Source organism: Mucilaginibacter lacusdianchii (assembly GCF_009770985.1).
Taxonomy (GTDB): domain Bacteria; phylum Bacteroidota; class Bacteroidia; order Sphingobacteriales; family Sphingobacteriaceae; genus Mucilaginibacter; species Mucilaginibacter lacusdianchii.
The window spans coordinates 519,045-634,387 of the sequence record NZ_WSRW01000003.1; the positions used below are offsets into that span (position 1 = coordinate 519,045).

111 protein-coding genes and 1 other RNA gene (1 of these 112 only partly in view) are annotated in these 115,343 nt (G+C 41.8%); 50 read left to right on the forward strand and 62 right to left on the reverse strand.

From position 1 onward, the window contains the following. The 3 genes in view from GPM24_RS15635 to GPM24_RS15645 are tightly spaced (each overlapping or abutting the next) and all read right to left on the reverse strand, a layout consistent with a single transcriptional unit that may run on beyond the window. Window positions 1-555, reverse strand: the 5' portion of a protein-coding gene (locus GPM24_RS15635) for an SCO family protein (protein WP_158827846.1). The gene continues 99 nt to the left of window position 1, outside the view; the window shows 555 of its 654 coding nt (coding positions 1-555); the start codon lies at window positions 553-555; its stop codon lies off the left edge, out of view. Further along, the gene (locus tag GPM24_RS15640) at window positions 552-965 is read right to left on the reverse strand and encodes a hypothetical protein (RefSeq protein WP_158827848.1); all 414 of its coding nucleotides are present in this window, start codon (window positions 963-965) and stop codon (window positions 552-554) included. The genes GPM24_RS15635 and GPM24_RS15640 overlap by 4 nt, the downstream gene beginning before the upstream one ends. After that, complete coding sequence (locus tag GPM24_RS15645; RefSeq protein ID WP_158827850.1) at window positions 962-1,426, reverse strand: DinB family protein; 465 nt, start codon at window positions 1,424-1,426, stop codon at window positions 962-964. Before GPM24_RS15645 ends, GPM24_RS15640 begins: the two co-directional genes overlap by 4 nt. A gap of 31 nt (window positions 1,427-1,457) precedes the next feature. On the opposite strand from GPM24_RS15645, the gene GPM24_RS15650 reads away from it, so the two are divergent. From GPM24_RS15650 to GPM24_RS15660, 3 genes are all read left to right on the forward strand, one after another. Continuing rightward, window positions 1,458-1,949, forward strand: a complete 492-nt coding sequence (locus GPM24_RS15650) for an FUSC family protein (RefSeq protein WP_158827851.1) — start codon at window positions 1,458-1,460, stop codon at window positions 1,947-1,949. A 113-nt stretch (window positions 1,950-2,062) separates the two neighbouring features. Further along, on the forward strand, window positions 2,063-3,238 hold the full coding sequence (gene lysA, locus GPM24_RS15655; protein ID WP_158827853.1) for a diaminopimelate decarboxylase: 1,176 nt from the start codon (window positions 2,063-2,065) through the stop codon (window positions 3,236-3,238). A 214-nt stretch (window positions 3,239-3,452) separates the two neighbouring features. Next, window positions 3,453-4,808 carry a GH1 family beta-glucosidase gene (locus GPM24_RS15660; RefSeq protein ID WP_158827855.1) on the forward strand — a complete coding sequence of 452 codons (1,356 nt, stop codon included), beginning with the start codon at window positions 3,453-3,455 and terminating at the stop codon, window positions 4,806-4,808. Here GPM24_RS15660 and GPM24_RS15665 read toward each other — a convergent pair. Then, on the reverse strand, window positions 4,768-6,882 hold the full coding sequence (locus GPM24_RS15665; RefSeq protein ID WP_158827857.1) for an ATP-binding protein: 2,115 nt from the start codon (window positions 6,880-6,882) through the stop codon (window positions 4,768-4,770). The genes GPM24_RS15660 and GPM24_RS15665 overlap by 41 nt on opposite strands. Window positions 6,883-7,090: 208 nt before the next feature. Between GPM24_RS15665 and folB the strand changes: the two genes are divergently transcribed. After that, a complete protein-coding gene (gene folB / locus GPM24_RS15670) occupies window positions 7,091-7,462 on the forward strand; it encodes a dihydroneopterin aldolase (RefSeq protein ID WP_158827859.1) in 372 nt (123 codons plus the stop codon). 2 nt (window positions 7,463-7,464) lie between these two features. Here folB and GPM24_RS15675 read toward each other — a convergent pair whose 3' ends face one another. Beyond that, entirely contained in the window at window positions 7,465-7,914 is a 450-nt protein-coding gene (locus tag GPM24_RS15675) for an acyl-CoA thioesterase (protein WP_158827861.1), read from the reverse strand. Window positions 7,915-8,047: 133 nt separating this feature from the next. Between GPM24_RS15675 and GPM24_RS15680 the strand changes: the two genes are divergently transcribed. Continuing rightward, entirely contained in the window at window positions 8,048-8,488 is a 441-nt protein-coding gene (locus GPM24_RS15680; RefSeq protein ID WP_158827863.1) for an Hsp20/alpha crystallin family protein, read from the forward strand. Window positions 8,489-8,648: 160 nt separating this feature from the next. Here GPM24_RS15680 and GPM24_RS15685 read toward each other — a convergent pair whose 3' ends face one another. Further along, on the reverse strand, window positions 8,649-9,140 hold the full coding sequence (locus GPM24_RS15685) for a YajQ family cyclic di-GMP-binding protein (protein WP_158827865.1): 492 nt from the start codon (window positions 9,138-9,140) through the stop codon (window positions 8,649-8,651). Window positions 9,141-9,289: 149 nt separating this feature from the next. On the opposite strand from GPM24_RS15685, the gene ppk1 reads away from it, so the two are divergent. From ppk1 to GPM24_RS15700, 3 genes are all read left to right on the forward strand, one after another. After that, the gene (ppk1, locus tag GPM24_RS15690) at window positions 9,290-11,347 is read left to right on the forward strand and encodes a polyphosphate kinase 1 (RefSeq protein ID WP_158827867.1); all 2,058 of its coding nucleotides are present in this window, start codon (window positions 9,290-9,292) and stop codon (window positions 11,345-11,347) included. Next, window positions 11,344-12,225: a Ppx/GppA phosphatase family protein gene (locus tag GPM24_RS15695; RefSeq protein ID WP_158827869.1), complete on the forward strand. Its 882-nt coding sequence runs from the start codon at window positions 11,344-11,346 to the stop codon at window positions 12,223-12,225. The genes ppk1 and GPM24_RS15695 overlap by 4 nt, the downstream gene beginning before the upstream one ends. Window positions 12,226-12,384: 159 nt before the next feature. Next, window positions 12,385-12,948, forward strand: a complete 564-nt coding sequence (locus tag GPM24_RS15700; RefSeq protein WP_158827871.1) for a UbiX family flavin prenyltransferase — start codon at window positions 12,385-12,387, stop codon at window positions 12,946-12,948. A 160-nt stretch (window positions 12,949-13,108) separates the two neighbouring features. On the opposite strand, the gene lepB is transcribed toward GPM24_RS15700, so the two are convergent. Further along, on the reverse strand, window positions 13,109-14,218 hold the full coding sequence (gene lepB, locus GPM24_RS15705; RefSeq protein ID WP_158827873.1) for a signal peptidase I: 1,110 nt from the start codon (window positions 14,216-14,218) through the stop codon (window positions 13,109-13,111). A 162-nt stretch (window positions 14,219-14,380) separates the two neighbouring features. Between lepB and mtaB the strand changes: the two genes are divergently transcribed. Genes mtaB through GPM24_RS15725 form a run of 4 tightly spaced genes read left to right on the forward strand, consistent with a single transcriptional unit; the run spans window position 14,381 to window position 18,124 of the window. Beyond that, window positions 14,381-15,700: a tRNA (N(6)-L-threonylcarbamoyladenosine(37)-C(2))-methylthiotransferase MtaB gene (gene mtaB / locus GPM24_RS15710; protein WP_158827874.1), complete on the forward strand. Its 1,320-nt coding sequence runs from the start codon at window positions 14,381-14,383 to the stop codon at window positions 15,698-15,700. Window positions 15,701-15,728: 28 nt separating this feature from the next. Next, window positions 15,729-16,895 carry a prolipoprotein diacylglyceryl transferase gene (locus GPM24_RS15715; RefSeq protein WP_158827876.1) on the forward strand — a complete coding sequence of 389 codons (1,167 nt, stop codon included), beginning with the start codon at window positions 15,729-15,731 and terminating at the stop codon, window positions 16,893-16,895. Next, on the forward strand, window positions 16,888-17,364 hold the full coding sequence (locus tag GPM24_RS15720) for a GtrA family protein (protein WP_158827878.1): 477 nt from the start codon (window positions 16,888-16,890) through the stop codon (window positions 17,362-17,364). Before GPM24_RS15715 ends, GPM24_RS15720 begins: the two co-directional genes overlap by 8 nt. Further along, window positions 17,333-18,124 carry an inositol monophosphatase family protein gene (locus tag GPM24_RS15725; RefSeq protein WP_158827880.1) on the forward strand — a complete coding sequence of 264 codons (792 nt, stop codon included), beginning with the start codon at window positions 17,333-17,335 and terminating at the stop codon, window positions 18,122-18,124. The genes GPM24_RS15720 and GPM24_RS15725 overlap by 32 nt, the downstream gene beginning before the upstream one ends. Before the next feature lie 68 nt (window positions 18,125-18,192). On the opposite strand, the gene GPM24_RS15730 is transcribed toward GPM24_RS15725, so the two are convergent. The 3 genes from GPM24_RS15730 to GPM24_RS15740 all read right to left on the reverse strand — a co-directional run bounded on the left by GPM24_RS15730 (window position 18,193) and on the right by GPM24_RS15740 (window position 20,847). Then, complete coding sequence (locus GPM24_RS15730) at window positions 18,193-18,741, reverse strand: NifU family protein (protein ID WP_158827882.1); 549 nt, start codon at window positions 18,739-18,741, stop codon at window positions 18,193-18,195. Between the two features lie 83 nt (window positions 18,742-18,824). Further along, a complete protein-coding gene (gene purB / locus GPM24_RS15735; protein ID WP_158827884.1) occupies window positions 18,825-20,168 on the reverse strand; it encodes an adenylosuccinate lyase in 1,344 nt (447 codons plus the stop codon). Window positions 20,169-20,301: 133 nt separating this feature from the next. Next, on the reverse strand, window positions 20,302-20,847 hold the full coding sequence (locus GPM24_RS15740) for a hypothetical protein (RefSeq protein WP_199269774.1): 546 nt from the start codon (window positions 20,845-20,847) through the stop codon (window positions 20,302-20,304). Window positions 20,848-20,964: 117 nt separating this feature from the next. Here GPM24_RS15740 and GPM24_RS15745 point away from each other — a divergent pair, with 117 nt between their 5' ends. Beyond that, window positions 20,965-21,450 carry a DUF4126 family protein gene (locus GPM24_RS15745; protein ID WP_158827886.1) on the forward strand — a complete coding sequence of 162 codons (486 nt, stop codon included), beginning with the start codon at window positions 20,965-20,967 and terminating at the stop codon, window positions 21,448-21,450. Here GPM24_RS15745 and GPM24_RS15750 read toward each other — a convergent pair. The 5 genes from GPM24_RS15750 to GPM24_RS15770 all read right to left on the reverse strand — a co-directional run bounded on the left by GPM24_RS15750 (window position 21,447) and on the right by GPM24_RS15770 (window position 31,211). Further along, complete coding sequence (locus GPM24_RS15750) at window positions 21,447-22,568, reverse strand: mechanosensitive ion channel family protein (RefSeq protein WP_158827888.1); 1,122 nt, start codon at window positions 22,566-22,568, stop codon at window positions 21,447-21,449. The genes GPM24_RS15745 and GPM24_RS15750 overlap by 4 nt on opposite strands. Window positions 22,569-22,930: 362 nt before the next feature. Next, a complete protein-coding gene (locus GPM24_RS15755) occupies window positions 22,931-23,341 on the reverse strand; it encodes an OsmC family protein (RefSeq protein WP_158827889.1) in 411 nt (136 codons plus the stop codon). A gap of 93 nt (window positions 23,342-23,434) precedes the next feature. Then, entirely contained in the window at window positions 23,435-24,466 is a 1,032-nt protein-coding gene (locus tag GPM24_RS15760; protein WP_158827891.1) for a PorP/SprF family type IX secretion system membrane protein, read from the reverse strand. 7 nt (window positions 24,467-24,473) lie between these two features. Beyond that, entirely contained in the window at window positions 24,474-29,762 is a 5,289-nt protein-coding gene (locus tag GPM24_RS15765; protein WP_158827893.1) for a DUF8696 domain-containing protein, read from the reverse strand. Between the two features lie 210 nt (window positions 29,763-29,972). Next, the gene (locus tag GPM24_RS15770) at window positions 29,973-31,211 is read right to left on the reverse strand and encodes a nucleoside recognition domain-containing protein (protein WP_158827895.1); all 1,239 of its coding nucleotides are present in this window, start codon (window positions 31,209-31,211) and stop codon (window positions 29,973-29,975) included. Window positions 31,212-31,455: 244 nt separating this feature from the next. Here GPM24_RS15770 and GPM24_RS15775 point away from each other — a divergent pair, with 244 nt between their 5' ends. The 3 genes from GPM24_RS15775 to GPM24_RS15785 all read left to right on the forward strand — a co-directional run bounded on the left by GPM24_RS15775 (window position 31,456) and on the right by GPM24_RS15785 (window position 34,793). Next, window positions 31,456-31,884, forward strand: a complete 429-nt coding sequence (locus GPM24_RS15775; RefSeq protein ID WP_158827896.1) for an OsmC family protein — start codon at window positions 31,456-31,458, stop codon at window positions 31,882-31,884. Window positions 31,885-31,903: 19 nt separating this feature from the next. Beyond that, a complete protein-coding gene (locus tag GPM24_RS15780; RefSeq protein ID WP_158827898.1) occupies window positions 31,904-33,085 on the forward strand; it encodes a trans-sulfuration enzyme family protein in 1,182 nt (393 codons plus the stop codon). Window positions 33,086-33,440: 355 nt separating this feature from the next. Next, on the forward strand, window positions 33,441-34,793 hold the full coding sequence (locus tag GPM24_RS15785) for an OmpA family protein (protein WP_158827900.1): 1,353 nt from the start codon (window positions 33,441-33,443) through the stop codon (window positions 34,791-34,793). A 57-nt stretch (window positions 34,794-34,850) separates the two neighbouring features. Here GPM24_RS15785 and GPM24_RS15790 read toward each other — a convergent pair whose 3' ends face one another. Together GPM24_RS15790 and GPM24_RS15795 are read right to left on the reverse strand one after the other, a co-directional pair. Continuing rightward, complete coding sequence (locus GPM24_RS15790) at window positions 34,851-35,237, reverse strand: SRPBCC domain-containing protein (RefSeq protein ID WP_158827901.1); 387 nt, start codon at window positions 35,235-35,237, stop codon at window positions 34,851-34,853. Between the two features lie 22 nt (window positions 35,238-35,259). Then, window positions 35,260-35,859 (reverse strand): acetate uptake transporter, encoded by a 600-nt coding sequence (locus tag GPM24_RS15795; protein WP_158827903.1) that lies wholly within the window; start codon window positions 35,857-35,859, stop codon window positions 35,260-35,262. A 105-nt stretch (window positions 35,860-35,964) separates the two neighbouring features. On the opposite strand from GPM24_RS15795, the gene gpmA reads away from it, so the two are divergent. After that, window positions 35,965-36,654: a 2,3-diphosphoglycerate-dependent phosphoglycerate mutase gene (gpmA, locus tag GPM24_RS15800; RefSeq protein ID WP_158827905.1), complete on the forward strand. Its 690-nt coding sequence runs from the start codon at window positions 35,965-35,967 to the stop codon at window positions 36,652-36,654. Between the two features lie 112 nt (window positions 36,655-36,766). Here the strand turns inward: gpmA and GPM24_RS15805 are convergent, their stop codons facing one another. Next, a complete protein-coding gene (locus GPM24_RS15805; RefSeq protein ID WP_158827907.1) occupies window positions 36,767-39,619 on the reverse strand; it encodes a S9 family peptidase in 2,853 nt (950 codons plus the stop codon). 126 nt (window positions 39,620-39,745) lie between these two features. Between GPM24_RS15805 and GPM24_RS15810 the strand changes: the two genes are divergently transcribed. After that, window positions 39,746-40,129 (forward strand): hypothetical protein, encoded by a 384-nt coding sequence (locus GPM24_RS15810; RefSeq protein WP_158827909.1) that lies wholly within the window; start codon window positions 39,746-39,748, stop codon window positions 40,127-40,129. Between the two features lie 20 nt (window positions 40,130-40,149). On the opposite strand, the gene GPM24_RS15815 is transcribed toward GPM24_RS15810, so the two are convergent. The 3 genes from GPM24_RS15815 to argB form a co-directional block, all read right to left on the reverse strand. After that, window positions 40,150-41,529 carry an aspartate kinase gene (locus GPM24_RS15815; protein ID WP_158827911.1) on the reverse strand — a complete coding sequence of 460 codons (1,380 nt, stop codon included), beginning with the start codon at window positions 41,527-41,529 and terminating at the stop codon, window positions 40,150-40,152. Window positions 41,530-41,624: 95 nt separating this feature from the next. Beyond that, entirely contained in the window at window positions 41,625-42,440 is an 816-nt protein-coding gene (gene proC, locus GPM24_RS15820; RefSeq protein ID WP_158827913.1) for a pyrroline-5-carboxylate reductase, read from the reverse strand. Window positions 42,441-42,445: 5 nt separating this feature from the next. Then, window positions 42,446-43,237 carry an acetylglutamate kinase gene (gene argB / locus GPM24_RS15825; protein WP_158827915.1) on the reverse strand — a complete coding sequence of 264 codons (792 nt, stop codon included), beginning with the start codon at window positions 43,235-43,237 and terminating at the stop codon, window positions 42,446-42,448. Between the two features lie 164 nt (window positions 43,238-43,401). Between argB and GPM24_RS15830 the strand changes: the two genes are divergently transcribed. The 4 genes from GPM24_RS15830 to GPM24_RS15845 all read left to right on the forward strand — a co-directional run bounded on the left by GPM24_RS15830 (window position 43,402) and on the right by GPM24_RS15845 (window position 47,359). Further along, window positions 43,402-43,770 carry a BlaI/MecI/CopY family transcriptional regulator gene (locus GPM24_RS15830; RefSeq protein WP_158827917.1) on the forward strand — a complete coding sequence of 123 codons (369 nt, stop codon included), beginning with the start codon at window positions 43,402-43,404 and terminating at the stop codon, window positions 43,768-43,770. Then, entirely contained in the window at window positions 43,767-45,455 is a 1,689-nt protein-coding gene (locus GPM24_RS15835; RefSeq protein ID WP_158827919.1) for a M56 family metallopeptidase, read from the forward strand. The genes GPM24_RS15830 and GPM24_RS15835 overlap by 4 nt, the downstream gene beginning before the upstream one ends. Window positions 45,456-45,678: 223 nt before the next feature. Then, entirely contained in the window at window positions 45,679-46,980 is a 1,302-nt protein-coding gene (locus GPM24_RS15840) for an NAD(P)/FAD-dependent oxidoreductase (RefSeq protein ID WP_158827921.1), read from the forward strand. Window positions 46,981-47,119: 139 nt separating this feature from the next. Next, window positions 47,120-47,359, forward strand: a complete 240-nt coding sequence (locus GPM24_RS15845) for a hypothetical protein (RefSeq protein ID WP_158827922.1) — start codon at window positions 47,120-47,122, stop codon at window positions 47,357-47,359. Between the two features lie 35 nt (window positions 47,360-47,394). On the opposite strand, the gene GPM24_RS15850 is transcribed toward GPM24_RS15845, so the two are convergent. The 7 genes from GPM24_RS15850 to GPM24_RS15880 form a co-directional block, all read right to left on the reverse strand. Beyond that, entirely contained in the window at window positions 47,395-47,589 is a 195-nt protein-coding gene (locus tag GPM24_RS15850; RefSeq protein ID WP_158827924.1) for a hypothetical protein, read from the reverse strand. 76 nt (window positions 47,590-47,665) lie between these two features. Continuing rightward, a complete protein-coding gene (locus tag GPM24_RS15855; protein WP_158827926.1) occupies window positions 47,666-48,286 on the reverse strand; it encodes an FMN-binding negative transcriptional regulator in 621 nt (206 codons plus the stop codon). Window positions 48,287-48,294: 8 nt separating this feature from the next. Beyond that, a complete protein-coding gene (locus GPM24_RS15860) occupies window positions 48,295-49,245 on the reverse strand; it encodes an N-acetylornithine carbamoyltransferase (RefSeq protein ID WP_158827927.1) in 951 nt (316 codons plus the stop codon). A 53-nt stretch (window positions 49,246-49,298) separates the two neighbouring features. Continuing rightward, the gene (locus tag GPM24_RS15865) at window positions 49,299-50,444 is read right to left on the reverse strand and encodes an aspartate aminotransferase family protein (protein ID WP_158827929.1); all 1,146 of its coding nucleotides are present in this window, start codon (window positions 50,442-50,444) and stop codon (window positions 49,299-49,301) included. Window positions 50,445-50,481: 37 nt separating this feature from the next. Continuing rightward, complete coding sequence (gene argC, locus GPM24_RS15870) at window positions 50,482-51,528, reverse strand: N-acetyl-gamma-glutamyl-phosphate reductase (protein ID WP_233268878.1); 1,047 nt, start codon at window positions 51,526-51,528, stop codon at window positions 50,482-50,484. A 37-nt stretch (window positions 51,529-51,565) separates the two neighbouring features. Continuing rightward, window positions 51,566-52,759, reverse strand: coding sequence for an argininosuccinate synthase (argG, locus tag GPM24_RS15875; protein WP_199269775.1), 1,194 nt, complete (start codon window positions 52,757-52,759; stop codon window positions 51,566-51,568). 9 nt (window positions 52,760-52,768) lie between these two features. After that, window positions 52,769-53,446 carry a GNAT family N-acetyltransferase gene (locus GPM24_RS15880; RefSeq protein ID WP_158827931.1) on the reverse strand — a complete coding sequence of 226 codons (678 nt, stop codon included), beginning with the start codon at window positions 53,444-53,446 and terminating at the stop codon, window positions 52,769-52,771. 465 nt (window positions 53,447-53,911) lie between these two features. Between GPM24_RS15880 and GPM24_RS15885 the strand changes: the two genes are divergently transcribed. Continuing rightward, on the forward strand, window positions 53,912-54,421 hold the full coding sequence (locus tag GPM24_RS15885; RefSeq protein ID WP_158827933.1) for a 2'-5' RNA ligase family protein: 510 nt from the start codon (window positions 53,912-53,914) through the stop codon (window positions 54,419-54,421). Here the strand turns inward: GPM24_RS15885 and GPM24_RS15890 are convergent. From GPM24_RS15890 to GPM24_RS15900, 3 genes are all read right to left on the reverse strand, one after another. Next, window positions 54,400-55,647 (reverse strand): dicarboxylate/amino acid:cation symporter, encoded by a 1,248-nt coding sequence (locus GPM24_RS15890; protein WP_158827935.1) that lies wholly within the window; start codon window positions 55,645-55,647, stop codon window positions 54,400-54,402. The genes GPM24_RS15885 and GPM24_RS15890 overlap by 22 nt on opposite strands. A 62-nt stretch (window positions 55,648-55,709) precedes the next feature. Beyond that, window positions 55,710-56,246, reverse strand: coding sequence for a hypothetical protein (locus GPM24_RS15895; RefSeq protein ID WP_158827936.1), 537 nt, complete (start codon window positions 56,244-56,246; stop codon window positions 55,710-55,712). 13 nt (window positions 56,247-56,259) lie between these two features. Next, the gene (locus GPM24_RS15900; RefSeq protein ID WP_158827938.1) at window positions 56,260-57,207 is read right to left on the reverse strand and encodes an MBL fold metallo-hydrolase; all 948 of its coding nucleotides are present in this window, start codon (window positions 57,205-57,207) and stop codon (window positions 56,260-56,262) included. A 121-nt stretch (window positions 57,208-57,328) separates the two neighbouring features. On the opposite strand from GPM24_RS15900, the gene GPM24_RS15905 reads away from it, so the two are divergent. Together GPM24_RS15905 and GPM24_RS15910 are read left to right on the forward strand one after the other, a co-directional pair. Beyond that, window positions 57,329-57,697, forward strand: a complete 369-nt coding sequence (locus tag GPM24_RS15905; protein WP_158827940.1) for a hypothetical protein — start codon at window positions 57,329-57,331, stop codon at window positions 57,695-57,697. A 99-nt stretch (window positions 57,698-57,796) separates the two neighbouring features. After that, complete coding sequence (locus tag GPM24_RS15910) at window positions 57,797-60,103, forward strand: TonB-dependent receptor (RefSeq protein WP_158827942.1); 2,307 nt, start codon at window positions 57,797-57,799, stop codon at window positions 60,101-60,103. 67 nt (window positions 60,104-60,170) lie between these two features. On the opposite strand, the gene GPM24_RS15915 is transcribed toward GPM24_RS15910, so the two are convergent. From GPM24_RS15915 to GPM24_RS15930, 4 genes are all read right to left on the reverse strand, one after another. Continuing rightward, window positions 60,171-61,097: a DUF2382 domain-containing protein gene (locus GPM24_RS15915; RefSeq protein ID WP_158827944.1), complete on the reverse strand. Its 927-nt coding sequence runs from the start codon at window positions 61,095-61,097 to the stop codon at window positions 60,171-60,173. A 63-nt stretch (window positions 61,098-61,160) separates the two neighbouring features. Then, window positions 61,161-61,820, reverse strand: a complete 660-nt coding sequence (locus GPM24_RS15920) for an OmpA family protein (RefSeq protein ID WP_158827946.1) — start codon at window positions 61,818-61,820, stop codon at window positions 61,161-61,163. Between the two features lie 82 nt (window positions 61,821-61,902). Next, window positions 61,903-62,700, reverse strand: coding sequence for a YsnF/AvaK domain-containing protein (locus tag GPM24_RS15925; RefSeq protein ID WP_158827948.1), 798 nt, complete (start codon window positions 62,698-62,700; stop codon window positions 61,903-61,905). A gap of 62 nt (window positions 62,701-62,762) precedes the next feature. Next, entirely contained in the window at window positions 62,763-63,203 is a 441-nt protein-coding gene (locus GPM24_RS15930) for a YsnF/AvaK domain-containing protein (RefSeq protein WP_158827950.1), read from the reverse strand. Between the two features lie 265 nt (window positions 63,204-63,468). On the opposite strand from GPM24_RS15930, the gene GPM24_RS15935 reads away from it, so the two are divergent. The 4 genes from GPM24_RS15935 (at window position 63,469) to GPM24_RS22315 (ending at window position 66,009) form a co-directional block, all read left to right on the forward strand. Next, window positions 63,469-63,894, forward strand: coding sequence for a hypothetical protein (locus GPM24_RS15935; RefSeq protein ID WP_158827951.1), 426 nt, complete (start codon window positions 63,469-63,471; stop codon window positions 63,892-63,894). 96 nt (window positions 63,895-63,990) lie between these two features. Beyond that, window positions 63,991-65,055, forward strand: coding sequence for an oxygenase MpaB family protein (locus tag GPM24_RS15940; RefSeq protein WP_158827953.1), 1,065 nt, complete (start codon window positions 63,991-63,993; stop codon window positions 65,053-65,055). Window positions 65,056-65,137: 82 nt separating this feature from the next. Next, the gene (locus tag GPM24_RS15945) at window positions 65,138-65,683 is read left to right on the forward strand and encodes a C40 family peptidase (protein ID WP_233268879.1); all 546 of its coding nucleotides are present in this window, start codon (window positions 65,138-65,140) and stop codon (window positions 65,681-65,683) included. Between the two features lie 197 nt (window positions 65,684-65,880). After that, a complete protein-coding gene (locus GPM24_RS22315; protein WP_255459131.1) occupies window positions 65,881-66,009 on the forward strand; it encodes a hypothetical protein in 129 nt (42 codons plus the stop codon). Here GPM24_RS22315 and GPM24_RS15950 read toward each other — a convergent pair. Further along, window positions 65,996-67,912, reverse strand: a complete 1,917-nt coding sequence (locus GPM24_RS15950) for a DUF3857 domain-containing protein (RefSeq protein WP_158827957.1) — start codon at window positions 67,910-67,912, stop codon at window positions 65,996-65,998. The two genes, GPM24_RS22315 and GPM24_RS15950, sit on opposite strands and share 14 nt — an antisense overlap. After that, window positions 67,909-69,888, reverse strand: coding sequence for a DUF3858 domain-containing protein (locus tag GPM24_RS15955; RefSeq protein WP_158827959.1), 1,980 nt, complete (start codon window positions 69,886-69,888; stop codon window positions 67,909-67,911). The genes GPM24_RS15950 and GPM24_RS15955 overlap by 4 nt, the downstream gene beginning before the upstream one ends. 105 nt (window positions 69,889-69,993) lie before the next feature. On the opposite strand from GPM24_RS15955, the gene GPM24_RS15960 reads away from it, so the two are divergent. Then, entirely contained in the window at window positions 69,994-71,031 is a 1,038-nt protein-coding gene (locus GPM24_RS15960; protein WP_158827961.1) for a 3'-5' exonuclease, read from the forward strand. Window positions 71,032-71,145: 114 nt separating this feature from the next. On the opposite strand, the gene queG is transcribed toward GPM24_RS15960, so the two are convergent. Further along, window positions 71,146-72,072: a tRNA epoxyqueuosine(34) reductase QueG gene (gene queG / locus GPM24_RS15965; RefSeq protein WP_158827962.1), complete on the reverse strand. Its 927-nt coding sequence runs from the start codon at window positions 72,070-72,072 to the stop codon at window positions 71,146-71,148. A 146-nt stretch (window positions 72,073-72,218) separates the two neighbouring features. On the opposite strand from queG, the gene GPM24_RS15970 reads away from it, so the two are divergent. Together GPM24_RS15970 and GPM24_RS15975 are read left to right on the forward strand one after the other, a co-directional pair. After that, entirely contained in the window at window positions 72,219-72,596 is a 378-nt protein-coding gene (locus GPM24_RS15970; RefSeq protein ID WP_158827964.1) for a SpoIIAA family protein, read from the forward strand. A gap of 23 nt (window positions 72,597-72,619) precedes the next feature. After that, window positions 72,620-72,853, forward strand: coding sequence for a hypothetical protein (locus GPM24_RS15975; RefSeq protein WP_158827966.1), 234 nt, complete (start codon window positions 72,620-72,622; stop codon window positions 72,851-72,853). Window positions 72,854-72,906: 53 nt separating this feature from the next. Here the strand turns inward: GPM24_RS15975 and GPM24_RS15980 are convergent, their stop codons facing one another. The 4 genes from GPM24_RS15980 to GPM24_RS15995 form a co-directional block, all read right to left on the reverse strand. Next, window positions 72,907-73,773 carry a polysaccharide deacetylase family protein gene (locus tag GPM24_RS15980; RefSeq protein WP_158827968.1) on the reverse strand — a complete coding sequence of 289 codons (867 nt, stop codon included), beginning with the start codon at window positions 73,771-73,773 and terminating at the stop codon, window positions 72,907-72,909. 60 nt (window positions 73,774-73,833) lie between these two features. After that, a complete protein-coding gene (locus tag GPM24_RS15985; protein WP_158827970.1) occupies window positions 73,834-74,343 on the reverse strand; it encodes a CinA family protein in 510 nt (169 codons plus the stop codon). A 202-nt stretch (window positions 74,344-74,545) separates the two neighbouring features. Continuing rightward, a complete protein-coding gene (gene ruvB, locus GPM24_RS15990) occupies window positions 74,546-75,568 on the reverse strand; it encodes a Holliday junction branch migration DNA helicase RuvB (protein ID WP_158827972.1) in 1,023 nt (340 codons plus the stop codon). Window positions 75,569-75,692: 124 nt separating this feature from the next. After that, a complete protein-coding gene (locus GPM24_RS15995; protein WP_158827974.1) occupies window positions 75,693-76,361 on the reverse strand; it encodes an ACP phosphodiesterase in 669 nt (222 codons plus the stop codon). A 123-nt stretch (window positions 76,362-76,484) separates the two neighbouring features. Between GPM24_RS15995 and tyrS the strand changes: the two genes are divergently transcribed. From tyrS to GPM24_RS16010, 3 genes are all read left to right on the forward strand, one after another. Further along, window positions 76,485-77,768 carry a tyrosine--tRNA ligase gene (gene tyrS, locus GPM24_RS16000; RefSeq protein WP_158827976.1) on the forward strand — a complete coding sequence of 428 codons (1,284 nt, stop codon included), beginning with the start codon at window positions 76,485-76,487 and terminating at the stop codon, window positions 77,766-77,768. Between the two features lie 86 nt (window positions 77,769-77,854). Next, the gene (locus GPM24_RS16005; RefSeq protein ID WP_233268880.1) at window positions 77,855-78,301 is read left to right on the forward strand and encodes an Xre family toxin-antitoxin system antitoxin; all 447 of its coding nucleotides are present in this window, start codon (window positions 77,855-77,857) and stop codon (window positions 78,299-78,301) included. A gap of 2 nt (window positions 78,302-78,303) precedes the next feature. After that, window positions 78,304-78,756, forward strand: a complete 453-nt coding sequence (locus GPM24_RS16010; RefSeq protein ID WP_158827980.1) for an RES family NAD+ phosphorylase — start codon at window positions 78,304-78,306, stop codon at window positions 78,754-78,756. A 51-nt stretch (window positions 78,757-78,807) separates the two neighbouring features. Here the strand turns inward: GPM24_RS16010 and GPM24_RS16015 are convergent, their stop codons facing one another. The 8 genes from GPM24_RS16015 to GPM24_RS16050 form a co-directional block, all read right to left on the reverse strand. Beyond that, the gene (locus GPM24_RS16015; protein ID WP_158827982.1) at window positions 78,808-79,467 is read right to left on the reverse strand and encodes a PH domain-containing protein; all 660 of its coding nucleotides are present in this window, start codon (window positions 79,465-79,467) and stop codon (window positions 78,808-78,810) included. 93 nt (window positions 79,468-79,560) lie between these two features. Further along, the gene (locus GPM24_RS16020; RefSeq protein ID WP_158827984.1) at window positions 79,561-80,946 is read right to left on the reverse strand and encodes a sigma-54-dependent transcriptional regulator; all 1,386 of its coding nucleotides are present in this window, start codon (window positions 80,944-80,946) and stop codon (window positions 79,561-79,563) included. Between the two features lie 142 nt (window positions 80,947-81,088). After that, an RNA gene (rnpB, locus tag GPM24_RS16025) (RNase P RNA component class A) lies at window positions 81,089-81,476 on the reverse strand. Between the two features lie 67 nt (window positions 81,477-81,543). Beyond that, on the reverse strand, window positions 81,544-82,596 hold the full coding sequence (locus tag GPM24_RS16030; protein ID WP_158827986.1) for a response regulator: 1,053 nt from the start codon (window positions 82,594-82,596) through the stop codon (window positions 81,544-81,546). Beyond that, a complete protein-coding gene (locus GPM24_RS16035) occupies window positions 82,593-83,783 on the reverse strand; it encodes a sensor histidine kinase (protein WP_158827987.1) in 1,191 nt (396 codons plus the stop codon). The genes GPM24_RS16030 and GPM24_RS16035 overlap by 4 nt, the downstream gene beginning before the upstream one ends. 152 nt (window positions 83,784-83,935) lie before the next feature. Next, complete coding sequence (locus tag GPM24_RS16040; protein ID WP_158827988.1) at window positions 83,936-84,835, reverse strand: helix-turn-helix domain-containing protein; 900 nt, start codon at window positions 84,833-84,835, stop codon at window positions 83,936-83,938. 75 nt (window positions 84,836-84,910) lie between these two features. After that, window positions 84,911-85,129 carry a hypothetical protein gene (locus GPM24_RS16045; protein ID WP_158827989.1) on the reverse strand — a complete coding sequence of 73 codons (219 nt, stop codon included), beginning with the start codon at window positions 85,127-85,129 and terminating at the stop codon, window positions 84,911-84,913. A gap of 104 nt (window positions 85,130-85,233) precedes the next feature. Beyond that, window positions 85,234-86,082 (reverse strand): SDR family oxidoreductase, encoded by an 849-nt coding sequence (locus GPM24_RS16050; protein WP_158827990.1) that lies wholly within the window; start codon window positions 86,080-86,082, stop codon window positions 85,234-85,236. A gap of 277 nt (window positions 86,083-86,359) precedes the next feature. Here GPM24_RS16050 and GPM24_RS16055 point away from each other — a divergent pair, with 277 nt between their 5' ends. From GPM24_RS16055 to GPM24_RS16090, 8 genes are all read left to right on the forward strand, one after another. Beyond that, entirely contained in the window at window positions 86,360-88,309 is a 1,950-nt protein-coding gene (locus GPM24_RS16055) for an alpha-1,4-glucan--maltose-1-phosphate maltosyltransferase (protein WP_158827991.1), read from the forward strand. A gap of 5 nt (window positions 88,310-88,314) precedes the next feature. Then, on the forward strand, window positions 88,315-91,656 hold the full coding sequence (gene treS, locus GPM24_RS16060) for a maltose alpha-D-glucosyltransferase (protein ID WP_158827992.1): 3,342 nt from the start codon (window positions 88,315-88,317) through the stop codon (window positions 91,654-91,656). A 6-nt stretch (window positions 91,657-91,662) separates the two neighbouring features. Further along, window positions 91,663-93,615 carry a 1,4-alpha-glucan branching protein GlgB gene (gene glgB / locus GPM24_RS16065; protein WP_158827994.1) on the forward strand — a complete coding sequence of 651 codons (1,953 nt, stop codon included), beginning with the start codon at window positions 91,663-91,665 and terminating at the stop codon, window positions 93,613-93,615. A gap of 186 nt (window positions 93,616-93,801) precedes the next feature. Next, window positions 93,802-94,986, forward strand: coding sequence for a nicotinate phosphoribosyltransferase (pncB, locus tag GPM24_RS16070; RefSeq protein ID WP_158827996.1), 1,185 nt, complete (start codon window positions 93,802-93,804; stop codon window positions 94,984-94,986). Window positions 94,987-95,033: 47 nt separating this feature from the next. Then, entirely contained in the window at window positions 95,034-95,762 is a 729-nt protein-coding gene (locus GPM24_RS16075) for an FRG domain-containing protein (protein WP_158827998.1), read from the forward strand. A 266-nt stretch (window positions 95,763-96,028) separates the two neighbouring features. Continuing rightward, the gene (locus tag GPM24_RS16080) at window positions 96,029-97,123 is read left to right on the forward strand and encodes a fatty acid desaturase (RefSeq protein WP_158828000.1); all 1,095 of its coding nucleotides are present in this window, start codon (window positions 96,029-96,031) and stop codon (window positions 97,121-97,123) included. Window positions 97,124-97,125: 2 nt separating this feature from the next. Continuing rightward, window positions 97,126-97,311 carry a hypothetical protein gene (locus tag GPM24_RS16085; protein WP_158828002.1) on the forward strand — a complete coding sequence of 62 codons (186 nt, stop codon included), beginning with the start codon at window positions 97,126-97,128 and terminating at the stop codon, window positions 97,309-97,311. A 145-nt stretch (window positions 97,312-97,456) separates the two neighbouring features. Continuing rightward, window positions 97,457-97,864, forward strand: coding sequence for a VOC family protein (locus GPM24_RS16090; protein ID WP_158828004.1), 408 nt, complete (start codon window positions 97,457-97,459; stop codon window positions 97,862-97,864). 10 nt (window positions 97,865-97,874) lie between these two features. On the opposite strand, the gene GPM24_RS16095 is transcribed toward GPM24_RS16090, so the two are convergent. Both GPM24_RS16095 and GPM24_RS16100 read right to left on the reverse strand, forming a co-directional pair. Further along, window positions 97,875-98,588, reverse strand: coding sequence for a DUF72 domain-containing protein (locus GPM24_RS16095; protein WP_158828006.1), 714 nt, complete (start codon window positions 98,586-98,588; stop codon window positions 97,875-97,877). A 35-nt stretch (window positions 98,589-98,623) separates the two neighbouring features. Further along, window positions 98,624-99,466, reverse strand: a complete 843-nt coding sequence (locus tag GPM24_RS16100) for a hypothetical protein (protein WP_158828008.1) — start codon at window positions 99,464-99,466, stop codon at window positions 98,624-98,626. A 779-nt stretch (window positions 99,467-100,245) separates the two neighbouring features. Here GPM24_RS16100 and GPM24_RS16105 point away from each other — a divergent pair. Beyond that, window positions 100,246-101,190, forward strand: a complete 945-nt coding sequence (locus GPM24_RS16105) for a helix-turn-helix transcriptional regulator (RefSeq protein WP_158828010.1) — start codon at window positions 100,246-100,248, stop codon at window positions 101,188-101,190. A 68-nt stretch (window positions 101,191-101,258) separates the two neighbouring features. Beyond that, the gene (locus GPM24_RS16110; protein WP_158828012.1) at window positions 101,259-101,783 is read left to right on the forward strand and encodes a DinB family protein; all 525 of its coding nucleotides are present in this window, start codon (window positions 101,259-101,261) and stop codon (window positions 101,781-101,783) included. Between the two features lie 256 nt (window positions 101,784-102,039). On the opposite strand, the gene lolA1 is transcribed toward GPM24_RS16110, so the two are convergent. Further along, window positions 102,040-102,714, reverse strand: a complete 675-nt coding sequence (gene lolA1 / locus GPM24_RS16115; protein ID WP_158828014.1) for an outer membrane lipoprotein periplasmic chaperone LolA1 — start codon at window positions 102,712-102,714, stop codon at window positions 102,040-102,042. Window positions 102,715-102,794: 80 nt separating this feature from the next. Continuing rightward, on the reverse strand, window positions 102,795-105,485 hold the full coding sequence (locus tag GPM24_RS16120; protein WP_158828016.1) for an FtsK/SpoIIIE family DNA translocase: 2,691 nt from the start codon (window positions 105,483-105,485) through the stop codon (window positions 102,795-102,797). Window positions 105,486-105,577: 92 nt separating this feature from the next. Between GPM24_RS16120 and GPM24_RS16125 the strand changes: the two genes are divergently transcribed. From GPM24_RS16125 to GPM24_RS16140, 4 genes are all read left to right on the forward strand, one after another. Next, a complete protein-coding gene (locus GPM24_RS16125; protein ID WP_158828018.1) occupies window positions 105,578-106,219 on the forward strand; it encodes an ankyrin repeat domain-containing protein in 642 nt (213 codons plus the stop codon). A 508-nt stretch (window positions 106,220-106,727) separates the two neighbouring features. Beyond that, a complete protein-coding gene (locus GPM24_RS16130) occupies window positions 106,728-106,988 on the forward strand; it encodes a hypothetical protein (RefSeq protein WP_158828020.1) in 261 nt (86 codons plus the stop codon). Between the two features lie 104 nt (window positions 106,989-107,092). After that, entirely contained in the window at window positions 107,093-107,884 is a 792-nt protein-coding gene (locus tag GPM24_RS16135; protein ID WP_158828022.1) for an aldo/keto reductase, read from the forward strand. A 79-nt stretch (window positions 107,885-107,963) separates the two neighbouring features. Beyond that, window positions 107,964-108,701 carry a 3-oxoacyl-ACP reductase family protein gene (locus GPM24_RS16140; protein WP_158828023.1) on the forward strand — a complete coding sequence of 246 codons (738 nt, stop codon included), beginning with the start codon at window positions 107,964-107,966 and terminating at the stop codon, window positions 108,699-108,701. A 184-nt stretch (window positions 108,702-108,885) separates the two neighbouring features. On the opposite strand, the gene GPM24_RS16145 is transcribed toward GPM24_RS16140, so the two are convergent. From GPM24_RS16145 to GPM24_RS16160, 4 genes are all read right to left on the reverse strand, one after another. Next, complete coding sequence (locus tag GPM24_RS16145; RefSeq protein ID WP_158828025.1) at window positions 108,886-109,518, reverse strand: YdeI/OmpD-associated family protein; 633 nt, start codon at window positions 109,516-109,518, stop codon at window positions 108,886-108,888. A 39-nt stretch (window positions 109,519-109,557) separates the two neighbouring features. Further along, on the reverse strand, window positions 109,558-110,088 hold the full coding sequence (locus GPM24_RS16150) for an RNA methyltransferase (protein WP_158828027.1): 531 nt from the start codon (window positions 110,086-110,088) through the stop codon (window positions 109,558-109,560). Window positions 110,089-110,186: 98 nt separating this feature from the next. Next, the gene (locus GPM24_RS16155; RefSeq protein WP_158828029.1) at window positions 110,187-111,344 is read right to left on the reverse strand and encodes a galactokinase; all 1,158 of its coding nucleotides are present in this window, start codon (window positions 111,342-111,344) and stop codon (window positions 110,187-110,189) included. A 32-nt stretch (window positions 111,345-111,376) separates the two neighbouring features. Further along, window positions 111,377-111,751 carry a hypothetical protein gene (locus GPM24_RS16160; RefSeq protein WP_158828031.1) on the reverse strand — a complete coding sequence of 125 codons (375 nt, stop codon included), beginning with the start codon at window positions 111,749-111,751 and terminating at the stop codon, window positions 111,377-111,379. Window positions 111,752-111,826: 75 nt separating this feature from the next. Here GPM24_RS16160 and GPM24_RS16165 point away from each other — a divergent pair, with 75 nt between their 5' ends. Next, on the forward strand, window positions 111,827-112,117 hold the full coding sequence (locus GPM24_RS16165; RefSeq protein WP_158828033.1) for a YciI family protein: 291 nt from the start codon (window positions 111,827-111,829) through the stop codon (window positions 112,115-112,117). 67 nt (window positions 112,118-112,184) lie between these two features. Here the strand turns inward: GPM24_RS16165 and GPM24_RS16170 are convergent, their stop codons facing one another. From GPM24_RS16170 to GPM24_RS16185, 4 genes are all read right to left on the reverse strand, one after another. Beyond that, complete coding sequence (locus GPM24_RS16170) at window positions 112,185-113,300, reverse strand: sensor histidine kinase (protein ID WP_158828035.1); 1,116 nt, start codon at window positions 113,298-113,300, stop codon at window positions 112,185-112,187. Between the two features lie 254 nt (window positions 113,301-113,554). Continuing rightward, window positions 113,555-114,415, reverse strand: a complete 861-nt coding sequence (locus GPM24_RS16175) for an aldo/keto reductase (protein WP_158828037.1) — start codon at window positions 114,413-114,415, stop codon at window positions 113,555-113,557. Window positions 114,416-114,490: 75 nt separating this feature from the next. After that, on the reverse strand, window positions 114,491-114,871 hold the full coding sequence (locus GPM24_RS16180) for a hypothetical protein (RefSeq protein WP_158828039.1): 381 nt from the start codon (window positions 114,869-114,871) through the stop codon (window positions 114,491-114,493). A gap of 177 nt (window positions 114,872-115,048) precedes the next feature. Continuing rightward, complete coding sequence (locus GPM24_RS16185) at window positions 115,049-115,282, reverse strand: hypothetical protein (protein ID WP_158828041.1); 234 nt, start codon at window positions 115,280-115,282, stop codon at window positions 115,049-115,051. Between the last annotated feature and the right edge of the window lie 61 nt (window positions 115,283-115,343).

The window sequence follows — 115,343 nt, forward strand, 5'->3', positions numbered from 1 at the left end:
GATGCGCTTTTGCTTATCAACCAACACAAAATAACCCGAATGGACGGCGCCGCCTGGCGCTGCTTTGTCTTCTTGCACTGCTACTAAATAGCTACCTGCAAGTTTATAGGTTTCTTCTTTTTTACCTTGAAGCAGCCACCAGTTATCACCTTTAATTCCAAGTTTATCGGCATAGCTTTTTAATACAGCAACACTATCATGAGATGGGTCGATGGTGTAAGACACGATTTTTACATTGCTGCCATTCTTAAACTCGTTATACACATTAAGCATGTTGCGGTGCATAATTGGGCAAATAGAAGGGCAAGTGGTAAAAAAGAAATCAGCCACATAAATGCTGCCATCTAGTGATTTATCGGTAATGGTTTTACCATACTGGTTAACATAACTAAACGGTGGAATAGTTTGATATACCGTATCAGTAACAGTTTTTCCATTTACTGTTTTTGTTACCGCCTCGCGATTGCCGTATACAGGCAGTTTGTTTTCACTTTTGTTAGACGAACAAGCGCTCCATAGTAACAGAGCTGCAAGCCCGGGTATTAATAATTTCATTTTTTATAAATAGCAATATAAGTGTTAGATTGATTAACAGCCGCTGTAATTTGATTATCAACTTCCATTAACTTTTTTTTCTGATCGGCTAAGTACTTCATGATCTCGTCATGGGATTTGCCGGTATTATCGGCAGTAAACTGGTGCATCCAAAATTCCATAGTTTTATCGGCAACATTTAGCTTACTGATACATGTGGTTGCCGAGTCTCTGCTGGCACCTGGCTTAATGGTTTTAACTAAGCTGTCTAATACCATTTTGTTTTTAACAGCAGCTTCGTCTTTGGCCATTACCTCGTCGTGCAGTTTAATTACCTGGCTCATCAGGTCTTGTTCCTGCTTTTTGTTATCGTTGCAGGCACTTACAATCAGACTGACTAAAGCAATGCCTAAAAAAGTTTTCTTACTCATAATTGTTCACGTACGTAAAATATGTAATCGGTTGCCGGTAGTTTTTCCAGTCCTGCCAGATTGATGTGCTGCCCGGCCTGCGCCCGATGATGGGTGCCATGGTTAATTACATGTGTCAAAACATCTGATAATTTATCACTGTACTTTGCACCTCTGGAATTTTGGTAACTGATATTTGTTTGCCATTCCTTGTCATCAACATTCTGCAAATAGCCAAGCCACCCGGTAGTGTTTTCTTCCACGGCAAGTTTCATTTGCTGCAATGTCCAGTCTTGAGGCCATAGTGGGCCGGCATACGCTGGTTGATATTGGCAGCGCTTGAGCCATACTTGCTGAGCCGCCAGTAAATGTGCCATTAAGTGCATTGGCTTTTCTGGCTGATGTGCTGCTTCAATTGCATCTAAAATTTGCAAATTTGCAACGCGGTCATACCCAAACAGGCGCATGAAATAATCTTTCATGTTGCAAATGTATTGAACTAATTGATAACACGTGAAAAGTAAACAAGCTGATTTATTATTATATATATTAAAATGCCTCATCGGCACTACAATCGGCTTTTACATATACAGGCTTTATCCGACAGTGGGAAGCTGGAGCTTGATCTCAATTATTCTGGTTTTAGCGCCCGACCGTAAAGATGCGCTCAATTTGGCCATCAATCGTATTAAAGCCAATTTAGTAGGCGCTGTAATAGGATTAACGCTGTTTTATATCCATCCAATCAACTTATTGATGATTTGTATTGGTATCGCCTTATCAATCATCTTCAGTGAATTGTTAGGCATTCAAGTGGCTGCCCGAACAGCCGCAGTTTCAGTGCTTATTATTACCATGCACGAGCCCGGTAAGTATTTTTGGAACGTGGCTTTGGAACGTGCAGGCGGCGTAGTTAGCGGGTGCGTTATAGGAGTTATAATTACGTATGTGTTTCATGTTATTGTGTTAAAGTCAAAGCGTACCATACATCGTGCAAGGTTATAATCAATTTTGAAGATACGATGTGTCAAATAAGTGATTAAATACCTACTTTTGCACTCTCGCATTCAATACGTTGCTCGTTAATTAGGGCAACTTACAATGTATAATAATACGGCATGTTCACACAAACACATATCAACCGGTTTCAACAGCTGGAAACTCCTTTTTATTACTATGATTTAAACTTGCTGCAACAAACCTTAACGGCTTGTGCCGAAGCGGCATACTCATATAATTACCATGTGCATTACGCTTTAAAAGCCAACTTTAACCCTAAAGTGTTAGATGCTATCCAGGCGGCGGGCTTTGGTGCCGACTGCGTAAGCGGCAATGAAGTGAAGGCAGCAATTGCACATGGCTTTACCAACAATAAGGTGGTCTTTGCAGGTGTAGGTAAATCAGACAAGGAAATTAACGCTGCGCTGGATGCAGATATATTTTGCTTTAACAGTGAATCGGTTCAAGAGCTGTTGGTAATTAATGAGCTTGCTCAAGCCAAAAATAAAATTGCTCGTATTGCTATTCGTATTAACCCTAATGTAGATGCACATACGCATCATCACATTACTACTGGTTTAGAAGAGAATAAATTTGGCATCAACACCTGGCAGTTGGAAGAAGTGCTGGCAACGCTAAAAAGCTGTAGTAATCTGGAGTTTATTGGTGTACATTTCCATGTCGGATCACAAATTACAAACATGGATGTGTTTAAAAATCTGTGTTTGCGCGTAAATGAATTACAGGAGTGGTTTGATGAGCAAGGTTTTGCCATTAAGATATTGAATGTTGGCGGTGGCTTGGGCGTTGATTACTATCATCCAGAAAGCAATTCGATGTGCGACTTCAAAACTTATTTTAAAATTTTTAGAGATTATCTGAAAGTAAAACCTGGTCAGGAAGTGCATTTTGAACTGGGCCGGGCGCTGGTGGCGCAAAGCGCTTCGTTGATATCGCGTGTATTGTATGTGAAAAACGGGCAGAAGAAAAACTTTTTGATACTTGATGCAGGTATGACAGAGTTAATTCGCCCGATGTTATATCAAGCTTACCACGTTATCGAAAACATTAGCAGTCAATCAGAAAATACCATCAATTACGATGTTGTTGGCCCCATTTGCGAGAGTACTGATTGTTTCCGTACTGATGTGCAGCTGCCGGAATCTAAGCGTGGTGATTTGATTGCCATTCGTACAGCAGGCGCATATGGCGAGGTGATGGCATCAGGCTATAACCTGCGCGATAGGGTAGAGAGTGTTTACTCTGAAGTTGAGGTTACACAAGCATCATTGTAGTTTAACGTTGGGCTAATTTGCGGCAGGTACTTTAGTGTAAATCTATTAAAGTATGAAAATGCTGATGAATTTAGGCCAGTTTTTAAACATCATCCGGGAGTGGATGATGGTTAAAAGCGTGAAATCGTCTTTTATACATTAAGTCGGTTTCTTGAAAACATTTCTGTATCCAATTCATTTAAACAAATTGGACTGGATACAGGTCTGCTTACTTATGAACAATACTAGCGGTAGCTCTGCCTTTAACAAGGATATTTTTGGTAATACTTTTGATTGGGGCGTATCTACAGCTGCTTTTCAAACAGAGGGGGCTTGGGCCGATGACGGCAAAGGTGAATCAATATGGGATGCCTTTACCAGTAAAAAAGGTAAAGTGCATGGCGGGCAGCATGCCCGTATCTCCTGCGATTTTTACCATCGTTATAAGCAAGATATAGATATTGTTAAAAGCCTAAATATTCCCAACTTTCGTTTCTCCATCGCATGGACCCGTATCATTCCCAATGGTAGCGGACAAGTTAATCAGGCCGGCATCGATTTTTACAACCGTGTAATTGATTACTGCCTTGAGCAAGGCGTGCAACCTTGGTTAACAATTTATCACTGGGATTTGCCGCAGGCGCTGGAAGTTCAGGGCGGCTGGACTAACCGTAACATCATTGATTGGTTTACGCGATATGTTGAGGTTTGTGCAAAGTACTTTGGCGACCGTGTAAAACACTGGATGGTGATGAATGAGCCAGCTGTTTTTACCGGTGCAGGATATTTTTTAGGGTTGCACGCGCCCGGACGTACAGGTTTAAAGAACTTTTTACCGGCCGTACACCATGTTACCTTGAGTATTGCCGCCGGAGCAAAACGGCTTCGTGAATTTTTGCCCGATGCTATGATTGGCAATACGTTTTCTTGTTCGCACATAGAGCCATTAACATCAAAAGCCAATGATGTGGCTGCTGCGTTACGTGCCGATGTGTTGATTAACCGCTTGTTTATTGAGCCGCTTTTAGGGTTAGGTTACCCAACAGATGATTTGCCTGTATTGCGAAAGATTGAAAAGTACTTTTATCCCGGAGATGAAGATAAACTTACTTTTGAATTTGATTTCATAGGTCTGCAAAACTACACGCGCGAGATAGTTGAATATTCGTTTTTTACCCCTTACATTAGTGCTAAGTTAGTAGAAGCAAAGCGTCGTAAGGTGCCGCTTACCGAGATGGGGTGGGAAGTGTATCCTGAGGCAATGTACCATGTTATAAAAAAGTTCAACGCTTATCCTCAAATTAAAAATATTGTAATAACCGAAAATGGAGCGGCATTTGAAGATGAGGTGAAGGACAATATTGTTAACGATGAACTGCGGGTAGCTTACCTGCAAGCTAATTTAAAGCAGGTGCTAAGGGCTAAAGAAGAAGGTGCCAAAGTAAACGGTTATTTTGTATGGACTTTAACTGATAATTTTGAATGGGCTGAAGGTTACCGACCGCGCTTTGGGTTGGTGCATGTTGATTTTGAAAACCAGCAACGTTTGGTTAAACAGTCGGGTTACTGGTATCGCGATTTTCTACGTTAATGCTGTTTGAATTAGTAGTCGTGTCTGACAGCGGTTCCTGTTTGCTTTTTTTCAGCCGCACATGAAAGGTTGTGCCTTTATCAGTGCTACTTTCAAACCAAATTTGCCCATGATGCTTTTCAATAATTTGACGGCATATAGATAAACCCAAGCCAAAAGATTTTTCGCCTAACGTGCCGGGGCGTTTCGCTTCGGTAAACATGTTAAATACATGAGGCTTTAAGTTTTCGGGTATGCCTATGCCATTATCTTTAACTGTAAACTCAATTTCCTCTTCCAGTTCTGTAACGCCTACTTGAATGGTGGCTCCAACTGGGCTAAACTTGATGGCATTGCTAATAAGATTACTCATTACACGCCATATTTTTTCCCGGCTTATCCATAATTCCTTCGGCCTATCTAAAGCGGTTAATACAATCTGCTGGTTTTTTTCTGCTGCTTTGAAGCGAAGCAGTTCTACACTATTGTTTACCAAGGCATTAATATCCACCCATTGGTTAACTAATCTGTCTGAATTATTACTGGTTGCCTCCAAAATTTCATTAATTAATTCAATAGAATTGTAGGCAGTTTCTTTAATTAAATTCAGACAAGATTTTTGCTCTTCATTGTAACCTTCATCATCAGCAATGGCATGTGATAATGAAGCTATACCACCAACCGGATTGCGCAAATCATGTGCAACGGCACGCAAAATGCGATCCTTTTCGCGGCTGCTTAACTCCAGATCGTTCATGGCGCTTTCCAGAATTACATTCTGTGTGTTAATTTGCTGATTCAGTTTATGCAGAGCATATACGTTGATTTTTGATTTTCTCCAATACTTGTAGATGAGCAAAAGCAGTGAAATGGCCACCACTGCAAAAGCTGCGGCTATAGCCAAATAAATATTTTGTTGCTGATTTATTTTTTTTAAGCCTTCCAACTCATAATCCCGCTCAAATCGGCGTAGTTGTTCACTGATATCTGTTTCTTTTAGTGCCAGTGATTTTTTACTGGCTCTATTCTTTTCAGCATCGTAAAGTTTAAAGTAATCGATGGCTTGCCTTAAATCGCCAAGTTCTTCATAGTAACCGGCTTTTAATATATTCCAGTCTGCATTGGCATCTGTATCATTGATGCTATCCAACAGCGGCTTTATAAATGTTAAAGTGGATTTTAAAGAGTCGGTTTGACTTTTGGTCAGGTAAATGTGTGCAAGTTTCAATTCTGAAAACAAAGCATCTTTATTGTCATTTCCTTTCTTAATATTTATTGCTATGCTCTTTCTAAGTAACCCTTCGGCCTGCGTAAATTTGTTTTGTTTTAAAAGCATGCTGGCTTGATTACCGTAAATAACGGCACGTGCTACGTTCCAAGAATTAGTGGCGTTTGGAAATAATTTCGATTTAGCATCAATAAATGTTAATGCTTTACTGAAATACATGCCCGCGCTATCTAATTCACCAGCTCCTTTATAACTGATGCCGGCATTGTTAAGCAACTCTTGCTGTCGGTATATGCTTTTAAAGGAAAGTTGGCAGGCACCAGCTTCATCAAAGCTGGTTTTAAAAAAGTGGGCAGCAAGGCGGTAATGTTCTTGCTGGTATAAAATCATGCCCATACGGTAACTGTAGTCGCTAAGCATACAATCGTGCAGTTTGCCGTTTTGTCCCGACATTAACTTGCCTTGATAAAAGTATAAATAGGCTTCATTGAACCTGCCTTCACTAAAAAGTGCATCGCCTTTATAAAAGCAACCATTGCTATAATAGCTGCTATACTTTTTTTTTAACAGAGGCGAACTAAATAGCTTTAATAGGCTATCAGCGTATAAGATGGCTGTGTTGTTATTATGCAGTATATGGTAACGATAGTTATAATGGAAAATATAGTACTCAGCTTTTTGCTGTACGCTCAATAGCTTAAACTGGTGCTTTGCAGCATCCAAAATAGCAATAGCTTGTGCATGATGTCCCTCATCATAAAGTCGGTTGGCCGAGTCAAGTATTTTATTATATGACGCAGCAGTTTTAGGTTCATCTGCCGTTTTGTGCATGCAAGACCCCATTACAAACGCAATGGTTAAAACCATAAAAGAAGCTAGTACTGAGTCAAACGCATGTTTTTGACTTTCCTTTTTTGAAAAAGCGTACAGTGGTTTATAAGTTCGCAAGTGTAATGTTAACGCTATGGTAATTTAAGCTTTATAAAGATATGTAGTTGAAATCATTTTTAACTAGTACATTAAAAATATAGTTAAATAACCCGTTTTATATAGCTTTGGGCTATAAATAATTTCCATGTCCAAAATTTTAAAGGTAAGTTTAATAGGCGCAGAATTTTTTGCCCGCCACGGCTATTACCCTCAAGAACAGATACTCGGTAACCGGTTTGTTGTAGATATTGATGCGCAGTTTAGCGCAAGTGTCAATATGGCGACTGATGAAATTGCAAACACCTTAAACTATGAGCAGTTACACAACATCGCCACCGAGCAAATGCAACTAACTAAGCAACTTCTGGAAACCGTTGCCCACGGAATTGCAGACGAAATAATGCGACGATTTCCTTATATACTACAGCTAAGTGTATGCGTAAAAAAATTACATCCGCCTTTAAAAGGACAGGTAGGCGCATCGGCCGTTACAGTAATTATTAATAACGCAAACTAAATTTAGTTGGTGTTGGTTATTAAGCCTGGTTCATCATACTCAATCATCCGTTGGCGCTCGCGCGTAGGGATGGGGATCGATCTGTTGGCTTTGTAATCGTAACTTATGCAAACCGATTTGCCGGTAGTACAAATTTCTTCTTCGCCATCAGCCGAAATTTTGACCAGTACGTACATGACGTCAAAACTGCTGTTGCCTATACGTGAGGTGCGCATATAGCAGGCTATCTGATCGTCTATGGTAATAGGCTTCAAATAATTTATTTCCGAACGGCCAAGTATAACACCCGCATTGTCGAAATCCCAACCAATAATTTCTCGCCAGTATTTGAGACGGGTGATTTCAAAGTAGGTTAAATATATCGTGTTGCTTACGTTACCATAAGCATCTATATCCGAAAACCGGATAGGGATGATGTTCTTATATTTATAACTTGATAAATTTTCAGTCATTTTATGTCTTTTTGTCGTGTTGAAAATATTTCTCGAGACATATTGTCTGAAAAATTAGAAATAGTACCGTTGGTATAACAGTTGTATAACTAACAACGAAAATAATAAAAGAAATTTTTTGGAGGATATAAAAATGACATTAGTAAAATTTAACAACGGACAAAGAAGACCTGTAGTAGCTCCACGTTTTAATGATGTGTTAGATACAATATTTAACGACACTTTTTTTCAAGCTCCTCAATTAGCTAAAGTGCCTGCTGTAAACATTGCCGAAGCTGAAAATAGCTTTGCTATAGAGTTGGCTGTTCCTGGTTTGAAGAAAGATGATTTTAAAATTAGCCTGGACAAAAATGTGTTAAGCATTTCCGCTGATGTGAAAAAAGAAGAAGGTGCTGAAATTAAGAAATACAACAAAAAGGAATTCAGTTTCGCATCATTCACCCGTTCGTTTACCTTACCTGAAAGCGTGGATCAGGCCAAAATCGAGGCTGAATACGTTGATGGTATTTTAACCCTAACCTTGGCTAAAAAAGAAGAAGCTAAAGTTCAGACCCGCGAAATCGCAGTTAAATAAAATAAAAATTTGTTTTCATAATAGGTTGTTGGTTTAGTTTGATTAAGCCGCTCTGGATATCCGGAGCGGCTTTTTAATTTTTATCAGAAATTTCAGGAGTATCAGATCGGTAGAGTGAATAACCTAATTTTAAATCAAACATCAACAAGTTGTAGAATAACTAGTTACGCATATTTATATATTGCAATGGCTGTCCAAAATCTTCGCCACGGCACAGGCTGATAACAGCTTGCAGATCATCAATTTTTTTTCCCTGTACACGCACCTGGTCGTCCATGATAGATGCCTGTACTTTCAATCCGCTGTCTTTTATCTTTTTAACAATCTTTTTAGCAACTTCTTTATCAACTCCTTCTTTTATGTTGACTTCTTTGCGTATCATGTTCCCTGAAGCGTAGTGCTCTTTGCCAAAGTCCAGAGCTTTAGGATCGAGATGCTGTTTCATCATACGGCTGATGATGGAATCTTGAATAGCTTTCAGACGCATATCATTCTCGGTAACGATGGTGATCTGGTTCGTTTTCTTTTCTAAATCAACCGTACTTTTTGAGTCATTAAAATCGTAGCGGTTTAATATTTCTTTTTTAGCGTTATTGATGGCGTTGTCTAAAGTCTGTCCGTCAATCTGGCTTACAATATCAAAAGATGGCATATAGGTAAGTGATTTATGTATACTGTGCAAAGGTAGGGTATAGGTTATAGAATTAACAAAACACACTTAAAATATTTAAGTTAATATTATATTAACATTCAAATAAGCAGCTTTGCAGCTACCTTACGCGTGCTATTGCGTTATTATTTATGGCTCACAAACGGATACCTTTAATAAACAGAGAAATAAGCTGGTTGTACTTTAACGATCGTGTGCTTCAGGAAGCCGCCGATCCGACAGTGCCGTTAATTGACCGTGTCAAATTTTTAGCCATCTACTCGTCCAACCTTGATGAATTTTATCGTGTACGGGTAGCTACACTTAATCGCCTGGCTAATCTGAACGAAAAAGCAAAAGCCGTTTTAGGATACAATCCTAAAAAAGTACTGGCTCAGATAAAACAGTTGGTAGTAAAACTGGATAAAAAGTTTAATAACCTTTACGAAAATATTATTGTAAAGCAGCTGGCCGAGAACAAGATCTTCATTTTAAACGAGCGGCAGTTAAATGTAAGTAGGGGGAGCTTTGTTAAACAATATTTTCGCGAAAAACTGCTATCGACTTTGGTTCCGATAATGCTGGATCCGCAAGCACCTTTTCCTGAGCTGAAAGACCGGCGCATTTATTTTTTTGTAAAACTTACAAAGGGTAAAAGAACACGTTTGGCTATAATTGAGTTTCCGCGCACATTGCCACGTTTTTTGGTGCTGCCCGAAACTAATCAGCTAAAGTTTATCATTTTGCTGGATGATATCATCCGTTACAGTTTGGATGATATATTTTTCATATTTGATCATGATAGCATCGAAGCATATTCCATTCAGCTTACCCGTGATGCCGAGCTTGATTTAGATAAAGAAGTAAGCGAAAAGTTTATTGATGCTGTGGCTAAAAGCTTGCAAAAACGGAAAAAAGGCAAGCCAATGCGATTGGTATATGATGCAGATATGCCCGCAGATATGCTCAGTTACCTTACGAATAAAACAGGGATCGGATCAGATAGCTTGATACCCGGCAATCGCTATCATAATTTTAAAGACTTCATAAATTTTCCGAACGTTGGCGGTCCCGAACTGGAATACAGCCGCACGCCTAGCTTAAAAGTGGAAGGTTTATCATTCGGTAAAAGCCTGATGAGCTTGGTTGCGAGCAAAGATTATTTGATCAGCACGCCGTACCAAACATTCGACTATGTGATTCACTTTTTACGAGAGGCGGCCATTGATCCTCGTGTAACGGAAATCAGCATAGCTTTGTACCGGGTGGCCGAAAACTCAAGGGTGATGCACGCTTTAGTTAATGCTGCTAAGAACGGCAAAAAAGTGAATTGCTTAATAGAGTTACGTGCCCGGTTCGACGAGGAAAATAATATTAACTGGAGCCGCCGTTTAGAAGAAGAGGGTATTAACGTGTTGTACGGCGTTCCGGGTTATAAGGTGCATGCAAAAATTTGCCTGGTTACACGAATGGAAAAAGGAAAGCCAGCGTATTATTCCTGTTTATCAACAGGGAACTACAACGAGAAGACCGCACAAATTTACGCCGACCACACCCTGCTTACCGCCAACAAGAAAATTACCGGCGATTTGGTAGACGTTTTTAGAGCTTTGCACAGAAATACTTTGCCTAAAGGCCTTAAAAATCTCATTATTTCACCTATTGATTCGCGCCCAACTATCTACAAACTAATAGATACCGAAATTAAACATGCAAAAGCCGGTAAGCCAGCCTACATGGTTTTAAAAATGAATAGCTTGGCTGATGAAAACTTAATAGCTAAACTTTATGAAGCCAGCAACGCCGGGGTTAAAATAAATTTAATTGTACGCGGCATGTGTTGCCTGGTGCCAGGCGTAAAAGATTTTAGTAAAAACATCAAAGTGATCAGCATTGTTGACAAGTATCTGGAGCATGCAAGGGTTCAGATATTTTGCAATGGCGGAGATGAGTTAATTTATTTAACATCTGCCGACTTTATGACACGTAATATCGACAACAGGGTTGAAGCAGGCTTTCCAATCTATGATGAAGATTTGAAGCGTCAAATACGAGAGATTATTAATATACAGCTACAAGACAATACCAAAGCTAGGGTTATTAATATTGCTAACACCAATAAATATCACAAAACTAAATCAGGCGTTGAACACCGGGCGCAGATAGAGACATACAACTACTTAAAACAATATAAATCCACAACAAATTGAGATACGGCGCAATTGACACCGGCTCTAACGCAGTAAGGCTGCTGATAGCCGATATTATCGAAAACGATGGCACAGTAACATTTAAAAAGAATACACTGATAAGGGTGCCTTTACGCTTAGGCGATGATGCTTTTTTGCATCAGCATATATCTGATAAAAAGGCCGAAGACATGGTGAAAACGATGAGTGCCTTTAAAAACATGATGGATGTGTACAAGGTGACCGATTACATGGCCTGCGCTACTTCGGCTATGCGCGAAGCCAACAACGGGCAAGATGTAGTTAAGCGCATTAAAGAAGAAGCAAATTTGGATTTGGAAATTGTGCATGGAGAGCGCGAGGCTAGTATTATTTACGCCAGCCATGTAGGTATTGAGTTAGACGAAAATAAAAATTATTTATACATCGATGTAGGCGGTGGTAGTACTGAGTTGTCTTTGTTTTCGGACGGGGAGTTGATTGCCTCGCAATCTTTTAATATAGGTACTATACGTATGCTGGATAACCAGGATAAGGAAGAAACCTGGAAGGATATGAATGACTTTATCCGTAAGCACACCAAAAACTTTAAAACGGTATATGGTGTAGGTACAGGCGGTAATATCAACAAACTGTTTAAGTTATCTGAAGAGAAAAACGGCGAGCCTTTAAGTTACAATAAACTTAAATCGTTATACAGTTACCTGGGTTCCTACTCATTGAAAGATCGTATTAATGTACTAAAACTCAATCAAGACCGGGCCGACGTAATCATCCCGGCTTGCGAGATTTATACTACGGTAATGAAGTGGGCCAACATTAAACACATCTATGTACCAAGCGTGGGAATGGTGGATGGTATCATTCAAACGTTGATTGAAAAGAATTTTTCGAAATAATTCAAAATTAATTTTGTAATTAAAAAAAGATTCCTACATTTGTAGTGCCCTCTCATAGGGCATGTTTTTCATAGGTAGATGTAGGGTCGAGTACGAGTTATTCGACCCTTTTTTGTGCCCGTAACTTTCTTAGCTTTGCCTTTCAATTTGCATTCCGTCATGAAAAAAAAAATTGTAGTTGCTATTACAGGCGCCAGCGGTGCCATTTACGCCCGTTTGCTGTTGCTGCAGCTGCAAAAGTTACAAAGCCAGATAACTGAGGTAGGCATTGTAATGTCTAACAATGCCAAACAGGTTTGGGAATATGAACTAGGCAATCAGGAATATCATAATTTCCCGTTTGTATATTACGATAAAACTGATTTTAATGCACCATTTGCTTCCGGATCCGCTCGATTCGACACGATGGTAATTGTGCCGTGTTCTATGGGAACGCTGGGCCGTATTGCCGCTGGTGTATCTGATGATTTGGTGACCCGCGCTGCCGACGTGATATTAAAAGAACGCCGCCGACTAATACTGGTAGCTCGCGACACCCCGCTTAATCTAATCCACATCCGCAATATGCAAACCGTGACTGAAGCTGGTGGTATCATTTGCCCGGCAGTACCATCATTTTACAGTCGCCCGCAAACTATTGAAGACGTGGCCATGACTGTAGTTAGCCGCGTAATAGATTTAATTGGGCTGGAGCATGAGAGTTATCGATGGAATGAGGATTGAGTACAGCCTTTAAACTATTTAAGACGGTGCTTTAAAAACTAAAATGTCATCTCGAACGATAGTGAGAGATCTTTGCAAAGCGAACAGTTAACTCGTCGCTCACAAAAGATTTCTCCTCCGTCGAAATGACATTTTTAAAAGAAGTTTGATGATAGTAGTGCTATTTAATCGGCTTCAAAATTCTACTCCATCTTATCTTATTCAAAATTGTTCCGGTTGAGTCGCTGCTCATCCAGGTAATCATGGCTTTGCCTACTATGTGGTCTTCTGGTACATAGCCCCAAAAGCGCGAATCCAGCGAATTGTGGCGGTTGTCGCCCATCATCCAGTAGTAATTCATTTTGAAAGTATAGGTGCTGGTGGGCTTGCCATTGATTAAAATAGTTTGGTTTTGCGTCTGCACTTTGTTATTCTCGTACAGTTCAATGGCCCGGCGATATAAGGTAAGTGTTGAGTCGTTAAGCGGAATAGTCATTCCTTTTTTAGGCATCACAAGCGGGCCAAAGTTATCTTGGTTCCATTTAAACTTTTCATTGTGCGGAAATACGAATTCATCATAAGTACCTGCCGGCTCAATTTGCGGCGCAACGCTTTTAATATTTGAATAATTTTTAAAAGTGTTCAGGTTGTCCGTCGGAATAATCATGGCGTAACTGTTATCAGTAAGTTGCTGTATCACTTCAATTTTTAAATCATTCAGTACTTGTGGGTTAATCGGATCACCATTTGTAACCACCGTGTAGGAAGTTTGCGCTTTAGGTGCGTTAGGTGCTTTTTTGCCATTGATAAAGACTTGACCGTTGCGAATAGTTAAAATATCACCGGGGGTAGCTTGGCAGCGTTTAATCAAGTTGGTACGCATATCAACCGGAAGGTTATAGGATGGATCGGCCTCTTCGGGTTTGTTAAAAACAATAATATCACCTTTTTTAGGTTCCGATAATCCTGGCAATCTGAAATAGGGGAGTTGTATGCCGTCCCAATAAGTTTTCATTTTTCCGGAGAAAATTTTTGGCTCAGTAAAAGGAATTTGTACCGGCGTAAATGCCATACGTGGTCCATAGCTAATTTTACTGACGAACAAATAATCGCCGGTTAATAACGTTCCTTCCATAGAACCCGATGGAATGGCGTAGGCTGAAAACAGCAAGCCACGGAAAATGGTAGAAACCACCAGCGCAAACAATATAGCATCCAGCCACTCGCGGGTTCTAGATTTTTTTGGCTTTTCGCCTACTTGTTTTTTTTTAAGACTAAATTTCCAATTCATAATGCAAGGTTGTGTAATGTTTAGACGTTTAGGTAGATAATTTGTTACATCATTACTTTTGTTATCCATAGCAGGTTTAAATCATATAAGTATCATATCCAAATTGATGCATAGTCGCTTCTATAAGCACTCAGTTAAAATTCTTATCTTTGCCCTTTGATAATGAACAAGAAAGTAGCTTTTTATACACTGGGTTGCAAGCTGAATTATTCGGAAACATCAGCTATTGGCCGCATGTTTAGCAATGCCGGTTATCAAACTGTTGAGTTTACTGATACGCCCGACGTATATGTAATTAATACCTGCTCGGTAACCGAAAATGCCGATAAAAAGTGCAAAAAGATTGTTAAAGAAGCACTTAAAATATCGCCAAACGCTTATGTAACTATTGTTGGTTGCTACGCACAATTAAAGCCACAGGAAATTGCCGAAATTCCAGGCGTTGACATGGTATTAGGTGCTGCAGAAAAATTTCAATTGGTAGATTTCATAACAGACCTTACCAAACAGCCTAAAACACTGGTTTATAACCAGCCCGTAACAGAAGCTAATCAGTTTGTGGCTTCGTACTCATTTGGCGACCGTACCCGTACTTTTCTTAAAGTACAGGATGGCTGCGATTATTCTTGCTCATTTTGTACCATTCCGCTGGCCCGTGGCGCCAGTCGTAGCGATACCATTGAAAGCGCAGTAGCGCAGGCTCGCGAAATTGCAGCATCTGGTGTTAAAGAAATTGTGCTTACCGGTGTTAACCTGGGCGATTTTGGTATTCGCAACGGCCAGCGCGAGAACAAATTTTTTGATTTGGTAAAAGCGTTGGATGAGGTTGAAGGTGTCGACCGTTTCCGTATCTCATCCATTGAACCTAATTTGCTAACGGATGAAATCATTGAATTTGTGGCGCAATCCAAACGCTTTGTTCCTCACTTTCATATTCCGCTGCAATCGGGTTCTAACAAAATACTAGGCTTAATGCGCCGCCGCTACCGCCGCGAACTTTATGCAGATAGGGTGGCCAAAATAAAGCAACTGATGCCCAACTGCTGCATAGGTGTAGATGTTATTGTTGGCTTTCCCGATGAAACGCGTGAAGATTTTATTGATACTTATAATTTTCTGAACGGCCTTGATGTTTCTTACCTGCACGTGTTTACTTATTCTGAGCGTGAGAACACGCTGGCCGCTGAAATGGCTGGCTCGGTACCCGGATCTACCCGTGCCGACCGCAGCAAAATGCTACACATTTTGTCTGACAAAAAACGCCGTGCTTTTTATGAAACACAGATTGGCAAATCAGGTGAAGTACTGTTTGAAGGCGATAACAAAGACGGCTTTATGCATGGTTTTACCCGTAATTATGTAAAGGTAAAAGCCAAGTTTGATCCGGTGCTGGTTAATGAGTTAAAGACCGTAACGCTAACCGCTATCAGTCCAGACGGTGATGTTGAAATTACCGAGAGCGAAGAAATATTAGTACATTAATTCTATATTCGCTTCAAAATACTACCTGATGTTTCCAAATTTATCCGACTTACTCAATTATCTTTTCGGAATACATATTCCATTGCCGATACAAACTTTTGGTTTTTTTGTAGCCCTCGCATTTATGTCTGCTTATTGGGCTTTTGTGCAGGAGTTTAAGCGGAAAGAGAAATTGGGTTATGTGCATCCGTTCCAGCAAACCGTAACCATCGGCGAGCCGGCATCTGTAACAGAATTGGCCAGCAACGCGATATTCGGATTCATTTTAGGGTATAAACTGGTAGATGTAGTGTTTAACTACAGCGAATTTGTTAATAACACACAAGACTTCATACTATCGTCGCGCGGTAATTGGCTGGGTGGCATCATAGGTGCAGCTGCAATTGCTTACTGGGCTTACTACGAAAAGAAAAAAGAACAACTGGCCGAGCCGGTAACCAAGCAGGTAACCGCACACCCTCATGAGCTAATGGGCACATTATTAATATGGGCTGCCGTATGGGGTTTTGCCGGTGCAAAGCTGTTTAATGCATTAGAAAACTGGGACGATTTTATGCGCGACCCAGTAGGAATGCTTATCGGTTTTAGCGGCTTAACTTTTTATGGAGGCTTAATTTGCGGTGGTGCAGCAGTACTATATATTGCGAACAAACATGGCGTTAAACCACTAACCATGTTGGATATTGGCGGGCCGGGCATGATGCTTGCTTACGCAGTAGGGCGCGTTGGTTGCCAAATGGCTGGTGATGGCGATTGGGGAATCCCTAATTTGGCTGCTAAGCCGAATTGGTTAAGCTGGGCGCCTGATTGGATGTGGGCATTCAAATATCCACATAATGTAAGTCAGGCAGATACGCCGATACCCGGCTGTGTAGGCAAATATTGTTTTGAATTGAAATTGCCAGTATATCCCACACCATTTTATGAGTGCATAGCCTGTTTGTTGCTATTTGCCTTTTTATGGAGCATCCGCGACCGTATCAAAACACCCGGCCTTATGTTTGGTATTTACCTTATTTTGAATGGTATAGAGCGGTTCTTTGTGGAATTGATCCGTGTTAATACCCGCTACAATGTTGCTGGTCTGTCATTTACTCAAGCAGAACTAATCTCGTCCATATTAGTATTGTCGGGCATTATCATGATCGTGTCGGTACTGCGTAAGCCCAGCCAAACTCCTGTAGCGCATGGCTAATTCGGGGCAGCACCTATTAAAAAATAAATTTGTCCGCTTCCTGTTTTCAGCTGGTTCTGGATTTTTAGTAGATATAGCCGCTTTCTTTGTTTTAGATCGCTTTGTGTTTACACAAAACCAGTACAATATATTAGGGCACCAAACTGGTAATCACGCTTTATCGTTAGGTGTTTCCTTTTTTTTGGGTGTAGTGGTTAATTTTTTAATTACCCGTTACCTGGTATTTTCAGAATCGCGTTTGCCTTTCAGTAAGCAGTTTATGCGTTTTGGATTAGTGGCTTTTGTAGGATATTTTGCCAACCTTGAGGTACTTAAATTGTTTATCAGATACCTGCACCTGGCACCGCCGGTTGCACGTATTACAGCGGCACTAAGCTTGTTTTTTGCCAGCTTTTTTATACATAAAGTATTTTCATTCAATCTATCGCTCAGACATCATGCTCGAACAAATAACCAATCAGGCAGCTGAGGTTGCCAAAACAGTAGGCAATTTCATCCGCCAGGAACGCAAAAATTTTGACCCCGACCGGATTGAGTATAAAGGCGTAAATGACCTGGTATCTTACGTAGATAAAACAGCCGAGCAACAGATCGTAGCATCGCTGCAAAAAATATTGCCAGAAGCCGGATTCATTACCGAAGAGAAAACCACAACCAAGGTAGGCGAGCGCTACAACTGGATTATAGATCCGTTGGATGGTACTACCAATTTTATACATGGTTTACCTGTATTTTCGGTAAGTATCGGTTTGCAGGAGTACGACCAATTAGTGGCCGGTGTGGTATACGAAGTGAATCAAGACGAATGCTTTTATGCCTGCACCGATACCCCCGCTTATTTAAACGGCAAGGAAATTAAAGTGAGCAAAGCGCCAACCATTGCCGATAGTTTACTGGCAACCGGTTTTCCATATTACGATTTTTCGAAACAGCCACAATACATCAACCTGTTTACCGAACTGATGCGCAGTTGCCATGGCCTGCGCCGTTTAGGTTCGGCAGCTGTTGATTTGGTTTATACAGCTTGCGGACGCTTTGACGCGTATTATGAGTATAATTTGAATCCTTGGGATGTGGCTGGCGGTATTGTAATTTTACGTCAGGCCGGTGGAGATGCTGTTAACTTTAGCGGCGGCCAAGAGTGTCTAAATACCCGTGAACTGCTGGCTACCAACGGAAAGCTAACCCAAGAGATGTTGCAGGTTATACAAAAGCATTTTACAAAATAACAAATAGAACAAAAAAAGGCTTACACATTGCGGGTAAGCCTTTTTTATAAAGAATAAATCAAAGGAAATTATAAAGCTTCTGAAACCACTTCCTGCACTTCAGGAACCATGCGTTTCAGTAAATTTTCGATACCTGCTTTTAAGGTAATGGTTGATGAAGGGCAACCGCTGCATGAACCACGCAGCTCAACAGTTACCACACCCTCGTTGAATGACTTGTAGCTGATAGCACCACCATCCTGCTCAACCGCAGGTCGAACGTAATCGTGCAGTATTTGCTGAATTTTTACTTCAGCTTCGGTACCTTCAAAAGCTACCTCTTCCTGTACTTCTTCCTGTACCTTTAGTTCAGATTCCACCGCACCTTTTACAAACTCTTTCAAAATAGGCTCGATATCTTCCCATTCTGTGCCTTCGGTTTTGGTAACGGTTACAAAGTTGCTGGCAAAAAACACACCGTTCACGAACGAGAACTTGTAAAGCTCTTTGGCAAAAGGCGATTTTTCAGCGCTTTCTTTGGTTGCATAATCTACACTGCCATTAATCAGAAGCTTATTTACAATAAACTTCATGGTTGCCGGGTTAGGCGTAGCTTCGGTATATACGTTGATATTCATGGATATGCGTTTTGTGTATAAACAAATTTAAGCAGCAAATTGATTTATCAATGCAGCTAAAACAGTTTTGACCTCAACATGACTTACACCCCGGTGTAATTTTGCGGCGTAATCTGTTTTAAATCAGCCTTTACGGCTTCACTCACCTGCAAGGTATCAATAAAGGCAGCCATTGTTTGGGCATTAATTTGCTGATTAGTACGGGTTAAGTCTTTTAAAGCCTCGTAAGGGTTCGGATAGTTTTCGCGGCGTAAAATAGTTTGAATGGCCTCTGCCACCACCGCCCAGTTGTTTTCCAAATCTTGCTGTATAGCCGCTTCGTTTAGTAAAAGTTTGTTTAAACCTTTAATGGTTGATTTGATAGCGATCAGCGTATGCGCCACCGGAACGCCAATATTACGCAATACGGTAGAATCCGTTAAATCGCGCTGTAAGCGGGATATAGGAAGTTTAGCTGCCAGGTGCTCAAACAAGGCGTTAGCCAATCCAACATTACCCTCTGAATTTTCAAAGTCGATAGGATTCACTTTATGCGGCATAGCCGATGAACCTACTTCACCTGCTTTAATTTTTTGTTTAAAATAATTCATGGATATGTATGACCACATATCGCGGTCCAGATCCATAATGATATTATTGATGCGTTTTAATGCATCGCAGTGGGCTGCAAAATTATCATAATGCTCAATTTGTGTAGTACGTTGTGAGCGAGTTAAGCTAAGGACGTTATTTACAAAATGATTGCCGAAGGCAGTCCAGTCAATGGCCGGATAAGCTACATGATGGGCGTTAAAATTACCGGTTGCACCACCAAACTTGGCAGAATAGGGTACAGCTTGTAAGTGCTGTAACTGATTTTCCATTCGTTCAATAAATACTTCTATCTCTTTACCCAATCGGGTTGGCGAGGCTGGCTGTCCATGAGTGTGTGCCAGAAGCGAAACCGATTGCCAATCCTGTGCATAGCCTTTCAGTGTATTTAGCAAATCGGTTAAGGCCGGATAGTAAACATCCTGCAAAGCCAGCTTAAATGAGAAAGGAATAGCTGTATTATTGATATCCTGAGAGGTTAAACCAAAATGGATGAATTCTTTGTAAGGCTGTAAATTCAACTCATCAAATTTTTGCTTGATGAAATATTCTACCGCCTTTACATCATGATTAGTAGTTTTTTCGATGGTTTTGATGCTTTCAGCATCTGCCTCGGTAAAATTCTGATAGACGTTGCGCAAGCTGTCAAACAATGATTTGTCAAACGCTGATAGTTGCGGTACTGGATGCTCACACAGGGCAATAAAGTATTCAATTTCTACAAAAACCCGGTATTTAATTAGGGCAAATTCCGAAAAGTATTCGGCCAGTTGGGCGGTTACATTTCTGTATCTGCCATCAATAGGTGATATGGCCGAAAGTGGTGTAAGTATCATACAGGAAAAGTTTTCGCAAAGTTAACAAAGTAGGGGATATACGCTTTATTGGATGCAACTTAGGTTGGTACAAAACAAAACCGCTGCCCTTTTTAACAAAAGGCAGCGGTTACAAAACTTAATATAACAAAAATCAAGGTTTAAGTTTCTCAATAATTCCTTTCAAGTGCAACTGCTTAACCAGCTTATCAAGCTTTCTTTCATGTTTGCCGCCGGCATCAAGTGCGTCATAAACCAAGCCAGCTGCCAACGCATATACTGCGTGGTGAAGCGCATCAATAGCAATAGTTTTTGGTGGCTCTTCTGTTACCGGAGGTGCGGCATCATACTTAGGCAGCATCACTAACGCTGTACCCCAAATAGCACCAAAATGAACAAGAGTTGCTGGTAGCCCTTTCAAGCCGGTTAAGCCGATCAGTCCGCGTGCTATGCCCCAGCTGGTACCATAGGCCCAGTGAATTTCCTGGTTTACTTTGGCTTTGGTTTCTTCGCTGGTGGGTTGTACGTCGGTTACTTGTGAGGCTACTTTGATGGGTGCATCGCTTGATTCGCGTTTGGTAATGCTCATCTCTATTATTTGCGATAAGGTAATAGCTGCTGTACCGGCTAAACCGGCAATCAGCCCTTTACCTAAAGCACTGCCCAGTTCGCCCCAGGCATTCTCTTGCTTAATTCTCATATTCAGTGTTTTAATAATACAACACGGTTGCTATAAGATTGATTTAAAAATTTTGCCACAATCAAACACTAATGTTTTTCGCCTGTAGAAATAGTACATCAATAAATGAAAGATATTATGGCAAATCCAATAACAAAGCCTTTTTGGCAGGCAATAGGCTTAGGCACATTAGCCGGACTGCGTTCCATGTCGGCCCCCGCGGTGACCAGTCAGATTTTGAGTCATCATCAATCAAAAGCGCTGGAAGGCTCACCTCTAAAATTCATACAATCAGAGAAAGTAGCTAATGCTTTGACGTTGCTAGCGCTTACCGAAATAGTAGGCGACAAGCTGCCCGGTGCACCTAATCGTATCAAGGCGCCTGTTTTGGCTACCCGTTGTTTATCGGGCGCTTTGGCTGGTGCCAGCATTTACAAAGCAAGCGGTGGCAATGCCTATTTAGGAGCCTTACTGGGCGGTAGCGCAGCGGTGCTATCGTCGTTCGGCGCTTTTTACCTGCGTAAGTACACCGTAAAAAGTACTCATCTGGTAGATCCAATTATTGGGTCGATTGAAGACGCGCTCGTAATAGGCAGTGGATACAGCTTAGCAAAAGCGGCCTAAAAATTTATATTCGGAATAGCCTGTGCGGGATTTGCAGCAGTGTTAAATGTAGCGCGTACCTTGGGCAGGCTATCCGGATAATTTTGCTGTATGTAAGTGACCATATTTTCACGAATATAACACCGTAGGTCAAAGGCATCAGACGAGTTCCGTGCACTGATTAACAGGCGTATTTCAACTACGTTATCCTTCGCGTCCGTCATTTGCAAAGCCTTAACCTTACCATCCCATATGGGCGATGCTGCCATTAGTCTTTCAAATTCTGTACGTAAGCTGGTCAGCGGGATGGAATAATCCATGTATAGATAAACTGCACCAACAATATCTGCTGATATTCGCGTCCAGTTTTGAAAAGGCTTTTGAATAAAGTAACTTATTGGTAAAATTAATCTTCGCTGGTCCCACAAGCGCATTACAACGTAGGTAAGTGTTATGTCTTCCACTCGGCCCCATTCGTTTTCTACCACCAGCACGTCATCAATACGCATTGGCTGCGTAAACGCAATCTGGAAACCTGCCAGTAAGTTACCCAATGAGTTTTGTGCGGCAAAACCTACAATAATACCTCCAATACCCACACTGGTAAGCAAGCCGGTACCTATTTTGCGTAAACTTTCAAAGCTTAGCAATATAAGGCATATGGTGATGAACACGATAGTAGCCACAATTAACTTGCGTAAAAACTGTAGCTGGGTGCGTATCTTGCGTTCTTTGAGGTTGTCTGTTTTATTAAGGTCGTAATGGTTGTATACATAATCTTCCAGCACGCGTATGCCATTAATTAATAAAGTGGCAAATGCTATGGTAAGTAGTATACCCAAGATGTGCGCTATAGGATGCCTAAACTCCTTATTCATGCGCATGTAAGGCAATGCGATGCCAAACAAAAAAAGTTGTATAAATGATGTAAGCGGCGTGCCCACATGAATAATAATTGAGCGGAAAAGTGAATATGCTTCTTCCTTTTTAGTATAATGCTTTAACAGACGTGTAATTATATATTTAATGATCAGGCCAATTACAACAGCTGTGGCAGCAACTATAACATTCCACAAGTAAGGTGAAATTTGATTGGAAAATTCTAATATACCTGGCGGAAGTGGCGCGACTGTTTTCATATTACGTATAACAACTAATAGGTTTAAAAGACAGTTTCCTTAAAATTGTTTGGGTGTAACTACATGAGCTATGTGTTTAAACAAATAATTACAAATTCATCGTTTTGATGCAATAAAAGCAATTTGTTGCAGTTAGTATATCAGATGGTTTTACAATTTCGATGACACAATAAGTTACTGTCATTTACACGTAAAACCATGCGAGTGTTTAGGCCTGATTCACAGAAAATTAATACTTTTGATATACCCAAACGAGCAGGCAGGTGATTGGGCTTGTTCGTTGATAAAGATACTTCTTAAAGTTAGAGGTGATTGTTTTAGAGTGATTGAAACAGGCCGGGAAATTTTCCCGGCCTGTTTTTTTATGCCAATATTTCTGTTTCGATCATAATGCTACCGGTAAGCATTTTATGCACAGGGCAGGCATCTGCAATCTCTTCAAGTCGTTTTAATTGCTCCGGTGTCAAATCGCCTTTAAAACTTAATTTACGTTCTATTAAGTGGCCGCCATCAATTGAAAAAAGCTCTAATTCTACTTTAATCTCATCAACAATCCACATCTTACGTTCAATGTACATACGCAAGGTGATGATTGTGCAGCTTCCTAAACTGGATAACAATAAAGGAAATGGCCCCATTGCAGTATCGGTGCCATGCACGCTTTCGGGTTCATCAACCACAATGGCATGTTTGCCGCTACCGGCTATTGTTTGATATTGCGTGCGCCCAATATGTGCATAAGCACGGGCAACTGATTTTTTGTGCAGATCCATATAAGTTTTGTATCGGCTTCTAATAAACGGATTTAAAAGCTAACTTATAAACACTGCATTCTGTTTCTTTAAACCTATATTGAATAGCATCGATTAATAAAAATCATAGCAACGGCGAGATCCTTCAAATTTATGGTAAGCGTCGCGTGATGGAAAAGTAGTTTCGTAACCCAAAGTACCTTCGGTAGTGCCGCTGGTATTACCGTAATTTAATTTTGAACTTGGCGCATCATGGCTAATACCAAAGCGCAGTTTTTCACCGCCATCGCGGTTAATGAAAATATCGAAAATAAATGATACGACGAATGCACTTGGACCTGTTGTGGAGCCGCTGCGATACCAAACACCGGCATTTACACTGCGGCGTTTGTATTGCATACCTACACTCATGGATGATGATGAGGCTTGCTTATAATAAACCACCGACGGGATCACAAAAGATTTTTCACTTTCGTCGATATTGTCGTACGGGTTTAAATCCAGGCGGTAGCTCAGGTGAGCGGTTGCACGCATAGGCAGTTTGGCCGGAGAGCCAGTAAAAGACTGATCTGGACCATTAATATGTTGCAATGCCGAGCCTGCCATAAAGTTGCCTACTACCAGGTTAACACCAGCACCGGCATCAAAGTAATACTTGTTGCCGAACTGGCTAAGATCGGCAGCCGATTGAGAGCCCGGAACATAACCTAATTGCGGGTCAATCTGATCGCCGAATACAAGTTTGTTTTTATCGATGGTGCGGTTGCCAATGCCTGCCTGTAAGCCGAAAGAAAGTACAAAATCATCAGATCCTACACTGTACGAATAGGTGCCTGCAAAGTTGTTACGAACATAATAGGCGGTACCTTCATTGCTTCTGGTAAACATCAGGCCCACGCCACCGCCAAAACGGGGGATGTTCCAGTCGGCCGAGCCGGTGATGTATGAAAGAGACCCTGGAACAGACGACCACTGGTTACGGTAAGCCATGTTCATTCTGAAATCGCCTTCAAACTGGCCGGTTAAGGCTGGGTTCAGGTATATCGGTGAATTAAAGAACTGTGAATACATATGATCTTGTGCACGTCCGCACAACCCACACAACACTAATCCAACACTCAAAACATATATTCTAATCGCTTTCATTTTTTGGTTATCTGATTAAGTGTATTGCACCAGTTCGGGAAGGGTTTGAGCCGTTGTAACTCATGCCTTTCCATTGTTGGCCGTCAATAAAAGTGGCGTCGGCTTGCCATATGTAAACACCCTGCGGTACCGGTACGCCTTTAAAAGTTCCGTCCCATCCTTCGGTAGGGGCGCCGCGGCTATCCAGTTTATCGGTTTCCCAAATCAACTGGCCATAGTTGTTAAATACCCTCATGTGCCATGATGCCATTCCTGAGCCTTTAGCGGCAAAGGTGCGCAGCTCTAGGTTGTTGCCGTTAGGCATAAATGCATTTGGCAAAAACACGGTTGTATTGGGTTGTTGTATGGTCACCGTATGGGTTATAGTTGCACCGCAATCGTTGGCATTCTTCACGGTCAGTGTTACGGAATAAGTTCCGCCTTTGTTATAATCGAATGTGTGAATCGGATTACGATCATTTGAAATATTAGGATTGGATGACGATGAGTTGGCCGCATCACCAAAGTTCCAAGTATAAACGTTGCCACTAGCATCAGTTGTTTTGTTGGTAAATTGTACCACTGTACAAGAATAGCATGCTGGTGATTCGGATGCCGTATAAACAAAATCTGGTTTTGGCAACGCATCTACCGTAATTTTGATGACTTCTGAAGCGCTGTTAATAGTACAAGCATTTGTTGCATATAGTCTCACCAAATATTCTCCCGGTTGGGTAAATGTGTGGGTAAGATTACGGGTATCTGAGGCATTTGTTTTACTGCCGTCACCCCAGTCATATACATACGATATGCTACCTTGGCCCTGGCTGGTATTTACAAATTCTGCCGTGAACGGTGCGCAACCACGGCGGGTTTGACCAGGCGCTGTGTCTAAACCCGAGAATAACGTGGCCTGCGTAACTTCAAACGTAATAGGCTGGCTTGATGCCCGGCTACATTCAGAAACCGCCTCCATATAAACCTTGTATTTACCAGGCGTATCAAAAACGAAATCTTGTGGCGAATTGTCAGTCACGGTACGGGTAAATGTGCTTATCTCCGTATTGGTAGCTGCATTCAGTACATGGTAGATATATTGTGTATTAGTGCCCGGCGAAATATTGCTGACAGTAGCTGTAAATGGTACACAACCCGAAATTCTATTTAATGCAGGTGATATCAGCGCAACAGGTGTTGCCGGTTTAACAATTACGGTAGAGGTGTGTTCCAACCTGCTGCAACTGGTAACTGCCGTAAGGGTAACGGTATAAACTTTATCTCTTCCGTCGGTACCGGCAGCAAAAGTAACTTGGTCTGGTTGTACCTTGTCAGACGTTTGGCCGTTGCCAAAGTCCCAGATGTAGGTGGCACCACCCAGTGGGGTAGACGTATTGGTAAATTTAACGGTTGTGCTGCCACAGCCTGTAGCAACGCTTTGTGTAAAGTCGGCTTGTACCGCTTTGGTTGTGGTAAAGGTATGTGCAAATACATCTGGCTGGCAACCAAATTTGCTGGTTACTTCTAATTTAATTTCTACGCTTTGTCCGTCATTGTTTATGGTATAACCCGGAAAGTTTGCGCCTGTGCCAATCACTGTACCGTTTGCGTACCAGGTGTAGGTGCCGTTGCGGTCTGCATAAGTAACCGCTTTAATTACTTGGTTAGTCAACCTAAATGGTACACACTCTGCATCTTTAGTCCAGGTAAATTCCGCTTTAGCATTTGGATTTACAGTTATAGTAATTACGTTACTAGAGTTGCTTTGCGTGCCGGAGCAGACTACGGTACTTACCAAACGGCGGTATTGGATAGTGGCGGTTAGGATTGGGGTAGCGTAACTTACATCAGTAGCGCCCGGAATGTTAGTCCAGGTAGTTCCATTAGTGCTGCTTTGCCATTGGTAAGCGTAGTTGCCACCACCACCGTTAGGCACAAGACCGTTTAACACACCTGCTGTTGTGTTTACGCAGGTTTGGCTTGCGCCCGAAATGGTGTTATCGCTAATACCAGGCAAGGTATTTACTTGTATCACGTTGCTCTTATCATCAGTACAAACGCCTGCGTTAACTGAACGGCGAAAATAAGTAGACGTCTGAATAACAAAATTCAGGTTTTTACCGGCAGCGTTTGGAACAGGAGTCCATGTAACGTTATCCGAACTCATTTCCCACTGGTAAGTGTAAGCACCGCTGCCACCGGTTGGTGTGCTACCGGTGAGTACGATGGTTTGACCCGAGCAGGTAGTTTGATCGCCTGACGATATGGTATTATTAGCAATAGGTGCGTTATTGATAATTTTCACCTCATCAGAAGTTGATGCACATGGCGATTGTCCATTAATCGTCCAGGTAAAGGTGTAAGTCTGACCGGGCTTTAAACCGCTTACCGTAGTGTTAAATTTTGTAGCATCAGCAAACGTCACATCAGTCGGGCCAGACCAACGGCCACTAAAGGTACCCGGATCATTGCCTTTTAATTGATACGATGGCTGATTACATAGCATAATGTCGGCACCGGCGTTAGCTGCAGGAGTTGTAGGCTGTACAGTAATGGTTACGGTTTGTGGCAGGCCACCGCAGTTATTGTCACTGGCGGCAGTAACCGGAGTAATGGTATAAGTAACAGTGGCTGCGGTAGTACCGTTGTTGGTTAGTACATCATTAATAGTAGTTAACGAAGCAGGTGTTGCCTGTACGCTTGCTCCACTAATATCACCGGTGGTGCTTGATGTCCAGGTGTATTGCAAATTATGGACATTGCTTTGCAGTGGAATAGCCGTATAGCCACCGCTGCATATGCTTTTGTCGGCCGGTTTGGTCAATACTGGTTTAGGTCTTACAGTTACAACCAGGTCGAATGGCGTGCCATCACAGTTATTCGCTCTTGGTATAATACGGTAAGTTATTTTCCCATCAATATTGTTGGATGTAACAGTTAATGCATCATTAATGGTGCCCGAGCCAGACGCGCTGTAGCCGCTTACATTTGATGCGTTCGCAACTGTCCAGGTAAATGTACTCCCTGCCACGGTAGAAGTTGGCGTATAATTCACAAAACTTTCTGTACATATTGTTTTGGCTGCAGCCGAATTAACGGTGTTAGCTGGATTAATGGTTAAAACCATTTCATCCGGTATCGTTTTACACTCGCCTGGGAGGTTAGTGGTAACGGTCAGCGTAAGCCTAACCTCACCTGATGTCTTATCGGCCGCGGATGGGGTATAGGTTGGGTTCAGCACGGTAGGGTCTGAAAATGTACCTGTGCCTGTGGTTGTCCAACGGGCAGATACATAAGTGTCGCTTACTGAGCCGTTAAGAGCCACCGTATTTTCAGTAGGGCAAATGCGTAAATCGGCACCTGCATTTACCGTGGGGGCCAGCAAAAAGGTAATGTGCTGCACGTTTGAGGTAACGGTGTTACAATCATTAGTATGCGTTACCTTTACTTCATAAGTGCCATAAGCCGGGAATTTAATTTGCGGATACTGACTGTTGGCGGTTGTACCGTTCACAAATTCAGCTGGTGCCAGGTTGCCCACCGGGGTAACCGTCCATTGAAAAGTGGTAGTCGTGGGCTCGGCAGTGCCTGTTAAAATAGTTTTGGTTTGGCTACCATCAGTAGCGTCGAAATTCAGTGTTTTGTTGTTACCGCAAACCGAAAAGTCTGCAGACAAAACGGCTTTAGGATCATCGCTGATTAAGATGGTTTGCGGCGTACTGGCCACAGGATCACAAGAACCGTTATTAATTTTTAACACTACGCTGTATCGGCCCGGTGTGTTGAATACAAATTTTGGCGCTTTACTATTGGCATTGGTGCCTGGCGCAAAGCTTACACCAACAGAAGGCGTAACCTCCCAGGTATAAGAAATGGCAGTGTTGCAATTATTCACTACCACCGATTGGTCAACCGGTGCAATTGGGCCGTCGCTAATACACTTAACCGCAGGCAGGGTAAAAGCCGGTTTTGGTGGATCTGAAATACAGATGGTTGTTTCAGCATCTGGCGTAGTACATGGGCTGCCGGTGCTGGTTAGTTTAAGACCTACCCGGTAAGTGCCGGCAGATGGAAAAGTATAAACAAATGGGTCACCACGTTTTACATTAGCTCTGCCCACCGCTACGCCGTTTACATACCATTGATAAGTGGCATTTACGTTTTCACAGGATCTGGCACCTGCGCCGGGGCTTACTACTTGTCCGGCAAAGGAAGCGTTAGTAAATGTGACGGTAGTACCTGTGCAACCCAATGACGGGCCGTTGATAATGTTTTTAGGCGGTGACAATACAGCCTGATCGCCGCTTAACGTTTTAGCCTGATCTGGACAATAAGGCGGCGATACTTTAAATGATATCTGGAATTTATTGGTGATTTGGCCTTCGGCATTTTTAGCACCACACGATGAAATGGCATAATCGTGTGTTAGCACACCATTAGTGGCTTTAATTTGAAAATAGGTCAAGGCGCTCGATGTGCCATCGCCCCAATTAATGGTGTAAATGGTACCTGGGTAGTTGGTTTGAATACCGCCTAAACCCGTAATATTTACGCTATATGAAACAGATGCTTTTTGATTATCCGGCAAACATACCGAAGCCGAGTTTTGGGTCTGGAAGCTGTTGCTGATGAAGTTATTAAGTATCAAATAGGCTTTGGTGCCCACAATGCCATTGTTTACCGCTTTAATTAAAACGCTGTAATTAGCAGTTTTTGCATTAAAAGTGGTAGTTGGTGCCAGCGGTACGTTGCTGCTTTCCATCGCCTGAGTTAAATCATTGTAGAAACTTGCCGTAACTGTAGAGCCATCGGTAGTTTCGTTTTGAAAAATAAGCGGATTATTTTCCATACCAAAGCAGGTACCAAACACTTCGGGATAGTTGTCATTAACAGTAGGAGCGCTTGCAGCGGCCTTTACGCCTGTACCTGCGTTGATGGTGAATGCAGAAGAAGCTTCGCTTGTGGTTACCGGTCTGGTGGTTTTGATGCGAAGTTTATAACCGCTGCCAACAGGAGTATTGGCCGGAATAAGGCCATTTACAAAACCGGTATAATAACCGCTAAATGTACCAATTTTGGTTTCGGTGGTAAAATTTCCGTTGGCGTCAGATAGATATAAGTCATAACTGTTGCCGCTTACATTGATGTTTCCGTTTTCGTCGGTAACGTTAATCAGCGCTGCTATGCTAGAACCCGGAGCGTAAGGTCCAGGGTCAACACTGCGAATACTTACAGTTTGGGCTTGTGCAACAGCGGCAAAAACCAGTAACAAAATTAACGCAAAAAATCCTGAAACAACCTTTGTAAATCTATTATCCATCAACTGCTTACACGTAAAAGGTGAAGAACTATCCGTATCGGTTAAGTATGCTCCTTATACGGCTGGCGTTGAGGAAAGGTTATTGGCTCTATAAATTCTTAATCAAAAATAAATAAAATTTATTTAAAGGATATTTTCGCCTGCGAAAAATTATGTATTAATATTTAAGCATGTTTAATTAGGTAATTTATTGATGGTAAGAATGATAACTTAACCAAAAAACATATAGCCAATTAGTATAGCGGCCACAACGCCAACAAAATCTGCAAATAAACTAACAGGTATCACATAACGTGTTTTTTTGATGCCAACCGAACCAAAGTATAAAGCTACCATGTAAAAAGTAGTGTCGGCAGCGCCATACAACACGCTCGATAGATGCCCGATAAAGCTATCTGCACCGTGTACTTTCATGTTGTCCAGCATCAAGCCACGGGCTCCTGATGCGCTTAGCGGACGTAAAAATGCAATAGGCAATACTTCTGTAAACCGGGTGTCCATATCAAAGTGCCCAAAAATCCACTTAAAACCATCAGCCAGGTATAACAACGCACCCGACGTTCTGAACACGCTAACCCCAACCAGCATGGCCACCAGGTAGGGGATTATTTTAACAGATGTTTCAAAACCACCTACAGCGCCTTCAATAAAAGCTTCAAACACATTGATGTTCTTACGTAAACCACCCAATACAAATATGACCGGTATAGCGAAAAGCAGCAAATTGCTGGACACTTTGGATACGGCACTAATTTGATCTTTACTTAAATACACGGCAAAATACCATACCACAAAAGCAATAAATGCCGTCAGTCCACCCAGCCAGCCCAGTACAACTTTATCTGTTAACTTAATTTTTTGTTTGATGGCAACTGCCAGCAAGCCAGCCAATGTAGCTACATAGGTGGCAATTATACATGGAATGAAAATATCCGTTGGGTCTTTAGAGCCCAAAATGGCCCGTTGTGCAATAATACTGATAGGGAGGATGGTTAACCCCGATGCATGCAGCACCATGAACATTATCTGTGCGTTAGATGCCGTTTCCTTATCCGGGTTAATTTCTTGCAGGCCAGCCATAGCTTTCAGCCCGATAGGCGTTGCTGCATTATCGAGCCCCAGTAAGTTAGCCGATATATTCATCATCATTTGCCCGGCCACGGGGTGGTTGTTAGGTACTTCCGGAAACAACCGTCTAAAAAATGGATTGACAATGCGGGACAAAAAATTGATAGCACCTGCTTTTTCGCCAATGCGCATAACACCTAACCAAAAGGCCATCGTGCCGGCCAAAGGCAATGCAATATCCATCACCGATGATTTAGACGAGTCGAAAACACCTTCCACTAACTGTCTGAAAATTTCGGTATCGCCTAAAAAGACTAGTTTAATTAAAGCTATAAAAAACGCTATCACAAAAAAACTTATCCAGATGTAGTTAAGTGCCATTCGGAGAACTGAGATTAGTGTAACTGGTTAAAACCGCTGCAATTTAATTATAGACAGTGATGTTTTTGCCGGATACCTGGAGTCTGGCTGAATTTTTATAGAAATAATATGAATTTGATTGCACGCGAGTCCGTACCGGCACAAGCTTTTTTACAAGCGTGTTTGTGCTTAATACTGCCATTTTACTTATAGCCTACAAAATTTATCGACTAAAAACCTATTTTAGCCTCATAAAATTTACATTATGCCTACTATTGAGCTTGAACGTGTAAGCGGCGATTATGGCTTTGAAGCCCACGATGAAAACGGACATACCGTAAAAATGGACAGCAGTCCCGAAAGCGGCGGACAAAATTATGGTGTACGCCCCATGCAAATGTTACTGATGGGATTAGGCGGCTGCTCGGCTATTGATGTGCTAAGCATCCTGAAAAAACAACGTCAGGAAGTAACTGATTACCGTATGAAAATTAAGGGTGACCGCGAGGCCGGTGTTGAGCCGTCTTTGTGGCAAGATGTAACCATCGAATTTCACTTGTATGGTAACGTTGATTTAGAAAAGGCCAAAAAAGCAGTCGAACTATCTCTACATAAATATTGCTCAGTTTCGGCAACGCTTGAGAAGGCCGGTGCTGCCATCAAATCAGAGGTGTTTGTACACCCAGCTGAATAATAATAAAGAAATACTACTCATGTCTGAAAATCTTGATCCTATAACCCAGGCCATTCGCCTGCGTATGCCTAAAACGCATCAAAAAGAACATTCTACCCCATTATATTTAACCAGCAGCTTTACCTTTGACGAGGCTGAGGCCATGCGTGCTGCATTTGCTGATGAAACGGACGACAACATTTACAGTCGTTTTAGCAATCCCAACGTAGATGAGTTTATTGCAAAAATGTGTATGCTGGAAAATGCTGACGCCGGATTTGCAACATCAACCGGTATGAGCGCGGTGTTTTCATCAATGATGGCACTGTTACAGCAAGGCGATCATTTGCTCTGCTGCAGCTCTGTTTTCGGCAGTACATTTACGGTGGTTAATAAGTTTTTGCCTAAATACGGCATTACCTGTACGCTGGTACCGGCAAACGACGTTGCCGCCTGGGAAGCTGCCGTACAGCCCAATACCAAAATGATATACCTGGAAACGCCTACCAATCCGCAACTGGAAGTTATTGATTTGGAGTGGGCTGGCCAATTTGCCAAGAAGCATAATTTGATTTTAAACGTCGACAACTGCTTTGCGACGCCTTTGCTGCAACGGCCTATCGATTATGGTGCGCACTTAGTAGTACATTCTGCTACAAAATGGATTGACGGTCAGGGCCGTGTAATGGGTGGGGTAATTGTAGGTCGCGAAGATTTAGTCAAAGAGATTTACATGTTTTGCCGCAACACCGGTCCGGCACTATCGCCGTTTAATGCCTGGGTGTTAAGCAAAAGTTTAGAAACGCTGGATGTCCGTTTACAGCGCCACTGCGAAAATGCGTTGAAAGTTGCCGAAACATTGGAAACCAACGCTAACGTATCATGGGTAAAATATCCGTTCTTGCCAAATCACCCGCAGTATGAAATTGCCAAAAAGCAAATGGCCGCCGGTGGTGGAATTTTATGTTTCGAAATTAAAGGCGGATTGGAAGCCGGGCGTAAATTCTTGGATGCCTTGGAAATGCTATCGGTAACGGCTAACTTGGGCGATAGCCGCAGTATTGCTTCGCACCCAGCCAGCACCACGCATTCAAAACTTACAGATGAGCAGCGTGCGGCTGTAGGCATTACGCCAGGTTTAATCCGAATATCTTGCGGTTTAGAGAAAGTAGATGATATTATAGCCGACATTAATCAGGCTTTGGAAAAAAGCGCTGGATAATTCCCAATTTATTAGGCTGGATAGCCCTTCGCAAACATCATACAAGTGATGGTTGTGAAGGGCTTTTTCTTTATGAGTATACAGTATTTTGTATGGTAATGTAAACGGTTTGAATTAAAACTAATTCATGGGGTCATATGTGGATAACTTATAATATGAACTCAAAATAAACGATAGATAAAGAAGATAAGCCTTTAAAACAGCCATTTAACATAGTTTTTATGTATTATTCTTGTTACAATTAGCTGTGAGGTTTTTGCAAGTGATTATGTATGTGGCATCAATGTTGACTATGGGAGTGCATGCCATTCGATACAACGTATTGAACCGCGCATAAAATTTAACATTGACTACTATGAATCAAAAATTAAAAAAAGCTGGCCTGTTACTATCAGGAGTGGTAATGAGCAGCCAACTATTCGCACAAACTCCTGATACTACCGGTTCTGCTAAAAATTATGTTCAGCCATTTTCTGGCGCAAATAATTTCCGCACTTGGTCTGTAGGTGTACACGGCGGTATGATGACGCCTTATACCATTTTCCGTGGTAAAGAAAACGATTTCAGAACACCTAACGAAAGATGGGGGTACGGTGGTTACATCAAAAAACAAGTACTGCATTCATTAGGCTTGCAAGCAAACTTCTTTAGAGGTCATGTACAAGGTACTACGCCGGCAGATGCAAACTTTCCGTTTAACCGTTTTGAAACAAAAGTTAAGTACGCTGTTGATATCAGTGCCAACATTACAGTTGCCAACATCAACTGGTTGCACAATCAAAGCATGCTGCAACCTTACGTAACCGTAGGTGGTGGTTCAATGGCTTACAGCACTTCATTGTATGCTAATTCTGGCGCTCAAAACCCAACTACCCGTACCAGCGATCAGCACCAGTTTTACATTCCGGTAGGTGCAGGTTTGAAAATTGGTTTAGCTAAAGGCATCAATTTAGACTTAGGTTACCAAGTTAACTTTGTACAAAGCGACAACTTAGACGGTTACAGCTACGGTAGCGGTAACGATAAGTTTGCTTATGCACACGCAGGTTTAGAATTTGCTTTGGGCAAACGTTCAAAACCACAATTGGCCCGTCATAACCCGGTATCATCAATGCGTGCTGAGTACATGATGTCTGAGCGTTCACTACAGTCACAACTGGACGATCAACGTTCACAAAATCAGCAATTACGTAATGATTTGAACACTACCAACGCTAACCTGGCCCGTTTAACCGCCGATAGCGATGGTGACGGTGTATTTGATTTGAATGACAAATGCCCTAACACACCAGCAGGTACTAAAGTAGACGGCCAAGGTTGTCCGCTGCCAACTCCTGTTACCCGTGTTATCGTAACCGAAGAAGATCGTCGTGTGGTTAGAGATGCGATTAAAAACCTTGAATTTGATTTTGGTAAAGCTACTATCAAAGATCGCTCTTTACAAAGCTTAGATCGTGTGGCTAACATTTTAACCACCAAAAACTTTAGCTTGAAATTAGCTGGTCATACTGATAACGTTGGTTCAGACGCTGCTAACCTGAAATTATCAAAAGATCGTGCAGAGGCAGTTAAAGCTTACTTGGTAAGCCAAGGCGCTAACCCTTCACGCATTGAAGCTGTTGGTTACGGTGAAAGCCAACCAATTGCATCAAACAAAACTGATGCAGGTCGTCAGCAAAACCGTCGTGTAGAGTTTACCTTGTTTTAATCGGTAAATATCAATACCTCATAAAAAAGGCCGCTTATATAAGCGGCCTTTTTGTTGTTATATACTTTCAAAAAATTCAATTAACCCGCTGAAATAGGAATTATTCCAGCCTTCAACCATGTCATCATATGCTTCATCCGGTATATTAATATGTCGCAATTCGGCAGAGGTGCCATGCTTTTTATCTGCATGTAATTTAATGGTAACAATGGAAGCCTCTGGTTGTCCATCAAAATACCACTGTTGTACCACTTTTTTGTTTTCTTCAAATTCCAGGTTTTTACCTACAATGCTGCCTTCCCACATGCTAAACTCGGTTCCAGGTACTGTCGACATTTCGGCAGGTTCGCCGGTCCATAATTCAATAGTAAAAGGGTTAGTTAGCGCCGGATAAATTTCTTCGGGCGTTGCCGGAATAGAGTAGTACTTCTTATAATCTTTCACAAAGCAAAGTTACAAAATAAAGCTAGGTTGTTTTAACAGCGCCAACCGGCAATACGGTTTTACCATACACCTCATTCAGCACACCGGCCATGCCTGTGTAAATAGCAGATGCCCCGCATACAATGCCTTCATAACCGGCAAAATGTTCAATGGCCTCATTATGCGTGACATGCCCGGCAGCTAACAGAAAAAATAATAAAGTAAGCGATGCAAAAATGAACTGCAAAGCACGTGTTAAACGCAGGGTGCCGAAAAATAGAAAAAGCGTAAATACACCCCATATACTTAAATAAGCAATCATAGAGTTGTTACTGGCCGGCTCTGCCCATCCCAGCTTAGGCATCACAATTAATGCAACCAATGATAACCAGAAAAAGCCGTACGAAGTAAATGCAGTTAACCCAAAAGTGTTGTTTTTACGGGCTTCAATAATGCCGGCTATTACCTGGGCTAAGCCGCCGTAAAATATGCCCATAGCTAAAATCATGGAGCTTAATTCGGTAATGCCTGCGTTGTGTATATTAAGTAATACGGTGGTTAAACCAAAGGCGCATAAGCCAAGTGGTGCCGGATTAGCAGTGCTATCCTTTAGTACCACAGTTGTGGGTGTTTCTACACTCATAATTATGTTAGGGTTGTAATTGGTTATGGCAATATAAGTCATTCATTTGCAATACACAATAAATTTAGAAACTCATTGCCAAATTAGCGGTTATAAAAACTGTATATGCAAAAGCTAGTTTTATTACGTCACGGAGAAAGTGTCTGGAATCAGGAGAACCGTTTCACCGGTTGGACCGATGTTGATTTATCTGAAGAAGGCCGCAACCAGGCCCAAAGGGCAGGGGCATTGCTTAAAAAGCACGGTTATACTTTTGACATGGGTTTTACCTCGGTGCTTAAGCGATCCATCAAAACGTTACACATAGTGTTGGATGAAATGGATATGCTTTGGATTCCCGTACAAAAATCGTGGCGGTTAAACGAGCGGTTTTACGGCGCTTTACAGGGCTTAAACAAAAAGGAAACCATCGAGAAATATGGCGAAGAGCAGGTGCAGAAATGGCGTCGCGACCCGCACGAGCATCCGCCGGCAATTACCGAAGACGATGAACGCTTTCCGGGCCATTATTTGCGGTATAATGATTTAACCTACCGCGAAATACCACTCACGGAAAACCTGAGTGAAACCATAAACCGTGCATTGCCTTTTTGGCATGAAAGCATTATCCCAGCTTTGCGGCAAAATCAAAAAGTAATTATTTGTGCTCATGGTAATAGCTTGCGGGCGTTGGTGCAATACATTGATAATTTATCAGACGAAGAGGTTTCTAAGCTAGACATCCCTACCGCTGTGCCTTGGGTATATGAACTGGATGACCGCCTAAATCAAATTAACCATTACTATTTGGAATAGAAGTGATAAGGTTTAAATAAAGCCGCATAAAACATCGTATAAATATTAGCAACAAAACCCTTTAGAGTTGACTCTAAAGGGTTTTGTTATTTTAATGATTTGTATATTAAGGTTATTTGCTATCGCTTAAAGCAAGACCCCAATCCCGACCTTTATCCACAGCGGGAACGCCTTTTTCCATCCATACCGGCATGGGTGCGCCTTTCAGGAAATGGTCAAAAAACTGTGCTTCGCGTATACTGATGTCTTTGCGGTTGCGGCGTTGCACCAGGTTGTGTGCCTCGTCGTTGTATTGCAGCAGCCACACCGGTTTGTTCAAGCGGCGCAATGCCGTAAACATCTCGATGCCCTGATACCATGGCACGGCACCGTCGGCGTCGTTAGACATAATAACTACTGGTGTTTGTACTTTAGGTAGCTGGAACAAAGGCGAATTTTTAATATATAGTTCAGGCTTTTCCCAAAGGTTAGCACCTATACGGCTTTGGCCGCGCTCATACTGACCTTCACGCGTAATTCCGCTTTCCCAACGGATGCCGCCGTATGCCGAAGTCATGTTGGCAACCGGTGCACCGGCCCAGGCGGCAGCATACATGTTAGTTTGGGTAATCAGGTAAGCTACCTGGTAGCCACCCCAGCTTTGGCCTTGAATACCAATGTGCTGCCCGTCAACCCATGCATTCTTTTTCAATGCCTCTACACCCGAATTGATAAATTCAACAGCAGATTGGCCTGGCTCGCCGCGTTCATAACTTATGTCTGGCGCAAATACTAAATAGCCATTGCTTACAAAATATGATATAGGCAAACGCGATGGGGTAGGTGCCGGTGGCACATAGTTATATAAACCGTCGCTTAGCTTTTCATAAAAATAAACAAGCATTGGGTGTTTTTTGGTCGGATCAAAATCCTCGGGCTTGTACAATATGCCTTTAGATGCATAGCCTTTAGGTGTGGTCCATGAAACCAGTTCGGCAGTGCCCCAATTAAATTGCGATTGCTGGGGGTTAAGCGCGCTTAACTTAATTTCTTTTTTCAGATCGGAGGTTAAATATAGGTCGGGCGATTGTGTATAGCTCTGCTTGGTGTAAATATATACATCGGCCTGTTTAGCTTTTTGCAAACCAGCGTAGCTGTAAGGTGCCATCACAATCTTTTCAGGAGCCTTACTGCCACCAAACGGTACTTTATAGTAGCCCCACTGTTTGTTGTCAAAGTTTTGAGTCAATAGCAATAAAGGCTTTTTTGTAGAAATGTATTTATCATCTTCATCGGAACTGCCACCACCAAAAGCTGCCATGCGGCCACCACCAGCCATTGGATAACGGAATATTAATTTGTTTTTACGTCCAAAACCCTGTGTCAAATTAACGGCCGAACCACTGGCCGGGTCGATGCTCCAGATATCGAAACGATCATAAATCAACACGTTCTTGTCGCCGGTCGTCCAGCCCGAAATGCCGTAAGCTGATGGATCGTCTGGTACGTCGTTATCCTCTTCTCCAAATTTGACGCCGGTATTGCCGGTTAAGTTTATTGTTTTGCCGGTAGCAATAGCATAACTGAACCAGTTTTGTGTAGCTGCATCAAAATAAACTACGTAGTTGCCCCCAGGCGACAGGCTGTAACGGGCTTTCATGCGGGCATTGATGCGGCGGCGTACACCGGTTTTAGTATCTATTAAATAAGCCTCCTGCAACTGGTTACCCCAGCTGGCTTGCACACGCGCACCAGTATCGGTAACGCCCAAAGCGTAGCGGCTATCGTTATTGTCAGTGGGTAAACTAATTTCCTGAATGCCTTTATCAGCTAGCTGCACCAACTTGTTGCTTTCATTTGGACGAATAACCGCCAGATAACTACGACGCAATTCGCGTTGCAAATTTTTTAACTGCTGTGGCTGCAGGTAATCATCCTTGTAATTCCAGATATCAAGCTTGGCTGTTTCAAAATCTACTAAAGTGGTATCAATAGGTTTAGGAATGGGAGCAGTGCCAAAGAAGATGTTATTGCCGCTTTTGCTGAAATACACACGTCCGTCGCCGCTTACGGCCCATGTAGGTTGCATGCCGGTTGAACCTGCACCGGCTATAACCTGCGCACTGTCTTTACCTACACTATAATAATACAGTTTATAAGGTTTAACCTGTGCTTTTTCTGGGTTCTTTTCGGCTGTAAACGCCAACTGATTGCCGGAGCCGTCAAACGCAATATTTTTATAAGTGCCGCGCCCGTTGCTTATTTCTTTTACTGCATCCTTTTCAATGTCATAAATGTAAAGTCCGGATTTAGCATCTTTGGACCGGCGCGGCGCGGTCACGGCAAATGCTAGTTCCTTTCCATTACGGCTTAGCTGATATTCGGTTACATATTTAAAAGTGCGTTGTTTTCCGTTGGTTAACTGTTTAACTACCAAATCAGCACCTTCGCGTGTAGGAGCGGCAATAGTGGTAGCAATAGCGCGGCGCGATGTATCGTTGGCAGCCGGTTTTTTTACCGTATCCGATGGTGCCAGGTAGGCAATTACAGACGCCTTGTCTGCCATTTTAAACGAGCGTACGCCAGCTACTTTGGTTATCGCTTGGCTTCTCAATGTGATTAACCCTAAAGTATCTTTCGGAAACTCGTCCGGTTTCTTCTTTTTAATGCGTGCCATGCGGGTTGCCGCATAAAACGGTCGGATTAACAATACGGCATATTTACTATCGGCAGTAAACCGAACAGTATCTGCACGAGGTATTTGAAGCTTATTAGAGTTTTTGGCGTTGGTGATAACCAGGCTGGCATCACCCTGTTGTGGCTTGATGACATAAGTTACCCATTTGCCATCATTGCTGATGCGTTCGTTGGCAACACTCTGCCATCCGTCGTAAACAGTATGATCTATTGGTTTTTTAGTCTTTTTTTGGGCGCAAACGGTCAAGCCGGCGGCTGAGAACAAACCAATTAGTAAAATTTTATGCATTTGTTTTAATTTGTAGTTTAAATTCAACTAAAAATGCACAAAAATAGATAACGGTAAAACTTAGTGTTTAAAAAGTTACAATAGAGAACATGCATATATTTTATTATATATGCATGTTCTCTATTAATGAAAGAAAAAGCAATTTTATTAGCAATACTCCTTTACATTACATTTATTTTAATGTTCACATGGTATTGGAGTTTTAACTATCATAAATACACTCATTTTAAAGGAGATGAGTCTTTTTATTTTGTCAAGATCTTAGTATTTAGCAACTATTTGTTCTTAATAGTTGCTAAATATATAATCAGATTTAAAGGAATTTTAGCATTAATTTGGCTGCCTTTGCTTAATGTTTTATTATCTGTATTAGCGGGACTTGTATTGTTTCTCTCTCTTAATATAGGCGGGACAACAGTTGGTATGATTAAATTATATGGGGTTCTTTTTGCGTTAATTAGCATTTTGAGCGCTTGGCCTATACTTAAAAAGATGTCAGTAGCGGTTTAAGCGCCACTGACCTCGCAAAATTACTTACCCATTTCTTTATTCAAGGCAATAACCGCATTATCAAAATCTTCGCGGGCTACAATGAATTGAATGTTCACTTTCCGCAAAGCAAAGCCGGCGCTGATGATATTAATGTTAGCCTCGGCCAGGGCTTTAGATGATTGAGCCAGTAAGCCTAGCTTGTCCATATTGGAACCAATCAGGCATACCATGGCCACCTTTTCTGAGGTTATCTTTTCAAAATTGCTTTCCAGTTCGTCAATCAATCCTTGCTTAAAATCTTTTTGCCAAATAACGATAGAGATGCTGTTGGCACTGGTTGCTTTAAAATTGTAGCTCACCCCATGATTGGCAAAAATCTGCATAATTTGTAAATCGGTACCTACGTTGCCCACCATCAAAGGGTCGTAAATATCAATCATCATTAGCTTATTGGTACCGGTTATTACCTCTACGCGTTTTTCGGGCGATATATACTCGCGGGTAATCAGCGTTCCGGGGTGCTCTGGCTCAAAAGTGTTTTTGATACGCAGGTTTATGTTGTTAATTTCCAGTGGCTTAGAAGCCTTTGGGTGAATAGCTTCCATACCTACGTCGGCCAGTTGGTCGGCCACATCATAGTTGGTAAAACCTACCGGGATACACTGATCCTGACCTACCAGTACAGGATCGGCCGAACATAAGTGATACTCTTTATGAATAATCGCCTCGGCCGGGTTAACTGCAACGGCAATTTTACTGAAAGTTACTTCCGAATAGCCACGGTCAAATTCGCGCATAATACCCTCGGTACCTTTCGTGTAACCTGTGGCGATACAGATCGTATTTGCAAATTCAATATCTTTAAATGCCTGGCGGATACGTTGGTCAATGGTGTAAGGTTCGTGATCATAAAATCCGCTCAAATCTACCAGCGTAGCGTTGATGCTCATGTTTTGCAAAATGTTGGTAAATACAAATGCGGAATGCGTTTCGCCTATAGAAGCCAAAATTTCGCGGGCGGCCTGTAAAATACCCTCGTTGCTCACATAGCCCGAAGCCAATATGCCCGATAAGTGCTTTAAAAAGCCTTCGGCATGGCGTACATGATCTTCAATGAATTGATCGGCTACGGCCAGGTTTAATCCCAACGGAACATATTTTTGGTTCAGTTCCTTGAGCTGGGCAATTAAGTTATTCAGCGGCTCGGTAAATTCCTGCTGTTTAGCAATAAGGTGGTAAACACCAGGTGCGCCGGTTTTCTTATTCTCTAATAAGATATTGGTTACGCCCGAAAATGCAGACACCACAAAAATGCGGTTATAAAGCTCGCTACCGGTACGTTTGTAAGTAATAATGTTTTTTATGACGTCGGACAAAGCACTCATTGACGTGCCACCGATTTTTTCAACTGTTAACATGGTATAACCTATCTAGTAAAAACGTGCGAATGTACACGGATTGGCTAAGTAAACAAAAGATTATTATAAGATTAATTCATTTGCAGCCAGCCGCTTTAATCTTCCTTTTTATAAAGCACACCCGCTTTATCGGCTGACATTTTAATTCCCTTAATCATGGCCGAGCTAAAGCCGTTGTGTTCCATTTCATTCAGTCCGGCAATGGTACAACCTTTTGGTGATGTTACTTTGTCAATTTCCTGTTCGGGATGCGAAGCCAGTTGCAGTAATAAATCTGCTGCCCCTTTAGCTGTTTGGGCAGCCATTTTTAAAGCATCGTGGGCATGAAAGCCAATTTCGGTACCGCCCTGTGATGCTGCACGGATAGAACGTAAGAAGAAAGCGATACCACAAGCACAAAGTGCAGTAGCCGAGGTCATGAGTTCTTCATTAATTTGAATGCTGATGCCAACCGTGTCAAACAAAGATTTAACCAGCTCCATATTTTCGCTGTTAGCTTTATCTGTAGCCACGCAGGTCATGGAGTGACCAATAGCAATGGCCGTGTTGGGCATAGCACGAACTACCTGCAATTCCAAGCCTGTATGCTGTCGTATATCCTGACAGTTAACGCCTGAAATTACCGATATATACAACTGCTTATCTGGTTGCATGGCCGGTTTTATTTCATCAAGCAATTTGTTCAACTGCTGGGGCAATACGGCTAAAACGATAATGTCAGCACCTTGTACAGCTTCCATATTGTCTGCCGTGGTAATGAAGCCTTCCGTAGCAAGCGGCGCTAAAGCAGCTATGTTGCGGCGCGTAAGTGTGATTTGTTGCGGCTGATACCTGCCTGCCTTAACCAGACCTTTTGCCAGTGATAAACCAATATTGCCGCTGCCTAAAATGGCGATGTGTTGTGTGCTCATAAATTTTATAAACTTAAACGTGTTCCAAATGGCTCATTCTTGCTAAACTGTTTAAGGTCGTCAGATTTGCCTATGATCACTGCCTTTACGCCGCTACCAATGGCTGCAAAAGCATTATCCAGCTTGGGCAGCATGCCACTATGTATAATTTGCTGCTTCTTCAGCTCCTCATATCGTGCTGGATCTATATCTCGTATCAGTGAATCTTCATCGTCTATATCCTGCAGTACACCTTTTTTCTCAAAGCAATAAATTAAGGTAGTTTCATAATGCCTAGACAATGACACCGCTAAGGCCGATGCTATCGTATCGGCATTCGTGTTCAACATTTGCCCGTCACCATCATGTGTTAAGGCACAAAATACAGGAGTGAAGCCCGCCTGCATCAAAGCGCTAATGTTTTCGGCGTTTACCGAGGTGCCGTCCAAATCTCCCACAAAGCCGTAATCGATAGTTTTAACCGGGCGCTTTTTAGCTTTAATAAAGTTACCATCGGCACCGGTCAGACCAATGGCATTGGTGCCAAAGCGTTGCAATTGGGCTACAATGTTTTTGTTGATTAGTCCGGCATATACCATGGTTACCACGCGCAGTGTTTCAATGTCGGTAATACGCCGTCCATCCACCATCTGGGTCTGTACACCCATTTTATCAGATAGCTGGGTAGCCACTTTGCCACCGCCATGCACCAGTATCTTGTATCCGTCAATAGCCGTAAAGTCTTTCAGAAAGTGGTATAGGTTTTCGGAATTGTCAATAACGTTGCCGCCTATTTTAATAATATATAAAGGTTTCATAAACCAAAATGCGAGTAAAGCTTGTAAGACAGCTATAATAGTGAATTTTGATAACAAATGATTTAATCTGTTCAAAAAACAATATTCTTAAGATTTAACTGATAAATAAGTTATAAAACTTAAAAATTAGTTGTATAACTGAAAAATCAGTTTTATATTTGGATATGGAAGAACTTACTAGAACGGAAGAGCGTGTAATGCAGATACTTTGGAAGCTAAAAAAAGCTTTTGTGAAAGATATTATTGACGCGATGCCCGACGAGCCCAAACCGCCCTATAATACTATATCGTCGGTAGTAAGGTTGTTAGAAAAGAAAGAATATGTGGGTTATAAAGCTTATGGCAAAACCTATGAATATTTTCCGCTCATCAGTAAGGCAGACTACCGTAAAGCTTCATTTAAAAAAATGTTCACCAATTATTTTGACAGCTCGGTTGATAGCCTATTGTCTTTTATGGTTAAAGAACAAAAGTTGAGTGAAGAGGATATTCAAAAAATTCAGGAGATGATCAATCAAAACTCAAAAAAATGAAGCTTTTTATTTATCTGTTGCAGACTACTGCTTGCTCTGGCATTTTTTATGCTTTTTATTTTTTGTTGCTTAGGCGGTATACATTCTTTACGCTCAACCGCTGGTATCTCTTGGGTACTTTATTACTAAGCTTAATTATACCGGCAATTACTTTCCCGGTTAAACAGGTGGCGCATATGGATATGCTGCAGCCTGTAATTTATATGCAGCAAATGCAAGTTGAAAAGGAGCCTGTAACGCGTGTTTTAAAATATAACGTTGATAGCACTCTAGCAATAAATTGGCTGCAAATTGTAAAAGGAGCTTACATTGTGCTGGCCATCATTTCGTTGTTGCGCTTTTTATCAACGCTTATCGTATTTGCATACCGCGCCCGGAGTAACAGTTTAATGCAGATCGGTAACGTTCAGGTCATCAAAAGTGCAGGTCGCATGGGTAACAGTTCGTTTTTCAATGTAATATTTTTAAATGATGACACACTAAATGCCGACGAAGTGAAGCAGATACTTGCGCACGAATTGTTGCACGTTAAGTTAATGCATTCATTAGATAGAGTTTTGGCACGTTTTACACAGATCGTACTGTGGTTTAACCCTTTTGTGTATGCTTACATACGGTCAATTGAAGAAAATCATGAGTTTGAGGTAGACCGTATTGCAGCCCTTGAAGCCGATAAAAGCTGGTATGCCACTTTATTGTTTAAATTATCTGTATCTAATCAAAGCTCGCTATTCCAAAATTTTAGTAAAGCACCGCTTAAAAAGCGTGTGGCCATGTTGTTTAACCAACCCACCAACCATATGAAAAAAATGATGTACTTGCTGGTACTACCGGTGGTAGTGCTTAGCTGTTTGGCTTTTGGCAGATTAAATACTGACAACGTCGCCAAAGTGAACTTCAAATTATTAAAATCGGTTAATAGTGAGAGATCACAAGCCGATACAGTCGATATTAATAAATTTCGGCAGATTGACCGGCTAAAGGGTAGGGGAAGAAAGGTGCAATCCCCAACGACATCAGAACAATATGCTCAGACAGCCGATTACAAGCAAAAGAATGCAGCTGTTGAAAAAGTAAGCGGTAAAATGTTAACGTATAAAGTAATGTCGGTGTTTGATAGCAGTTTTGTGATGGGCCATATTATTGGCTACAAGGTATTACATAACAATTACTCTTACATACTTAATACCAAGTACGGGCAGTTGAAAGAACTTAAAAATCAGTTAAAGCCGGGTGATGAAATAGAAATGAATGTGTTTAGTGCGGCTTATGGTAACGCTACACCGATTGTAATTGAACCTGCCCTGGTAATTAAAAATGGTATTAAACTTTTTCAATTAGCTGAAGCCGATATTATACCAAAAGCTCCCTTTTTGTATGAGGCTAATCGCGTACGTTTCACCGATGGGCAAGTAACTAAAATTCAGAAATATCCGAATGGTAAATGGAAAAGTGCAGTGGTAGAGGTAGTTAATGGGTATAAGATAAAATTTAATGTAAAACCTTCTGCACCGGCATTTGAGGATATTGAAGATGGTGATCATGTACGGTTTCGTTTTGTGCACGAACGTAAAAGTGGAAGCAAAGAGTATACGGTTGACGATTGGGTTTCATTATCCGCTAACATTAAGGATTACGGCACCAAAAATCCAGACTTCTTTTTTAAATTTTATGAGAAAATTTAATGTAAACAAAAGCGCCGGTATATTCATACCGGCGCTTTTGTTTAATTGGCTAAAAGTGCCTTAAACACGGCGAAGTTTTAGCGCGTTTATAGTAAAATAAAGGTTGAGTTGATTAGATATCAGCATTAGTAACAGTTGTGTAAACAACGGCTTATTGAAACATAAGCTCGATGTACTGGTTTTAAGCTTGAATATTTACTGCTGATTCTATCTATCAGAACCTATGAACGTAAACCATGTATCTAGTAAGCCCCGTATCGTTATTATAGGCGGCGGTTTTGCCGGCATTAATTTAGGCCGATCTTTAAGCGGGCACAACGTTGAAGTTATAATGCTGGATAAGCATAACTATCATACCTTTCAGCCATTATTATATCAGGTTGCTATAGGCGCTATTGAAGCTGATGCAGTTGGCTATCCTATACGTCGTATTTTTGCCGGTCAGGAAAATTTTACTTTTCATTTGGCCGAAGTGCAAAAAATCAGTCCTGAAAGTAATACGGTAAATACAAACGTTGGCGATTTTACTTATGATTATTTAGTGATAGCCACTGGCTCCAACACAAATTACTTCGGCAACAAAGAGATGGAGCATTTTACCATGCCCATGAAAAATATACCCGAGGCGTTAAACTGGCGTAGTTTAATGGTGCAAAACCTTGAAAAAGCCTTGTTAACCTCTGACCCAATAGAACGTGCAGCCTTGCTAACTTTCGTGGTTGTGGGGGGCGGGCCAACCGGTGTGGAAATGTCGGGCGCACTGGCCGAGATGCGCTTGCACATGCTCACTAAAGACTATCCAACCTTTAAGCCTGATGATATGAAGGTTTATCTGGTAGAAGGTAAACCCGAATTAATAGCCGCCATGTCTGAACGGGCTTCCATTAAGGCTAAACAGTTCCTGATCGATATGGGCGTTGTGATATACACTGGCGTACATGTGCAAAGCTACAATGGTGAAGATTTAAAAATAGATAACGGTGTGGAACTGAAAGCCCGTTCGGTGTTTTGGGCAGCCGGTGTTAAAGGTGAGGTTCCCGACGGGCTGCCTCAAGAAGTGGTGGTTAGAGGGGCACGTATACAAACCGACGAAATAAACAGGGTGAAGGGCTTTAATAATATTTTTGCGATAGGCGATGTTTCGGCAATCGTTAATACCGATACGCCTAACGGCCATCCGGGCGTGGCACCAGTGGCTATACAACAGGGGAGTCACTTGGGTAAAAACCTGATTCGCATCATTAAGGGCGAAGCGCCGGTACCATTTGAATACCGCGATAAAGGTACCTTGGCAACAGTAGGACGTAACAAGGCAGTAGCCGATTTAGGTAAACTAAGATTTCAAGGCTTTTTTGCCTGGTTGCTGTGGTTGTTTGTGCACGTGATGACGCTGGCCGGCTTTAGTAACAAGCTAATTGTATTTTTCAGCTGGATTATCAACTACTTTACCAGAAACACGGATAACCGTATGATACTACACAATTTTGATACGGAAACTATGAAAACAGATCCAATTGCCAAGTAGTACCAACGCTTGAGGTTAATAATATGATTGCCTTTAATAATATTTGGCTGCATAATTAATTTTTTGATAAATTTTGTTAACAATAAGGTAAAAATGTTGTTAAGCTATAAGAAAAGAATTTATTTAATAACTCAAAATCATGGCAACAAACTTCAATCCTGAACATAGCGAAGGCCCAGTAGCCAAAGCTATCGAACAGCAAACGGCAAAGTTGCCTTCAGATTTATTTCTGTGGGCTGCTGTAGGCGCTATCGGCGTTTCGTTAACGTTAAAATTAATGCAAAAAGATAAGCTGGCCTTGTTTGTAGGTCAGTGGCCTGCACCATTTTTACTGTTAGGCTTGTACAACAAATTAGTGAAATTAGAAGGCAGCGACTGAAAAAGTAGTTTGCCAGAAAATAAATAAGCCGGTGGTTATTTAACCATCGGCTTATTTTTTACCAAGTTTTCGCTGCTGAATGAGCTAAGCGCCCATATAATAAGGCCGATTATAACTGCTAGTATAATGCCGAAAATAAATCCGCCTTTAAATACATCGCCAATCAACTGGCAGCCTGACAGAGTAAACGTACTGAATAACACAAATAGGGCTAATAACAATTTTTTCATAGTACCTTAAATTTTGGTGTTGTAGATAATTGAATTACAAACCAATTAACCGATAGTTTTCAAGATATCTTTAATGCTATTGCAATTTCTGTTCTTCCTTTTGCATATAAGTACCAATAGCTTGTGTATTCGCGTCAGTGCTATTGCTTAGTGCATTGATAACGGATTGCCTGTCTGCTTCTGATCGGTTTTGACTGAGTTTCTTTTTACCCTGTAAATCCGTTACTTCAATATCAAAAACGGTGATGCCTTTAACCAACTTAAGTTTATACTCCATCGGTAACCCGTCCCATTGTGCAAGATAATCGACATCGTAAGTGGCTATCATTTCTTCCAACGCTGTTAGCTGCTGGCCTTCGTCTGTAACAAGTACGGGCTTTCCATAAGCATGTACAGCCATATAGTTCCAGGTGGGTACATTTAGCTCTTTCTCATAATGCTTAGGGGCAATATAAGCATGTGGCTCTGTAAAAATTACCAACACCTTTTCTGATTCTAACCCAATTGATTGCGGATTAGGTTTAGCCAGATGGGAAGATAAAATTACTTTTCCTTCGTGCACTTTAACCACAAAAGGCAGATGCGTAGCGGAGGGCAGGCCGTTATCAACGGATACCAGTGTGGCAAAACTGTAGCGTTGCATAAACGCTACAGTTTCGTTAATATCGGTAAGTGCGAATGGTTTAGGCGTGTACATTGTAACAGCTATGATAAGCTATCTAGAAGCTGTTTCAATACAGCCTGTGCTGCCCAAACGCGGTTACCAGCTTCATGAATTACTACTGAGTTTGGCCCATCTAAAATTTCGTCAGATAATTCCAGGTTGCGGCGTACAGGTAAGCAGTGCATCACTTTGGCATTGTTGGTTGCCTGTAAGCTTTCGTTGGTAAGCATCCAATCGTCATGGCCTTTTATTACTTTGCCATAAGGCTCATAGGCCGACCAGTTTTTTACATAAATAAAGTCGGCACCTTGCAAAGCTTCCTGTTGGTTATGGGTAATAAAGGCTCCGTCTGTAAAGTCGGTATTCAACTCATAACCTTCTGGATGAGCAATTACAAAATCAACATCGGCTTTACACATCCATTCTGCAAAAGAATTGGGTACGGCCTGTGGCAGCGGCTTAATGTGCGGCGCCCAAGTTAACACCACTTTAGGGCGTGCTTTAGTTTTCAATTCTTCAATAGTAATTGAATCGGCCAGGCTTTGCAACGGGTGGCGGGTGGCCGATTCTAAACTTACAATAGGTACACCACAATACTCTACAAACTTATTAAACACCTGCTCGCTATAATCTTCTTCACGGTCTTTTAATCCCGGGAAAGAACGTACACCAATGATATCAACATACTGGCCTAAAACGGCAGCCGCTTCGCGCACGTGCTCAACGGTAGTGCCATTCATCACGGCTCCGTCTTGCAATTCCAAAGCCCAACCTTCCTTATCTATATTGAGCACCATTACATTCATGCCCAAATTCAGAGCCGCTTTTTGGGTGCTCATGCGGGTACGCAGACTAGGATTCAAAAATACCAGCCCAATGGTTTTGTTTTTACCCAGTTGCTGATTAGCGTATGGATTTTGCTTATGTTGTAAAGCCTCGGCAACCAAGGCATTGATATCGGTAACGTCGTGTACAGATGTGAATTGTTTCATGAAGCTTTGCCGGCCTCCCGTAACGGGAGAAGGTGTTAATAGTGATTGAATAGTTAAACTACGGTTTCTGGAGTGGATTGTAATACCTGGGCAAATGCCTGTAAAAATTGGTCGGCATGTGCTTTGGTTAAGTTCAGCGCCGGTAACAGGCGGACTACATTAGGCTTAGCCTCACCAGTAAAGATGTGATGTTTGTACAATAGGTCTTTACGTACATAAGCCAGCTCTTCGGGCAGTTCAATGCCAATCATTAAACCACGGCCTCTTACTTCTTTTACCTGCTCAAACTTTTTCAATTCCTCTATTAAGTAAGCGCCCACTTCGGCAGCGTTCTGCATCAGGTTATTTTCTTCCATTTCCTCCAGTACTGCCAGCGCTGCCGCACATGCCAGGTGGTTACCGCCAAAGGTAGTGCCCAACATACCATAAGATGGTGCAATTTTAGGCGAAATGATAATACCACCGATAGGGAAACCGTTACCCATACCTTTAGCCATGCTATAGATGTCGGCATTTACACCGGCAAAATCGTGTGAGAAAAATTTACCGGTACGACCATAACCGCATTGTACCGAGTCGGCAATAAACACGGCGTTGTACTGGTCGCACAGTGCACGTATCTTTTGCAAAAAGCTTTCTGTAGCTACCTGTATACCGCCAACGCCTTGTATACCTTCAATAATTACGGATGAGATATCGTTTTGGGCAAAAGCTTGCTCTAAAGCAGCTTCATCGCACCAAGGCAAAAAGATGACGTTATCAGTTTCGTTAATTGGGGCTACAATTTTTGGATTGTCGGTAACAGCAACGGCTAGTGAAGTACGACCATGGAAAGCTTTGCGAAACGCAATCACTTTCTTTTTACCGTTATAAAAGGACGCCAGTTTTAAGGCGTTCTCATTTGCCTCAGCACCCGAGTTGCATAGAAATAATTGGTAGTCATCTTTACCAGATACCTTGCCCAGCTTTTCTGCCAGTTGCTTTTGCAACGGAATTTCAATAGAATTAGAGTAAAAACCTATCTGATGCAACTGATCTTCCAATCGTTTAACGTATCGTGGGTTGGTATGACCGATAGAAATTACGGCATGACCGCCATACAGATCCAGATACTCGGTGCCCTGAGCATCATAAACCAAACTACCAACACCCTTAACAATCTCGATGGGATTAATCGGGTAAACATCAAATAGTTTCATGTTCTGAACTAAATTAAAACTTTAAAAATATAGTTAATTAAAAAGCTGTTGCTTTTAAGCGTAAGCCCGAGGTTTCTTCTAAACCAAAAAGTAAATTCATATTTTGCACTGCCTGTCCCGATGCACCTTTCAGCAGGTTATCCATAATGCTGATAATGAATAGCTTGTTGCCTTTTTTCTGCACTTGTATAAAGCATTTATTGGTATTCACAATTTGCTTTAAATCTATATTACGGGTGGTAACATGCGTAAAGGGATGGCCACTGTAATAATCTGTATAAAGCCTTACAGCCTCCTCTGCAGTTAAATCGCTGTCTAAATACATAGAGGCAATGATGCCACGTGTAAAATCGCCACGATAAGGAATGAAGTTGATTGGCTTATCAAAATTGCCTTGTAACTGCTTCACGGATTGGCCAATTTCATTTAAATGCTGATGATCAAATGCTTTGTAGACAGACAAGTTATCATTGCGCCAGGTAAAGTGCGATGTGGCCGACAGGCTTTGCCCAGCACCGGTTGAACCGGTAGTAGCCGTAATATGCACTTCTGCATTTAGTTTGTTGTTGGCGGCAAGCGGCAGCAGGCCTAATTGCAAGCAGGTAGCAAAGCAACCAGGATTAGCAATGTTGGCGGCTGTTTTAATAGCATCGCGGTTTAATTCGGGCAGGCCATATACAAATGTACGGGAAGCGTTATCAGTATCTGGATAAGTAATGTTTAATTTATCCTTCAGCCGAAAATCCTGACTTAGATCTATTACCTTAACCTTTTCCGGAAAAGGATTGGCTGCCAGGAATTTTCGCGCATCGCCGTGTCCAACGCATAAAAACAGTACGTCAATGTGGTTAGATAGTTCGCTGGTGAACTTCAGTTCCGTATCACCAAACAAATCGGTATGCACTTCATAAATATAGTTACCAGCATTGCTGTTGCTATGTACAAACTCAATTTCCACATCAGGGTGGTTAAGGAGAATGCGAAGCAATTCGCCACCTGTATAACCGGCACCGCCTATGATGCCTGCTTTTATTTTATTGCCGCCTGATATTGGAACTAATACGGTCGGGACGTTGCTATTCACAATTAATTCTGTCGTTTTTAGTGGATAGATGCAATTATTATTCTTGATTATTCACTTTATGGTAAATCATCACTTGGTTACCGAAGATTTTAGAAAAGCCTTTTACATCTTCGCCACTCCATGCGTTGTTCATTTCACCGTAGCTGCCAAATTTGTTCGACATCAAATCGTGCGCCGACTCAATACCGGTAACTTGGAAACGATAAGGATGCAATTCGACAAACACTTTACCGGTAACGTTTTCTTGTGTATCGGTTAAGAATGCTTCAATGTTGCGCATAATAGGATCATGGAACTGACCTTCATGAAGCCAATTGCCATAGAAAGAAGATAATTGATCTTTCCAGGATAACTGCCATTTGGTTAACACATGTTTTTCTAAAGTATGGTGCGCTTTGATGATCACCATTGGTGCTGCGGCTTCAAAACCTACACGGCCTTTAATACCGATAATGGTATCACCCACGTGAATATCACGACCAATGCCATAAGGCTGTGCAATCGCTTGCAGTGCCTGAATAGCTTTGGTTGGATGCTCGTAACGGGTACCGTTAATGGCAACCAATTCACCTTTTTCAAATTCTAATTCAAGATTACGTGGTTCAGTTGAGGTAACCTGGGTAGGCCATGCATCTTCAGGCAAACCTAAGTTTGAGGTTAACGTTTCTTTACCACCAACTGACGTACCCCAGATGCCTTTGTTGATTGAATACTTCGCTTTTTCAAAGTTCATTTCAACACCGTGTTTCTTCAGGTACTCAATTTCTTCCTCGCGGCTTAGTTTTAGATCACGGATAGGTGTCAGTATTTGCACGTTTGGTACAAGGATGTTGAAGATCATGTCAAAACGTACCTGGTCATTACCAGCACCTGTGCTGCCATGGGCTACATACTCGGCACCAATCTCTTTTGCATAGTTGGCAATTGCGGTAGCCTGGCTTACCCGCTCGGCACTTACCGAAAGGGGATAGGTATTGTTTTTTAACACATTACCATAAGTTAAAAAGCGGACGCAGGTGTTGTAAAAGTTTTCAGTTTCGTCTACCACATGGTGTGAAGTTACGCCCATTTTAAAGGCACGCTCTTCTACATGTTTAAGTTCGTCTTCGCTGAAACCACCGGTGTTTACAATCACCGAGTGAACTTCCAAACCTAAATCGCGAGTTAAATAAATACAGCAAAATGAGGTATCTAAACCACCGCTGTAAGCTAATACTACTTTTTTCTTCATTATTATGTGTTAACCTATCAGTGTAATTAAACTTGTAATAGCCAATGTGAATACTTTAACAGAACCTTTTAAGGCACTTTCTATACGCTCAAGCAAAGTTGCTTTGTGCGTTAATTTTTTTACGCGTTCTTCTTCCTGCTTTTGCTTATCTATAGGGTCCCAAAGCATGGCGGTACACAAGCAGTTTTTACGACCTTTCGCTGTAAGTATATCATAATTTACGCAGCTGCGGCAGCCTTTCCAAAAATCTTCATCCTGGGTAAGTTCCGAATAGGTAACAGGTTCGTAACCCAGCTCGGAGTTAATTTTCATAACGGCCAAACCAGTGGTTAAACCAAATATCTTAGCCTCTGGATATTTTTTGCGAGATAACTCGAATACTTTTTGCTTGATAGCCTTCGCTAAACCAACTTTGCGAAATTCGGGATTTACAATCAGTCCCGAGTTGGCCACAAAATCGCCATGGCTCCAGGTTTCTATGTAGCAAAAGCCAGCCCAGGTACCGTCTTTATGTAATGCAATTACAGCTTTACCTTCCAGCATTTTATTAGCTACATATTCGGGCGATCGTTGAGCGATACCGGTGCCACGTGCCTTAGCTGATGACGCCATTTCTTCACAAATTTGTTGTGCATAATCAACGTGAAGTGCAGAAGCGTCCAGTATATCAAAATCTTGTATGGTCATTAGTATAAAAAGAATACCGTTAAATTAATGGCTTGCGCCTTAAGTAATTAAATGGTTTTGGGGAAGAGAAGTTTAATTAAACTTCAATTTGTAGTATAAAACTGACTAGACCTGTCAATTAAACCCGTGGAATAAACAATCGTCGTCGTAAAATAGGCGCTACAAAAGCAGCTGAAACCAAAGCAACGGCAAACCGGGCAGAAACTGCTACGGTTAAGGGCCTGTATAAGCTTTGAATCTTCATTATTTGACGACGTTGTTTTTGCTTTTTAAATTTTGTGCAAAGTATCAGAATAAATTTTATTTATGCAAGTAAAAAATGCAATATAACATTCAGTTAATAATCAGCTTATCAGCTTAAAATTCAAAGTGTTTACAATTTGGTAAAAGCAAAAGGATTATACGTGAATGGATGAGAATTAAGTAGCTGCTAAACAATCGCTGTTTGGCTAGTGTTAATTGTGCATGCCCGATGCACCGCTGATACTTACGCTAGCTCTTGATGAGCAGTCTCAAACCTATTTTAATCATCTGCGTAAGCTGCATTTCCCGCGCGAACGTAATTACTTGGATGCTCATTTAACGCTCTTTCATCATCTGCCTGCTAATGAACCGCAGGTAATACAAGATATTGAGGCTGCTAGTAAACAGTTTAGCATGAAGGTATTGCAGGTTATCAACGTGGTAAGTATTGGAAACGGAGTAGCATTTAAAATTGAAGACCCATCGTTGCTTACCTTGCATAGAAGTCTGCAGCAGCAATGGCAAGACTGGCTCATTCCGCAAGATCAACACAAACTATGGCCACATATCACCGTTCAAAATAAAGTCACGCCAGATAAAGCCCGTCAATTAAAGAATGAATTTGAACAAAATTTTATGCCGTTTACGGCAACCGGTACAGGTTTAAGCTTATGGGAATACCAAGGCGGGCCATGGAGATTTATAGAATTTTACCCTTTTACCGGTTCTTGATTGGTGGTGATGTCGTCTTTCATCCACCCTCGGCCTTCGGTAAACCGGGCAACCAGCATAGCAGCAGCCGTATCTCCGGTTGCATTAAGCAGGGTGGCCATCGGGTCTACCAGCGTACCAATAATCATCGCTGGCGGTAGTGCCTCGGGAGGGAAACCGTAGGCCGATATAAACAACAGTTCGCCAACATAACCACCATTGGGAATGCCGCCTTCAACCAGGCTCACCAAAACTGTCATTCCTAATGCTAATATAATTACATCTGCGCTGTTAAAGCTTTTGCCAAATAGGGCAAACACCACGGCCATTTTAATAATGGATGATATGCTGGAGCCGTCTTTATGCAACGTGCCGCCCAGTGGGATAGTTACATTGGCAATTACGTCTGATATGCCCATTTTTTTGGCGGCATCTATATTAGCTGGTATAGTTGCTATGCTGCTGCATGTACCCACGGCTGTGGCCGATGGTACAATGTTATTTTGCCAATACCTTTTAAAACCAGTTACACCGCCAGCTACAAAAGCATATAAGCTAAATCCAAAAACATAATAAACGGCGCCAATGCCATAATACAAACCTAATGAGCGGGCATAGGCACCAAACAACTGCGGACCAAATACACCTACTTGATAAGCAAAGTAAGCCCCTAGGCCTATAGGCCCCATCTTCATGATAATAATAAACAGCTGTTTGAAAATTTCATTTCCTGCCGAAAGGAATCGTGCAAACGCCGCGCCTTTTTCGCCGGCACGCAACGCGGCAAAGCCAATAAGTATAGAGAACACAATCATGGGCAACATTGCCTTGCGCGAGAAGAGTTCGAAAAATTCGCCGGTGGTAAAAAGCTGCGTAAGCTGGTCGCCAAACGGTTTCTTTTCGATAGCTTCGGTAATTGGTTTGCCAACCAATTGTTCATGTACCGGAAACAGCCAAACGCCCACAATGGTAATGCACGCTGAAATGAGTACGGTTACCAAAAATACCACACACATAACGCCCATTATTTTGCTGATTTTGCCCGAGCTGCCCAAATTGGCAATGGCGGAGGCTATGGCAAAAAATACTAAGGGTGTAACTGCAACAAAAAGTAGATTTAAGAAAATATCGCCAATAGGCTTTAGTATATCTACCTGTTTACCAAACTGTAGTCCGGCTAAGCTACCCGCAATAATGCCCAGCAAAAGTAAAATGATGCCGCTGTAGTTTTTGAACCAATTTTGCATGTAGCTTAAATGTATTTTAGTTGATGGCCCAGCTAAAATACATTTATAAACCGTAACTGCACCTATGATGGTGAAACTACAGCGTTCTCATCTTGCAAAGGATAGTAAGTGTCCGCAGCTTGTTCAACAGCTACCAATGGTTTGCTATCTTCATGTTTTTGTTTGTCCAACAGTTGCAAAACGCCATCCGCTACTAAGCCAAATACTACATGCGCTAGCAGCAGCTGCGTATAAAACTGTGCTGCCGGTGGCTTAGGCGGATTAGGATGTAACTTAAATGTTGCTTTCCAAATGCCTACACCAGTCAAGCCACTCAATACACCCATTAATAAACCATTTTTTGCAGCGGGTTTTGCATCAAGTTGTTTAAGTGCTAAACCATATGCTGTTGCAAATGCCTGACCAACTACATAATGACTTATCCATGCTATAGGCCGGGCTTGCTTTTGGGGTAATGATATGGGCGAGTGCTCTAAGAACTTGCTCAGCAATACGGGTTCGCTCAAATCTTTTTTTGCCAGGTAAGACACAGCCTCGCTAAATAACGTCATGAGTGTAGTGCCCGCCAGGTTGGCTAAAGCTAATTTGCGCTGTTGCATAAATTGTTCGCTTTTAATTCTTTTTTTGTGATTGCTTGACAATAGTATATAAACCCAGCGCCACTAAACCAGCTACGGAAGCAGCCAGTACCGGGCTGAAAGGGCGTGGCGGTACATATAGCACACCGCGCCGGTTGGCTTTGGCGGATTCTTTGACATAGCGGCCTGTATCGGGTATCGCAATCTCATCAAAATGGTTAACCAGATAGTTTAGCCCTTCTGTCAATTCTTTGCCCGACATAGGTTTGCCATGGCCTGTTGCCGCAATGGCCGGATGCAGCGCACGTAGCTTTTTAACCGACGCTGCTGCCGCAACCCAATCTGTAGTAAAGTACTTGGGTGGGCCGGAAACTAATTTCTTTTGCTTAGCTACAGAGAAGGCCGACTCTTGTTTGGTGGTTACAAAAGCATCACCTGCAATTAAAACCTTGTCGCTACTGCGAAACAATGAAATATGGCCTGGTGAATGGCCCGGTGTAAATATGTAGGTCCAATCTGATAGAAATGGCAGGCTTCCGTTTTCGTTCAGGATAAATGCTTTATCGCCTATATCAATCGGTTTTTTTGGATACAGTACAGACAATGCACTCATCATGCCACCACCAACAGTAGGGTCGGGCGGAGGATAGGCAGATTGGCCGGTTAAATAGGGTATCTCAAGCGGATGTGCATAAACAGGTACATCCCAATCTTCTAAAAGTTTTTTTAACGCGCCCACATGGTCAAAATGGCCATGGGTAAGTATGATGGCTTCTGGTGGATTGTTCTCGCCAAACAGTTCGGCGGCCATGCGCTGTATCCGGGGGGCAAACCCGTGCAGGCCGGCATCTACTAACACCCATTGGCCATGGCCAATGGCAATCATGTAAATGTTGGTAAAAACAATTCGCATTCCCCACACGCCGGGGGCCACATCAAAATAATCTTCGTAAGGCGTAGTTGCCTCGTTATTTTTTTTCATAACTGGATGCATTGTTTATATTGAAAATGAACAGCATTTAAAACATACAGTTTTAATAAATGTAAGTGCAAATTAAAAAAAGCAGCTAACAGGTTTGTAATATTGGGGTTAGATAGCAATAATGGCTGATGCTAAGCATCAAAATTTCTATATTTACAGCGCAAATATTTTGAATAAGCGCAGGAGTAAAATATTGGCATCACTGGTGTTATTGCTGATCTTTATTACAGGTCAGGCAATAGTATTTGGGCATAATCATAATGCCGAGTCGGCCAGGTCAACTTATGCAGTCAACAAGCACAAATCTGCCACGCCAGATACCAAGTGTCAGATATGCTCGCAAAGCGGGCAGGTCCAGTTGTTTCTGCAAACGCAGCAGGTTTTCTTCCTTAGCAACAATAGCTTACATCAGTTTGCTACCTACATAACGGTTTATCAGAGCATTGCACTGCTGCTTATTAGTAACAGAGGCCCCCCAACTATCGGATAAAAATTAAACTTACCCGATTTATTGTAGTCTTATATAAAAACGGATCATTAATCATTTAATGATCTGATTGAGCGTGTCCCTTCTTTCAACAAGTTCATTATGAAATTTAAATACATATTCAGCTTATTGCTGTTTATCCTACCTGTATACACTTTTGCATCGTCGTTCCTGGATATCACCGGCAAAGTAACCGATAGTAAAAACAATCAGCCTGTTGCTGGTGCTATTGTAAGTATTCCGCAATTGCGCATCAATACCATAACCGATGTTAATGGTCAATACACCCTACATTCTTTGCCTCCCCGCGGAAAATTTGTAATCGAGATAAGGTTTATTGGTTATCGTTCTGTTGTCCGTTCTATTGATTTGGCGGCGTCGCCTTCTTTTGACTTTGCCCTACAACCCAGCGTAACGGAAACCAACGAAGTGGTTATTACCGGTTCAGCTATTACAGCTAATAGCCGATACAACAGCACTTCGGCCAGTGTGGTACACAAAGATCAATTGGTAAGTAATGGATCAACCAATTTAATTGATGCTTTGGCGCGCTCGGTGCCGGGGGTAAGCCAAATCAGTACTGGTCCGGCTATATCTAAACCGGTTATCCGTGGTTTAAGCTACAACCGTGTAGTAACATTAACGGACGGAGTTAAACAGCAAGGCCAGCAGTGGGGCGATGAGCATGGCATAGAGGTTGACCAGTATCAAGCCGACAGGGTAGAAGTGCTGCGTGGTGCTGCATCATTGTTGTACGGCTCAGATGCTATTGGCGGTGTGATTAATATTTTAGATCCATCCGCGCCGCCGTCAGGACAAATTAAAGGCGAGTTGTTATCTAATTACGCCACTAACAATGGCTTGTCGGGTAGCTCGTTGATGCTTACCGGTAATGAGAATGGTTTTGTTTGGCGTGGAAGGGGCTCTTATCAAAACGCTTATTCATTCAAAACGCCGGCCGGTTACTTTCCAAACAGCGGTTTTAACAATACCAATTTAAACGGTATGCTGGGCCTGAACAAGTCATGGGGTTATTCGCACTTGAATTTTTCGTATTATAGAAACAATGTAGGGTTCTTTGATCCCGAATCGGCCGATGATTTGTACACAAACGAAAAAAGCCGCACGCTTGATTTCCCACGGCAAGACATTCGCCATTACAAAATAGCACTGAATAACAACTTTGTGGTAGGCGAGGGTTCGCTTAAGCTTGATTTAGGTTATCAGCGTAATCAGCGGCGGGAGCTGGAAGACGGTACTGATCCTTCATTATTTTTTGACTTGAACACCTATTCCTTGGACGCCAAGTACTACCTGCCCACAAAAAACGGGTGGGAACCGGTTGTTGGTTTAAGTAGCAGCTGGGGCCATAGCGTAAACAAGGCTACTGAGTTTTTAGTGCCAGAGTATGACAGTTATAATACAGGTATATTTGGCTTTGTCAAAAAAACAATTAACAAGTCTACTTACACCGCCGGCTTGCGTTATGATTATATCCATAACGTAGGTAAACAGTTATTTGTAAATGATGAAGAACAGTTTACAGGTTTTAAAAACACATTCAATAGTTTGAGTGGTGCTTTGGGATATACGCATGTGTTTAACGAGAGCGTAAATTTTAAAGCTAATGCAGGTGCAGCTTTCCGTGCGCCTAACCCAGCCGAACTGGGATCAAACGGGGTACACGAGGGTACTTACCGTTATGAAGTGGGCAACCCTGATTTGAAAGCCGAACGCAGTTTCCAGGCCGATGCTACATTGGAGTTCGGTGCTAATATATTAACTGGAAGCCTGGGTGTTTATGAGAACTATATCCATAACTACATTTATGCATCAAATCAAAACAATGAAAGCATTACTGTAGAAAACGAAGAAAACGGCGAATCGGAAACATTGCCGGTGTATCGTTATGGACAGGTAAATGCTAACCTGTATGGTGTAGAAGCCAACATTACCCTACACCCTATACACGCCATTCATTTTGAAAATACCTTTAATTACACCCACGCCCAAAACCGCACTTTTGACCGGCCACTAGCCTTCATACCGGCAGGCGTGTTACGCAATACGTTACGGTTTGAGCCAAAGGTGAAAGGTGTTAACGGGTTTTATTTGTATGCCGGACTGGATAACTTTTTGAGACAAAACCGGGTGGATGCAACTTTTGAAACTTCAACGGCATCGTACACCTTGCTTAATGCCGGTGCTGGTGTAACCTTAATGTTGGGTAAAAAGCATCAGCAACCATTAAAAATATTTATAACTGGTACCAACCTTACTGATAAAAGATACTACAGCGCCCTGAGCCGTTTAAAACCTGGCCGCTTAAGCCAGGAAGACCCTACACTAGGTGTGTATGATATGGGCCGCAATATAAGTTTTGGCTTTTTAATGCCATTTACGCTTTAATTATCTCCCCCAAAAAAAAGCGCTTCCAAATACGGAAGCGCTTTTTTACTGACTACTATGTTTGCCTTTATAATGAATCGTTGTTACGGTTCAATCTTTCTGTTTCTACCTCAGTATTCCGTACCGTGTCGCGGATGATTTCCTCACGTTCTTCCACGTTTTTGTTGATGGTTACTTCTTCAACTACTCGAGCTTCTTTGTTCACTACCGGTACTTCGGTGTGTTCGGTTAACTCAATTTGCCCCTCTTTAAAAGTGTCCAAATCTGAACTATCGGCCAGGCGATTTACCGGTGTCCGCTCTACATGTACACGCTCTTGTTTTAAATTTACGGTTTCTTCTACCGGGCGCTCTACCATATTGGTAGTTACCCGCGTAGTACCTGTTTCTACTTGCTGTTTGCCAACATGTAAGTTTTCTTCTATTACCGGAATGGATCTGTTAGTTTCATCGGCACTGCCTGTAACTTCTGTACGGTTTACGGGTGTACTATAATCGGTGTTAGTGTTGCGGCGCTCATATAACTTATTGGGGTTATAATGCTCTTGATTATAAAACTCTTGATTGTGGTAAGTATCAGGTTCTACTGCTGCCATGCCCGCCGCTCCTGCGCCCGAAAAGGCTGTTAATATAGCAGTTTCTGTTGCGGCAGTTAATTCGTTGCCAGTATAAGCGGGTAATGTTTCAAGTCGCTCTTTGGTAGCGTATGGCACTATTACGTCATCATCGTTTTCGTGCAATTCCGCAACGCCTATCGGAATCAAAACTTTGCGTGCCTCTAAAGCCAAATCATTGGCATCTGTATCCAACACAATGTAGCGTACTTTTTGTGTTGCCGGGTTGAACAGTAATTCGTCCACCTCGCCAATTACCTGTCCTTGTTCATTTTTTACGTCCCAACCTTTAATATTAGGTTGTCCGTCTACTATCTCGTAATCGCTGCCACCCAGTTCTTCCAAGTGGTTATATTCAGCGCTGTTTTCGTTATAAGCCATTGTTTTAAAATGCTAATGTTTTAATTTGCTTTCTGAAGCAGTAATTGCCTCTATTGTAAATGCTTACTGCTTTGTACCTGCAGTATCGGGTATAGCAACAATTTCTACACTTCGGTTTTGTTGCCGACCAGCAGCAGTTGCGTTGCTGGCTAATGGCTCTGATTCGCCAAATGAATGCAGGGAAACTTTGCTTTCGCTAATGTTGCCGTTTTTCACCAGCCAATTGCGCACGGCCTCGGCTCGTTTTGCACCCAAATCTTTATTATGGCCTGCGTCGCCTTTGGAATCGGTGTGGCCATAAACACCTATATAATAATTTTTAAAGCGTTTTTCGAGCGATGCTGCAACCTGTTTTAATTGATTAGCGGCGCTGCCTTGCAAGGTATTTTGATCAGTAGCAAACAATACATTTTCGCCCAAACTGTAAATAGCGTACTTGTCGCCGCCACGTACTGTAATTGCTGTATCGGTTATCTCATCGTACGTTGCTCGGGGCGCATTTTCGAAATCTACATTGTTAAAACCCGGCGTGGTTGTAGCTACATCTGTTGTTGTACTACTGTCGGTTGTTACTGTTGTTGTAGAATCGGTTGTGGTTTCTGATCGGGTAGCTCCGTTTCTGCCTTTTAAAAAGTAAAATAAGAGTGCCAGTACTATAAGCAACAGTAGTAGCCATAGCCACCACGGTGTGCCTTTTTTGGGTCTTACATCTAATTCAGCCATGATTATTGTTTAGTGTGTTGAAAATGATAAATAAAAAAATACTGCGCCGCTAGCAAAAGCTAGGCCGGCGCAGTAGCAATAATTACAATGAGCTATTATCCTGACTGTTGCGGTACAGCGGATCTGTGCTTTCAATTTTTTCTGTATCTACCTCGGTATGACGAACGGTGTCGCGAATAGTCTCTTCGCTTTCTGAAATATTTTTGCCCAGGCTTACTTCTTCTACCACTCTGGCATCTTTATTTACTACCGGTACTTCGGCATGTTCGGTTACTTCCACGGTACCTTCTTTAAAGTTATTAAAGTCGGCTTCAGTAGCAGGGCGGTTAACCGCTGTGCGTTCAACACTTACATGTTCATGGCGCAGGCGGATACTTTCCTCAACCGGGCGCTCCACAATGCGGCTGCGCAAACGCACACCACCTGTTTCTACCTCGCGTTTACCTACCTGTAACTCCTCTTTAATCACCGGAATAGATTCTGATGTAGAAGCGGTGGTATCTGTAGTTGTTGAAGCGAATCCCTGTGTAGCGCTGTTGTTACCTTCCGCATTCCACTCGTTCACATCAACAGCGCCATAGTTATCTAAAATAGTCAGCGCTTGTTGAGCTTCAGCTTCGCTTCTGGTATGTACGGTTACAACGGTACCTCTACGGGCAGCATCGGTATACTTGGTGCGTACGTTGTCATCATCGCTGCTAAACAGGTTGCTGAAAAAGTTGCCGACGCGGTCGCCGGTATCTTCATTAGCATTAGTATCAGTACCTTCCTGAGTCGAGATATCGATATCGCTGCTGTTAAAACCGTTATTTACTAAATATTCCTTTGCTTCTTGCGCTTCGCTGGTATAGCTAAAAACGCCAATTACGGTGTGTGACATGTTAATAAAATTTAATGGTTATCGATTCGGTTAATTAATGTGTAATTTGGTGCTATAATTAATTATAGCTTGGTTACCCGGTTTATCTCTACTTCTTCTTTGCGTAGAATTTCGGTAGTAGGTACGGTGGTTTCAACGCGGTGTTTTGTGATGTGTAGTTCTTCTACCAGCATTAAACGTTTCTCAACTACCAACACTTCTTTTACTACAGAAACTATGGTGGTATCGCCTTCTTGCCGAACGGCAGGAGGGACAGTGTCTATGTATTGATTGATAGGCTTTTTCTCAACCACAACTTCTTCGCGTACAACCGGAACGTCAACTGTTATTTCTTCGGAAGTTACTTTCTTGGAAATATTTACTTTACCGGTTTCTACTTGCTGCTTGTTTACCTGTAACTGCTCGGCAACTACCGGTACGGTGGTTGCCTCAACAGATTGTTTATCAGCTGTGGCTTCACGAGTGATGTTTTTTGATTCGGCAAATATTTTCCAGTTTTCCATGGTGGTAACCTGTGATTAAAATAATTAACTTTTAGTTGTTGTAACTGCGTAAGATAATAGTATCACAGTCTATAATGTTTTAACAACTTTCAATTTTTTGTTGTTAAAATGAGTGTTTAGACATGCTTCTACCATGTTTTTTAATAGTTGTGTAACTATCCAATTACGCAGTTAAAATTTCGATTTTAGTTTATGGTGTTTTCTTTTAAGGAAAATTTAGCAAACATATTTTGGGTGTATTGATTATAATAGAAATTTAAATATTATGTTCGATCAGATATTAAACATGGTTAAAGACCATTTAGGTAATAACCCCGAAGTTTCGTCAGCCATCCCTGGTGGGCAGGCTGATGCCGTACACCATGAAGTAGCCAGCTCGGTAGAAAATGGCATCAAAAATCAAGTTTCATCCGAAGGTGGGATAGGCGGTTTACTTTCGTCATTGGCTGGTGCCGGTTCAAGCAGCCCAGTAGCCAGTGCTATTACCGGTGGGCTAGTAGGTTCATTAACCAGTAAGTTTGGTTTGCCGCCAGCAGCTACCGGTGCTATTGCTGCTGCTATTCCGGGTATTCTAGCTAAGTTTGCTTATAAAACCAACGATCCTAACGATCACAGCTTAACACCTGATAGCATATTAGGTTCAGTAACCGGCGGAAAAGGCTTGGGCGGTGCACTGGGCGGTTTGTTTTAATACGTTAACTGCATATATAGCAACAAAGGGTGGACGGTTTGGTCTGCCCTTTGTTGTATAGATACTTACTGCCAGTTACCAATAGTCAAACTGTTTATGAAAAGCGCACATTTTTATACCTCGGATTTTTTAAGTGAAAAGCGAAACATAGCGGATAGTGCTGCAGATGAATTCGTAATACAGCATTTTTCGGATAGTGCCACTAAGATAACACTGCAAAGCTGGCTTGGAGGCCTCACGTATAACTATCAATTGCAAGATATACCCGCAGATTATCAAAATAAACCGCTATTGGTACAGGCAACACAAATACCAGACTTTGCTGATGTAAAGCAGATGCATCGAGGGGCAGCGTTTTTTGCCCGTCATGCTTCATTAATTATGAATATGCTTGGCCTGCTGTCGTTACCTTACTGCTATGCCGCTGCTGATGGCGCAAGGGTACTTTATCTGTCTGAACGTATGCGGAGTGATGTAGGCAAGCGTTTGCAGGAAACCGGAGATTTTGTGTGGGACGTAATGGACCCCAACGCGTTTGAGTTTAACGGCCGAGGCTTTGTTAGTATATTAAAAGTACGTATTATGCATGCTGCTGTAAGGTACTACACCTCTCAAAGTGGTAAGTGGAATATGGCCTGGGGTGTGCCTGTCAATCAGGAAGATATGGCGGGAACTAACTTGTCATTTTCGCTTATTGTGATACGCGGTTTGCGCAAGTTGGATGTAGCGGTTACTTATGAAGACCAGCAAGCGTTTATGCATCTATGGAATGTAGTAGGTTCAATGCTGGGTATACAAGCGGTGTTACTACCGCAAGATGGCCGGCAGGCTTTAGAACTGGAGCAGGCTATCAGGCAAAGGCAGTTTAAATCTTCTAAACAGGGTAGTGAACTTACTAAAGCGCTAATTGACTACTTTAAATCAGTTAGCAATCAAACAGGCCTTATACCCACAGATACAATTCAACTCATGCGTTACTTGTTAGGTGATGAGGTGGCTAATGTGTTGGATATCCCTAAAGGTAGTGTTTCTGCAGTAATAATTAATGCACTTAAATTTGCTGGTAGCTTGCAACAACTTCAGCCGCAATGGTCGGTTAGCCGGGCTTATCAATCACAATATGCCGACTTTAAAAAGCAGCAAGCCGGACTGAAAGCCTGATGCACGAAAAGTTTGTTTTTATTTGAGTTGAAAATTGTATTTAGCCTATATTTAGGCGATGAATTTAAGCTATTGTACCCGCATGCTTTTGCTTGCCCTGGTAATGGGTGTGCTGTTTACATCGTGTAAATCGAAAAAGGCTGTCATGAAGGGTTCGCCCGGTGAGGTAGTAAGGCCGCAAGGCTTCATTGCAGATAAATACGCCGAATTGATGGGTGTACGCAACGATGAGATTACTAATGGGCGTTTATATAACTTCATCGAACAATGGTATGCTACGCCTTATAAATTTGGTGGGATGGATCACGACGGTGTAGACTGTTCAGGCTTAACGATGCTGTTGGAGCAGCAGGTATACAGCATCAACATACCACGCATGACCAGCCAGCAAGTGAATGCCATTAAACGCAAATACGAAGACGAACTTCAGGAAGGTGATCTGGTTTTTTTTGATTTTGATGGTAAAAAATTTAGTCACGTTGGCGTATACCTTCAAAACGGGTACATTGTACATGCCAGTTCACGCAAAGGCGTTATAGTAGTACGCTTGCGCGACCCATCCATGTATAAATATTTTTCAAGAGGCGGTTCGGTAATCATGTCTGCAAACATGGCTCAAAACGAATAAATTTCAACATGCTTGTCTGCCGCAATTGATCTGTTTAATGTCTAAGTGTAATTACTTAGCTAAGTACCCTACGCAGCCAACTAGAGTTTACGATATAAATGAAAATCCCTGGAAAGTTCTTCCGGGGATTTTCATTTACAAGGTTGCCTGTAAGTATTCCACAGCGTTTCCTATCATTTTAATATTTTTGCAATATTATGGCTGAACAAAAAGAGGACTATTCGTTTTGGACCAAATACAAGCAATTTGCAGGTAACGAAATTATGCTTTACGTGGTAATGATTGTAGGCATTATACTGGGCATCATCATATTTAGTTACGTTTAGCCAGCGTCACTTTGTAGTTGTCGGCATCAGATACTTGCTTGTAAAAGTCAACCAACTCCTGGTAACTTTCTTTAGGATAGGTGCCATCGATCATCTTTATCTGCCTTTTATATACCAGCTGGTTTTGTGTGTTCATGGTGGCAGTAGCTTTGAATTGGCCAAACGGTTTGTTTATCTCAATAAACAGCGGGTTGGTTTCTATTTTTAAGCCGGCTGGCACTGTGTAGGTAATTTCGTCAATATCGGTGTACCCTCTGTTGATATACACAGCAGTGGTTCGGGTTCTCAACTCGCGCGGAACGCCGCTGACACGATTGACCGGATTTACCATAAAAAAGTATTTACCTGCAGATTGCGCCGCAAAATCAGTAGCTGCTAATTTGATATCTTCCTGATTAACCGGTGCAATGCCTTTCTGCCGCTTGTAGCTAAACGATTCAACCTCCAGGTTATCAATAGGGTAAAATTCTTTCAACTGCTCAATTTCCTTTTTGGTGTCTTGATTGTTGTCGTCTAGTGCCCGGTTTTCATATTGGGCACCTTCAAAAGTAGTCATCATGTTGCCGGTTAGGCCACCATTCTCACTCATGGTTAAGTTTGCTTTGCGTATCTGCCGGTTCTGATCGGCTGTGTATTTAGGGGTGTGCAAAAGCTTGCCACCATCGGGCGTGCAGGCCAGAACCCAGCGGTCGTCAGTAAAATCGCCCAAAAAGCCAAACGGAATTTTTTGGCTGGTACACTCCAGCCAGGTGGTGTCGTTTTTAAAAGGGACACATAATATTACATGGTTGGCCTGCGACATGCTGGCAAAATCTGTAAGCAGGCTACGCTTACGGCTATTGCCATACACTATGCAATAGTATGACTCTATACTGGCTGCCTTAAGCAGTGATTGCGTATAGTTTACCAAAGCCTTACAATCGCCGTAATTCAACCGGTCAACATCTGACGCCAGGAAAGGCCTGAAACCACCGATACCTACCTGTATGCTAATGTAACGGGTACGGTTTTGCATGTATTCATAAATAACCTTTGCTTTTTGCTTCGGGCTTTTAATGGTATCGGTTAAGGCTTTGATATAACTGATGGTTTCGTTTGGTAAAGCTGTTCTGCTTTTAAGCAGGTTTTCATATTGCCACTTCCCCAATTCGGCCCAGTTGTTAAATGATCCGTTTATGCCTTCATAATAAAAATTTTCGGGTGCAAATTTTACAACCGTTTTAATTTGCTCATAATCCGGGCTATAAGGTTCATTCCGTATGGCCTTCAGGGTTTTCACTTCCCAGGTGTAAGTTTTTTGCCCCGCAGCGTTAGTGCCAGTTATCACTTTGCCTGGAAAGTTAAACTCTTTGTAACGGAGGTTAAAATCAGGCTTGCACACAAATTCATATCTGCTGTCTTCTACCGCTGTGCCCAAAAAATGATTGGGCACCCAGTCCGAAAAATTAAGCGACTGTTTGGAAGCAATTTGAACTTCATATTCTATGGTGTAAGGGTAGCTTATAGTTGCCGGATGGTAATGTTTTAACCGGTTATCCGTAAACAATGAAAAGCCGTCGGCAGCGCTGTAGTCGCTAAAATTACTTTCCGAAAATTTTTTTACCAGTTTGCCATACTCATCGTAAACAGCGCCTTTTATAAGTTTAATACGATTACCCTTATCATATGGAATTACGATATCAGCATGTTCGTCACCATTTTTGTTTAGTATGGTAACTGCTATTTTAAAGTTTTCAACAGTATTATCAAAGTCTTTAACTTCGGTGCTTTGTTCCATTTTACGCACAACAGCACTTGCATATGGCATTAAGTCTTTTGGAATGGAAGCTGCTTCGTAATTTGTTTGTGCAAAACACGGATAAGCCAGCAAGCAAAAGGCTAGTCCGTAAAGTAAACGTATCATGATTTTTTCTTAAAAATAATATCAGCTTTTTCTGCCTGTACAATTTTGTTGAACAACTCTTTCAGGTAAGGATATTCTTGTGGCGAATAAATAGAGTTGTTAATTTGGATGATGTGCGAAAAGGTATACGCGTTATCCTGCGAAGCGAATTGAGACACGAACATCCCGCCTTTGTTAGGCAATGATAAGGCAGCAGTTGCCGGAGGTGCCTCAACCATATATTGTTCGGGCATGTGCAGGGTAAGCATATAGCGTGTATCAGAAGGCGCACCCCAGTCGATAGGGTAATCACGCTCGGCCAACTTAAACGGATTTTCTGTGATGCGGTTTAATATAAACGGATTAAAGGCAAGCCGGTTATGATCTGCACCATCGTACAGGTCAATCTCTACCTGGTATGTTTCAGCCAGCGGGGCGTCCAGGCTGTCTAAGTTTTGAATCTTCGATTCCAGTATTTTAACTTTTGTCAAGCGCTCGTCCAGGTTTTCAATATACTCGTCAACAGTGTTGAATTTTTTAATTTCTTTTCGGTTGTTGTAAGCTTGATAACCCGAAGCATAACGAGTAAACGTTCCTTTTAACTTTCCATTGGTTTGCAAGGTAAGATCTAAAATAAAGGTATTGCCTTCCTTTTGCGAGGCTTTCAAATCAATCCAGTAAGAAGGTTTGTTAAGGCTCATTACCCGTCCCTGGTCATTAATACAATGTATCGGCAGCAAACCAAAAGGCAACATAGGGTCTGTGGCATCCAACAGGTATGATTTATCGGCAATATTAACTTTGGCTATAACGTAATTAAAGTCACTTTTAACCGGGTAAAGCTTGTTGATTATGCCATGGTCTCTTGTGGACAACAACACTGCTTCGGTATTTAACCCAGCTGCATTTAAAGCAGCCACCAACGCCAAATTTATGTCAGCAACACTTCCGCTGTGTGTGTCTAATGCTCTTCGTATACCATTATCAGTGTATATGCCGTAATAATGGTTGTATTTGATGTTCTTTTGAATATAGGCGTAAATTGCTTTAGCCTTGTCTAAATCGGTGGTTGAACCGGTTAAAATTTTAGGTAACGCTTCCTTAAACAGACCCGTTCTTTTCATCTGGGAACCAAACTCTTCGTCCGATTTTAAACCACGGTCAATATCGGCCCAGTCTTGTGTAACTTTTACTTTAGCGCCGTTATAGAGGTTAACATAATCGTTTAATTCAAAATAAATGGCCGACAAATAGTTTTTGGGCGCCGTCATGTGGGCTTCTTCAACAAATGCCGGAACATTGTTCATGACATAACTTATTTTAGAGCAATCGCACTTGTTGCCTCCAATTGAAAAACATTCTTTTTCAACTTCAGCATTAGTGTTGTCCAGTTTTTTGAATCCTTGTAAGGTTACTTTGTAGTTATATGCCGCAGGTATGCGAACTTCATATTCCGATGATGCTTTAGGAATGTCGGTTTGAAATTCCCATTTTCTGAAATTGTTAAGATAAGGCGATTCTAAAGTGTATTTGTATTCAATTACGCAACCAGGCCGCAGGTTGGGCATAGCAAATTTTTTGACGTCCAGATATTTGCTGGAATTTTCTGTAAATATTTGCTTAGGGTCTAATTCAGCCCTTTGTACAGAGCCGTTGTCTGTGTAGTAAGTTACGCCACTTAAGCTTTGGATCGACTCGAAGTATTCGTTGTCAGATTTATGTAACGGTATTTCAATTTTGCCCTGTTCAAATGCTTTATCATCAAAAATTTTGATTTTAACATGGTATTCATGGATAAGCCTGATACGGTCGCCGGATGTACTGATCCAGCTTTTTCCAAACTCCTGTAATACCGCGGCATGTGCTGATGGATCTGCCGCATAAGACTTCATGTCCATTTCGGCTAAATTGAATGATCCGTACGGAAAGTCTCCAGCATGGGCTAAACCTGCTGTTAATGATGTAGATAAGGCTAAGGCTAGTAGTATTTTAATCATAATAAAGTGCTTAGGCGGGTTTGAAATTACCAAATGTTGTTGAAATATGGAACTTACACTAAAAATATCTATCTACTTTTTACGACCTTTGTGAAAACGATGCGCATGAAACTAAATTTGAAACGCCCTCTTGCTTTTTTTGATCTGGAAACTACAGGTACAAGCGTAGGCTCGGACAGGGTGATAGAGATAGCTATAATTAAGTTATTACCCGATGGCAGTGAGCAAAGTCAGCGGTGGTTAGTTAGCCCCGAAAGGCCAATCCCGCTCGAAACATCGTTAATACATGGTATTTATGATGATGATGTAAAAGATGCGCCCGTTTTTAAAACCATTGCACAGGAAGTAGCCGATTTTATAGCTGATAGCGACCTGGCCGGATATAATTCTAATAAGTTTGATATCCCTATGTTGATGGAAGAGTTTTTACGTGCAGGAATTGAGTTCAGCTTAGACGGAAGACATTTTGTAGATGTACAAAATATTTTTCATCAGATGGAGCAGCGCACTTTAAAAGCGGCTTACCGTTTTTATTGCGATAAGGACATTATTAACGCACACTCGGCAGAGGCAGATACCCGAGCCACTATGGAAGTGTTGCTGGCCCAGATAGAGCGTTATGCTGATACCGAATGGGAAGATAAAAAAGGTAACAAATCCATTCCGGTAGTAAATGATGTTGCTGCTTTGCACGAGTTTACAAACCTGCATCGTGCCGTTGATTTTGTAGGCCGTATGGTTTATAATGAGGATGGCCATGAGGTATTCAACTTTGGCAAGCACAAAGGCAAACGTGTAGAAGAGGTTTACGAAGCGGAGCCAAGTTATTTTTCATGGATTATGCAAGGCGACTTTCCGTTGTATACCAAGCGCAAAGCCGAAGAGATACACAAACGCTGGTTGCAAAACAGACCTAAGCCTGTAAAAGCTGATAATAAAGCAGAGCAGCAGCCCAAACAGCAGCAAGACAATAACCGTCTTAAAAAGGACTTTCAAAAACCGCATTTTAAGCCGCACAACCAACAGCATCACAACAACAGCAACAATAACTATAATAAACCTTTCAAAAAGAAAGAGGAGCCTGCTGAGCCGGTGAATGAGGATATGCTGCAGATGTTAGCTAATAAATTTAAGAAAGCGTAAGTTCTCTATCTTGAACTTTATGTTTCGCTGTCATTTCGAGTGATAACGAGAAATCTTTAAGAAGCTGCCGTTTCAAAAGATCTCTCAAGTTGTTCGAGATGACAGCTATTTTGTCTACCCCAAAAACTCAATATTCCGTTTTAACCCACTAAACTTAGTTCGCTTTACAGCTGATTTTTTAAATACCTGCTGAAAGGTTTCTTGGGTAATGTCTTGCCAGTCTTGCTGGCTCATTCCCAACAGATTTTCATGAGGATCAAAGGCCGGTTCATTGTGTGTTACCGAAAAACGATTCCAGGGGCAAACGTTCTGGCATACGTCGCAGCCAAACATCCAGTCGTCTGTTTGGCCTTTAAACTCTTGCGGGATGTTGTTTTTAAGTTCGATAGTCAGGTATGAGATGCAACGGCTACCATCAACCACATAAGGTGCTATAATAGCGTCGGTAGGGCAGGCGTCAATGCAACGTGTGCAGGTGCCGCAGTGGTCGGTGGTAGGGGCAATGTCATAAGCTAATTCTGCATCAATAATCAGTTCGGCCAAAAAGAAAAAAGAGCCGCTTTTTTTGTTTATCAGGTTGGAGTTTTTACCTATCCAACCAATGCCGGCTCGTTTGGCCCAAGCACGGTCCAGCACCGGTGCCGAATCTACAAATGCCCGTCCGCCAACGTCGCCAATGGTTTCTTGTATGAAATGAAGTAATTCGCGAAGTTTTGCTTTAATGACGTCATGATAATCCATGCCATAGGCATATTTGGATATTTTAGGTGCCAACGGATCGGTTTGCTGTTTATCGGTGTAATAGTTTAGTGCAAGTGAAATAACAGATTTAGCATCATCTACCAGCAAGCGAGGATCCAAACGCTTATCAAAGTAGTTCTCCATGTATTGCATTTCACCATGGCGGCCTTCTTGCAACCATTTTTCCAACCGAGGTGCTTCTTCTTCTAAAAAATCTGCTTTGGCTATACCACAAAACATAAACCCCAGGCGCTGTGCCTCGGCTTTAATTTGCTGGCTGTATAGTTGCACACTTTTCATCAATTACAAAGATACATAACATTTATACACTGCATTTTCATTGAATGTTATTTCTGGCGATAAAATCAAAACTGAACTTGTACACAAACACATATACCAAAATGCTGTTGTATAGCTAACATTAACCTATAACAACAAAATATATTATGCTTCAATTCATAAATGATTTACCTGAGCACGTGGTAGGCATACATGCCATAGGCGAGGTAACTAAAGAAGATGTAGATGACGTGCTGATGCCGCGATTAGACGATTTGGCAAGCCGCCAAGGCGAAATCAACTATATACTGGTACTGGAGACAGACGTGCAAAATTTTACGCTGGGCGCTTGGTGGAACGACCTGAAAGCCGGTTTAAAACATTTTACCAAATGGAAGAAAATTGCTATAGTAACCGATCAGCACAGCGTAGAATGGTTTACCAGCAGTATATTCCGGTTTATGGTACCAGGCACATCTAAAGGCTTTCCGTTAGATAAGCTTGACGAAGCAGTACAGTGGGTAACCGCAAAAGAACAAGAATAATTAACTCAAACATCTATATAATTATGGCAACTGAAAATCCGAACGGACAAAATGACGATCCGAAAAACGACAATATAGGCGAAAATGCAGGTGATAGCCAACTTTCAAAAGGCAGCACACCAAATGTACAAGACAAACCAGATGATACCCGCGTAGATACGGTTACACCAGATAACGATAGTGGTACGCCAGGCCCGTCAACTGATGAGTCATCAAATAAGCAAAGTGACGGTGGTCCATCTACCGAAAACTTATAACAAAAAAAGGTCCGGTTTAATTTAAACCGGACCTTTTTATTTATGTAAGTAGCTTAAAAGCTGTTTCTGATGCTATTGCTCAATGTTTTGGCACTCCAATAACCACTATCCAATATGCGGCGGATAGTCATCAATGGATCATTAGCGTCACGTTTTTCGGCTAACTGGAAAGCTGCTTTAAAGCCGCGTTTGTGCAATTCAGGCAAGCCTTGCTCGTTCCATAGCCCAAATGGATATGCAAAATATTCTATTTTTTTACCGGTAATTTCTTCTAGCTTTTTGGTAGGCTTGTCAAGCTGCGTTTCCCAATCCTTGCCCTGAAACTTTTTGAAATTGTGATGATCCCAGGTATGGCTGGCAACAACGTTGCCCTCATCAGACAGTTGTTTGATCTGTTCCTTATTCATGTAATGCGGGCGGCCAATAGAAACCGTCATCACAAAATATACACCTTTGTAACCGTACTTTTTAAGCTCGGGTGCGGCTATAGTAAACTGATCCAGGTCGGTATCATCAAACGTTAGCATAATAGGTTTGCTGGGCAGCGCTGCGCCGGTGGTCAGGTAATTGTATAACTGATCGGGCAGGATGGTATGGTAGCCACTATCCGCCAGCATTTTAATGTGTTCTTTAAAAGCAGCAATTTGAACGATGTAGTCTTTTGCACCTTTAGAGTCGGTTGGTTTCCAATCACGTATTTGGTGGTAACATAAAATTGGAACCTGTCTGCGTGCCATAATTTCGGCATTGCTGGCCATTTTTCCAGGCTTCGCAGCGGTACTCTCGGCCGGTGTAGTGGTACTGGTTGTGGTGGTTACTGTTGAATCGGTAATGGTGGTAATTTTGTTGGCTTTTCCTGAATTGCAGGCCACCATGCCCATAGCGCACACAGATAATAGGGCAGTAAATAAGTTAGTCATGAGTAAATAATAGTAACAGGAGCGAAAATAGGATAAATTAAAGTAAAAAGGTGCACCAATTTAACAATTTGGTGCACCTTTTTCAAGGTCGGCAGCAGGCAAGTTTTGCAGTAAGTATTCGGCAATAGCATCAATGGTTTTTAGCATAACGTCTTCTGGCTCGGCATCAAAGTATCGACGAAATCCAAAGGGCTGATCTTTGATAAAGCCGTTTACAAACATAGTTCCTACAGGCTTTTCCTCTGTTTCGCTACCACCGGGAGCCGCCAAGCCGGTTACCGCAATTACAATATCAGCCGGAATTAGTTTTTTTAGACCGACAGCCAGTTGTTCTGTCACTTCAGCCGACTCTGGCGTAAACTCGTCAATCATATCGGGCGACACACCCAGCACATTTATTTTTACACTTACATCGTAGCAAACAATGCTGCCCACAAGTACCGACCCGCAGTTAGGTATCAAGGCAAATTCTGAAACCACCTTGCCCGCAGTGGCGCTTTCGGCAAAGCAAATGGAAAGATCGCGATCTTTTAAAGCATGGCTGCATTGTATTACAATATCTGATGGCATGTTGAATTGTTAATTGGTTTGTTTAAATTATACACAACTAAAAGGGGTAATGTGTTTGCAATGGTTGACCATGTTTAGCTGCAGATGATTAAAAAAGTAATTAATAAAGTTGTGCTAAATAAAATTTTATAATAAGCATTAATTAAAAAAGAGACATAGCGAAAGCTACATCTCCTTTTATATGAACTAGCGAAAATGCTCCTTAAAATAACCTGGGCGCTTGTCCGGCTCGCATGATACCCAAGTGTTTATAAGCGTTGTCGGTTGCCTCTCGGCCACGTGAGGTGCGCATTAAATACCCTTCCTGTATCAAAAAAGGTTCGTAAACTTCTTCGATTGTACCTTCATCTTCACCTACTGCAGTAGCTATCGTTTTAACGCCCACAGGGCCGCCTTTGAATTTCTCGATGATGGTCATCAAAATCTTATTATCCATTTCATCCAAGCCATGTTCATCTACATTCAGCGCATTAAGGGCATACTTAGCAATCTCAGTATCTATGCTGCCGTTGCCTTTAATTTGTGCAAAATCACGGGTACGGCGTAATAAAGCGTTGGCAATACGTGGGGTACCACGGCTACGACGGGCAATTTCATAAGCACCTTCATCCGTGATAGGTGTATTCAATATAGATGCCGAACGCAGTACGATAGTGGTTAGCAGCTTGGCATCATAGTATTCCAACCTTGAGTTGATGCCAAAACGTGCTCGTAAAGGTGCGGTAAGCAAACCAGAACGCGTAGTTGCACCAACCAGCGTAAACGGATTTAAAGATATTTGCACTGAACGGGCGTTAGGGCCGCTTTCCAGCATAATATCAATCTTAAAATCCTCCATGGCAGAGTATAAATACTCCTCTACTAGTGGACTTAAACGGTGTATCTCGTCAATAAACAAAATGTCGCCAGGCTCTAAGTTGGTTAGCAAGCCAGCCAAATCGCCGGGTTTGTCTAAAACCGGACCCGAGGTGATTTTAATACCCACACCCATTTCGTTGGCGATGATGTGCGATAATGTGGTTTTACCCAATCCCGGTGGGCCGTGTAATAATACGTGATCTAATGACTCGCCACGTTGGCGGGCCGCTTGTACAAATATTTTTAAGTTAGCTAAAATTTTATGCTGACCGGTAAAATCTTCAAAAGCCTGCGGGCGCAACACCTTTTCAATGTCGCGTTCAGTACCTGTTAAACGTTCCCGGTTAGGGTCTAAATTCTCATTCATTGCCAACGAATTTAGCAATTTTTAGCGAGATATGGAAGTTGATTTCTGAATTAGTTGAGTAGTTTGTTTATTGAATAGTAAGAGCAATAGGAGCTAAAACAACATCTGGCTAAGCAAATTTTAATTAGTCAACTAGTCTTACTTGTATATAGTCAAAGATGTTCATAAAAACAGATTCCAGTTTATTGCGGTAAGTAATAATCTCATCATTTATTCCGGCTTCTTGTTCGGGCGTAAAAGGATTATTCCAAATGCGCATGCATATACGTTTTAAGGCGTATGCTATTTGCTCGGTTTGAGCGTACGAGTGTAAGTATCTTTCTTTTTTAAATTTTTCAAAGAACCGGATAAACACTTCGGGATGCGCCATTCCGCTAAACGCTAAAAATTCGCTGATGATTTGTTGATTACAAGAATTTAAATGCTCGTAAAAATCATCGGCTAAAACCTGCCCGGTGGTGAGCAATAAGCTATCTAAAATCAGTTCCAAAGCAATATGACCTAAAAAGAAGGGCTTAACCGGCGAGCCTTCTATAACTGGGCGCAGCTGCAATTTAAGCTGGTGCGAATGCGTGACAAAAAAATCAGAACTATGGAAATGGCGGTCAATTTCTAGATGCTTTTTCCAGCCACCAATCATGGCCCGTATAGCAGGGTGCGGATGTTGCAGCTTTTCGGGATGTAGCACAATGTTTTTATCCGCATTTTTAAGCAAATCGGGTAATACCGTGCCTAACACGTGGTAACAGTTAGACGTGTCCCGGTCAAAGTAATAGTGCGATAAAAAATTCATAGATGTACTGCAAAATACGGCTATTTTTTGACAGATGGAAATTTATGTACCGATTGGCGCTATGCTGTGCCGGTCGTTTTTGCGTTAATCTATTATCTTTGCCAACCTTAAATATAATTAGTAATGAGTTTTGTTGAAGAATTACGCTGGCGGGGCATGCTGCATGATATTATGCCCGGAACTGAAGAATTGCTGAATAAAGGCACAACTTCGGGCTATATTGGTTTTGACCCTACAGCCGATTCGTTACACGTTGGGCATCTTACCCAAATCATGACCCTGATACATTTTCAGCGTGCTGGCCATAAGCCGTTTGCTTTGGTTGGCGGTGCTACTGGTATGGTAGGCGATCCGTCCGGTAAATCTCAGGAGCGTAATTTGCTATCAGAAGATGTGCTACAGCACAATTTGCAAAGCATTCAGGCTCAGCTTGAAAAATTTTTAGATTTTGACAGTGGTGCCAACAGCGCCCAAATGGTTAATAATTACGACTGGTTTAAAGATTTTAGTTTTTTGAACTTCATTCGCGACGTTGGTAAGCACATTACTGTAAATTACATGATGGCCAAAGATTCGGTTAAAAACCGATTAAGCGGCGATACCGGAATGTCGTTTACTGAATTTACTTACCAGTTGGTGCAAGGGTATGATTTTTACTATTTGTGGAAGCATCACAACTGTGCCTTGCAAATGGGCGGATCGGACCAATGGGGCAATATTGTAACTGGTACCGAATTGATTCGTCGTAAAGATGCGGGCGAGGCATTTGCGTTAACTACCCAGCTTATTAAAAAAGCCGACGGCACCAAGTTTGGTAAAACTGAAAGTGGCGCAGTATGGCTGGATACCGCTCGCACAACGCCTTACCAGTTTTACCAGTTTTGGCTGAACGCCAGCGATGCTGATGTTAAAAAGTTCATCCGCATATTTACGCTGCTTGATCGTGAAACTATTGAAGCATTAGAAGTTGAGCATGATGCCGCACCGCATCAACGTGCTTTACAAAAAGCATTAGCCAAAGACATAACCATCCGGGTACATGGCGAACAAGCTTTTGATAAAGCTATTAAATCAAGTGAGTTTTTGTTTGGCAATACAGGTATTGAGTTTTTGAGTGAGCTGAATGATAATGAAGTGATCGGCTTGTTTGAAGGCGTGCCTAACTTTAAAATTAATAAAGCAGAGCTTGAGCAGGGCATTGCTGTGTTGGATTTGCTTGCAGCTAAAACAACAGTGTTCCCGTCAAAAAGTGAAGCGAAAAAAACTATTCAGGGTGGTGGTGCAGCTATCAATAAAAGCAAAATAGCATCGCCCGAAGCAGTTTATAATGCCGATGCACTCATTAACGGCAAATTCATTGTGGCGCAAAAAGGTAAAAAGAACTACTTTTTGATAATAGCCGAATAAATTTGATGGTGCGACATTTTGTATTTATATTTGGATAAATGTCGTACAAAAAGAAACATAATAGTGAAAATGAAGTTAATGAACCTATGGCAGCTTATGTTACCACAGATTCTGTAACTTCATTTTTTGGTTTACTAACGGGCGTTAGTCCGGCTAAGTATGCGTCTGATTTTGATGTAATAAGGCTTACCCGCCAAGGTTTGCCTAAAAAGGTGCTTACATCGCTGGCACACAAAATCTCTTTAACCTTTCAGGAACTAGCTGGTATTATGCACATCTCCGAGCGTACTTTGCAACGTTATGAGGATGATGCCATTGTGAAAACTGAATACGCCGAAAAAGCCATTGAGCTGGCCCGCTTGTATACCCGTGGGCAAGAAGTGTTTGGTTCGATGGATAAATTTAAGCAGTGGATGAAAATGCCGGCCCACGTATTTAAGGGTGAAACGCCGGTGTCACTGTTAGATACCTCTATCGGTTTTGATATGGTGTTACGGGAACTGGGCCGTATAGAACACGGTATTTTTGCCTGATTATGTTGTTGTACCGCATAGCTAAGTGCATGTATGCCGATGATTTAAGCGGTACCGGTGCGCGTTTGTATGGTGGTCGGTGGAACAGTGTGGGCAAACCGGTTGTTTATTTGGCTTCATCGCGTGCGTTGGCCGTGCTTGAGGTACTGGTACATTTACCTGCTACGCTAATTCCATCCAACTATTGCTTAGTAACGCTTGATGCACCCGACGATGTTTTTAAAATTGTGTTAAACACCTTGCCACCTAACTGGCAGGAATTTCCGGAACCGGGCATTTTGAAAACAATGGGTGACCAGTTTATTGCCAGTAACAAACATTTATTGTGTAGTGTGCCATCAGCTATTGTTAAAGAAGAGCATAACTACTTGCTTAACCCGGCACATCCCAAATTTTTGAAAGTGAAAGTGGTGAGCAAAGAGCCTTTTAGCTTCGACGAGAGATTAATATCATAAATAAAAAGCCTTTCTGCAAATGCAGAAAGGCTTTTTATTTATGTGAGGAAATTATAGATCACTCAATAAATCCATCTTTTTCTGATTATATTCTTCCTGCGTAATCAGGCCGTTATCAAAAAGCATTTTCAGCTTCTTCAGCTTCTCGGTCAGCTCATCTGGTTTTGCTTCAACCACCGGTGCTGGCTGCGGCATGGGTGCAGGAGCGGGCGGTGCTTGTACAGGTGGTGGAGGTGTTACCGGGGCTAATGGCGGTACATATGGTTTAGGTTCCGGTTTCTCAAACGCCGGCTGCATGTTTTGCACACGCTGCAGTTCTTCACGCTTACGTTCATTTTCACGACATTCCTGCGAATATTGGTATAGCTTGCGGGCCTGAACTTTGGGTAAGTAATCAACACCCATTTCGGCGCCTTTGGTTGTTTTGATCATGAACACTGCGCCGATAATTTCTTCCTTTACGTTTACGTCGGCAATATCTTTCCAAACAAAATCAACAAACTTAATAGAAAGGCCCAAGTTAGCTGGCGTAAAAAATAATATACGGCGGTTGGTAACCACCACACAATCTGGCAGTATATTAACCAGTGGCTTTTTTTGGCTGGCGATGTACATCGTTTCCTCACCCGGCGGCAAAAGTTCTTTTAAGCGTGAGTACACTTTTTCAACTGCTTTGGGATCCTGCTGGTCGTTTAAAAATTTTTCGATCATAAATAATGATAACTATTTGCTATCAAATGTAATAATATTCTGCTATTTGCAAAGTAGGGTGTACGCACCTTGAATGTCAAAAAAAAGGAGTGATTACTCACCCCTTTTTAATCCGAACTTTTCAATTTTGCTATATAAATGGCTTCGTTGAATATCGATGTCATCGGCTGTTTTAGAAACGTTCCAAGCGTTTTTCTCTAATTTAAACTTGATGTACTCGCGCTCAGCAAAATCTTTATATTCCTGGAAGTTTTTGAACTGGTCAAAATCAGTTTGTGGAGCTGCCGCTGCCGCTGTACCTGCTGAGACTGTTGCTGGTGCCGATGGGTTGGCAAATGCCTTAACGTCAGAATCGGTAATGATTTTATCACTCAAAATAATTAAACGCTCAATCATGTTGCGCAGTTCGCGGATGTTACCGGTCCATGGCAGGGCTTTCAAAGCTTCTAAAGCGGCATCACTAATTCTTTTAGTTGGCATGCCGTACTCGTTGCATATCTCTTCCAAGAAACTTTGAGTAAGTAATGCGATGTCGTCACGGCGTTCAGCCAGTGGCGGAACGTGAATCAAAATAACGCTTAAGCGGTGGTACAAGTCCATACGGAAATTGCCATCTTCAATTTCTTTCAGCAAATCTTTGTTGGTTGCTGCTACCACACGCACGTCTACTTCGATTTCTTTTTCGCCACCTACACGTGTAATGCGGTTTTCTTGCAGGGCACGAAGTACTTTAGCCTGCGCAGAGTGGCTCATGTCGCCAATCTCGTCCAAAAATAAAGTACCACCGTTGGCTTGTTCAAATTTACCGATACGCTGTTTTACAGCTGAGGTAAAAGATCCTTTTTCGTGACCAAAAAGTTCACTTTCAATTAATTCTGATGGAATAGCCGCACAGTTTACTTCGATGATAGGGCCGTTAGTACGATTGGATTTTTCGTGCAACCAGCGGGCTACCAGTTCTTTACCACTACCGTTTGCACCAGTTACCAACACACGGGCATCAGTAGGGGCCACACGGTCAATCGTTTCCTTAATTTTAACGATGGATTGTGAGTTACCCAATATCGGGCGTACTTTAGATACTTTACGTTTTAAAACTTTAGCCTCGGTTACCAAGCTGCCACGGTCGAGCGCGTTGCGTACGGTAATCAATAGGCGGTTTAGGTCTGGTGGTTTCGAAATAAAGTCGAACGCACCTTTTTTGCTGGCCTCAACAGCGGTTTCAACCGTGCCGTGACCGGATATCATGATGAATGGAAGATCGGGTTTGATAGCTAAACCTTCGGTCAGTACTTCCATACCGTCCATCCGGTTCATTTTGATGTCGCACAGTACCAGGTCATAATCGGTTTTGCCAATCATTTGCAAACCATCAATACCATTGTCTACATCTTCAACTAAATAATCTTCGTATTCCAGAATTTCGCGCAGAGTGCTGCGGATTGCCCGCTCATCGTCAATAATTAAAATTTTTGCCATGTTTTTCTTTCAAAAGGGGGTAGTAATGCTTTTCGCGTGCTAATATAGAGGCATTTGTATAGAAAAACAAACACTTCTAAGTTTTGTTCATGTAAGTTGTAAAATAATACCCTTTTTGCCTGAAGCAAAAAGGGTATATAAATACAGCTGCAAAACTGTAAGCCGGGTTCTGTGCTGCCTTAAGGCAGTTTCTATCATTAATCTTGGATAGTTGTTGCCAACTACCTCCAGCAACCTACCCATCCTGACTCATGCTGTTTGCACAACACATGGAAGCGAGCAACTTCCTATTCAGGACCTATTTGGTCTTTCAACTCCTGAGGTTTACCGCCGGCATAGTCGCCTACATCGGCCGTGAGCTCTTACCTCACGTTTTCACCCTTACCTGCACAGGCAGGCGGTATATTTTCTGTGGCACTGGCTGTCGCCCGCTGTATAAGGCGCCTTCCCGTTAAGAAGCAGGATGCTCTGCGTTGCCCGGACTTTCCTCCGCCGATTTTGAGCCCGGCAGCGATAGAACGTTTTGCAGATGCAAAAATACGCCTTTTATTGGTTTTAGCCTCACTTAAGTATACAGCGTTGAACCATAGTGCTTTACTAGTTTTTCATTTTGATAAGCCGGTGAATGTCCAGCACCTGTATAGTACTGCCTTTCTTTTCAATTAAACCTTCATCTTTAAAATCAGTGAGGGTACGGCTTACTGTTTCCGTAGCAATGCCAGCCATTGAGGCCAATTCCTCACGTGAGGCTTTAAACTGTGACGGGTCTGCCGACTGTTTGCTCAATCGAACTAATGTTTGAGCCAGGCGTTTACGAACCGAGTGGTAGGCTAGTTCCATCAACTGCTCCTCTTTTTCGCGCACATTGTTTGACAGTATTTTGATGAATTGATTGCCTACATCAGGAAAACGGTTAATTAAGTTCAAAATACTATCTTTTGGCAACAGGCAAACGGAAGAGTCTTCGGTGGCTTCAGCTGTTTCGCTAAAATTTTCATCCAGTAGTAAGGCGGCAACGCCTAAATAATCGTCGGCTTTAAACAAGCCGGTCATCAACTCACGGCCATCTTCTGCCAGTTTAATAGTTTTAATGCCGCCATCCAGCACCAGGTACAAGCCTTGTGGCTGGTCGCCATCGTAATATAAAATCTGTTTCTTTTTTACCTGTCTTATTTTACGGCTTGCAATTAAGGTGGTTAACTCCGTCATGCCATTGGCCGACGTGGCGGCTAACTGTTCAATGCCTTGCAATGCTTTACTATAAAAAGCTTGTTGCTTTTCTTTTTTACCTAGTCGGCTTTCAATGGCGTTTAATAATTCTATATCATCAAAGGGCTTGGTCAGGTAATCATCAGCGCCCATTTCCATGCCTTTTCTAAAATCTACCCTTTCGGCTTTTGCTGTTAAAAATATGAAAGGAATAGTTGCCGTTTCCGGATTTTTATTTAACAAATACAATACGCCGTAGCCATCCAGCTCGGGCATCATAATATCGCACAAAATAAGGTCGGGCTTGTATTGCTGTGCCAGTTCTACACCCAATTTACCGTTGCTGGCTTCTTCAACTTCATAACCTGTTAACTCTAAAATTTCGGCGGTGCTTTCGCGGATATCGTTGTTATCTTCAATAATTAGAATTTTGGTTTTCATACTGCGATAGGAAATGATATGGTGAATGAAGTGCCTTGGTTTACTTTGCTTTCAAATTCAATTTGGCCATTCATTAGGCCTGCATAACGGGTAACGATATTTAAACCGAGTCCGGTGCCGGGAATGTTACCGGTATTGTGCGCTCTGAAAAATGCTTCAAATAAATGTTTCTGATCACTATCTGGAATGCCGATGCCATTGTCTTTAACCGCTACTATCAAGTGCGATTCGGTAATTTCGGTATTGAATTCAATGAACGTGTTTTCGCCAGAATATTTAATGGCGTTACTTACCAGGTTGATAATGCAGTTTTTCAACAGTGACTGGTCGAGTGATACCATGCTTACGGTACCGGTATGCTGATAGATGATGTGCTGGTTTTGTTTGGCAACCAACTGCATTTCTTCGGTAATTTCTTCGGCAAATTTTACAATATCAAAACGGGTATAAACCGGCTCAACTTTGCCGGCTTCCAGGCGTTCGAGCGACAGGAAATCGTTCAAAATGGCAGTTAAGTTACCAACCGAGTTTTTAATTTTTCCGATATGTTTAGCAATGTTGGGGTTATTGAATTGCTGAGCATATTTTTCGATAAGTACAGCCGATAATTGTATAGAACTTAAAGGCGTGCGAAACTCATGTGAAGCCATGGATACAAAACGGCTTTTAAGTTGGTTAAGCTCTTTTTCTTTTTCGAGTGATTGGCTTACTTCTTCTTTAGCGTGTTGTAGTTCTGTTACGGTTTCGCGAAGGGATTGCGTACGTTCAGCTACTTGTTCTTCCAATTGCCCGGCGTATTCTTTAAGGCGTTCTTCGGCCTCTTTTTCGCGACTTAGATCGTGAATAAAACCTGTATATATTTTGCGGCCCGAAAACTGTACTTCGCTTACGCCCAAACGAAATGGGAACACAGAGCCATCTTTGCGCAAGCCCTGTACCTCGCGACCAATACCAATAATATGAGGATTGCCGGTACGATCATAACGACGGATGTATTCATCATGCTGGGCCTGATCGGGCTGAGGCATAAGCATGGATATGTTTTTGCCGATAACCTCGTTAGGTTGATAGCCAAATAGTTTGCAGGCCGATGGATTAATGGTTTCCACGACACCGCGTTCGTTTATGGTGATAATGCCATCAATGGCATTGTCGATAATTGCGTTCAGTAAAGCAGCATTTTCCATGCTTTGCAGATAATTTATTAAGCCGTATAGTTAACAAATATCTGACAACTGCCACAATTTTTTGTTGCTAAAGATTAAACTAAATAGTGACGCGCATCACTTTTATATTCGTGATTACTACTAACACTGCCTCAAACATTACATTTAATTGCCTAAGCCGCCCTGAACGCTGATGGCGATACAGCCGTACGTTTTTTAAAAAAATTATTGAAATGTGAAGGCTCCTCAAAACCCAAACAGTAGCTTATTTCGGATATATTCCAGTTTGTATGTTTTAGCAACACTTTTGCTTCGGTGGTTATGCGCTCGGCAATGTGGTGCGTGGTAGTTTTACCAGTGGTGGTTTTAATGGCGCGGTTCAGGTGATTAACGTGAACGGCCAGATGATCGGCAAAATCTTTAGCCGATCGTAACGCAAATTGCTGCCCTGGTGATTCAATTGGAAACTGCCTTTCTAGCAACTCTGAAAACACTGCAGTAATACGCGAATTGGCATCCGTGTGCTGATGTATAATCTCAGTAGGCTGCATTTTCAACGCGAAGTGAATCAGTTCGGTTACATAACTACGAATCAAGTCATACTTAAACACATACTCCGAACCTACTTCCTCTAACATTTTTTCAAATATCTGACTTGCCCTTTGGTGTTGTTCAAAATTTAACATATAAGCAGGCTTGCTACCTAAAGCAAACATGGGAAGGTCCTTGATATTGCCGCGCAGGTTTTCCGTGAAAAAAGCTTCTTTAAAGATACAGAAATAGCCGTTATGACCCGAAAAGGATTCGACGGTATAAGGCACATTAGGATTGAAAAAAATCAGACTATGGCCAGATACTTTAATGCTTTTATCGGCATAATGATAAATAAAGTCGCCTTTTAACAAGCTGATTTTATAAAAATCGCGGCGGGCATATTGAATGGGTCTTGGATTTGGACCTGCGCAATCATTCATGTTAAAAACATTAAAATGGCCAATGTCCTGACCTAAGTTTTCGGGCACATGATTGAACTTGTATCGGTAAAAGTCTTCTATGGTTTCTGGTTGTGGCATGGCTAATAAGTTTAAGTTTGTAACAGGTGCTTATATGTAAGATAAAAATACACGAAATATTTTAAATGTATGCAGTCAGCCAGATATAGCTACATGATACATAAATTCGTCTTTAAGGCTCGAGCCAAAAATAGTTTCATCATCAGTATTTTTAGCAGCATAGCAATTTTTAGTTTCTGCTTCTGCGTAAGAGTGGGTAGTTAAACTGCCGGAATAAATATGTTCGATATTTAGCAAAGCTTTTTGACTTACCGTTGTATCGTGGGTTTTGATGGTTATTACTAGCGTTTTCATGGTTTGTAGGATTACATGTTTTTATTTAACGAGCGTATTGTATACCTTTTATTATACTGGTATGGTTAAATATACCATACCAGTATTTTTTGATGATCGACATATTAAACTTGCTCATAACCTGTTGATGTGATCAACGGTTTCCATTTTTCGAGGTCGTTTTTTATGATGTCTATTTTTTGATAAGCCAAGTCATAAGCATCTTGGCCTAAAAAAAGATGTACCGGAGGTTCTGGGTCTGACGCAACATCAATCATTACTTGAGCAGCTTTGTCAGGGTCACCAGGCTGGTTACCGTTGATGTTGTCTTCATGTGCACTTTGCACTTCACGGACGTTGCTGTACTCTTCAATTGGATTTTGAGGAACACTTAGCGAACCGGAGGTTAAAAAATTGGTACGGAAATATCCTGGATAAACTACTGTAGCCTTAATACCGAACAACGCAGCTTCGGCAGCCAGCGATTCGGTAAAGCCGTGCACTGCAAATTTAGTAGCACAGTAGATACCAAACCCCGGGAAATTGCCGGTAAAGCCACCGATCGACGATATGTTAAAGATATGGCCCGACCGCTGCTTTCTTAAATGTGGCATTACCTGGCGGATAATATTTAAGCTGCCAAATACATTAATGTTAAAATTAGCACGTGCTTCTTCATCGCTTAATTCTTCTAATCCGCCTACTTGGCCGTAGCCGGCATTATTCACTACCACATCAATTTTTCCGAAACGGGCGATAATTTGATCTAAGGCGTCGACAATACTTTGTTCCGATTTAAGGTTAACTGCCAGCGGCAAAAATGCATCAGTGGTTTGGCCAACTGCGGCCTGTAAATCATCAATGCTACGAGAGGTGGCTGCCACTTGGTAGCCTTGGTTTAATAATTGGTTTACCAGTGCCAGCCCTAAACCTTTAGAGGCTCCTGTTACTAACCATACTTTGTTGTTGTTCATAATGTTTCTTTGTGTTTGTTGATACAAAAGTAGTTTGGCGGGCAGGGGGAGCGTTTGCATGATTCAAGCCGATACTTGCAAATTTCAAACAATTGAAAAAATCGTTGAATTAAAGTGCTAATAAGTGAGCGATAAGGATACGTTAGGTTTACAAATAGATACTATTTGCATTTACCTTAAACTTTTAACACCACCTGTTGGTTTCTCTTCTGAAAATGAGCTAACGTTCATTTTTTTAAATAATAGTTAACGCCTTACAACTTATAAATCGATATTAATGATTCAACCAGGTGGCAACAGACGGGTTATTATCACCAATGTTTCTCCAAGCGTAGAAGGAGGCTTATTTCCGGCTAAAGCGGTAGTAAACGAAACAATAACCTTATCGGCAGATGTTTTTGGCGACGGCCATGATGAAATTGCAGCCAGTGCTTTTATCAAGCACAAAAGCGATACACAATGGACAGAGCTGCCCATGCAGTTTATGGTGAACGATCATTGGCAAATTACTTTTCGGGCAGAAAAGCTGGGCTTTTATGAATTTCGGATAGAAGGCTGGGAAGACCATTATACCAACTGGAAAAAAGGTCTCAAAAAGAAATACGCCGCCGGACAGGATATTGCTGTAGAATTGCAGATAGGTGCTAACCTGCTCAAAGAAGCAGCGGCAGCCATGCCTGCGCAAAGCAAGCAAATATTGCAATGGGCCAATCAATTAGCTCAGACAACCAATCCCGAAGAAAATGTTACGCTGGCATTGAGCGATGACATTGCCAAGGTAATGTATCAATACCGTAATCCGGAACTGGTAACCGTATATCCAACTACATTTACCATTGAGGTGGAGCGGACAAAAGCGGCCTACAGTACATGGTACGAATTATTTCCCCGTTCTACCGCATCAGAACCAGGCAAGCACGGCACATTTAAGGATGTGGCTAAACTGTTGCCGCGGGTAGCAAAAATGGGGTTTGATACGCTGTATTTCCCACCTATACATCCTATAGGCGAAAAGAACCGCAAAGGGCGCAACAACTCTCTAACTGCCGGACCAGAAGATCCCGGATCGCCTTGGGCTATCGGTAACCGCTTGGGGGGGCATAAGGCCATTCACCCTGAGTTGGGAACTTTGGAAGATTTTAAGGCCTTGATTGTTGAGGCCGAGCAGCACGGTATTGAAATTGCCATGGACATTGCTTACCAATGTGCACCAGACCATCCCTACGTCAAATCAAACCCGCAATGGTTCATTTGGCGACCGGACGGTACGGTACAATACGCTGAAAATCCACCGAAAAAATATGAAGACATTTTGCCATTTAACTTCGAGACAGATGATTGGGAAAATTTATGGAAGGAGTTAAAAAGTGTAATTGACTATTGGGTAGATGCCGGTATCCGTGTGTTTCGTATTGATAACCCACATACCAAAGCTTTCCGATTTTGGCAATGGATGATAGGAGAGGTGCGTGTAAAAACACCGGAAGTAATCTTTTTAGCTGAGGCATTTACCCGTCCGCGGGTGATGGAACGTTTGGGTAAAGCGGGTTTCAATCAATCATATACTTATTTTACCTGGCGCAATACCAAGCAGGAGTTGGAAGAGTACATGACCGAACTGACCAAAACCGAAATGCGCTATTTTTATCGCCCCAACTTTTGGCCCAATACGCCGGATATATTGCCACCGGCACTAATTAAAGGCGGCGAAAATGCGCACATCACCCGCTTAATACTGGCAGCCACACTATCATCCAGTTACGGTTTGTATGGTCCGGTTTATGAGTTCGGAATCAATGCCCCTCATGGTGCAAAAGAAGAATATGTTGACAATGAAAAATATGAAATAAAGCACTGGGACTGGAGCGCTTATACGCGTATAGGTGAGGTCATTACCCGTGTGAATCGTATACGTAAGCAAAACCCCGCCCTGCATTCTACCTGGAATGTAGAGTTTGCTGAAACTACCAATGATCAAATTATCAGTTATGTTAAAACTGACGAAGATACCGGCAACAGCCTAATTGTTGTAGTTAACCTGGATGTGTTTAATACACAGTCAGCACAGGTAAAAATACCAATGCCGAAGCTGGGATTAGATTACGCCGACACTTATGTGGTGCGCGATCTTTTAAGCGGCAGCAAATATACCTGGGGCGAGTTCAATTTTGTAGAACTGAACCCTTATCAAATGCCTGCACATATTTTTAAAGTAGAAAAACAATAACAACCATGCCTCAAGATATCAATCAAATAGACGATAAATTACACTGGTATAAAGATGCCATTATATACGAGTTGCACATCAAGGCATTTGCCGACGGTAATTGCGACGGGATAGGCGATTTTCAGGGCTTGATGGGCAAACTGGATTATCTGCAAGATTTAGGTGTTACCGCTATCTGGCTGCTACCATTTTATCCATCTCCTTTAAGGGATGATGGTTATGATATTGCCGATTACTATAATATTAACCCATCCTACGGTGATATCCGGCAGTTTAAAGCTTTCATGAAAGAAGCACATGCCCGCGGATTGAAAGTTATTACTGAGCTGGTTATTAATCACACATCCGACCAGCATCCATGGTTTCAACGTGCGCGCAAAGCACCAAAAGGTTCCGATAAGCGCAACTATTATGTGTGGACGGATGATCCTACCCAGTTTAAAGATGCCCGTATCATCTTTCAGGATTACGAACTTTCTAACTGGACATGGGATCCGGTGGCACAGCAGTACTACTGGCACCGCTTTTTTCATCACCAGCCCGATTTAAATTATGACAACCCATTAGTGCAGCAGGAAGTATTCAAGATATTGGAATACTGGTGTAAAATGGGCGTAGATGGATTCCGTTTGGACGCTGTACCGTACCTTTTCGAGCGTGATGGTACCAACTGCGAAAACCTGCCCGAAACGCACGACTTTTTAAAGAAGGTGCGCAAATTTGTGGATGACCGTTTCCCTGGTACACTGCTATTAGCCGAAGCCAACATGTGGCCCGAAGATTCAGCCGCTTATTTTGGTAACGGTGATGAGTGCCAGATGAACTATCACTTTCCGGTGATGCCGCGGATGTTTATGGCTTTGCAAATGGAAGATAAATATCCTATTACGGATATCTTTGACCAAACGCCCGAAATACCTAATACCTGCCAATGGGCAATGTTTTTGCGTAACCATGATGAGCTTACGCTTGAAATGGTAACCGACGAGGAGCGCGATTACATGTACAAAACATACGTAAAAGATCCTAAAGCACGTATTAACCTGGGTATTCGCCACCGCCTGGCACCGTTGTTGGAAAATAATCGCCGTAAAATAGAATTGCTGAATGTGTTGCTATTCTCGTTACCGGGCACGCCGGTGCTTTACTACGGTGATGAGATAGGTATGGGCGACAACTTTTATTTGGGTGACCGTGACGGTGTGCGTACTCCAATGCAATGGGATTCAAGCCGCAATGCCGGTTTCTCTAACGCTAATCCGCAAAGGTTATATTTGCCGTTGATTCTTGATCCGCAATTTCATTACGAGTCGGTCAACGTTGAATTGCAATCACGTAATACATCATCGCTGCTTTGGTGGATGAAACGTATGATCGCCACTCGTAAAAAATACAAAGCATTTAGCCGGGGCGATATGAAATTCATCCAGAGCGAAAATTCAAAGGTGCTTTCATTCACCCGTACATATGAGGATCAAACCATGCTTATCATTGTCAACCTGTCGCGCTTTACACAGCCGGTTGAGTTAGATTTGAGCACCTTTGCAGGTTATGTACCGGTTGAAATACAGAGCCGAAATCGTTTCCCGATAGTAAAAGAAGATCAAGCGTATTTCCTGACGTTAGGTGGCTACGGCAGTCAGGTATTTTTATTGGAAAACGTTCGTCCGGATATGGATAACGAACAACGCTTGCGTACCATAACTCTTGCGCGTTGGAGAGATTTATTAAGCCGGGATGTTGTTGAACAGCTGGCAAACGATATACTGCCCGATTATATGATGCGCCTGCGCTGGTTTGGTGGCAAGGCCCGTGGTATGGAAACCGTACGCGTGGTAGACTTTGCTAAAATTCCGTTACCACAAAACAGCGCCTACATCTTGTTGTTAGAGGTAACCTATCGTGATGGGTTACCCGATATGTACCAGTTGCCGGTAGCGTTTGCAAGCGACGAACAAGCGCGCAAATTGCAAGAAAATTGTCCGCAGTCGGTTATTGCACAGATAACGTTGGAAGGCGTTGAGGGTATTTTGTATGATGCTATTTACGGGCTGGATTTGCAGCAGGCCATCATTACCAATATGGCAAATCACCATAGCATTCAGCAAATTAACAGCGAACTGGTGTTTACTGGTAATCGCGAGTTAAAAACGCACATTACAGAAAATCCTGATGTGAAACCCAAAATGCTTTCGGCCGAACAAAGTAATACGTCCATCACTTACGATGGTACTTACTACCTGAAGCTTTACCGAAAAGTTGACCGTGCCATTAACCCGGATATGGAAATTACACAGTTCCTGACCAGAGATGCCGGTTTTCAAAACACCCCTCAATTTATTGGGGCTATTGAGTGGCAGTTTGGTAAAGAAACGATGGTGCTGGGTATGATGCAGGAAATGGTAAAAGCCAACAGCGATGGTTGGGAATACATGTTAAGCCGCCTGGATGACTTTAATGATAATTTACTTTCATCTACTGATACAGAAAGTGTTGTGTCAACAGCATTAATTGGTAGCCTGACAGAGCCTGTAGGATATGAGCAAGTTCCTGATAGCATAAAAGGGAAGCTGGACGGAACAGTAGCCGAATTAGTTCGATTGTTGGGCGAGCGTACCGGCGAAATGCATTTAGCCCTGGCATCGGAACAATACAATCCGGCATTTAAGCCAGAAGATTATTCGTTGCATTACCAGCGCTCTTTGTTCTCTTCCTTGCAATCGCTGGTAAGGGTAGCTTTCCAAACATTGAGCAGAACCATCAAAAAGCTGCCAGAAAATGTGAGAACGGAGGCGGAAGAAGTTTTAGGGATGAAGGAGGAAATTCTAACCATTCTTAAAAAAATCTACAGTCGTAAAATCGATGTAACCAAAATTCGCATCCACGGCGATTATCACTTGGGGCAAGTACTGTTTACCGGTAAAGATTTCCAGATTTTGGATTTTGAAGGCGAACCTGCACGCAGTTACAGTGAGCGCCGTTTAAAATACTCGCCGCTAAGAGATGTTGCCGGCATGATCCGCTCATTCCATTACGCCGCCTATGGTAGCTTGTTTTTGGATAACCAAATACGTGAAGAAGATATAGAAAAATTGATTCCGCATGTTGAGCAATGGTATCACTATATGTCGGGTTTTTTGATGAAATCATATCTGGAAACGGTGAAAGATGCCTCATTTGTGCCTAAGCAGGTAGAAGATTTGGAAATATTGCTGCAAACTTTCTTATTGCAAAAAGCCGTTTACGAACTTAATTATGAGCTCAATAATCGGCCAGATTGGGTGGTTGTGCCTATTCGCGGCATCAAATCAATAGTAATGAAAAACAGATTAACAACAGCTCAATAGTCAAACATGGAAGGATACGAAATAGCAGATATTGCAAACACGCACGAGGAGGCCAAACCTTGGTTCTCCTTGTTTTCAGACTTTGATATTGAACTGTTTAAAGCCGGCAAGCACTATCATTTATACAATAAATTAGGTGCCCATCAGGTAGACCATCTGGGGCAGGCGGGTACTTGTTTTGCAGTTTGGGCGCCCAATGCTAAATATGTTTCTGTGGTTGGCAACTTTAACGGTTGGCAGCGTCAAAGCAATCCGTTGCACGTTAGATGGGACCAATCGGGTATTTGGGAAGTATTTATTCCGGGTGTAGTAGCTGGTGAGGTGTATAAGTATTTTATTGAGTCACACAATGGCTATCAAGTGGAAAAAGGCGATCCTTACGCTTACCGCTGGGAAACCCCGCCTCACACAGCAACACTTACGGCCGATTTAAATTATGCCTGGACTGATGAAAGCTGGATGAACGAACGCCAAAAACAGAGTGCGCTTAAAAAGCCCATGTCTATATATGAAATGCATATAGGCTCTTGGCGGCGGGGTGATGAAAACCTGTTTTTAACTTACCGCGAATTGGCGCCCGAACTTACTGCGTATTGCAAACAACTAGGCTTTACACATGTGGAGTTTATGCCGGTAATGGAGCACCCGTTTTACGGTTCGTGGGGTTATCAGCTTACAGGCTACTTTGCACCGTCCAGTCGCTATGGTACACCGCAAGATTTTATGTACCTGGTAGACCAATTGCATCAAGCAGGTATCGGCGTAATTCTAGACTGGGTGCCGTCTCACTTTCCAACCGATGAACATGGATTAGGCTATTTTGACGGTTCGCATTTATACGAGTATGAAGATCCGCGCAAAGGCTTTCACCCTGACTGGAAGAGCTTAATTTTTAACTTTTGCAGGAATGAGGTACGGGCGTTTTTAATCTCAAACGCTTTATACTGGTTAGAAAAATATCATATTGATGGATTGCGCGTAGATGCCGTAGCTTCTATGCTGTATCTTGATTATTCGCGCAAAGACGGCGAATGGATTCCGAATGAATACGGCGGCCGCGAAAATTTGGAAGCAATCAGCTTTTTAAAAGAGTTTAATGATGCTGTGCACACCTTCCATCCTGACGTATTTACCGCAGCCGAAGAATCAACTGCGTGGCCGGGCGTAACTGCACCAACACATGCCGGTGGTTTAGGTTTTGATTTGAAATGGATGATGGGTTGGATGCACGATACCCTCGACTATTTTGAAACGGAACCGATCTATCGCAGTTACCATCAAGGGCAGTTATCTTTTAGCTTGGTTTATGCTTTTACTGAAAAATTTGTATTGCCGTTGTCACATGACGAGGTGGTGTATGGCAAACATTCATTAATTGACAAAATGCCTGGTGACCGTTGGCAAAAGTTGGCCAACCTGCGCTTACTGTATAGTTACATGTTTGGCCATCCTGGTGCCAAAATGATATTTATGGGTGGTGAATTTGCCCAACACCACGAGTGGCAGCACGATTATAGTTTGGACTGGCATGAAAGTGAGTGGGCCGATCATAAAGGTATCCAGATTTTGTTGTCTGATTTGAATAAAATTTATCAGGAAAACCCTGCGCTGTATGACAATAACTTTTCGCCCGATGGCTTTGAGTGGATTGATATCGGCGACAGCACCAATAGCGTCATTTCCTGGACGCGCAAAGGGAGCAACCCAAATGAAAAATTATTGTTCATCGGCAACTTCACACCGGTTGTGCGCGAGAACTATCGTATTGGAGTACCGCAAATGGGGTATTATACCGAACTATTCAACTCAGACGACTTGAAATACGGCGGTAGCGATGTACTGAACGGATCTGATATTGAAACTTACCCTATACCCATGCATGGCAGAACACATTCGGTATCATTAACCTTGCCACCGCTGGGTTTAATTGTGCTGAAACACATGCGCGATTACGATTGATGAAAAATGATTTAAGCTCAATTTGTAGCGGCATCATAACATGTCATTACAGATTGAGCTTTATTTTATACCGGCATCTGATGCGGTTTTTATCTTTCTAAGTAAAAAGGATAAGCCAGGCAAGGGTGAAACAAACATTTAATATAATCCTAATTAAATAACTCACAAACAAACACTTAAACAACGATGCCCACCCGTGCACTGGTAACACTTCCATCTATCCTTGATAACGACTTTTACAAGTTTACTATGCAGCAAGGAGTAGTGCGTTTGTTTCAGGGTGCTAGTGCGCGGTATCGGTTTATCAACAGAGGTAAGCATAGTTTTCCGCCGGGTTTTGCAGAAGCATTACGAGCGTCGGTAGATGCCATGGCTGAATTGCGACTGAGCCGGGAAGAAAAGCGTTTTCTGCAGGTGACTTGTCCTTATCTCGATCCGGTGTATCTCGATTTTTTGGATGGTTACCGCTACAATCCTGAGGAAGTTCATATTGAACAGCATGGCGACCAGCTGCAGGTTCATATCGAGGGGCTTTGGTATCGCACTATCTTGTGGGAGGTGCCTATAATGTCGCTTATTTGTGAACTGTATTATATCATGCAGAATGAGAACCGCATAAGTAATGATGAGGTGATTCAAAATATCCGTCAAAAGATTGAAAACTATCGTAGCCTCGGTGTAAACATTGCAGAATTTGGTACCCGTCGCCGTTACTCCTATGAGGTGCACCGGCTGGTGGTGCAGGCATTACGGCAATACGGAGAGGGTTCATTTGTAGGTACCAGCAATGTACATATGGCCATGGCACATCAAACTAAGCCTATTGGTACACATGCACACGAGTGGTTTATGTTTCATGCCGCACGATACGGGTTTAAAATGGCCAATGCTATGGGTCTGGAAAACTGGGTGCGCGTGTTTCGCGGCGATTTAGGAATTGCGTTGTCTGACACTTACACAACCGATGTGTTTTTTAAACAGTTTGACAAGATGTTTTCTAAACTATTTGACGGTGTACGACATGATAGTGGTGATCCGTTGCAATTTGCCGACAAAGTGATTGCTCATTACCAGCAACTGGGTATCGACCCGGTGAGTAAAACCATCATCTTTTCAGACGCTTTGAATTATGATAAAGTGGCTCGTATTGCCGAGCACTGTCAAGGGCGTATAGGTATGTCGTTCGGCATTGGTACCAATTTTACAAATGATGCTGGTCCAAAGGCTATGAACATTGTTATTAAAATGACAGAAGCGCATCCTCAGGATGGTGAATGGACCGAGGTCGTAAAATTGTCTGACGAACATGGAAAATATACGGGAAGCGAACAGGTGATTAATCTCTCAAAAACTATATTAAATATTGATTGAATTGCCAATCCTGTATATATATCATTAGAAACGCATGAACAGCAAGTATGGAAGAGGTAGAATTATGCACTATCGAAGAGTTTCTAAAACTGATTAAACAAAACAAAGAAGACAACCTACAAAGCGGTAATGCTACCGACTTTTTGTTCAGAGGCCAAACGGTAGATAATCCTTTAATTCCAAAAATAGGCAGGCTTAAAGCCAGAGGTGAGCTGTTAGAGGTAGAAAAATTGTTGCTTCAAGAGTTTAAGCGTACAAATCCCTTGCTCATCGAGCAACATCGTCCAATGGATGATTGGGACTATCTTACCCTGGGGCAGCACTTTGGTTTACCTACACGATTGCTGGATTGGTCGAACAATGCCCTAACAGCCCTGTGGTTTGCTACAGGTAACACAGGGCTGGAACATCATACCGTGAGTCCGTATGCGGTTGTTTGGGTGCTAATGGTCAGTGCATCCGACTTTGAAGTTAACTTAGAAACAACACATCCTTTTGAGGTGCCCGAAACTAAGATTATACGTCCTCGTATCATCAAACTACGCATCAATAATCAATCTGGCGTCTTTAGTGTCATCTCATCTAAAGACTTGCTGGCCAAACGGTCGCTTGATGAAACGGATTCATATCAAGAAAAACTGGTTAAAATAAAAATCCCAAAAAGTTGCTGGCGTGATATACGTTCTGACCTAAACACATTAGGTGTAAATGCTTTCTCTATTTTTCCGGAGTTGGAGGGGTTATGCACTTATCTGCAATGGCGGTATTTTGAATAATCTATATAAATAGCTACAGCAATGTACATATTTCATGGTTGCGTAATTTAAATACTGATATATAGATTATTTAACTTACCTTTAAAACATTGCAATAAGAATATGTTTATATACCGCTTGGGCATTACGGAACATGTGCCTCGGAATATTTTAGCCATATTAATTATATCCCTCTTTAACTAGAGAGATTGCAATAATGTACTAGTTAGAAGTAATATGCATTATTGCTTTTGTCTCTAATTTAACTAATTGATTAAACTACTTATATGGCATTTCTGGATCATGTATTGCAGCCACCCTCGTATGGGTGGAAAGACGAGCAAGGTAATTTGGTTAAACCCACCGCCGGCCAAATTTTCAATGAATTTTTTTCACGGTTAAATATTTTTAAAACACGTAAAAACTGGTTGCCATTTTTTAGTTGGTTAAAAGTGTTGTGCTTTGTGCCGTTCTTTTTGCTGTTGTTATTTAAGTTCATGAGCATAGGTATGCTTATAGCCGCTTTTGTATACAGCATGATTGTATTGGGCACACATGGCACTATCTGGCATCATCGTTATTGCACACATGGCGCTTACCGGTTTAAAAATGCTTTCTGGCGTTTTTTTACACAAAACTTAACTATTAACGTAATACCCGAAGAGATATATGTGGTATCTCACCATGTGCATCATGCAAAATCTGATCAGCCGGGTGACCCTTATAATGCCGAAGCTGGTTTTTTGTATTGCTTTTTAGCCGATGTAAATCATCAGCCTATTGCCAAAGATTTGTCTGAAGCCGATTATAACCGTATTAAATTGTTAATGAAGCATACTGGTGTATCTGGCAATAGCTATGCACAATATCAAAAGTGGGGATCTTATGTTAAGCCGTCTGCCGCAGTATTGTCATGGATATTGAACTGGGCGTTTTGGTATGGTGCTTTTTACTTAATGGGTGGTCATGCACTAGCCTGTTCGTTATTCGGTGCCGCAGGCTTTTGGGCTGTTGGTGTACGTACTTTTAACTATGAAGGGCATGCTAAAGGTAAAGAGAAGCAGAGAGAGGGCGTAGATTTTAGCCAGAATGATAAATCAATAAACCAAGTGTGGCCAGGCATCGTGGCTGGCGAATGGCACAATAATCACCACTTATATCCAAAAAGTGCACGTAGTGGATTTAAACCCCACCAAGTAGATTTGGCTTGGTATTATATATTTTTGATGTACAAGCTCGGCGCTGTAACATCTTACCGCGATTCTAAGAAACAGTTTTATGAGCAATATCATTTGCCTTACCTGCAAAGTAAAGGACTAAAACCGGCAATTGTGCAATTGGCTGAACCTTTGGTTGTGGAAGCCAGCGCGGTAAATCGTTAACCATGAAAAAGGAGCTTAAGCTGGTTCGAGGACAAAACTTACGATATATTGGTAAAGGCTTTCCAGGATATGTGAAAGGACAACCTTACATGATATTTGTTGATTATCATCAAGGCCATGAAGTGCTGGTAAAGTACAACGATACGAACATGGTAGTAAGTAAATACCATGTAGAACCGTTAACCTAGCTTATAGCGTTTACCGTTTAAAAGAAAAGGGGAGATCAGGGCATATCAATTGTCGTGATCTCCCCTTTATATTGTCGTTATCATGCACCTATGCGTAATTTAATTGTGCCTATTATTGTCATATAAACTTACAAACTTAAATTATATGGCAACCAAAGTATTTATCAACCTACCGGTTAAAGATTTGAACGCAACTAATGAATTTTTTACCAAGTTAGGCTATCAGTTCAACAGTCAGTTTAGCAATGATAAAGCTACCTGTATGGTAGTAAGCGAACATATTTATATCATGTTGCTGGTAGAAGATTTCTTTAAAGGATTTACAAATTCAGCTATTTGTGATACCAGCAAAAGCAATGAAGTAATTGTATGTCTATCGGCAGACAGTAGGGAAGCAGTGGATGAGATAGTTAAAAAAGCGGTAGATGCCGGTGCTACCACGCCCAGCGCTCCGCAAGACCACGGCTTTATGTATGGCTACGGATTTACCGATTTAGACGGCCACCTATGGGAATTCTCATATATGGACCCTACTTACGTGCATCAAGCGTAATTACTTCCCATCAAATTATAGCGAGCAGATCCTTAGCATTCCTGATAGCAGAAGCACCAATGTCATTGTTAAAATAAACATAGGCCTGCTTGGCAGAAGTCTGCTTCACCTGTTGTGCAAAAAGGCGTAGCTCCTCTAAACTATACGCCGAGGCATATAATTGCTGCACGCCGTGAAAGCGGTAATAAATAATATCGGTGTTTTGAACTACAGCATCGGGCAGGGTAGGATGGCTCATGCCGCAAAATGTAATACCTTGCTCGGCCAGGCGGTCGTAAACCGACTTTTGCCACCAACTGGGATGGCGAAGTTCAATCACGTTAGATAAAGGAGCTTGCAGGTTGGTTAGTATTTTTTGCAGCCGCTCTTCAGAGTAAGTATAGCGGGGCGGCATTTGAAACAATATAGCACCAAGCTTATCTTGAAGTCCGTTGGCTACGGTATCATAAAATTCGCTGATTAAATCGGCCGAGTTATTAAACTGCCGGTAGTGGGTAATAAGCCGAGGGGCTTTAACTGAAAAGTTAAAGCCCCTTGGACTATCATCGTACCACTTTTTTAAGCCGGTTACAGTAGGCGATTTATAAAAAGTTCCGTTAAGTTCAACGGTGTTAAAATGCTGGCAGTAAAATTCGAACCATTTCCGCTGAGGCAAACCGTCTGGATAAAATACGCTTTTCCAGTGGCGGTAATAAAAGCCGGAGCACCCAATATGCCAAATCATTTATGAAAAGAATCGCAAAGTTTTTGGCAAATATTTTAAAACGGATATAACATTAAAGGAATGTCCAAATGCGTAGGTTCAACGTTAGCCCTGCTTTTGCTGGTCAGCTCGGCAAAATGGTATCTGCGGAAAGACATAATCAGTAAGTCAGTCTTAATAACGTTAATCATCACGTCAGTTACTTTCTTTACATCACGCTCGCGAATGTGATTTAATGACATCTGTTTACATGGAACATGCCGCTGTATAGTATTTTTAAAAAATTCGTTCGCGTAATTATTCTCCATTTGCGGGATGCCGTCGGCAGCAATATTAGCCAATGTCAATTGAGCATTATTAGCTTCAGCAATCCTTTTCAGTTGAAATAAAATTTCGTACTGACTAAAGCGGGCATCAGCCATATATACCATATTTTGTATAGACGGCTTGTTGAAATGCTGTGGCACCAGTATTACCGGGCAGTACGTTTTAGAAAGTACGGTTTGCATTTGTAAATCAACTAATTGATCAATTGGCTGATTAGCAGCAACTCCCTTAATTACCAATTTAATTTTATGTTGGTTAACAAGGTTGACAATGCCCTGTCGGGTAAGGTAATTTTCTTCAATTACATTAATAGAAGGTAGATTGCCAGTATGGTATTGTTCAGGAGCAATGCCCTCGTGCATTAAAAAGCTGTTTACCGAAAATGGCTTCTCAGCCGTTTCATTAACTGCTTTAGATTTTGCGTTGGCCAATACTTTAGCTTGTGCCTCTGTATTGCGGCTTGTATTCCAAATCAGCAAGTTAGCTTGCATTTTTTTTGCCAAAGATAAAGCGTAAGCGATTGCGCTTTTTACTCCGGCAGAGTAATCATTAATGATTAAAATGTTATTCATATGTAGATAATGGGTATTCTGGCTTTGATGATTCCGGGCAAGTATGGAACGAAGCAGAATGGATATTATTTGTGTGAAAAGTGTATCCATAAGTATGCCAAGTAATGTGTAAAACTGGTTATTTCTTACAATTGGCTTAAGGCATCCAGAAATCATTAAAATCAAATTACAATCAAGCAAAACTTTTAATTTTTTGGTGTTGTGATTTACATACAGGTGTTTGCAGAAGTGTTCAGTGCGTTGTCAATTTAAATACACTTTGCTTTCCGTTCCTGTCATACCATTAGTTCCTTTCTTACCGTAGTCGGTCTTGCTTTTGGCGAGCTAAATTTTTTAATGATAAGTACCCTGATTCGAAAGCATTTTACAGCACTACTCATTTTTACAAGATTGAATAGTAATCGACTTTCTTATAAGCGGCAATTGTCAATAATGATATATCTGCTTATAATTCTACAATCACGAAGCGTACAATTTGTTTGCATCACACTGTAATGCATATCGGACACTAATGCCATAACAATGCTGTCAATTTAGTGGTACTTGCTTATTGGCCATACGTTGGTATGACTGTATTTTACAAAAAAATAAAACACCATTGCACCTAAACGATAGCTTTGGGAAATACAAGGTGGATATGATAGGTTGCTTTTGACACTAGTTTTGCTCTTCATATGCTATCTTAGTTGCTTTGTTTTATAAAGTTGTATTCTGCAAGGTTTTTCCTTGTATATAATACACTAAGGCGCTTTGTTATTATCATAAATATTGTTAGGAATATGAACCGAATCGACCGTTTGTCTGCTATTTTAATCCAACTGCAGTCCCGTCGTACGGTAAGGGCGCAGGATATTGCCGACAGGTTTGAAATTAGTTTACGCACTGTGTACCGTGATGTAAAAGCCCTGGAAGAAGCTGGCATACCGGTAATAGGCGAAGCCGGCGCAGGCTATTCGCTGGCCGATGGCTACCGTTTGCCTCCAGTGATGTTTACGCGTGAAGAAGCTACAGCTTTTATAACGGCCGAAAAGCTGGTGGAAAAGCTTACGGACGATGTAAACGGTACGCACTATCAGTCGGCTATGTTCAAAATCAGATCAGTGCTACGGAGCGCTGAAAAAGATTATTTAGCGGGTATGGATAACAGGATAGATGTATTAAAGTCCCGGCCACACCGTCGTACTACAAACGAGATAAAACCTTTACAAACCATTCTTACAGCAATTGCCGAAAAGAAAGTATTAAGATTAAAGTACTTTGCTTACTATCGTCAGGAACATACCGAACGGTGTGTAGAGCCGGTTGGCACGTTTTATTTGGACAATTTTTGGCATCTGATTGCTTTTTGTAAAGCCCGGCAGGACTATCGCGATTTTAGGTTCGACCGAATAATGGATTTGACCGTTGCTGCAGAACATTATGAAGATAAACATCCTACACTTAAACAATATCTGGATCAGATATATCAGGAACGGAACCTCGAAGCGGTAACATTGAAAATTACGAAAGAGGCTTCATTGCACTTGGGTGAGCAAAAATATTATCATGGATATATCGATGAAGTAGAGAAGGTGGATGGTATCGAGATGTCATTCCTGACCGCATCAATAGAAGGGTTTGCAAGATGGTATTTAATGTTTGCCGATCATGCTACCATCATCAAACCTTTGGTTTTAAAAAAGCGCGTCAAAAATATTATTGAAAAAATAAATTTAGGTGCATGAAATGCTGCTGACATAGGGTTGTCACTACAGGGTGGTTACTTTGAACTATAAATCAATAACACATAACCATGACCACCATGATTGCAACCTTTTTAAAAGAGCTGGAAGCAGAAGCTCAAACCACCCGTAAAATGTTATCGCTTATTCCAGACGACAAATACGATTGGAAACCACATGAAAAAAGCATGACTATACGCCTGCTGGCAGTTCATATTGCCGAGCTGCCTGCCTGGGTAACTATGACCTTGCATACCGATGGGCTTGATTTTGCATCAGCACCTTACCAGCCTACTGTGATAAACAACAATAGTGAATTGCTTGAATTGTTTGAAAAGTCATTAGAAGATGGCCGACAAAGCTTGCAGGCAGCTACCGATGAGCAACTGCAACCACAATGGACCCTGCGTGCGGGTAGCGAAGTGCTATATCAAGCCACTAAAGGCGAAGCCGTACGCATGACGTTTAGCCAAATCGTCCATCACCGGGCACAGTTAGGCGTTTATCTGCGCTTGCTCAACATTCCCATACCGGGCAGTTATGGCCCAAGTGCCGACGAAATGGAGTCTAAGCCTGCCGTAGCAGAACAAGTTTAATTCTTTTTTCTATTTATTATTTAAGTCCCTTGGTGTAAATACCGGGGGACTTTTTGTTGCAAGCCTCGTAGCCGGTAAATGTGTGTTGGTTAAGATAATTAAATGGTTCACAAAAAATATCTGCCTCATTGTGTACACACTTTCAATCCAATAGGCCCTTGACTATAGACATCAATAGAATGAAAAATATGCCTTTTTACAAAAGCAAAAGCCCCAATAGATTTTTGGGGCTTTTGCTTTATTTCTAACGACTCTGTTAACGTAAATCTACAACCTCAACGCCAGGGTGGGCTTTGGGGTTAAATGTGAACGTATTTTCAGCAACTGTAACGTTTGGTGTAAAGCTGCGTATGGTGTAATTGTAGCGGCTACCGTTTTTGTCAAACAATTCTGCATTATAAATCTGTTTCTTGGTTTTATCTACAAGTAACTTTATTTTGAAGATAGTTTGCTTAGGATCAGTAGGGGATAGCTCAATGCCTTGGTAAACTTTACCAGCTTTTTTTACATCACCGGTGTACAAGTATTTATAGCCTTTTTGATACATAGTAAACAGCTGCGCCGGGTTAAGGCCAGACGTGCTGTTGTCGGCATCGTTAACCTGCACCTCTTTATCTTTAGGAACATAAGTCCATTGGGTTTTTCCGTCGTTAGTAATTTCCTGGGCAGCGGTTGATTTACTGCCGGGTGCATAAATGCTCAACTTGTATTTGCCCGCTTTAGTTTGGGTAAGCAGCGTTCCGGTTTGCGTTTCGTTAACACCGGCTTGCGGATTGACAACTGCAATAATGAAATCGGTTTTAACAACGTTGTATAAACGGTATTTTTGACTAACGTCTGCTAAAATTTTACCAGCAGCAGCGTCTTTTTGGGCAAACGTGGCTGTAACGGTAGCTGCCGATAGCAGCATACTAATAATAAGTTTTTTCATATAAAAAGAAAATCGCCTGAGCGTTCAAAATCTGTTAAACATTTGTAATAACAGTTAGAACGTGCAGGCGAGTATAAGGTTTAATTGCCCGAACCTTTCTGTAATTCGTCTAGGTATTGCTCTAAGCTATATTCATCTGGGTAAAGTACTTCACGAGCTTTACTGCCCTCAAACGGACCTACAATGCCGGCGGCTTCCAATTGGTCAATAATGCGTCCGGCACGGTTGTAACCTAATTTTAGCTTACGCTGAATGAGAGAAGTAGAGCCTTGCTGGTGCATTACAATCAATCGGGCAGCATCTTCAAACATAGGGTCGCGGTCGTTGGCATCAAAATCTTTGGCGCTGTTCTGTTCACCTTCGCCTACATACTCGGGTAGCAGCATGGCACTCGGATAGCCACGTTGATTGCCAATAAAGTCTGATATTTTTTCTACTTCGGGCGTATCTACAAACGCACACTGTATACGGATCAAATCACTGCCGGTAGACAATAGCATGTCACCACGTCCAATCAACTGGTCGGCACCACCCGCATCCAGAATGGTACGCGAGTCTATTTTCGATAACACACGGAACGCCAAACGCGCCGGGAAGTTGGCCTTGATAGTACCAGTAATGATATTTACTGATGGACGTTGCGTAGCAATTACCAAGTGTATACCTACTGCACGGGCCAGCTGGGCTAAACGGGCAATCGGCATTTCTACTTCTTTACCGGCAGTCATCATTAAGTCGGCAAACTCATCCACAACCAGTACAATGAATGGCAAAAAGCGGTGGCCATTTTCAGGATTCAACTTGCGATTGATAAATTTGCCGTTGTATTCCTTAAGGTTACGTACCTGAGCATCTTTCAGCAAATCATAACGCTGATCCATTTCAATACAAAGCGAATTCAGCGTGTTGATTACTTTCTTGGTGTCTGTAATGATGGCATCGGCCTCATCAGGCAGTTTAGCCAAAAAGTGACGTTCAATTTTACGGAACAGCGTTAACTCTACCTTTTTAGGGTCAACCATTACAAACTTCAGCTCCGCAGGGTGGCGTTTATACAACAACGACACCAGGATAGCGTTGATACCAACCGATTTACCTTGGCCGGTGGCACCTGCTACCAGTAAGTGCGGCATTTTGGCTAAATCGGCAATAAAAACTTCGTTGGATATGGTTTTACCCAGTGCAATAGGCAAGTCCATGGTGGTATTCTGGAACTTTTCTGTGGCCAGTACCGACCGCATGGATACCATCTCGGGGTTTTGGTTAGGTACTTCTATACCGATGGTGCCTTTACCCGGCATTGGCGCAATAATACGGATACCCAACGCTGCTAAGCTCAAAGCGATATCATCTTCCAAGTTTTTTATTTTGGAAATACGTACGCCCGGTGCCGGAATGATTTCATATAAAGTTACTGTTGGACCAATGGTAGCTTTTATCTTATCAATCTCTATATTGTAGTGGTTCAGCGTCTCAACAATTTTATTTTTGTTGGCTTCTAATTCGTCGGTATTAACGGTTACTTTATTTGAACCGTGGTTTTCGAGTAAATCCAGTGTGGGATATTTGTAAGATGATAAGTCCAATTTCGGGTCATACGTACCGAATTTTTCGACCAAATCATTTACAGCTACCTCAGGTGCTTGTTCAATAGCCAATTCTGGCAACGGGCGGCTGTCTTCCACCGTCAATGGAATTTCTACCTCCGGTTCTTCAATAGGCTCTTCAATCTCTAAATCGTCATGGTCTTCCACCACTGGTTGCGGTGTTAACACTAACGGCTCGTGAATTAATGTTTCTGCTAATACAGTATTCTGCATAATAGCATGCGGAACCACCGGTTCGTGCACAATGGTTTCAACAACCGGTACAGTTGGTTTAGGTAACGGTTGCTGTTTTAATCTTTCAGTAGGTATCAAGGGCGCTGGCGTGGCGGCTATGTTGTCGCGGACGCGATTGTTTCCACGGGGCCACTCAACAGGTTCTGACGGGTTTTCGTCTTCCAATACAACTTCTTCTGGCGTAACATCCGGAACTGCACTTGGCCTTACCAATGATTTGGCTTTGCGTTCAGGCAATTTAAAGTCGATGTTGTAGGCAATAATAAGAGCAGTAAGTGCAGCAAAAATCAGAACACATCCCGTTCCGGCAGGGCCAATCTGCGCGTTTAACAAACGGGTGCTCCAAAAACCAAAGCCTCCTTCCAAATAATGTGCATAATCGCTTATAAAGCCATGAAAAAAGCCTATAGTTACTGAAGTAAATATTAAGCCGAATAAAGAATACCCTAGTAGCTTGCTGACAGAAAATAATTTAACCTTAAATAACAAGCGGTAACCTATTACAAAAAATACAAGTACAAAAAAGTAGGATGCAATTCCAAACCACTCGTACATAAACTGGTTAGCCATTAAAGCACCGAGTTTGCCCAGCCAGTTTTCAACAACCGGCAAGTCGGCGCCATTATCCATCAGTTCATGCTGTGTTTTAAATAGTGTACCCCAACCCCCGTTTGTTTTAGTAACGTAGCTTTGGTCATTTTGCCAGGTAAATAGGTAGGATGTAAATGCAATCAGAAAAAATACAGAAACCACCAGACAAAACAAGCCTGCAATTTTAACTATCCGTCCATCTTTCAAATCAAACGATGGCAGGTTTTCAAACCTGTTCTTTACGGTGCGCTCGCGCTCCACCCTGGCATTAGCACTTGGGCGCGGACGGTTTTCATCGCGGAACGAATTTGATTTAAACTGGTTTCCTTTTGGCGGCATCTCTATCAACAGTTAAATTGCAAATATAAAGTTAATATATAAAATCTGTTTTGGCATGGTTTTTAATCTAAATAAAACCTAACCTATTGAATATGGGCCGCTTAGAATACTACATTACTACTGAAGATTTAAATAGCTTAAACGCATTGCTGGCGCAAAATCCTACGCTGGCAAAAAACGATGAGGAGACAGAGGTGTCGCCGTTGATGCTATCTTGCTTTTACAAAAAACCGGCAGCTACATCGCTGCTGTTGAAATACATAGATAAAATAGACATTTTTGAAGCTTCTGCGGCCGGAAAATTCGATATGGTGGCTTATTTAGTGTATTCTACACCAGAAATTGTACATCAATACAACGCAGATGGCTTTACTCCACTGGCTTTAGCTTGCTATTTTGGCCATCATGAAGTAGCCCGTTACTTGGTACTAAAAGGTGCTGATGTTAACCAGGCATTAAATAATGGTTCAGGAATCTGTCCTATACACTTAGCCGTTGCAGCAAATCACATAGATATTGTGCGTATGCTGGTTGAGCACGATGTTCAGATAAACGTACAACATAATACTGGAATTACTCCACTACACTATGCTGCTAAACATGGTGATCCTGATATGCTTATAGAATTGTTAGAGCATGGTGGAGATTTGAAGTTGGCTATGGAGGATGGCTCTTTACCTGCTGATTTAGCCCGCGAAAAAGGGTATGAAGATATCGCAGAAATTTTGAGTTAATATTCAAGAGTTTAATAGTTTTTTAATTGAAAGCCCCGGCTGTAAAGCTGGGGCTTTCTTTTTTACCTTGGCAGCGCTTATATAAACATTCATGCATTTGTAATTAATACACTTTATATCTAAATGGTGTTATTTGATTTGTTGTAAATGTCATTTAACGACGTTATGATTAAGTGAGTCGTGTTAGGTTGACAAAAGGTAATTTTGTATACTTAAAGTTTATATTTTTAACAGCTTGCACAGTAAAATGTACAACATGTGTGTAGAGAGCAGAACGATGAAAATTAAATTTGTAAAAAAACGTTTCACACTAACAATTACTTAAGCAGAGTATTGTTAAGGGAAGTTCTATTCCTGTTTTTAAATCTGTCGCATAACGCGGTGTATGTTTAAATTTGCCTTATTGTAATCCTGTCGTTATACCCCAATAAGCTAATTTTGTTAAATCGAACGCAACTTAACCAATCAATTCATCTGTTTAGGTGTTTCATAATTAAATCTTATAATTATGAAATCAGAGAAAATGGTGATGCTTACTGGCAAGCAGTATCAAGAAATTAAAAGTCGACTTCAAAACGAATCGTCGTTGACCTATAATGTGGGTACCGAAAATAAGCCGGAAGTACTAACCATCACCGATATTTACTTAGATACCGATCCGGAATTTACACGTAATTTAGGTCAATACGCTCAATTACCTGACGATAAATTGGTACAGGTAATGGTTGAATATGACGGACAACCGAACGGAACAATCAAAACTTCTTAACGATTGAAACTATCTGTTATAGGCAGTGGCTTTAGTTTTAGAGGTGTTTAACTATTTTAATTTTTTACTTAAATGCCCAATTTTAAGGGGCTTCAAATCTGTACATGATTTTTATCGATCAAAATAATATTCAAATTCCGGCTTTAGGTTTTGGTACTTACCAGTTAAGAGACAAAGCGTGCGTCGAGTCGACCGAGAGAGCTTTGCGTGTGGGGTATCGACATTTAGATACAGCTGAGTTTTATCATAACGAAGCAGAAGTAGGCAAAGCCATGCGCAACAGTCAGCTTGACCGTAAGGAAATATTTTTGACCACCAAGGTTTGGCCAACTAATATTACAAAAGCCAAATTTATGCCGTCGGTAGAAGAAAGCTTGCGGCAATTAAATCAGGATTATGTTGATTTGCTGTTGATACACTGGCCGGCCGATGATGAAAACGTAAACCGGGCTGCTGTAGATCTACTGGCCGAGTGCCTGCATAAACAGTATGCCCGGCTTATTGGTGTAAGTAACTTCTCCATTACTCAGCTGGAACAAGCTTTAAAGCAAGCGCCTATAGTTTGCAACCAGGTAGAATATCATCCTTACTATTCGCAAACGGATATGTTGGATTATGTAAATGCTCATGAAATGTTTGTAACCGCTTATAGTCCGCTTGGGCAGGGTAACGTTGTTACAGATAATACGCTTAAAGATATTGCGGCCAACTACAATAAAAGCGTTAGCCAGGTTGTGTTACGATGGCTGCTACAACAGCCTAATGTGTCGGTAATTCCAAAAGCAGCCAGTGAAAAGCATCAACGTGAGAATTTGGATATATTTGATTTTGAGCTGAATGCTGAAGATATGGAGCAGATATTTGCGTTAAGCGAAAAGAATAAAAAATATTGTTAGTAACAAAAATGTTTCAACATATAGACGATATAAACGCCTAATTATCTTATATTTATCATGTCATTTCAACCTTCCTGCTATGAATCAACAACAACTATTAGGTAAAATTGCGCTAGTAACTGGTGCCAGTAGGGGTATAGGTAAAAGCATAGCCCGTATTTTAGCCGCTGCGGGGGCATTTGTTATTGTAAATTATAACACCAACCGTAAAAACGCCGACGAAATTGTTGAAGAAATTAACAACACCGGAGGGAAAGCTTTAGCCATACAAGCCGACGTGTCTGACGAGCGGGCAGTAACAGGGATGTTTCAAAAAATTGAGGAGCAGGTGGGGGTAATTGATATTTTAGTGAACAATGCCGGTGTTGCCCGTATACAGCAACCGGATGAAGTGCAACCGCAGGACTGGGACGAGGTGTTGAATATAAATCTTACGTCTGCTTTTTTAACCATACGGGCAGCTGTACCAGGGATGAAACAAAAGCAATTTGGTCGTATTATTAATATTTCATCTGTGGCTGCACAAACCGGTGGTGTAATAGGCCCGCATTACGCGGCATCCAAAGCCGGCATGTTGGGGCTTACGCATTCTTATGCTTCTTTATTGGCCGCTCATGGCATTACCGTTAATGCTATTGCACCAGCTTTGGTGGAAACGGATATGATTAAAGACAATCCCAAAGTATCAACCGAACTTATTCCCCTTAAACGATTTGGCCAGCCCGAAGAGGTAGCGGATGTTGCGCTGTTATTGGCGTGTAACGGTTACGTAAGCGGGCAAACTATAAATGTAAACGGCGGAATGTATATGAGTTGATATAGAGATAGCATTCTTTTTTGTCTGAATCGGAATTTTAAGATTGAAAGTGTTAGCAGAAGTTTGTTCTTCTCTTTTAATTTCATGTTATGCGCTAGCATAGCCATTCTTTCTCTCGCTTAGTAATGGGTTCGTTTGTGCAGAAATAGCCTTGTTCCTTGCATCGACGAAGGAGATAGTTAACTTACTTTTCCGAAGGATTCTTTTTTCCGCTTAACAATTTATCTACCATCTTAATTAATCTATCTTCTCGGGTTTTTTCCTGCTTGGCCGTCAGAATCCAAAGGACGTATTCTTTTTTATTGGTGTAAGAGAGGCTTTCAAAAAAGGACAATGCTGATGGTTCCTTTTGCAACATTTGCAGTACAACGGCAGGTAATGTAATCTTTTTATTGGCAACGTCTATGTATTCGCCAAACTCTGTTTTACCTATTTCGCTGTTTCGGGTAACAGAAACTTTAGATTGTTCAACAGGGCGAAAGCGCAGACCTGTCCACGTTGCATCAATAGCAGCTGCTGTTACAATACCTAGTCCATATTTAGCAGGTTCATCCCAGCTGCCCATCATTTCTAAATCTGTTTTCATGCCCGAGCTTTTTTTAGGATAGATGATCCAAAAAACGGTTTCGGCATTCAGTAAGGGATGGATTACTAACAAGCCCGCTGGTAGTTCAGTACTATCTTTTGCAAAAAGTTGAATGCCATCAAACTCTCCTGTCGCTTTGTAAACGAAGGTTAAGCCATCGGGTACAGGGTCTAGCATGGGGTGATAGTTCTCGGGTGCATTATATAACAACCACTGCTGGCGGGGTTTCATTAATAGCTTTTTGCAAAGAGTACTCATCATATTAAGCTATTATAAATTAAGCTTTGCAAAAAAGTCCCACAACACAATTCCGGCAGATACTACAATGTTGAACGAATGCTTAGTGCCAAACTGAGGTATCTCTAAACAGGTATCAATGCGGGTCATTACCTCATCGCCTACACCATTTACTTCATTACCAAAAATTAGGGCATATTTGTGGCCGGCTTCCGGTTTGAAATTGTTAAGCATTATGCTGTTCTCGGCTTGTTCAATGGCGATAATTTGGTAGCCCTCATTGCGAAGCTGTTCAACCGCCTGCAAGGTGTCGGCAAAATAGGTCCAGTTAACGGATTGCGTAGCGCCCAATGCTGTCTTCTCGATTTCGCGGTGCGGCGGTTGGCTGGTAATACCGCATAAACAAATTTGCTCTACGGCAAAGCCATCACTTGTTCTAAATATTGAACCTACATTGTGCATACTACGCACATTATCTAACACCACAGCTACAGGCAACTTTTGCTGAGTTTTAAATTCATCAACCGAAACCCGGTTTAATTCATCGAGCTTTAACTTACGCATATTTAATCTCCTTGTTAAGGAGCTTTTATCTTACAATAAAAAAGTAGTCTGCAATAATGCCGACTACCGTATAACTTATATATTTAACCAACGCTTGTTTACTGTGCTATCCTTACTCCATCGTTGATGGAAGTGCTGTAAATCGAAGGCTCGTAACCCACAATTTTAGTATAATATTCAATCAAATTCTTTCTGAACTCTTCCAAGGCGTCAGTTTTTACTAATGCAATAGCACAGCCGCCAAAACCAGCCCCGGTCATGCGTGCGCCGGTTACATTGCTGTCGGTTTTGCTATAGGCCACAATAGTATCCAGCTCTAGGCCGCTTACTTCATACAAGTTTTGTAAAGATTCGTGCGATGCATACATTAAACGGCCAAATTCATTTAAGTCACCGGCTGATAAAGCCCTAGCTGCCAATTTCACCCTGTCGTTTTCTTCAACCACGTGAGTGGCCCGTTTCAGAACTATTGGATTGCTGATCAAATGCGCATGCTCATGGAATGTTTTTGCATCGATATCGCATAAATATTGAATGTCCAGTTCTTTTTGCAAATCAGCCAAAGCTTCCTGGCATTCTTTTACCCGCTCGTTGTATTTTGATTCGGCCAGTTTACGCGGCTTGTTGGTGCTAATGATAGCCAGCACATGGTTTCCCAAATTAGCATCAACAGCTTGATATTCTAACGTATCACAGTTTAACATCAGCGCTTTGTTCCTTTCGCCAAACGCAACGGCAAACTGATCCATAATACCACTGTTCAGGCCTATAAAATTGTTTTCAACAGATTTAGCTTGTAGCACTAGTTCCAGTTTGGTATAGCCACTGTTAAAATAGGTGTTTAACGCGAATGCCGTTACAATTTCAATAGAAGCAGAGGATGACAAGCCAGATCCGATAGGTAGGTTGCCAAAATACAGCATATCTAATCCTTTCAGCTCTTTACCATCTTTTACAAAGTGGTGCAGCACGCCCAGCGGATAATTAAACCAGTCTTTACCCTGTTTTTCATAAGCGGTTTGTACCGGAATGTCAATCGTTTCATCAAAATTAACACTGCGAAGCCTAAATACTCCTTCAGTGTTGGGTGCCATTAACAAGGTAGTACCGTAATCAATAGCGCACGGCATAACCAAGCCGCCGTTATAATCAATATGTTCGCCAATGAGGTTTACCCGGCCCGGACAAAAATAGGTTTGGGTGGATGACTGATTGAAAAGTTCGCTAAAGCGTTGCTGTAATTGGTTAGATGTCATGATAGCTACAAATTTATAAAAGCCGCTTACATTTAAGGTTTTTTTTTATTTTGCTGTTCGTTATATACCGGCATGTAATCGTAAGTAGGGTAAAAGGCGGTATCAAAAGCACCCCAGGCACCGTTTGCCAGTGTTAAGTTCAACTCCCGCAATTTATCGGCCGGAAACTTAAGGGTAACTACCTGGCCAATACCCATCAGTACATACCATGATACCACCCGTGCAAATTTGGGTGGAAACATTTTGTGAAAGCCATTGGAATCCAGCTTAGCATTGATCTCTTTTAAACTTTTGTTTTGCTGATGTTTTAAAAAGATAGTCACCATCGAACTGTCGGGCGGTTTTTGCGCTTGTGCTGCAAAAGCACATGTTGTAAAAATAAGTAATGTAAAAATTATAATTTTCATGATTGTTTAATAGGTTTGATATATGAAACAAAACAGGCTACCCATCTGCTTGTTGACCTAATACAAATTATTAATATGAAACAATACCTGATTACCGCATACGACTATAAAGATGAAGGCGCATTACAAAGACGTTTAGATGTTCGTCCGCATCATTTAGACAAAGTGAAAGAATTGAAAGAAAATGGGAACTTTGTTGTTGGCGGCGCCATACTGAACGAGCAAGGGCAGATGATTGGCTCTAGCATGATTGTGCAGTTTGCCAGTGACGAGGAAATGGAAGCCTGGAAAAATAACGACCCTTATGTATTGCAAAAAGTATGGGAAACGGTAGATGTAAAGCCTTTTAAACAGGCCATAGTGTAGGTAAAGTAGGTTAGATGGCAAATACGTTAAGTGTTTTGCCATTCTGGCCTTGCCTTTATTTTATTTATTATTCTGTGTTTGCAGGATGCGTAAAATTCACAATCTTCCTAATTTCTGTGTCCAGACTTTCCACCGCCTTTTTCATCATCAGTAATACTTCTTTACACGGCGAAAAATCTTCTTCCTCGATGATGTGCATCAAACCCATGATTGAAGCGACGGGCTTACGAAGTTCATGCGATTGTATATGAGCGATATTTTTAAGTGATTCGTTTTGCTGAATTATTTGCTCTTCACTTAACTTGTGCTCTGTTATATCGCGGGCGCTATAGGATATGCCTATCGTGTTTCCTTGGCAATCAACACAGGGTTCAAAACTAACGGCCCACCAAATGCGCTCATTTGTATATAATACCTCCCGCTGAAAGTGTACAGCGTTTCCGTGTAAGGCGTTTTGATAGTCGGCTTCAAATGAAGCCAGCACCCGTCCATCAAGAATTTCACTGACATGGATACCCTCATATAAGGTCACATTATAAATTCGGTTAATGAATTCGGCCATGTTTTTATTAAACGCCAGTATTTCCATATTCCTGCCTAGTAATAAATGGCAGGCTGTCGAACTTTCAAAAAACGAGCGCAATTTTGTCTCAGATTCTCGTACCTGCTGAAACTGCTCATTCAATACCTTTAAGCTTAAATCAAACTCCATGATTTGAATTATGCGCTTGGCCAATACCTTAAGTAAGTGTTTGTGTACGTAAGAAAACTCGCGTGCACAGGTATCAAGCACGCTCAGGCAACCTAAAAAGTGACCGTCGTGCGTTATGAGTGGGGCGCCAGCATAAAAGCGTATGCCAGGATCGCCGGTTACAAACGGGTTGTTACAATAACTAGTGTCAGCTAATGTGTCGGGGATAACCAGCAAATCTGTGCTGTTTATTAAATCTTTGCAAAATGAGTATTCTAGTGCCTGTTGGTTCAGGTCAGTGCCAACTTTGAATTTACAGTATTGTACATCTTCACCTATTAAGGTAATTAACGCCATAGGCGTTTCACAAAGATCAGAGGCAAGTTCTACAATTTCCTGCAGTTCTTTTTCTTTCTGTAATTCCAGGTTCAAAAAACGTTGAACCGCTTGCAAACGTTGATATTCTTTTTGAGGAACGGCAATAATACTCATAATTCACGGCAGATTGAAAACGGGTAACAAGGATGTGAACTTGAATACGTATTTGAAGTTAAGATAGTTGCACGAAAATTAATTTAAGTTTAATTTATGGGAAAGAAAGGGCCATTGTTGCAGTCGAAAAAATGATCTATGCATAATTGTACTAACCTGTTGTATTGAATAACTTGCAGGTGTATAGAGGAGCATTTAATAAAAAAGAACTTTGTTATTATTTATAACAAAGCTCTTTTTTATTAACGGTTAGCTTAAACCTGTGGTATGCTATCCAGTTCCTGCATATCGTTCTCGGTCAGTTCAATAGATGTAGCTTTTAGATTTTCTTCCAAGTGTGCCACGCTTGATGTACCTGGGATCAGTAAAATATTATTTGCCCTATGCAGCAGCCAGCTTAGTGCTATTTGTTGTACGGTAGCCTGTTTAGCATCAGCAATCCGCTGTAACACCTCCATAGCACGCATGTTGCCACCGCTTAACGGATACCATGGTATAAAGGCTATATTATGATTTTTGCAAAATTGCAGTACATCTTCCCATTTGCGGTTATCTACACTGTACATGTTTTGCACAGATACCACCTCAAAAAATTCTTGCGCCTTTATAATGTCTTCAACGCCTACTTCGGATAAGCCAATGTGCTTAATTTTACCCTCCAGTTGTGCTTTTTGTAGAAAGGCAAATGTTTCCTCGGCAGGTACTGCGGGGTCTATACGGTGTAACTGGTATAAATCAATACGCTCAAGCTTCAGCCGTTTTAAACTGCCTTCTAAAGCTTCTTTCAAGTGATCGGGATGTGCATTGATTGGCCATTGGTTAGGACCAGTACGTAATAAGCCGCCTTTAGTACCAATTACCAAATCGGCAGAGTAAGGGTGCAAAGCCTCGGCAATTAATTCTTCTGATATATTAGGGCCGTAACTATCGGCGGTATCAATAAAGTTAACGCCCAGTTCTACAGCACGTTTTAATACACGAATAGCTTCGTTATGATTTTTAGGCGGACCCCAAATGCCTTCACCCGTGATGCGCATGGCGCCGTAGCCTAAGCGGTTAACGGTAAGGTCGCCGCCTATAGAGAAAGTTTTTTCAAATGAAACGGTATTAGCCATAATAATTTCTGTTTTTAATGAGTATAAACAACAGCTTGATGATTGCAAAGTTTAAGCTGTTGTATCAGCTTAATATCATTTTGATGGCACTTTCCATTCATCCATTTCATCATTCTCGGTAAGTAACGATACCAATAATCCACTTAACGCTGCCGCCATGACTGCATTGCGTGCTTTTTTATTTTTAGAAAATCCTAATATCCAAGGCGAGCCGAGCGCAAAAAGGTTAGCTGAGAAATCCATTAACAAGTGAGCTTTAAATGGAATAGTGCGGATTATTCCCCACTCTGCTTTAGTAAACAAGCTGTAAGCTAATGCGCCGCTACCTAAAGCGCGGCATAAAATAGTGGCTTTTTCTTCTTCTTTAAAACCTACAAGTTCGGGTAATGCCGAAACCAAAAGGGCGTAGCCGTAATCGGCAATACCATGGGCCTGGCGTGAAATGGGTTTTTGCATGATAGTGTTATTTTAAAGAAATAACACACAGCAAGAGATAGTGTTTAGTTTTTTGAGTTATGGTGATAATAGCGTAAAACGGAGAAGAATAATGTTCAAAAAGGTCTGTGTAACTAGCTATTATTACTTGATAAGAAATGACAGCATTCTCAAATTAACACAGACCTTTTATATAATTTATTCCCAGCCGTTACCTTTTTTGGCGTCGCCGTTTTTGATATGTTCTTCGGCAGTGGCTTTGCCCATGATAGCAGCCATTTTGTTTCCTTCGCTATCTTTACCAGTAGCTATGTAACGGCCGTTTTTTACATCAATAACCGGATCTACCATCGGTACGTTTTTGGTTTTGGTTTTAACTGAATATGCGGTGATGCCGCTAGTAGCTTCTTTTTCTTTTTTAGCCTTTGCCATGATATGTGTATAGTTAAGTTTAATGATTGTAACTTTTATAAACACTGTTTTGTTTGATACT

Excerpts from the sequence above, each read along its gene's own strand:
- GPM24_RS15640 (WP_158827848.1), bottom strand. The coding sequence starts at position 965 with ATGAGTAAGAAAACTTTTTTAGGCATTGCTTTAGTCAGTCTGATTGTA.
- GPM24_RS15645 (WP_158827850.1), bottom strand. The coding sequence starts at position 1,426 with ATGAAAGATTATTTCATGCGCCTGTTTGGGTATGACCGCGTTGCAAAT.
- lysA (WP_158827853.1), top strand. The coding sequence starts at position 2,063 with ATGTTCACACAAACACATATCAACCGGTTTCAACAGCTGGAAACTCCT.
- GPM24_RS15660 (WP_158827855.1), top strand. The coding sequence starts at position 3,453 with ATGAACAATACTAGCGGTAGCTCTGCCTTTAACAAGGATATTTTTGGT.
- GPM24_RS15665 (WP_158827857.1), bottom strand. The coding sequence starts at position 6,882 with ATGGTTTTAACCATTGCGTTTGTAATGGGGTCTTGCATGCACAAAACG.
- folB (WP_158827859.1), top strand. The coding sequence starts at position 7,091 with ATGTCCAAAATTTTAAAGGTAAGTTTAATAGGCGCAGAATTTTTTGCC.
- GPM24_RS15675 (WP_158827861.1), bottom strand. The coding sequence starts at position 7,914 with ATGACTGAAAATTTATCAAGTTATAAATATAAGAACATCATCCCTATC.
- GPM24_RS15680 (WP_158827863.1), top strand. The coding sequence starts at position 8,048 with ATGACATTAGTAAAATTTAACAACGGACAAAGAAGACCTGTAGTAGCT.
- GPM24_RS15685 (WP_158827865.1), bottom strand. The coding sequence starts at position 9,140 with ATGCCATCTTTTGATATTGTAAGCCAGATTGACGGACAGACTTTAGAC.
- ppk1 (WP_158827867.1), top strand. The coding sequence starts at position 9,290 with ATGGCTCACAAACGGATACCTTTAATAAACAGAGAAATAAGCTGGTTG.
- GPM24_RS15700 (WP_158827871.1), top strand. The coding sequence starts at position 12,385 with ATGAAAAAAAAAATTGTAGTTGCTATTACAGGCGCCAGCGGTGCCATT.
- lepB (WP_158827873.1), bottom strand. The coding sequence starts at position 14,218 with ATGAATTGGAAATTTAGTCTTAAAAAAAAACAAGTAGGCGAAAAGCCA.
- mtaB (WP_158827874.1), top strand. The coding sequence starts at position 14,381 with ATGAACAAGAAAGTAGCTTTTTATACACTGGGTTGCAAGCTGAATTAT.
- GPM24_RS15715 (WP_158827876.1), top strand. The coding sequence starts at position 15,729 with ATGTTTCCAAATTTATCCGACTTACTCAATTATCTTTTCGGAATACAT.
- GPM24_RS15720 (WP_158827878.1), top strand. The coding sequence starts at position 16,888 with ATGGCTAATTCGGGGCAGCACCTATTAAAAAATAAATTTGTCCGCTTC.
- GPM24_RS15725 (WP_158827880.1), top strand. The coding sequence starts at position 17,333 with ATGCTCGAACAAATAACCAATCAGGCAGCTGAGGTTGCCAAAACAGTA.
- GPM24_RS15730 (WP_158827882.1), bottom strand. The coding sequence starts at position 18,741 with ATGAATATCAACGTATATACCGAAGCTACGCCTAACCCGGCAACCATG.
- purB (WP_158827884.1), bottom strand. The coding sequence starts at position 20,168 with ATGATACTTACACCACTTTCGGCCATATCACCTATTGATGGCAGATAC.
- GPM24_RS15740 (WP_199269774.1), bottom strand. The coding sequence starts at position 20,847 with ATGAGAATTAAGCAAGAGAATGCCTGGGGCGAACTGGGCAGTGCTTTA.
- GPM24_RS15745 (WP_158827886.1), top strand. The coding sequence starts at position 20,965 with ATGGCAAATCCAATAACAAAGCCTTTTTGGCAGGCAATAGGCTTAGGC.
- GPM24_RS15750 (WP_158827888.1), bottom strand. The coding sequence starts at position 22,568 with ATGAAAACAGTCGCGCCACTTCCGCCAGGTATATTAGAATTTTCCAAT.
- GPM24_RS15755 (WP_158827889.1), bottom strand. The coding sequence starts at position 23,341 with ATGGATCTGCACAAAAAATCAGTTGCCCGTGCTTATGCACATATTGGG.
- GPM24_RS15760 (WP_158827891.1), bottom strand. The coding sequence starts at position 24,466 with ATGAAAGCGATTAGAATATATGTTTTGAGTGTTGGATTAGTGTTGTGT.
- GPM24_RS15765 (WP_158827893.1), bottom strand. The coding sequence starts at position 29,762 with ATGGATAATAGATTTACAAAGGTTGTTTCAGGATTTTTTGCGTTAATT.
- GPM24_RS15770 (WP_158827895.1), bottom strand. The coding sequence starts at position 31,211 with ATGGCACTTAACTACATCTGGATAAGTTTTTTTGTGATAGCGTTTTTT.
- GPM24_RS15775 (WP_158827896.1), top strand. The coding sequence starts at position 31,456 with ATGCCTACTATTGAGCTTGAACGTGTAAGCGGCGATTATGGCTTTGAA.
- GPM24_RS15780 (WP_158827898.1), top strand. The coding sequence starts at position 31,904 with ATGTCTGAAAATCTTGATCCTATAACCCAGGCCATTCGCCTGCGTATG.
- GPM24_RS15785 (WP_158827900.1), top strand. The coding sequence starts at position 33,441 with ATGAATCAAAAATTAAAAAAAGCTGGCCTGTTACTATCAGGAGTGGTA.
- GPM24_RS15795 (WP_158827903.1), bottom strand. The coding sequence starts at position 35,859 with ATGAGTGTAGAAACACCCACAACTGTGGTACTAAAGGATAGCACTGCT.
- gpmA (WP_158827905.1), top strand. The coding sequence starts at position 35,965 with ATGCAAAAGCTAGTTTTATTACGTCACGGAGAAAGTGTCTGGAATCAG.
- GPM24_RS15805 (WP_158827907.1), bottom strand. The coding sequence starts at position 39,619 with ATGCATAAAATTTTACTAATTGGTTTGTTCTCAGCCGCCGGCTTGACC.
- GPM24_RS15810 (WP_158827909.1), top strand. The coding sequence starts at position 39,746 with ATGAAAGAAAAAGCAATTTTATTAGCAATACTCCTTTACATTACATTT.
- GPM24_RS15815 (WP_158827911.1), bottom strand. The coding sequence starts at position 41,529 with ATGTTAACAGTTGAAAAAATCGGTGGCACGTCAATGAGTGCTTTGTCC.
- proC (WP_158827913.1), bottom strand. The coding sequence starts at position 42,440 with ATGAGCACACAACACATCGCCATTTTAGGCAGCGGCAATATTGGTTTA.
- argB (WP_158827915.1), bottom strand. The coding sequence starts at position 43,237 with ATGAAACCTTTATATATTATTAAAATAGGCGGCAACGTTATTGACAAT.
- GPM24_RS15830 (WP_158827917.1), top strand. The coding sequence starts at position 43,402 with ATGGAAGAACTTACTAGAACGGAAGAGCGTGTAATGCAGATACTTTGG.
- GPM24_RS15835 (WP_158827919.1), top strand. The coding sequence starts at position 43,767 with ATGAAGCTTTTTATTTATCTGTTGCAGACTACTGCTTGCTCTGGCATT.
- GPM24_RS15840 (WP_158827921.1), top strand. The coding sequence starts at position 45,679 with ATGAACGTAAACCATGTATCTAGTAAGCCCCGTATCGTTATTATAGGC.
- GPM24_RS15845 (WP_158827922.1), top strand. The coding sequence starts at position 47,120 with ATGGCAACAAACTTCAATCCTGAACATAGCGAAGGCCCAGTAGCCAAA.
- GPM24_RS15850 (WP_158827924.1), bottom strand. The coding sequence starts at position 47,589 with ATGAAAAAATTGTTATTAGCCCTATTTGTGTTATTCAGTACGTTTACT.
- GPM24_RS15855 (WP_158827926.1), bottom strand. The coding sequence starts at position 48,286 with ATGTACACGCCTAAACCATTCGCACTTACCGATATTAACGAAACTGTA.
- GPM24_RS15860 (WP_158827927.1), bottom strand. The coding sequence starts at position 49,245 with ATGAAACAATTCACATCTGTACACGACGTTACCGATATCAATGCCTTG.
- GPM24_RS15865 (WP_158827929.1), bottom strand. The coding sequence starts at position 50,444 with ATGAAACTATTTGATGTTTACCCGATTAATCCCATCGAGATTGTTAAG.
- argG (WP_199269775.1), bottom strand. The coding sequence starts at position 52,759 with ATGAAGAAAAAAGTAGTATTAGCTTACAGCGGTGGTTTAGATACCTCA.
- GPM24_RS15880 (WP_158827931.1), bottom strand. The coding sequence starts at position 53,446 with ATGACCATACAAGATTTTGATATACTGGACGCTTCTGCACTTCACGTT.
- GPM24_RS15885 (WP_158827933.1), top strand. The coding sequence starts at position 53,912 with ATGCCCGATGCACCGCTGATACTTACGCTAGCTCTTGATGAGCAGTCT.
- GPM24_RS15890 (WP_158827935.1), bottom strand. The coding sequence starts at position 55,647 with ATGCAAAATTGGTTCAAAAACTACAGCGGCATCATTTTACTTTTGCTG.
- GPM24_RS15895 (WP_158827936.1), bottom strand. The coding sequence starts at position 56,246 with ATGCAACAGCGCAAATTAGCTTTAGCCAACCTGGCGGGCACTACACTC.
- GPM24_RS15900 (WP_158827938.1), bottom strand. The coding sequence starts at position 57,207 with ATGAAAAAAAATAACGAGGCAACTACGCCTTACGAAGATTATTTTGAT.
- GPM24_RS15905 (WP_158827940.1), top strand. The coding sequence starts at position 57,329 with ATGGCTGATGCTAAGCATCAAAATTTCTATATTTACAGCGCAAATATT.
- GPM24_RS15910 (WP_158827942.1), top strand. The coding sequence starts at position 57,797 with ATGAAATTTAAATACATATTCAGCTTATTGCTGTTTATCCTACCTGTA.
- GPM24_RS15915 (WP_158827944.1), bottom strand. The coding sequence starts at position 61,097 with ATGGCTTATAACGAAAACAGCGCTGAATATAACCACTTGGAAGAACTG.
- GPM24_RS15920 (WP_158827946.1), bottom strand. The coding sequence starts at position 61,820 with ATGGCTGAATTAGATGTAAGACCCAAAAAAGGCACACCGTGGTGGCTA.
- GPM24_RS15925 (WP_158827948.1), bottom strand. The coding sequence starts at position 62,700 with ATGTCACACACCGTAATTGGCGTTTTTAGCTATACCAGCGAAGCGCAA.
- GPM24_RS15930 (WP_158827950.1), bottom strand. The coding sequence starts at position 63,203 with ATGGAAAACTGGAAAATATTTGCCGAATCAAAAAACATCACTCGTGAA.
- GPM24_RS15935 (WP_158827951.1), top strand. The coding sequence starts at position 63,469 with ATGTTCGATCAGATATTAAACATGGTTAAAGACCATTTAGGTAATAAC.
- GPM24_RS15940 (WP_158827953.1), top strand. The coding sequence starts at position 63,991 with ATGAAAAGCGCACATTTTTATACCTCGGATTTTTTAAGTGAAAAGCGA.
- GPM24_RS15945 (WP_233268879.1), top strand. The coding sequence starts at position 65,138 with ATGCTTTTGCTTGCCCTGGTAATGGGTGTGCTGTTTACATCGTGTAAA.
- GPM24_RS22315 (WP_255459131.1), top strand. The coding sequence starts at position 65,881 with ATGGCTGAACAAAAAGAGGACTATTCGTTTTGGACCAAATACAAGCAA.
- GPM24_RS15950 (WP_158827957.1), bottom strand. The coding sequence starts at position 67,912 with ATGATACGTTTACTTTACGGACTAGCCTTTTGCTTGCTGGCTTATCCG.
- GPM24_RS15955 (WP_158827959.1), bottom strand. The coding sequence starts at position 69,888 with ATGATTAAAATACTACTAGCCTTAGCCTTATCTACATCATTAACAGCA.
- GPM24_RS15960 (WP_158827961.1), top strand. The coding sequence starts at position 69,994 with ATGAAACTAAATTTGAAACGCCCTCTTGCTTTTTTTGATCTGGAAACT.
- queG (WP_158827962.1), bottom strand. The coding sequence starts at position 72,072 with ATGAAAAGTGTGCAACTATACAGCCAGCAAATTAAAGCCGAGGCACAG.
- GPM24_RS15970 (WP_158827964.1), top strand. The coding sequence starts at position 72,219 with ATGCTTCAATTCATAAATGATTTACCTGAGCACGTGGTAGGCATACAT.
- GPM24_RS15975 (WP_158827966.1), top strand. The coding sequence starts at position 72,620 with ATGGCAACTGAAAATCCGAACGGACAAAATGACGATCCGAAAAACGAC.
- GPM24_RS15980 (WP_158827968.1), bottom strand. The coding sequence starts at position 73,773 with ATGACTAACTTATTTACTGCCCTATTATCTGTGTGCGCTATGGGCATG.
- GPM24_RS15985 (WP_158827970.1), bottom strand. The coding sequence starts at position 74,343 with ATGCCATCAGATATTGTAATACAATGCAGCCATGCTTTAAAAGATCGC.
- ruvB (WP_158827972.1), bottom strand. The coding sequence starts at position 75,568 with ATGAATGAGAATTTAGACCCTAACCGGGAACGTTTAACAGGTACTGAA.
- GPM24_RS15995 (WP_158827974.1), bottom strand. The coding sequence starts at position 76,361 with ATGAATTTTTTATCGCACTATTACTTTGACCGGGACACGTCTAACTGT.
- tyrS (WP_158827976.1), top strand. The coding sequence starts at position 76,485 with ATGAGTTTTGTTGAAGAATTACGCTGGCGGGGCATGCTGCATGATATT.
- GPM24_RS16005 (WP_233268880.1), top strand. The coding sequence starts at position 77,855 with ATGGCAGCTTATGTTACCACAGATTCTGTAACTTCATTTTTTGGTTTA.
- GPM24_RS16010 (WP_158827980.1), top strand. The coding sequence starts at position 78,304 with ATGTTGTTGTACCGCATAGCTAAGTGCATGTATGCCGATGATTTAAGC.
- GPM24_RS16015 (WP_158827982.1), bottom strand. The coding sequence starts at position 79,467 with ATGATCGAAAAATTTTTAAACGACCAGCAGGATCCCAAAGCAGTTGAA.
- GPM24_RS16020 (WP_158827984.1), bottom strand. The coding sequence starts at position 80,946 with ATGGCAAAAATTTTAATTATTGACGATGAGCGGGCAATCCGCAGCACT.
- GPM24_RS16030 (WP_158827986.1), bottom strand. The coding sequence starts at position 82,596 with ATGAAAACCAAAATTCTAATTATTGAAGATAACAACGATATCCGCGAA.
- GPM24_RS16035 (WP_158827987.1), bottom strand. The coding sequence starts at position 83,783 with ATGGAAAATGCTGCTTTACTGAACGCAATTATCGACAATGCCATTGAT.
- GPM24_RS16040 (WP_158827988.1), bottom strand. The coding sequence starts at position 84,835 with ATGCCACAACCAGAAACCATAGAAGACTTTTACCGATACAAGTTCAAT.
- GPM24_RS16045 (WP_158827989.1), bottom strand. The coding sequence starts at position 85,129 with ATGAAAACGCTAGTAATAACCATCAAAACCCACGATACAACGGTAAGT.
- GPM24_RS16050 (WP_158827990.1), bottom strand. The coding sequence starts at position 86,082 with ATGAACAACAACAAAGTATGGTTAGTAACAGGAGCCTCTAAAGGTTTA.
- GPM24_RS16055 (WP_158827991.1), top strand. The coding sequence starts at position 86,360 with ATGATTCAACCAGGTGGCAACAGACGGGTTATTATCACCAATGTTTCT.
- treS (WP_158827992.1), top strand. The coding sequence starts at position 88,315 with ATGCCTCAAGATATCAATCAAATAGACGATAAATTACACTGGTATAAA.
- glgB (WP_158827994.1), top strand. The coding sequence starts at position 91,663 with ATGGAAGGATACGAAATAGCAGATATTGCAAACACGCACGAGGAGGCC.
- pncB (WP_158827996.1), top strand. The coding sequence starts at position 93,802 with ATGCCCACCCGTGCACTGGTAACACTTCCATCTATCCTTGATAACGAC.
- GPM24_RS16075 (WP_158827998.1), top strand. The coding sequence starts at position 95,034 with ATGGAAGAGGTAGAATTATGCACTATCGAAGAGTTTCTAAAACTGATT.
- GPM24_RS16080 (WP_158828000.1), top strand. The coding sequence starts at position 96,029 with ATGGCATTTCTGGATCATGTATTGCAGCCACCCTCGTATGGGTGGAAA.
- GPM24_RS16085 (WP_158828002.1), top strand. The coding sequence starts at position 97,126 with ATGAAAAAGGAGCTTAAGCTGGTTCGAGGACAAAACTTACGATATATT.
- GPM24_RS16090 (WP_158828004.1), top strand. The coding sequence starts at position 97,457 with ATGGCAACCAAAGTATTTATCAACCTACCGGTTAAAGATTTGAACGCA.
- GPM24_RS16095 (WP_158828006.1), bottom strand. The coding sequence starts at position 98,588 with ATGATTTGGCATATTGGGTGCTCCGGCTTTTATTACCGCCACTGGAAA.
- GPM24_RS16100 (WP_158828008.1), bottom strand. The coding sequence starts at position 99,466 with ATGAATAACATTTTAATCATTAATGATTACTCTGCCGGAGTAAAAAGC.
- GPM24_RS16105 (WP_158828010.1), top strand. The coding sequence starts at position 100,246 with ATGAACCGAATCGACCGTTTGTCTGCTATTTTAATCCAACTGCAGTCC.
- GPM24_RS16110 (WP_158828012.1), top strand. The coding sequence starts at position 101,259 with ATGACCACCATGATTGCAACCTTTTTAAAAGAGCTGGAAGCAGAAGCT.
- lolA1 (WP_158828014.1), bottom strand. The coding sequence starts at position 102,714 with ATGAAAAAACTTATTATTAGTATGCTGCTATCGGCAGCTACCGTTACA.
- GPM24_RS16120 (WP_158828016.1), bottom strand. The coding sequence starts at position 105,485 with ATGCCGCCAAAAGGAAACCAGTTTAAATCAAATTCGTTCCGCGATGAA.
- GPM24_RS16125 (WP_158828018.1), top strand. The coding sequence starts at position 105,578 with ATGGGCCGCTTAGAATACTACATTACTACTGAAGATTTAAATAGCTTA.
- GPM24_RS16130 (WP_158828020.1), top strand. The coding sequence starts at position 106,728 with ATGAAATCAGAGAAAATGGTGATGCTTACTGGCAAGCAGTATCAAGAA.
- GPM24_RS16135 (WP_158828022.1), top strand. The coding sequence starts at position 107,093 with ATGATTTTTATCGATCAAAATAATATTCAAATTCCGGCTTTAGGTTTT.
- GPM24_RS16140 (WP_158828023.1), top strand. The coding sequence starts at position 107,964 with ATGAATCAACAACAACTATTAGGTAAAATTGCGCTAGTAACTGGTGCC.
- GPM24_RS16145 (WP_158828025.1), bottom strand. The coding sequence starts at position 109,518 with ATGAAACCCCGCCAGCAGTGGTTGTTATATAATGCACCCGAGAACTAT.
- GPM24_RS16150 (WP_158828027.1), bottom strand. The coding sequence starts at position 110,088 with ATGCGTAAGTTAAAGCTCGATGAATTAAACCGGGTTTCGGTTGATGAA.
- GPM24_RS16155 (WP_158828029.1), bottom strand. The coding sequence starts at position 111,344 with ATGACATCTAACCAATTACAGCAACGCTTTAGCGAACTTTTCAATCAG.
- GPM24_RS16160 (WP_158828031.1), bottom strand. The coding sequence starts at position 111,751 with ATGAAAATTATAATTTTTACATTACTTATTTTTACAACATGTGCTTTT.
- GPM24_RS16165 (WP_158828033.1), top strand. The coding sequence starts at position 111,827 with ATGAAACAATACCTGATTACCGCATACGACTATAAAGATGAAGGCGCA.
- GPM24_RS16170 (WP_158828035.1), bottom strand. The coding sequence starts at position 113,300 with ATGAGTATTATTGCCGTTCCTCAAAAAGAATATCAACGTTTGCAAGCG.
- GPM24_RS16175 (WP_158828037.1), bottom strand. The coding sequence starts at position 114,415 with ATGGCTAATACCGTTTCATTTGAAAAAACTTTCTCTATAGGCGGCGAC.
- GPM24_RS16180 (WP_158828039.1), bottom strand. The coding sequence starts at position 114,871 with ATGCAAAAACCCATTTCACGCCAGGCCCATGGTATTGCCGATTACGGC.
- GPM24_RS16185 (WP_158828041.1), bottom strand. The coding sequence starts at position 115,282 with ATGGCAAAGGCTAAAAAAGAAAAAGAAGCTACTAGCGGCATCACCGCA.